The organism is Micromonospora chalcea (genome assembly GCF_002926165.1).
Lineage (GTDB): Bacteria > Actinomycetota > Actinomycetes > Mycobacteriales > Micromonosporaceae > Micromonospora > Micromonospora chalcea.
Genome location: NZ_MAGP01000121.1, coordinates 1 through 113,687 on the forward strand (window position 1 = coordinate 1; position 113,687 = coordinate 113,687).

The 113,687-nt window shown below is 73.5% G+C and carries 102 protein-coding genes, 5 tRNA genes and 1 pseudogene (1 of these 108 running past the window's edge); 47 read left to right on the plus strand and 61 right to left on the minus strand.

Annotated features, from left to right (window positions below; all coding sequences use genetic code 11):
- Positions 1-337 precede the first annotated feature (337 nt).
- Positions 338-913: a hypothetical protein gene (locus BAW75_RS18350; RefSeq protein ID WP_104114354.1), complete on the plus strand. Its 576-nt coding sequence runs from the start codon at positions 338-340 to the stop codon at positions 911-913.
- A gap of 64 nt (positions 914-977) precedes the next feature.
- Here BAW75_RS18350 and BAW75_RS18355 read toward each other — a convergent pair whose 3' ends face one another.
- From BAW75_RS18355 to BAW75_RS18365, 3 genes are all read right to left on the minus strand, one after another.
- Positions 978-2,627: a PKD domain-containing protein gene (locus BAW75_RS18355; protein ID WP_104114355.1), complete on the minus strand. Its 1,650-nt coding sequence runs from the start codon at positions 2,625-2,627 to the stop codon at positions 978-980.
- 153 nt (positions 2,628-2,780) lie between these two features.
- Positions 2,781-2,852, minus strand: a tRNA-Val gene (locus tag BAW75_RS18360).
- An 11-nt stretch (positions 2,853-2,863) separates the two neighbouring features.
- Positions 2,864-2,936 (minus strand) — tRNA-Gly (locus BAW75_RS18365).
- Positions 2,937-3,095: 159 nt separating this feature from the next.
- Between BAW75_RS18365 and BAW75_RS18370 the strand changes: the two genes are divergently transcribed.
- The gene (locus BAW75_RS18370; RefSeq protein WP_104114356.1) at positions 3,096-3,341 is read left to right on the plus strand and encodes a DUF6458 family protein; all 246 of its coding nucleotides are present in this window, start codon (positions 3,096-3,098) and stop codon (positions 3,339-3,341) included.
- A gap of 76 nt (positions 3,342-3,417) precedes the next feature.
- Here the strand turns inward: BAW75_RS18370 and BAW75_RS18375 are convergent, their stop codons facing one another.
- From BAW75_RS18375 to BAW75_RS18405, 6 genes are all read right to left on the minus strand, one after another.
- Positions 3,418-4,101 carry a hypothetical protein gene (locus BAW75_RS18375; protein WP_069089414.1) on the minus strand — a complete coding sequence of 228 codons (684 nt, stop codon included), beginning with the start codon at positions 4,099-4,101 and terminating at the stop codon, positions 3,418-3,420.
- A 96-nt stretch (positions 4,102-4,197) separates the two neighbouring features.
- A complete protein-coding gene (locus BAW75_RS32620) occupies positions 4,198-5,583 on the minus strand; it encodes a response regulator transcription factor (RefSeq protein ID WP_208635269.1) in 1,386 nt (461 codons plus the stop codon).
- A 109-nt stretch (positions 5,584-5,692) separates the two neighbouring features.
- The gene (locus tag BAW75_RS18390) at positions 5,693-6,511 is read right to left on the minus strand and encodes an isocitrate lyase/PEP mutase family protein (protein ID WP_104114357.1); all 819 of its coding nucleotides are present in this window, start codon (positions 6,509-6,511) and stop codon (positions 5,693-5,695) included.
- A gap of 111 nt (positions 6,512-6,622) precedes the next feature.
- Positions 6,623-6,697: transfer RNA gene (locus tag BAW75_RS18395), tRNA-Val, on the minus strand.
- 12 nt (positions 6,698-6,709) lie between these two features.
- Positions 6,710-6,780: transfer RNA gene (locus tag BAW75_RS18400), tRNA-Cys, on the minus strand.
- 34 nt (positions 6,781-6,814) lie between these two features.
- Positions 6,815-6,887 (minus strand) — tRNA-Gly (locus BAW75_RS18405).
- 275 nt (positions 6,888-7,162) lie between these two features.
- Between BAW75_RS18405 and BAW75_RS18410 the strand changes: the two genes are divergently transcribed.
- Complete coding sequence (locus BAW75_RS18410) at positions 7,163-7,765, plus strand: TetR/AcrR family transcriptional regulator (protein WP_043330511.1); 603 nt, start codon at positions 7,163-7,165, stop codon at positions 7,763-7,765.
- Positions 7,766-7,804: 39 nt separating this feature from the next.
- On the opposite strand, the gene BAW75_RS18415 is transcribed toward BAW75_RS18410, so the two are convergent.
- Complete coding sequence (locus tag BAW75_RS18415) at positions 7,805-8,632, minus strand: hypothetical protein (protein ID WP_064447271.1); 828 nt, start codon at positions 8,630-8,632, stop codon at positions 7,805-7,807.
- A gap of 189 nt (positions 8,633-8,821) precedes the next feature.
- On the opposite strand from BAW75_RS18415, the gene BAW75_RS18420 reads away from it, so the two are divergent.
- Both BAW75_RS18420 and BAW75_RS18425 read left to right on the plus strand, forming a co-directional pair.
- A complete protein-coding gene (locus tag BAW75_RS18420; protein WP_104114358.1) occupies positions 8,822-9,490 on the plus strand; it encodes a class I SAM-dependent methyltransferase in 669 nt (222 codons plus the stop codon).
- Positions 9,491-9,499: 9 nt separating this feature from the next.
- On the plus strand, positions 9,500-10,663 hold the full coding sequence (locus tag BAW75_RS18425) for a cytochrome P450 (RefSeq protein WP_104114359.1): 1,164 nt from the start codon (positions 9,500-9,502) through the stop codon (positions 10,661-10,663).
- A 61-nt stretch (positions 10,664-10,724) separates the two neighbouring features.
- On the opposite strand, the gene bioD is transcribed toward BAW75_RS18425, so the two are convergent.
- A complete protein-coding gene (gene bioD, locus BAW75_RS18430; protein WP_069089410.1) occupies positions 10,725-11,453 on the minus strand; it encodes a dethiobiotin synthase in 729 nt (242 codons plus the stop codon).
- Positions 11,450-12,586 carry an 8-amino-7-oxononanoate synthase gene (locus BAW75_RS18435; RefSeq protein WP_104114360.1) on the minus strand — a complete coding sequence of 379 codons (1,137 nt, stop codon included), beginning with the start codon at positions 12,584-12,586 and terminating at the stop codon, positions 11,450-11,452. The genes bioD and BAW75_RS18435 overlap by 4 nt, the downstream gene beginning before the upstream one ends.
- 156 nt (positions 12,587-12,742) lie before the next feature.
- Here BAW75_RS18435 and bioB point away from each other — a divergent pair, with 156 nt between their 5' ends.
- Genes bioB through BAW75_RS18450 form a run of 3 tightly spaced genes read left to right on the plus strand, consistent with a single transcriptional unit; the run spans position 12,743 to position 14,471 of the window.
- Positions 12,743-13,738, plus strand: coding sequence for a biotin synthase BioB (gene bioB / locus BAW75_RS18440; protein WP_064447187.1), 996 nt, complete (start codon positions 12,743-12,745; stop codon positions 13,736-13,738).
- A gap of 7 nt (positions 13,739-13,745) precedes the next feature.
- Positions 13,746-13,961: a biotin synthase auxiliary protein BsaP gene (bsaP, locus tag BAW75_RS18445; protein ID WP_069089407.1), complete on the plus strand. Its 216-nt coding sequence runs from the start codon at positions 13,746-13,748 to the stop codon at positions 13,959-13,961.
- Positions 13,962-13,964: 3 nt separating this feature from the next.
- Positions 13,965-14,471 carry a GNAT family N-acetyltransferase gene (locus BAW75_RS18450; RefSeq protein ID WP_043325589.1) on the plus strand — a complete coding sequence of 169 codons (507 nt, stop codon included), beginning with the start codon at positions 13,965-13,967 and terminating at the stop codon, positions 14,469-14,471.
- A 69-nt stretch (positions 14,472-14,540) separates the two neighbouring features.
- On the opposite strand, the gene BAW75_RS18455 is transcribed toward BAW75_RS18450, so the two are convergent.
- A complete protein-coding gene (locus BAW75_RS18455; RefSeq protein ID WP_104114361.1) occupies positions 14,541-16,994 on the minus strand; it encodes a non-reducing end alpha-L-arabinofuranosidase family hydrolase in 2,454 nt (817 codons plus the stop codon).
- 209 nt (positions 16,995-17,203) lie between these two features.
- Complete coding sequence (locus BAW75_RS18460; protein ID WP_104114362.1) at positions 17,204-20,083, minus strand: glycoside hydrolase family 9 protein; 2,880 nt, start codon at positions 20,081-20,083, stop codon at positions 17,204-17,206.
- Positions 20,084-20,511: 428 nt separating this feature from the next.
- Between BAW75_RS18460 and BAW75_RS18465 the strand changes: the two genes are divergently transcribed.
- Positions 20,512-22,077 carry an aldehyde dehydrogenase family protein gene (locus BAW75_RS18465; protein ID WP_043325594.1) on the plus strand — a complete coding sequence of 522 codons (1,566 nt, stop codon included), beginning with the start codon at positions 20,512-20,514 and terminating at the stop codon, positions 22,075-22,077.
- A gap of 177 nt (positions 22,078-22,254) precedes the next feature.
- On the opposite strand, the gene BAW75_RS18470 is transcribed toward BAW75_RS18465, so the two are convergent.
- Together BAW75_RS18470 and BAW75_RS18475 are read right to left on the minus strand one after the other, a co-directional pair.
- A complete protein-coding gene (locus BAW75_RS18470) occupies positions 22,255-23,394 on the minus strand; it encodes a GNAT family N-acetyltransferase (protein ID WP_244206169.1) in 1,140 nt (379 codons plus the stop codon).
- Positions 23,395-23,474: 80 nt separating this feature from the next.
- The gene (locus tag BAW75_RS18475) at positions 23,475-24,179 is read right to left on the minus strand and encodes an ACT domain-containing protein (protein WP_043325595.1); all 705 of its coding nucleotides are present in this window, start codon (positions 24,177-24,179) and stop codon (positions 23,475-23,477) included.
- 152 nt (positions 24,180-24,331) lie between these two features.
- Between BAW75_RS18475 and BAW75_RS18480 the strand changes: the two genes are divergently transcribed.
- Both BAW75_RS18480 and BAW75_RS18485 read left to right on the plus strand, forming a co-directional pair.
- Positions 24,332-25,402 carry a phosphotransferase family protein gene (locus BAW75_RS18480; RefSeq protein WP_104114363.1) on the plus strand — a complete coding sequence of 357 codons (1,071 nt, stop codon included), beginning with the start codon at positions 24,332-24,334 and terminating at the stop codon, positions 25,400-25,402.
- Positions 25,403-26,614, plus strand: coding sequence for an acyl-CoA dehydrogenase family protein (locus BAW75_RS18485; RefSeq protein WP_104114364.1), 1,212 nt, complete (start codon positions 25,403-25,405; stop codon positions 26,612-26,614).
- A gap of 20 nt (positions 26,615-26,634) precedes the next feature.
- On the opposite strand, the gene BAW75_RS18490 is transcribed toward BAW75_RS18485, so the two are convergent.
- The 6 genes from BAW75_RS18490 to BAW75_RS18515 form a co-directional block, all read right to left on the minus strand.
- On the minus strand, positions 26,635-27,681 hold the full coding sequence (locus tag BAW75_RS18490; protein ID WP_043325601.1) for a LacI family DNA-binding transcriptional regulator: 1,047 nt from the start codon (positions 27,679-27,681) through the stop codon (positions 26,635-26,637).
- A gap of 84 nt (positions 27,682-27,765) precedes the next feature.
- Complete coding sequence (locus BAW75_RS18495; RefSeq protein WP_043325603.1) at positions 27,766-29,199, minus strand: GH1 family beta-glucosidase; 1,434 nt, start codon at positions 29,197-29,199, stop codon at positions 27,766-27,768.
- On the minus strand, positions 29,196-29,996 hold the full coding sequence (locus BAW75_RS18500; protein ID WP_197494916.1) for a carbohydrate ABC transporter permease: 801 nt from the start codon (positions 29,994-29,996) through the stop codon (positions 29,196-29,198). Before BAW75_RS18500 ends, BAW75_RS18495 begins: the two co-directional genes overlap by 4 nt.
- A gap of 105 nt (positions 29,997-30,101) precedes the next feature.
- Positions 30,102-31,082, minus strand: a complete 981-nt coding sequence (locus BAW75_RS18505; RefSeq protein ID WP_043325606.1) for a carbohydrate ABC transporter permease — start codon at positions 31,080-31,082, stop codon at positions 30,102-30,104.
- 119 nt (positions 31,083-31,201) lie between these two features.
- Entirely contained in the window at positions 31,202-32,521 is a 1,320-nt protein-coding gene (locus BAW75_RS18510) for an ABC transporter substrate-binding protein (protein ID WP_104114365.1), read from the minus strand.
- 233 nt (positions 32,522-32,754) lie between these two features.
- Positions 32,755-33,300 carry a plasmid pRiA4b ORF-3 family protein gene (locus BAW75_RS18515; protein ID WP_167435585.1) on the minus strand — a complete coding sequence of 182 codons (546 nt, stop codon included), beginning with the start codon at positions 33,298-33,300 and terminating at the stop codon, positions 32,755-32,757.
- A gap of 150 nt (positions 33,301-33,450) precedes the next feature.
- Between BAW75_RS18515 and BAW75_RS18520 the strand changes: the two genes are divergently transcribed.
- The 10 genes from BAW75_RS18520 to BAW75_RS18565 all read left to right on the plus strand — a co-directional run bounded on the left by BAW75_RS18520 (position 33,451) and on the right by BAW75_RS18565 (position 45,415).
- On the plus strand, positions 33,451-34,236 hold the full coding sequence (locus tag BAW75_RS18520; protein ID WP_104114367.1) for a pyrimidine reductase family protein: 786 nt from the start codon (positions 33,451-33,453) through the stop codon (positions 34,234-34,236).
- A 484-nt stretch (positions 34,237-34,720) separates the two neighbouring features.
- A complete protein-coding gene (locus BAW75_RS18525; protein ID WP_104114368.1) occupies positions 34,721-36,469 on the plus strand; it encodes an ATP-binding protein in 1,749 nt (582 codons plus the stop codon).
- An 11-nt stretch (positions 36,470-36,480) separates the two neighbouring features.
- Positions 36,481-37,629: an exonuclease SbcCD subunit D gene (locus BAW75_RS18530; protein WP_104114369.1), complete on the plus strand. Its 1,149-nt coding sequence runs from the start codon at positions 36,481-36,483 to the stop codon at positions 37,627-37,629.
- Entirely contained in the window at positions 37,629-40,103 is a 2,475-nt protein-coding gene (locus tag BAW75_RS18535; protein WP_104114370.1) for an AAA family ATPase, read from the plus strand. Before BAW75_RS18530 ends, BAW75_RS18535 begins: the two co-directional genes overlap by 1 nt.
- A complete protein-coding gene (locus BAW75_RS18540; protein ID WP_064447178.1) occupies positions 40,100-41,071 on the plus strand; it encodes a hypothetical protein in 972 nt (323 codons plus the stop codon). The genes BAW75_RS18535 and BAW75_RS18540 overlap by 4 nt, the downstream gene beginning before the upstream one ends.
- The gene (locus tag BAW75_RS18545; protein WP_104114371.1) at positions 41,071-41,928 is read left to right on the plus strand and encodes a spermidine synthase; all 858 of its coding nucleotides are present in this window, start codon (positions 41,071-41,073) and stop codon (positions 41,926-41,928) included. Before BAW75_RS18540 ends, BAW75_RS18545 begins: the two co-directional genes overlap by 1 nt.
- Before the next feature lie 82 nt (positions 41,929-42,010).
- Positions 42,011-42,709, plus strand: coding sequence for a sigma-70 family RNA polymerase sigma factor (locus BAW75_RS18550; RefSeq protein WP_030503038.1), 699 nt, complete (start codon positions 42,011-42,013; stop codon positions 42,707-42,709).
- A complete protein-coding gene (locus tag BAW75_RS18555; protein WP_104114372.1) occupies positions 42,706-43,488 on the plus strand; it encodes an anti-sigma factor family protein in 783 nt (260 codons plus the stop codon). The genes BAW75_RS18550 and BAW75_RS18555 overlap by 4 nt, the downstream gene beginning before the upstream one ends.
- A 205-nt stretch (positions 43,489-43,693) precedes the next feature.
- Positions 43,694-44,353 carry a COG4315 family predicted lipoprotein gene (locus BAW75_RS18560; RefSeq protein WP_104114373.1) on the plus strand — a complete coding sequence of 220 codons (660 nt, stop codon included), beginning with the start codon at positions 43,694-43,696 and terminating at the stop codon, positions 44,351-44,353.
- Positions 44,354-44,500: 147 nt separating this feature from the next.
- Positions 44,501-45,415, plus strand: coding sequence for a DNA-3-methyladenine glycosylase family protein (locus BAW75_RS18565; protein WP_104114374.1), 915 nt, complete (start codon positions 44,501-44,503; stop codon positions 45,413-45,415).
- Between the two features lie 4 nt (positions 45,416-45,419).
- Here the strand turns inward: BAW75_RS18565 and BAW75_RS18570 are convergent, their stop codons facing one another.
- The gene (locus BAW75_RS18570) at positions 45,420-45,941 is read right to left on the minus strand and encodes a DUF1990 family protein (protein ID WP_064447269.1); all 522 of its coding nucleotides are present in this window, start codon (positions 45,939-45,941) and stop codon (positions 45,420-45,422) included.
- 55 nt (positions 45,942-45,996) lie between these two features.
- On the opposite strand from BAW75_RS18570, the gene BAW75_RS18575 reads away from it, so the two are divergent.
- Positions 45,997-46,485, plus strand: coding sequence for a GNAT family N-acetyltransferase (locus BAW75_RS18575; RefSeq protein WP_104114375.1), 489 nt, complete (start codon positions 45,997-45,999; stop codon positions 46,483-46,485).
- On the opposite strand, the gene BAW75_RS18580 is transcribed toward BAW75_RS18575, so the two are convergent.
- Together BAW75_RS18580 and BAW75_RS18585 are read right to left on the minus strand one after the other, a co-directional pair.
- Complete coding sequence (locus BAW75_RS18580) at positions 46,460-46,882, minus strand: SRPBCC family protein (protein ID WP_104114376.1); 423 nt, start codon at positions 46,880-46,882, stop codon at positions 46,460-46,462. The genes BAW75_RS18575 and BAW75_RS18580 overlap by 26 nt on opposite strands.
- 209 nt (positions 46,883-47,091) lie before the next feature.
- Positions 47,092-47,304 carry a hypothetical protein gene (locus BAW75_RS18585; protein ID WP_069089394.1) on the minus strand — a complete coding sequence of 71 codons (213 nt, stop codon included), beginning with the start codon at positions 47,302-47,304 and terminating at the stop codon, positions 47,092-47,094.
- Positions 47,305-47,440: 136 nt separating this feature from the next.
- Here BAW75_RS18585 and BAW75_RS18590 point away from each other — a divergent pair, with 136 nt between their 5' ends.
- Both BAW75_RS18590 and BAW75_RS18595 read left to right on the plus strand, forming a co-directional pair.
- Positions 47,441-48,553, plus strand: coding sequence for an ATP-dependent DNA ligase (locus BAW75_RS18590; RefSeq protein ID WP_064447172.1), 1,113 nt, complete (start codon positions 47,441-47,443; stop codon positions 48,551-48,553).
- A gap of 19 nt (positions 48,554-48,572) precedes the next feature.
- The gene (locus tag BAW75_RS18595) at positions 48,573-50,177 is read left to right on the plus strand and encodes an alpha/beta hydrolase (protein WP_167435586.1); all 1,605 of its coding nucleotides are present in this window, start codon (positions 48,573-48,575) and stop codon (positions 50,175-50,177) included.
- Between the two features lie 51 nt (positions 50,178-50,228).
- On the opposite strand, the gene BAW75_RS18600 is transcribed toward BAW75_RS18595, so the two are convergent.
- Complete coding sequence (locus BAW75_RS18600) at positions 50,229-51,503, minus strand: YncE family protein (protein WP_104114377.1); 1,275 nt, start codon at positions 51,501-51,503, stop codon at positions 50,229-50,231.
- A gap of 163 nt (positions 51,504-51,666) precedes the next feature.
- On the opposite strand from BAW75_RS18600, the gene BAW75_RS18605 reads away from it, so the two are divergent.
- Positions 51,667-52,815 (plus strand): RsbRD N-terminal domain-containing protein, encoded by a 1,149-nt coding sequence (locus BAW75_RS18605; RefSeq protein ID WP_104114378.1) that lies wholly within the window; start codon positions 51,667-51,669, stop codon positions 52,813-52,815.
- A 67-nt stretch (positions 52,816-52,882) separates the two neighbouring features.
- On the plus strand, positions 52,883-53,335 hold the full coding sequence (locus BAW75_RS18610; protein ID WP_030503026.1) for a GNAT family N-acetyltransferase: 453 nt from the start codon (positions 52,883-52,885) through the stop codon (positions 53,333-53,335).
- 58 nt (positions 53,336-53,393) lie between these two features.
- Here the strand turns inward: BAW75_RS18610 and BAW75_RS18615 are convergent, their stop codons facing one another.
- The 7 genes from BAW75_RS18615 to BAW75_RS18645 all read right to left on the minus strand — a co-directional run bounded on the left by BAW75_RS18615 (position 53,394) and on the right by BAW75_RS18645 (position 63,228).
- Positions 53,394-54,119, minus strand: a complete 726-nt coding sequence (locus BAW75_RS18615) for an ABC transporter ATP-binding protein (protein WP_030503025.1) — start codon at positions 54,117-54,119, stop codon at positions 53,394-53,396.
- Positions 54,119-55,108: an ABC transporter ATP-binding protein gene (locus tag BAW75_RS18620; protein ID WP_064447169.1), complete on the minus strand. Its 990-nt coding sequence runs from the start codon at positions 55,106-55,108 to the stop codon at positions 54,119-54,121. Before BAW75_RS18620 ends, BAW75_RS18615 begins: the two co-directional genes overlap by 1 nt.
- Position 55,109: 1 nt before the next feature.
- The gene (locus BAW75_RS18625) at positions 55,110-57,839 is read right to left on the minus strand and encodes an FtsX-like permease family protein (protein WP_104114379.1); all 2,730 of its coding nucleotides are present in this window, start codon (positions 57,837-57,839) and stop codon (positions 55,110-55,112) included.
- Positions 57,836-61,021 carry an FtsX-like permease family protein gene (locus BAW75_RS18630; protein ID WP_104114380.1) on the minus strand — a complete coding sequence of 1,062 codons (3,186 nt, stop codon included), beginning with the start codon at positions 61,019-61,021 and terminating at the stop codon, positions 57,836-57,838. Before BAW75_RS18630 ends, BAW75_RS18625 begins: the two co-directional genes overlap by 4 nt.
- Before the next feature lie 291 nt (positions 61,022-61,312).
- Positions 61,313-62,014: a hypothetical protein gene (locus BAW75_RS18635; protein ID WP_146074854.1), complete on the minus strand. Its 702-nt coding sequence runs from the start codon at positions 62,012-62,014 to the stop codon at positions 61,313-61,315.
- Between the two features lie 145 nt (positions 62,015-62,159).
- Positions 62,160-62,342, minus strand: coding sequence for a DUF397 domain-containing protein (locus BAW75_RS18640; protein ID WP_104114382.1), 183 nt, complete (start codon positions 62,340-62,342; stop codon positions 62,160-62,162).
- Between the two features lie 4 nt (positions 62,343-62,346).
- Positions 62,347-63,228 (minus strand): helix-turn-helix domain-containing protein, encoded by an 882-nt coding sequence (locus BAW75_RS18645; protein ID WP_104114383.1) that lies wholly within the window; start codon positions 63,226-63,228, stop codon positions 62,347-62,349.
- Between the two features lie 202 nt (positions 63,229-63,430).
- Here BAW75_RS18645 and BAW75_RS18650 point away from each other — a divergent pair, with 202 nt between their 5' ends.
- From BAW75_RS18650 to BAW75_RS18660, 3 genes are read left to right on the plus strand one after another with little or no spacing between them, the layout of a single operon-like run.
- Positions 63,431-63,685: a hypothetical protein gene (locus BAW75_RS18650; RefSeq protein ID WP_104114384.1), complete on the plus strand. Its 255-nt coding sequence runs from the start codon at positions 63,431-63,433 to the stop codon at positions 63,683-63,685.
- Entirely contained in the window at positions 63,682-63,945 is a 264-nt protein-coding gene (locus BAW75_RS18655) for a DivIVA domain-containing protein (protein WP_104114385.1), read from the plus strand. The genes BAW75_RS18650 and BAW75_RS18655 overlap by 4 nt, the downstream gene beginning before the upstream one ends.
- Entirely contained in the window at positions 63,933-64,184 is a 252-nt protein-coding gene (locus BAW75_RS18660) for a hypothetical protein (RefSeq protein WP_104114386.1), read from the plus strand. The genes BAW75_RS18655 and BAW75_RS18660 overlap by 13 nt, the downstream gene beginning before the upstream one ends.
- A 12-nt stretch (positions 64,185-64,196) precedes the next feature.
- Here the strand turns inward: BAW75_RS18660 and ligD are convergent, their stop codons facing one another.
- Positions 64,197-65,222, minus strand: a complete 1,026-nt coding sequence (gene ligD / locus BAW75_RS18665) for a non-homologous end-joining DNA ligase (protein WP_104114387.1) — start codon at positions 65,220-65,222, stop codon at positions 64,197-64,199.
- A 47-nt stretch (positions 65,223-65,269) separates the two neighbouring features.
- Here ligD and msrB point away from each other — a divergent pair, with 47 nt between their 5' ends.
- Positions 65,270-65,680 carry a peptide-methionine (R)-S-oxide reductase MsrB gene (msrB, locus tag BAW75_RS18670; RefSeq protein WP_030503019.1) on the plus strand — a complete coding sequence of 137 codons (411 nt, stop codon included), beginning with the start codon at positions 65,270-65,272 and terminating at the stop codon, positions 65,678-65,680.
- Positions 65,681-65,688: 8 nt separating this feature from the next.
- Here the strand turns inward: msrB and BAW75_RS18675 are convergent, their stop codons facing one another.
- Complete coding sequence (locus BAW75_RS18675; protein WP_043325634.1) at positions 65,689-65,964, minus strand: isoamylase early set domain-containing protein; 276 nt, start codon at positions 65,962-65,964, stop codon at positions 65,689-65,691.
- 155 nt (positions 65,965-66,119) lie between these two features.
- Between BAW75_RS18675 and BAW75_RS18680 the strand changes: the two genes are divergently transcribed.
- The 3 genes from BAW75_RS18680 to BAW75_RS18690 all read left to right on the plus strand — a co-directional run bounded on the left by BAW75_RS18680 (position 66,120) and on the right by BAW75_RS18690 (position 68,111).
- On the plus strand, positions 66,120-66,380 hold the full coding sequence (locus tag BAW75_RS18680; protein WP_030503017.1) for a hypothetical protein: 261 nt from the start codon (positions 66,120-66,122) through the stop codon (positions 66,378-66,380).
- A 65-nt stretch (positions 66,381-66,445) separates the two neighbouring features.
- Entirely contained in the window at positions 66,446-66,889 is a 444-nt protein-coding gene (locus tag BAW75_RS18685; protein ID WP_064447164.1) for a GNAT family N-acetyltransferase, read from the plus strand.
- A 106-nt stretch (positions 66,890-66,995) separates the two neighbouring features.
- Positions 66,996-68,111: a lytic polysaccharide monooxygenase auxiliary activity family 9 protein gene (locus BAW75_RS18690; protein ID WP_104114388.1), complete on the plus strand. Its 1,116-nt coding sequence runs from the start codon at positions 66,996-66,998 to the stop codon at positions 68,109-68,111.
- A 96-nt stretch (positions 68,112-68,207) separates the two neighbouring features.
- Here the strand turns inward: BAW75_RS18690 and hemQ are convergent, their stop codons facing one another.
- The 3 genes from hemQ to hemE are packed head-to-tail and all read right to left on the minus strand — an operon-like array spanning position 68,208 to position 71,416.
- Positions 68,208-68,909: a hydrogen peroxide-dependent heme synthase gene (gene hemQ / locus BAW75_RS18695; RefSeq protein ID WP_043325639.1), complete on the minus strand. Its 702-nt coding sequence runs from the start codon at positions 68,907-68,909 to the stop codon at positions 68,208-68,210.
- Entirely contained in the window at positions 68,906-70,315 is a 1,410-nt protein-coding gene (gene hemG, locus BAW75_RS18700; RefSeq protein ID WP_104114389.1) for a protoporphyrinogen oxidase, read from the minus strand. The genes hemQ and hemG overlap by 4 nt, the downstream gene beginning before the upstream one ends.
- Positions 70,316-70,324: 9 nt before the next feature.
- A complete protein-coding gene (hemE, locus tag BAW75_RS18705) occupies positions 70,325-71,416 on the minus strand; it encodes a uroporphyrinogen decarboxylase (protein WP_208635270.1) in 1,092 nt (363 codons plus the stop codon).
- Between the two features lie 172 nt (positions 71,417-71,588).
- Here hemE and BAW75_RS18710 point away from each other — a divergent pair.
- A pseudogene (locus BAW75_RS18710) lies at positions 71,589-72,158 on the plus strand (DUF3000 domain-containing protein).
- Positions 72,159-72,222: 64 nt separating this feature from the next.
- Here BAW75_RS18710 and BAW75_RS18715 read toward each other — a convergent pair.
- Positions 72,223-73,026 (minus strand): hypothetical protein, encoded by an 804-nt coding sequence (locus tag BAW75_RS18715; protein ID WP_104114391.1) that lies wholly within the window; start codon positions 73,024-73,026, stop codon positions 72,223-72,225.
- 93 nt (positions 73,027-73,119) lie between these two features.
- Positions 73,120-74,751, minus strand: coding sequence for a S1C family serine protease (locus tag BAW75_RS18720; protein WP_104114392.1), 1,632 nt, complete (start codon positions 74,749-74,751; stop codon positions 73,120-73,122).
- A gap of 234 nt (positions 74,752-74,985) precedes the next feature.
- On the opposite strand from BAW75_RS18720, the gene BAW75_RS18725 reads away from it, so the two are divergent.
- The 4 genes from BAW75_RS18725 to BAW75_RS18740 all read left to right on the plus strand — a co-directional run bounded on the left by BAW75_RS18725 (position 74,986) and on the right by BAW75_RS18740 (position 80,632).
- Complete coding sequence (locus BAW75_RS18725) at positions 74,986-76,308, plus strand: ribonuclease D (RefSeq protein WP_104114393.1); 1,323 nt, start codon at positions 74,986-74,988, stop codon at positions 76,306-76,308.
- A gap of 101 nt (positions 76,309-76,409) precedes the next feature.
- Positions 76,410-77,606, plus strand: coding sequence for a thiolase family protein (locus BAW75_RS18730; RefSeq protein WP_104114394.1), 1,197 nt, complete (start codon positions 76,410-76,412; stop codon positions 77,604-77,606).
- On the plus strand, positions 77,603-79,666 hold the full coding sequence (locus tag BAW75_RS18735; protein ID WP_104114395.1) for a 3-hydroxyacyl-CoA dehydrogenase NAD-binding domain-containing protein: 2,064 nt from the start codon (positions 77,603-77,605) through the stop codon (positions 79,664-79,666). Before BAW75_RS18730 ends, BAW75_RS18735 begins: the two co-directional genes overlap by 4 nt.
- Positions 79,667-79,849: 183 nt before the next feature.
- Positions 79,850-80,632, plus strand: a complete 783-nt coding sequence (locus tag BAW75_RS18740) for a hypothetical protein (protein WP_064447155.1) — start codon at positions 79,850-79,852, stop codon at positions 80,630-80,632.
- A gap of 56 nt (positions 80,633-80,688) precedes the next feature.
- Here the strand turns inward: BAW75_RS18740 and BAW75_RS18745 are convergent, their stop codons facing one another.
- The 5 genes from BAW75_RS18745 to BAW75_RS18765 all read right to left on the minus strand — a co-directional run bounded on the left by BAW75_RS18745 (position 80,689) and on the right by BAW75_RS18765 (position 87,163).
- Complete coding sequence (locus BAW75_RS18745; RefSeq protein WP_043325653.1) at positions 80,689-81,075, minus strand: VOC family protein; 387 nt, start codon at positions 81,073-81,075, stop codon at positions 80,689-80,691.
- A 248-nt stretch (positions 81,076-81,323) separates the two neighbouring features.
- Positions 81,324-83,870, minus strand: coding sequence for a malectin domain-containing carbohydrate-binding protein (locus BAW75_RS18750; protein ID WP_104114396.1), 2,547 nt, complete (start codon positions 83,868-83,870; stop codon positions 81,324-81,326).
- Positions 83,871-84,075: 205 nt separating this feature from the next.
- Positions 84,076-85,233, minus strand: a complete 1,158-nt coding sequence (locus BAW75_RS18755) for a sensor histidine kinase (protein WP_176722869.1) — start codon at positions 85,231-85,233, stop codon at positions 84,076-84,078.
- Positions 85,234-85,235: 2 nt separating this feature from the next.
- Entirely contained in the window at positions 85,236-85,901 is a 666-nt protein-coding gene (locus tag BAW75_RS18760) for a response regulator transcription factor (RefSeq protein WP_043325656.1), read from the minus strand.
- Positions 85,902-86,509: 608 nt separating this feature from the next.
- Positions 86,510-87,163 (minus strand): hypothetical protein, encoded by a 654-nt coding sequence (locus BAW75_RS18765; protein ID WP_146074855.1) that lies wholly within the window; start codon positions 87,161-87,163, stop codon positions 86,510-86,512.
- Positions 87,164-87,326: 163 nt separating this feature from the next.
- Here BAW75_RS18765 and BAW75_RS18770 point away from each other — a divergent pair, with 163 nt between their 5' ends.
- A complete protein-coding gene (locus tag BAW75_RS18770; RefSeq protein ID WP_244206170.1) occupies positions 87,327-88,517 on the plus strand; it encodes a peptidase C39 family protein in 1,191 nt (396 codons plus the stop codon).
- On the opposite strand, the gene BAW75_RS18775 is transcribed toward BAW75_RS18770, so the two are convergent.
- Complete coding sequence (locus tag BAW75_RS18775; RefSeq protein ID WP_104114398.1) at positions 88,518-89,810, minus strand: outer membrane protein assembly factor BamB family protein; 1,293 nt, start codon at positions 89,808-89,810, stop codon at positions 88,518-88,520.
- Positions 89,807-91,045: an outer membrane protein assembly factor BamB family protein gene (locus tag BAW75_RS18780; protein WP_104114434.1), complete on the minus strand. Its 1,239-nt coding sequence runs from the start codon at positions 91,043-91,045 to the stop codon at positions 89,807-89,809. Before BAW75_RS18780 ends, BAW75_RS18775 begins: the two co-directional genes overlap by 4 nt.
- 93 nt (positions 91,046-91,138) lie before the next feature.
- Between BAW75_RS18780 and BAW75_RS18785 the strand changes: the two genes are divergently transcribed.
- The gene (locus BAW75_RS18785) at positions 91,139-93,007 is read left to right on the plus strand and encodes a DUF6311 domain-containing protein (protein WP_208635273.1); all 1,869 of its coding nucleotides are present in this window, start codon (positions 91,139-91,141) and stop codon (positions 93,005-93,007) included.
- 13 nt (positions 93,008-93,020) lie between these two features.
- On the opposite strand, the gene BAW75_RS32080 is transcribed toward BAW75_RS18785, so the two are convergent.
- Together BAW75_RS32080 and BAW75_RS18790 are read right to left on the minus strand one after the other, a co-directional pair.
- Positions 93,021-93,239 carry a hypothetical protein gene (locus BAW75_RS32080; protein WP_146074856.1) on the minus strand — a complete coding sequence of 73 codons (219 nt, stop codon included), beginning with the start codon at positions 93,237-93,239 and terminating at the stop codon, positions 93,021-93,023.
- Positions 93,203-95,134 (minus strand): DUF6311 domain-containing protein, encoded by a 1,932-nt coding sequence (locus BAW75_RS18790; protein ID WP_420915032.1) that lies wholly within the window; start codon positions 95,132-95,134, stop codon positions 93,203-93,205. Before BAW75_RS18790 ends, BAW75_RS32080 begins: the two co-directional genes overlap by 37 nt.
- A gap of 153 nt (positions 95,135-95,287) precedes the next feature.
- Between BAW75_RS18790 and BAW75_RS18795 the strand changes: the two genes are divergently transcribed.
- Positions 95,288-96,478, plus strand: coding sequence for a hypothetical protein (locus tag BAW75_RS18795; RefSeq protein ID WP_043330528.1), 1,191 nt, complete (start codon positions 95,288-95,290; stop codon positions 96,476-96,478).
- Between the two features lie 199 nt (positions 96,479-96,677).
- On the opposite strand, the gene dxs is transcribed toward BAW75_RS18795, so the two are convergent.
- The 4 genes from dxs to BAW75_RS18815 are packed head-to-tail and all read right to left on the minus strand — an operon-like array spanning position 96,678 to position 103,241.
- On the minus strand, positions 96,678-98,621 hold the full coding sequence (gene dxs / locus BAW75_RS18800) for a 1-deoxy-D-xylulose-5-phosphate synthase (RefSeq protein WP_104114401.1): 1,944 nt from the start codon (positions 98,619-98,621) through the stop codon (positions 96,678-96,680).
- Positions 98,622-98,679: 58 nt separating this feature from the next.
- Positions 98,680-99,873 carry an anhydro-N-acetylmuramic acid kinase gene (locus tag BAW75_RS18805; RefSeq protein WP_338109318.1) on the minus strand — a complete coding sequence of 398 codons (1,194 nt, stop codon included), beginning with the start codon at positions 99,871-99,873 and terminating at the stop codon, positions 98,680-98,682.
- A 12-nt stretch (positions 99,874-99,885) separates the two neighbouring features.
- Complete coding sequence (locus BAW75_RS18810; protein ID WP_208635271.1) at positions 99,886-101,166, minus strand: class I SAM-dependent RNA methyltransferase; 1,281 nt, start codon at positions 101,164-101,166, stop codon at positions 99,886-99,888.
- The gene (locus tag BAW75_RS18815) at positions 101,163-103,241 is read right to left on the minus strand and encodes an APC family permease (RefSeq protein ID WP_104114403.1); all 2,079 of its coding nucleotides are present in this window, start codon (positions 103,239-103,241) and stop codon (positions 101,163-101,165) included. Before BAW75_RS18815 ends, BAW75_RS18810 begins: the two co-directional genes overlap by 4 nt.
- Before the next feature lie 158 nt (positions 103,242-103,399).
- On the opposite strand from BAW75_RS18815, the gene BAW75_RS18820 reads away from it, so the two are divergent.
- Together BAW75_RS18820 and BAW75_RS18825 are read left to right on the plus strand one after the other, a co-directional pair.
- The gene (locus tag BAW75_RS18820; RefSeq protein WP_043325668.1) at positions 103,400-104,065 is read left to right on the plus strand and encodes a potassium channel family protein; all 666 of its coding nucleotides are present in this window, start codon (positions 103,400-103,402) and stop codon (positions 104,063-104,065) included.
- Positions 104,066-104,068: 3 nt separating this feature from the next.
- Entirely contained in the window at positions 104,069-104,752 is a 684-nt protein-coding gene (locus BAW75_RS18825; RefSeq protein WP_043325670.1) for a potassium channel family protein, read from the plus strand.
- A 7-nt stretch (positions 104,753-104,759) separates the two neighbouring features.
- On the opposite strand, the gene BAW75_RS18830 is transcribed toward BAW75_RS18825, so the two are convergent.
- From BAW75_RS18830 to dut, 4 genes are all read right to left on the minus strand, one after another.
- Positions 104,760-105,440 carry a DUF3159 domain-containing protein gene (locus BAW75_RS18830; protein WP_069089369.1) on the minus strand — a complete coding sequence of 227 codons (681 nt, stop codon included), beginning with the start codon at positions 105,438-105,440 and terminating at the stop codon, positions 104,760-104,762.
- On the minus strand, positions 105,437-105,817 hold the full coding sequence (locus tag BAW75_RS18835; protein ID WP_043325675.1) for an OB-fold nucleic acid binding domain-containing protein: 381 nt from the start codon (positions 105,815-105,817) through the stop codon (positions 105,437-105,439). The genes BAW75_RS18830 and BAW75_RS18835 overlap by 4 nt, the downstream gene beginning before the upstream one ends.
- Before the next feature lie 172 nt (positions 105,818-105,989).
- The gene (locus BAW75_RS18840; RefSeq protein ID WP_043325677.1) at positions 105,990-106,613 is read right to left on the minus strand and encodes a DUF3710 domain-containing protein; all 624 of its coding nucleotides are present in this window, start codon (positions 106,611-106,613) and stop codon (positions 105,990-105,992) included.
- A 25-nt stretch (positions 106,614-106,638) separates the two neighbouring features.
- Positions 106,639-107,136 (minus strand): dUTP diphosphatase, encoded by a 498-nt coding sequence (gene dut / locus BAW75_RS18845; RefSeq protein WP_208635274.1) that lies wholly within the window; start codon positions 107,134-107,136, stop codon positions 106,639-106,641.
- A gap of 85 nt (positions 107,137-107,221) precedes the next feature.
- Between dut and BAW75_RS18850 the strand changes: the two genes are divergently transcribed.
- Entirely contained in the window at positions 107,222-107,713 is a 492-nt protein-coding gene (locus tag BAW75_RS18850; protein WP_064447141.1) for a DUF3093 domain-containing protein, read from the plus strand.
- Positions 107,714-107,775: 62 nt separating this feature from the next.
- On the opposite strand, the gene BAW75_RS18855 is transcribed toward BAW75_RS18850, so the two are convergent.
- The gene (locus tag BAW75_RS18855) at positions 107,776-108,717 is read right to left on the minus strand and encodes a hypothetical protein (RefSeq protein WP_374111472.1); all 942 of its coding nucleotides are present in this window, start codon (positions 108,715-108,717) and stop codon (positions 107,776-107,778) included.
- A 137-nt stretch (positions 108,718-108,854) separates the two neighbouring features.
- A complete protein-coding gene (locus BAW75_RS18860; RefSeq protein ID WP_013284790.1) occupies positions 108,855-109,151 on the minus strand; it encodes a DUF4193 domain-containing protein in 297 nt (98 codons plus the stop codon).
- A gap of 439 nt (positions 109,152-109,590) precedes the next feature.
- Here BAW75_RS18860 and BAW75_RS18865 point away from each other — a divergent pair, with 439 nt between their 5' ends.
- Positions 109,591-110,106 carry a LytR C-terminal domain-containing protein gene (locus BAW75_RS18865; protein ID WP_181373764.1) on the plus strand — a complete coding sequence of 172 codons (516 nt, stop codon included), beginning with the start codon at positions 109,591-109,593 and terminating at the stop codon, positions 110,104-110,106.
- A 71-nt stretch (positions 110,107-110,177) separates the two neighbouring features.
- On the opposite strand, the gene BAW75_RS18870 is transcribed toward BAW75_RS18865, so the two are convergent.
- Positions 110,178-110,999 (minus strand): inositol monophosphatase family protein, encoded by an 822-nt coding sequence (locus BAW75_RS18870; protein WP_104114405.1) that lies wholly within the window; start codon positions 110,997-110,999, stop codon positions 110,178-110,180.
- Between the two features lie 287 nt (positions 111,000-111,286).
- On the opposite strand from BAW75_RS18870, the gene BAW75_RS18875 reads away from it, so the two are divergent.
- Positions 111,287-112,891 carry an RNA polymerase sigma factor gene (locus BAW75_RS18875; RefSeq protein WP_043325685.1) on the plus strand — a complete coding sequence of 535 codons (1,605 nt, stop codon included), beginning with the start codon at positions 111,287-111,289 and terminating at the stop codon, positions 112,889-112,891.
- Positions 112,892-113,135: 244 nt separating this feature from the next.
- Positions 113,136-113,369 carry a DUF7455 domain-containing protein gene (locus BAW75_RS18880; protein ID WP_013284786.1) on the plus strand — a complete coding sequence of 78 codons (234 nt, stop codon included), beginning with the start codon at positions 113,136-113,138 and terminating at the stop codon, positions 113,367-113,369.
- Between the two features lie 151 nt (positions 113,370-113,520).
- On the opposite strand, the gene BAW75_RS18885 is transcribed toward BAW75_RS18880, so the two are convergent.
- Positions 113,521-113,687, minus strand: partial view of a DEAD/DEAH box helicase gene (locus BAW75_RS18885; protein ID WP_043325686.1) — the 3' end only. 1,555 nt of this gene lie beyond the right edge of the window; 167 of the gene's 1,722 nt are visible here — the last part of the coding sequence; the start codon falls outside the window, past its right edge; it ends in the stop codon at positions 113,521-113,523.

Consider the following 113,687-nt stretch of genomic DNA (forward strand, 5'->3'; position numbering starts at 1 on the left):
GTGGTGGGCGGCACTCTGGTGGCGGAATCGTTGGCGGGTGCGGGGCGTTGTAACCGGGTGAACGACCGAGCAGGACCGCCCCCGAGCGGTCGGCTGAGGGAACACGGCCTGCGGGTCGTTGAGCCTGGTTCCGACGACGTGAACCCGCGCCCGGGTGGTGTGAGGTGCCCGGGAATGATGCCGGGTCGCAGGTCGTTGGACATCCTTCCGGCGCCGCGTGAAGGCCCCCCGCCCTCCGCGAGCAGCCCGAGACCCCTGAGACTTGTGAGCGCCTGACGGTGCCCACGCACCCCCGGTCCCCCCGGGGGGTGTGTCGACCCCGAATGGAGCCCCCATCATGAACACGATTCTGCGTAAGAGCGTTCTGGGTATTGCTGGTCTGGCTTTCACCGGTGGCGTGTTCGCCGGCCCGGTCGCCGCCCACGCGGCCGACACCACTCACGCGGTCAAGCCGGTCACGGCCACGGTGCAGTCCGACAAGCTGATCCCGCACGGCGTGCAGGGCGCCCAGTCCCGCATCGACCTCAATGACGAGCAGACCAAGAACGTGAAGGCGATCATCGCGGCGACGAAGAAGGCCGGCATGGACGAGCGTGCCGCGGTCGTGTCGATCGCGACGGCGTTGCAGGAGTCGAAGCTGGAGAACCTCGGCCACCTCGGTGACCGTAACGACCACGACTCGCAGGGCCTGTTCCAGCAGCGCCCCTCCAGCGGCTGGGGCACGGTCGAGCAGATCACCGACCCCGAATACTCCACGACCGCGTTCCTGAAGGGCCTCAAGCAGGTCGACGGCTGGCAGGACATGCCCCTGACCAAGGCCGCCCAGACCGTCCAGGTCTCCGCCTACCCCGACCACTACGCCCAGTGGGAACAGCAGGCCGCCGACCTGGTCGCCGAGCACTGGAACAAGTAAGACAAAACGTGAAGGCCGGCACCCCGAACCAACGGGGTGCCGGCCTTTTCGCGTACCCGATGGGTCAGGCCGGGGGCAGGACGAACGTCCACGTGGTGGTGGTCGTGCTGGCCGCGGCGCCGGTGGCGGTGAGCCCGCCGTAGCTGCCGGTCGGCACGCTGCTCGCCGAGTCGGCGAGCAGGCCGGCCACCCGGCCGCCGCCGGTCTGCGAGGTGTTGCTGCGCACCGCCACGCCGGCCGGCGGGGTGAGCGCGGTGGAGGTGCTGTCGCCGTGCAGCCAGTACGACACGGCCCAGCTCTGCGCGGTGGTCACCGGCGCGTACGGGGTGATGCGGGTGGCGGTGCTCGCCGGGTCGGTGGCCCGGGTGAAGACCGGCGCCCCGGGCGCGACACCCCGGTACGCGGCCAGCACCAGGTTGCCCTTCGCCTGACTGTCCAGCGTCACCCGGACAGCAGTGCCCGCGTCACCGGCGCTCGCGGTCTTCCACCAGGCGGTGGTGGTGGCGAAGCCGCCGTCGAGGCGGTCGAGCCTGCTCCAGCCGGTCACGCCGGCCGGCTCGCCGGTGCCGGTGTGCGTGTTCTGGCTGAGCAGGAGCAGCAGCATGTCACCGGCCTGCACGCCCGCCGGGACGGTCACGGTGTGGCTGGTCCAGTTGGCGTTCGCGGTGGCCTGGCCGACGTACGAGATCCGCTCCGGTACGGGCGCGACAGCAACCTCGACGGTCGCGGTGCCGGTGGCGCCCCGGTCGTCGGTGACGGTGAGCGTGACCGGGTAGGTGCCGGCCGCCGCGTACGTGTGGGACGTGGTCGGTACGGAGGCGGTGCCGGTGGTGTCGCCGTCGCCGAAGTTCCAGCTGTGGTCCTGGATCGCGCCGTCGGCGTCGGTGGAACCCGCGCCGGTGAACGTGCACACCAGCCCGGAGCAGGTGGGCGTCAACGCGGCCACCGGCGGCTGGTTCGCGGGGCCGCCCGATCCCTTCAGGATCTTCACGTAGTCGATGTCGCCGGCGAAGTAGTCGCAGGTGACCTTCGTACCGTCGCACTGGCTCTTGCCGCCGACGGACAGCGGCCAGGTGTTCGCGATGGTGCCGGTCGGCCCGTTGAGGCGGCTGGTCCGCACGCCGTCGACGTACATCTCCACGTACGCGGAGGTGCGGTTGCAGGTGATCGTGTGCCACTGGCCGTCGGAGATCGGCACGTCGGTGTAGCCGGTACGGGAGGCGCCGTCCGCGCCCCGGAACAGGCACTTCGGCTTGCCGTTCGGGGCCTCGAACTTCCAGTAGCCGCCGACCGTGTTGCCCTGTCCCTTCTGGAGGATGTTGCCGAAGGAGTACGTGGTCCGGTAACGGATGGTCACCGAGAAGTCCCCGGCGTCCGGGTTGAAGTCGGTGGTGTGCGGCACCAGGTCGACGTGGCCCGGGACGTACTCCTTGTCGGTGGGCAGGTGCGTGGCGAAGCGGTGGCCGGTCGCCCCGGCGTAGAGCGCGCCGGTGACCACCTCACCGCCGATCGTGCCGTGGCGGCCGTTGCCGCTGTAGTCGGTCAGCACCGTCGACGACGACGCCGGCTCGTCCATGCTGTAGAACGCCACCGTCCGCGTCGCGGTGGCCTGCGCGGGCGCGGCCGATACCGTCACCCCGGCCGCCGCGACGACAGTCGCCACCCCTAATCGTGCGGCCGTCCGCCGCCACCGTCCCCGCTCGATCGTTGCCATGTGACCGCCTCCCTGCGCATCGGGCCTCACAGTGACACGCGCGATGGCAGCGGCAGAATAATCCGCACGGTGGACCCGGGAGACCGATGTAGCCGGTGCCGGCTGTCCGGTGGGAGACGACCGCCTGTCGACCGGCGGCGTGGTGACTCTCGGTGGGCGATACTGGGTTTGAACCAGTGACCTCTTCCGTGTCAAGGAAGCGCGCTCCCACTGCGCCAATCGCCCGGGCAATCGCGAGCGGACGACGGGATTCGAACCCGCGACCCTCACCTTGGCAAGGTGATGCGCTACCAGCTGCGCTACGTCCGCGTGCCGCCGGTTCGCGCCGGCGACGGGGTGAACTCTACCCGATGCCAAGATCGCCGTGCGGCAGACCCCCGCCGTGCCAGGTGGCCGTGTGGTTGCGCCGCTCACCGCCGGGGTACTGAGGCCGGTGACAGCACAACCATCCCCCCGAAGGAGGCTGTCGTGGGTATCGGTACGAGCATTTTCCTGATCGCGGTCGGCGCGATCCTCACGTTCGCGCTCAACGCCAGCGTCGGCGGGGTCGACCTCGACGTCGTCGGCTGGATCCTCATGGCGGCCGGCGTCCTCGGCCTGATCATGACCACGCTGGTCTGGGGCCGGCGCCGTCAGGTGGTCGCCACGACCACCGAGGAGCCGGTGGAGTACCGCCGGGTCGAGGAGCGCCGGGACGTCGCACCGCCCATGTGATCGTGAGCGGGGCCGACGGAGCTGATCGGTCCCGGGACCGGACCGGCCGGATCGAACATCCGGCCGGTCCGGTCTGCTATGCCCGCTCGCCGTCGGTAGCGGCACCATCGGTGGCGGCGCGCAGCCCGTACCAGCCGATCGCAGCCACCAGCGCCACCTGCGCCAGGTAGCTCGCGACGACCACCGCGCGAGCGGCGTCCTGCGGCACCAGCACGAACGCCACCACGTAGACGAGCGCGGCGACGACCAGCGGACGCGGCATGGTCCGGCCGATCAGGATCCCGACGAGCGCCAGGACCATGCCGAGGACGATCGCCACCTGGCTGCCGAGGACGGCCGGGAGCAGCCCGTCCAGTTGGTCGTTGAACACGTCGAACAGCGCCCGTCCCTGCGCCTCCGGCACGACCGCCGGATCGGCGGCGTAGGCGAACGGCAGCACCTCCGCGGTGATCGCCAGCGCGAACACCACGCCGCCGAGGCCGGCCAGGAAGGCACCCACCAGGTTCAGCACGCCCGCGCGGCCCCGGGCCAGCCCGACGATGAACACCGCCGCGGCGATCCAGGACACCGCGTACGCGGGCCCGCCCAGGTAGAGGTTCATCGGCCAGTACGCGGACCCCAGCTCACGTACGTCGTCGTAGTGGATCGCGCCGTCGAACGGCGGCTCCCACAACATGAACACGGTCCGTCCGGCCAGGGACGCCAGGAGCAGGACGAAAAGGGCGACGAGCGCGGCACGGCGCAACTTCGGTACGGGCACGGTGAGAGCCTCCGTCGATTCAGGTGTCGCCCCACCGTGCCGAGGTACCGCCCGCGCGGGCATCGGCCTCAGCACCTATCTTCGGAAAATCCCTGCTCAACGCGACTGTCGGGCGTGCTCCAGCCAGATCCGCGCGGCCCGCACCCGACGGTTCGTGGCGCCGCCGGGCGTCAGGTCGAGCTTGACGAAGATCGCGCGCAGATGGGCGTCGACGGTCCGCTCGGAGACCACCAGCTGCGCGGCGATCCCCGCGTTGCTGGCGCCGTCGGCGAGCGCGGCGAGCACCTCGCGTTCACGCGCCGTCAGCCCGCCGACCGACACCGGGCCCGCGGCATCCACAACCGCCGTGGCCGGGGCCGCCGGCTCGATGACGTTCGTCGTCTCCGCCGCACCGCCTCCCGTCGTACCCTCTGCGCCGCCTCGCGGCGTCACCGGCGCTGTCGGCGCGGCGGTGAGCAGCGCCGCCAGCCGGCCGGTGCCGGCCCACGCCCCGCCGACGACGGCGACGGTCAGCGCCGACACGACCAGGGCGACCGAGGTCGGGCCGAGGGACGTCCCGGGAGCGGCCACGAGCGTGCCGACGCCGACCACCAGCAGGGCCGCGGCGGCCAGGCCCGCGCCGCGCACCACGGCGCCGACCCGGCGCGGCTCGGTGGCGCCGCGGGCGGCGGTGACCGCGCACGCGGCGGCGAACACGGCGGCCCCGGCCAGTGCCACCAGGAAGGCGACCGAGCCCAGCGACGGTTCGACGTCGCCGGGCGTGCGGGCGACGGCGAGCAGCAGGCAGAAGACGACTGTCAGCGGCGCGGCGGTGGTGGCCGCCGCGGCCACGCCGAGTCGCGCCCGGACGGCGTGGTGCGATCCGAGAGCGGCCCGCCAGAGCGTCACCGGGAGCAGGAACAGCGCCACCGCTGCCAGCAGGGTGACGGCGGGGACGGCCGGCGCGAGCGCGGTACGCCAGGACTCCGCGGCGATCGTCGGAACCCCCGCGAACGGCTGGGTCGCCGTGGTCAGCAGCGCGTTGACGAGCGTGGCCACGCCCAGGGTGAGGCCCACGAGCCGGTGCGTCCACGGGACGGCGTCGCCGGTGCGGACGGCGGCCGAGGCGGTCAGCTGAAGGAGTGCCAGCGGCGGGATCCACGCCGAGTTCCACGCCGCGACGGCCGGCGCGGCCCACGGATGCCCGGCCGCGACGGCGGCCACCGCGACGACGGCGAGCGCCAGATACGCCAGCAGCGACGCGGCGAGCCCCGCCGCCAGCCGGCCGGCGGCCCGGTGACCCGACCGGCTGAGCCGGAGCGCGGCGAGCGCGGTGACCACGGCTGCCGTCGCGAGGGCCACGGCGCCGACCGGGTCGCTCGCGAAACCGCCGTGCCCGGCCGCGCCCAGGACGGCGAGCGCCGCGACGCCGAGGGTCGCCGTGGCGGCGGTGAGGACGGGCAGGCTCCGCAGCGCGGGCACCGGGCGGACGACCGCCGTCATCCGTGGTGATCCCGTCGACAGCCGGTCGCCGTCCGCCGGCTCGGACGCGGGACAACGGCCACCAGCACATTCAACCCGGTCCCCCGCCCGAGGTCGATCCCGTGGCCGGTCAGTCGCGCATCAGCTCGTTCAGCTCGCCGAAGTCGAGCCCGCCGGCGAGCGCCTCGTACGTCCCGGCGCCGAACACCTCCGCCGCCGCGCTCCGGACCACCGCATACGCCGTCTCGGCCAGCGCCGGGCCGAGGCTCACCCGGGCCACCCCGAGCCGCGCCAGCTCGGCCACCGGCGGCGCGCCCGGCCCGGCCAGCACGTTCAGCGGGGCCGGGATCGCCGCCGTCAGCGCGGCCACCGTCTCCGGCTCCACGGTTCCGGGTACGAAGATCCCGTCCGCGCCGGCGGCCAGGTACGCCTCGGCGCGCTCGACCGTCTCCGGTACGCCCCCGGCGCCCCGCAGGTACGTGTCGACGCGGGCGTTGACGTACAGCGGGATGCCGGCGCGGTCGGCGGCGGCCCGGACCGCGGCGAGCCGGGCGACCTGCTCGTGGATCGGGCGCAGCGGACCGCCGCCGTCGTGCCGGGCGTCCTCGACGTTGACGCCGACGGCTCCGGCGGCGAGCACGGCGGCGACGGTCTCGGCGACCTGGTCGGGGTTGTCGCCGTACCCGGATTCGATGTCGGCGGTGACTGGAAGGCGGACCGCGTCGGCGACGCGGCGGATGACGTCGACGGCGGTGTCGCGGGCCCGCAGGTCGCCGTCGGGGGCGCCGCGACTCCAGGCGACGCCGGCGCTGGTGGTCGCGATCGCGTGGGCGCCGGCCGCGGCGACGAGCCGGGCGCTGACCGCGTCCCAGGCGTTGGCCAGGATCAGTGGGTCACCGGGCCGGTGCAGGGCGCGGAACCGCTGGGCTCGGGTCTGTTGATCGTCCACCGGGCCAGTCTGGGTGGGGCACGCGGGTGCGGCAATGGCCAGCGGCGCGGCACTGGACTGATCGATAGCGACGAGAAAGGCCGTGTCGAATGATCGACACGGCCTTTCCGCTGGTGGGCGATACTGGGTTTGAACCAGTGACCTCTTCCGTGTCAAGGAAGCGCGCTCCCACTGCGCCAATCGCCCTCGTCTACTGCGAGGTGGAGACGGGATTTGAACCCGTGTACACGGCTTTGCAGGCCGTTGCCTCGCCTCTCGGCCACTCCACCGAGGTTGCCCCCGAACTGCGTGGCGGCATCTCCGAGCGGACGACGGGATTCGAACCCGCGACCCTCACCTTGGCAAGGTGATGCGCTACCAGCTGCGCTACGTCCGCACGCCCCCGGTGTTATCCGGTGACGGATGAGAACTTTAGCCGAGCCCGGGAACGGTTGCCAAATCGGGTTCCGTTTCCGGCGCGTCCGGTGGTGGCGGACGCCGCTCCCCCTCGGCTTCCTAGGAGCCTGGGTGGCTTCCGTCCGAGAGCACCGGCGAGCGCTCCCACCTGCGGAAGCAGACCGGCGCGTCGAGTGTCCGGCATCCGACTGCCCGCCCGCCGACCAGCCGCTTCGGTAACTCCCCGTGGTCATTCGGATGGGTTACCGTAACGCCGTGACGAGACGAGCCGCCGAGATCCGCCTGGACGCGCTGCTGCGTACGGCCTGTGAGGTGATCGCGGAACGAGGGCTCGCCAACACCCGCACCGCCGACGTGGCGGAGGCCGCCGGGGTGAGCCAGGCCCTCGTGTTCTACCACTTCGCCACCAAGGACCGACTGCTCGCGCAGGCGTTCGCGTACGCCGTCGAGCAGGACCTGGCCAAGCTCGACGCGGTGCTCCGCTCCTCCGCGCCGCCGCTGGCGAAGCTGCGCCGCATGCTGCGCCTGTACGCGCCGGCCGGCCGGGCCACCTCCTGGTCGATGCGCATCGACGGCTGGGCGGAGTCGCTGCGTACCCCGGAACTGGAGAAGCTCTCCCGGCGGCTGGACCTGCGGTGGCGGCAGGACCTGGCCGCGCTGATCACGGACGGGGTCGCCGAGGGCACGTTCGACTGCCCCGACCCGGCCGGCGCGGCCTGGCGGATCAGCGCGGTGATGGACGGCCTCGCGGTCCAGCTCGCGGTGCACGAGCGGGTGATCACGCGCCGCCAGATCGCCGAGTGGATCCGCCTCGTCGCCGCCCGCGAACTGGGCCTCGAACCCAGTCAGCTCGACTGACCGGGCCCCGCCCCCGGCCCGCGCGGGCGGGTCCGCCGGTCAGGGCCAGGTCGGGCGGGGGCGCTCGAAGGGCGGTGGCAGGGTTTCCGGTTCGGTGACGGCGGCCGGGCGCAGCAGGCGGCGCATCCGCAGCAGCAACCCGGCGCCGAGGAACAGCAGCAGCCCGCCGAGCAGGAAAGCGGCCTGCACGAGGCCGAAGCCGCCGCTGTCCGCGACCGGGCGTCCGGCCACACCACCGGGCGGCGGCGGCTCCACCACTGCCGCGTCGGTCGGCTCGTCGGTCACCGGGTCGTCGGTGGGTGGCTCCTCGCTCGGCGTCTCCGAGGGCTCCGCGCTGGTGGGCGCCGGCGTCGGCGAAGCCTCCTCTCCCACCACCTCACGCGAGGCGGTCCGCCGGGCCAGCAGCCGCAACTGCGGGTCGTACGCCTCGGCGGCGAAACTCACCCGGCCGCGCGCGACGTCCTCGGCGAACGCCACCCGGTAGCGGGCGGTCACGGTCCGGCCCGGGCAGAGCACACCCGGATCGAGTTGCCGGTCGGTGAGCCGGGCGGTGTCTCCCTCGGTGCGGATCTCCAGCGGGAACGACCCGCTGTCCTCCACCCGGTCCACCTTGAGCTGGTCCAGCCGCAGGCCCTGCACCCGCACCAACATCGACCAGCGCACCTTGACACAGCCGCCCCCGTCGGAGCGGGACACCACGGCGGACAGCGTCTCCACCCGGTTCCCGGCGGTGAACTCGTCCGGCAGACCGCTCAACTCGGTGGAGAAGGCCGCCGCCGCCCGCGCGGGCAGGGCTCCCCCGTACCCGGTCCCGGCCACGAAGGTCAGCACCAGTCCGATCCGTAGCGCGTGCCGCCACCCGCTCACCACGCCTCCTCACCCTCGGTCGTGTCCACAGGCAACGCTAGGAGCGCGCCGGGCACGCCGGTAGACGGGCGTGTTCGCATCCAACGCCACAACACGGGGGCCATTTCACCGAACGTGGTGAACCGGTCACGGCCCCGCCGCGACACGCCCGGGATCGGGCCCGGCCGGCGGGTGGGACACAATTCTCCGGTGTCCGAGCTGTCCGCCGCGTTCGTCCGGCTGCACGCCCGCCTCGCCCCCGTGGCGTTCGTACCCGAGGTGCGCCTGCACCAGGCCGACGAGCCGATCGGCCTGTGGGAGCTGACCGAGGGCGAGTTCCGCAGCGCCCAGCCGCCGCCGTTCTGGGCGTTCGCCTGGGCCGGCGGGCAGGGCCTGGCCCGCTACGTCACCGACCACCCCGAGGTGGTCGCCGGCCGCCGGGTGCTCGACCTGGCCTCCGGCTCCGGCCTGGTCGCCATCGCCGCCGCCCGCGCCGGCGCGGCCGCCGTCCGGGCGGTCGAGGTGGACGAGCGGGCCGTCGCGGCCGTCGCGCTCAATGCCGAGGCCAACGGGGTACGCGTCGACGCCGAACTCGGCGACATCCTCGACGCCGACGCGGGCGACGCCGAGGTGGTGCTGGCCGGGGACGTCTTCTACAGCGAGGCGATGGCCCGCCGGATGCTGCGCTTCCTGCTCCGGGCCGCCCGCGCCGGCGCCCGGGTGCTGGTGGGCGACCCGGGCCGGGCGTTCCTGCCCCGCGAGCGTTTCCACGAGCTGGCCGCGTACGACGTGCCGGTGTCCGAGGCGCTGGAGAGCGTACGGGTGAAGCACACCACCGTGTGGGAGCTGGACCCGAACCCGCCGGGCGCCCGCCGCTAGCGTTACCGCGTGCTGTTCCGGGGCTGGGGGGAGGCCGTCGACGGGCAGTGGCCGGACACGGCCACCGTTGTCGACCACGTCGGCGTGCCACACCTGGTGGTGACCCGGCACGCGCTCGTCCGCCAGGTGCTCACCGACCCGGTGACGTTCCGGCCGGACAACGCGCTCGACGCGGTCACGCCGATCCCGGTGGCCGCGCTGCGGGTGCTCGCCGGGCACCGGTTCCGGCTGCCACCGACGCTGGCGAACAACGGCGGCGCCAGCCATCCGGAGATCCGCGGCATCGTCGCCGACGCGCTGCACCCGCACCGGGTGGCCGCCCAGCGCCGGTGGCTGACCGGGCTGGTCCGGGAGCGGGTGGCCGGGCTGGCAGCGACGCTGGACGAGGGCCGCCCGGTCGACCTGTACGCGGGCCTCGCCGCCGACCTGCCGCTGCTGGTGCTGGCCCGGCTGGTCGAGCTGCCGGACGCGCCGGTCGGCGTGGTGAAGGACTTCGCCCGGGCGGCGCTGGAGCTGTTCTGGGCGCCGCTGGACTCCGCCCGGCAGCTCGCGCTGGCCGCCGAGGTGGGCCGGTTCCACACCGTGCTGCGCGAGTTCGCCGCGACCGGGGGCGGGCTCGCCGCGCGGCTGCGCGACGCCGGGCACTCCCCCGACGTGGTCGTCGGCGCGTTGTTCTTCCTGCTGGTCGCCGGCCAGGAGACCACCTCGCAGTTCCTGACCCTGCTGCTGCACCGGCTGTCCGGCGAACCGGCGGTACGGGCCGGGCTGCGCGCGGGCACGGTCGCCGTGGACGACGTGGTCGAGGAGGGGCTGCGGCTGGAGCCACCGATCGTCACGTGGCGGCGGGTGGCGGCGGTCGACACCACGCTCGGCGAGCTGCCGGTGGCGGCGGGCACCAGCGTGGTGGCCTGGCTGGCCCGTGCCGGCCGCGACCCGTCGGTGGTCGGCGCGCCGGGTGAGTTCCGCCCGGGGCAGCCCGGCTCGCGGCGGCACCTGGCCTTCGGCGCCGGGCCGCACCGCTGCGTCGGCGCGCAGCTGGCCCGGATGGAGGCGACGGTGGTGGTCGCCGAGGCCACCGCGCTGCTGGACGACGTGACTGTGGTCCGTCCACCCTGGTGCCCGGACAACCTCACCTTCCGGATGCCGGACGCGTTCGTGGTCCGCCGTGCCTGAATCCTGCGGGTGTTAACAGGGGGCCCTTCCTCTACCGGAGGCGTTAAGAAGGGGCCCTTCCTTACTCCTCGGCCCAGGCGCGCCAGTCGTCGAGCACGCCGTACAGGGCGGGGGTGAGCCAGCCCGGCGCGGACCGGCGGAACACACCGGGGTCCATCCCGCCCGCGCCGGCCGGTACCGCGCCGAGCAGGTTCGGCACCAGCTCGGACAGGTTGAGCCAGTGCACCAGCTCCGGTTCGGCCGGCCAGGCGCCGATCACCACGCCGGCCGGTACGGCCCGCCGCTCCAGCGCCTCCAGCGTCAGCGCGGTGTGGTTGAGCGTGCCGAGCCCGGCCCGCGCCACCACCACCGCGGGCGCGCCGAGCGACACCGCGAGGTCGGCCACCGTCCACGGCTCGCCGGACGGGCGCAACCCCATCGGTACGAGCAGCCCACCGGCGCCCTCGATCAGCACCAGGTCGTGCTTGTCCGCCTCCTCGCGGATCGCGTCGACGGCGTTGTACAGCTCCAGCGGCGGCAGGTCGGCGACCCGGGCCGCGGCCAGCGGCGCGAGCGGATCGGGATAGCTGGCGAGCGTCCGGCCGGTGAGCGGGGCGGCCAGCCGGGTCACCGAGTCGACGTCGCCGGGCTCGCCGGTGGCCGTACCGGTCTGGCCGGGCTTGACCACCGCTACCCGCAGCCCGGCGGCCTGCGCGGCGGCGGCGACGGCGGCGGTCACCACCGTCTTGCCGATCTCGGTGTCGGTGCCGGTCACCAGCACCGGCCCGGTCCAGGCGTCGCCGAGGCTCATGGCGCACACTCCACGATCACGTCCAGGGCCCGGTCGAAGTCGGCCCGGTCCACCCCGGCGCTGACCGTGAGCCGCAGCCGGGAGCGGCTGTCCGGTGTGGACGGCGGACGGAAGCAGCCGACCGCCACACCGCGCTCCCGGCAGGCGGCGGCCCAGGCGGTCGCCGCCTCCGGGCCGGGCGCGGTCACCGAGATCACGGCGCCGTCGGGGGCGGACACGGACAGCCCGGCCGCGCCGAGCCGGCGCACCGCCGTCGCGGCCCGGTCGGCCAGCTCGGCGCGCAGCGCGTCGCCGTCGCGGGCCAGGCGCACCGCGGCGCGTACCCCGGCCACCACGGCGGGCGGCGGCGCGGTGTCGAAGATGAACGTGCGGCCGGTCTCCACCAGGTGGCGGACGAACTCGGCCGGCCCGGCGACCACGCCGCCGGCCCCGCCGAGCGCCTTGGACAGCGTCGCGGTGACCACCACGTCGGGCGCGCCGGCCAGCCCGGCGGCGGCCACCCCGCCGGCCCCGGCCGGGCCGGTGACGCCGAGCGCGTGCGCGTCGTCGACGAGCAGCAGCGCGCCGTGGCGGCGGGCCACCTCGTGCAGCTCCCCGAGCGGGGCCAGGTCGCCGTCGACGGAGAAGACCGACTCGGTCACCACCACGGCCGGGCGGCCCGGCGCGGCGGCCAGCGCCGCGGCCACCGCGGCGACGTCCGCGTGCGGCGTCACCAGCGTCTCGGCGCCGGAGATCCGGCAGCCGTCGATCAGCGAGGCGTGGTTGTGGGCGTCGGAGACGAGCAGCGTACGCGGCTGCGCCAGTCCCCGGACGGCGGCGAGGTTGGCCAGGTAGCCGGAGGAGAACACCAGCGCCCGGTCGACGCCGAGCCAGTCGGCCAGGTCGTCCTCGAGCGCGTGGTGGGCGTCGGTGGAGCCGCGCACCAGGCGTGACCCGGTGGCGCCCAGCCCGTACGCGGACAGGGCCTCCGCGGCGGCGGCGGTGACCTGCGGGTGGGTGGCCAGGCCGAGGTAGTCGTTGCCGGCCAGGTCGACCACCGCGTCGTCGGCGGCCCGGGGACGCAGCGTGCGGGTCAGTCCCGCCCGGGCCCGCAGCTCGGCGCGGCGGTCCAGGGCCGCCAGCCAGTCCGCCACCGTGCCGTCCCCTCCCGCCGACCACCGCCCCGCCGGGCGCTTCCGCGGGGCGAAGTTACCACCCGTCCCGAGGGCTCCGGCGTGGCGCGGTCCCGGCTCGCCGGGGCTGCTGGCGGCGGTTTCCCGGCCCCTCGGTGGCCTGTTAGGTTACGAGCCATGCCAGAGATCCTCGACCAGGCCCGGGAGCGGGTGCTGGGCAACGGTGTCGGCCTCGACGAGGCCGGTGTCCTCGCGGTGCTGAACCTTCCCGACGAACACCTGCCCGCCGCCCTCCAGCTCGCGCACGAGGTCCGGATGCGCTGGTGCGGTCCGGAGGTCGAGGTCGAGGGCATCGTCTCGCTGAAGACCGGCGGCTGCCCGGAGGACTGCCACTTCTGCTCGCAGTCCGGCCTGTTCACCTCGCCGGTCCGGTCGGTCTGGCTGGACATCCCGGCGCTGGTCGAGGCCGCGAAGCAGACCGCCGCGACCGGGGCGACCGAGTTCTGCATCGTGGCCGCCGTGCGCGGTCCGGACGCCCGGCTGATGAAGCAGATGCGTGAGGGCGTCGCGGCCATCCGCGCCGCTGTCGACATCCAGGTCGCCGCGTCGCTCGGCATGCTCACCCAGGAGCAGGTCGACGAGCTGGTCGAGATGGGCGTGCACCGCTACAACCACAACCTGGAGACCTGCCGCTCCTACTTCCCGAACGTGGTCACCACGCACTCGTGGGAGGAGCGCTGGGAGACGCTGCGGATGGTCCGCGAGTCGGGCATGGAGGTCTGCTGCGGCGGCATCCTCGGCCTCGGCGAGACGGTCGAGCAGCGGGCCGAGTTCGCCGCGCAGCTCGCCGAGCTGGACCCGCACGAGGTGCCGCTGAACTTCCTCAACCCGCGGCCGGGCACGCCGCTCGGTGACCGTCCGGTGGTGGAGGGCAAGGACGCGCTGCGCGCCATCGCCGCGTTCCGGCTGGCCATGCCGCGCACCATCCTGCGGTACGCGGGCGGCCGCGAGCTGACCCTCGGTGACCTGGGCACCCGCGACGGTCTGCTGGGCGGCATCAACGCGGTGATCGTCGGCAACTACCTGACCACGCTGGGTCGCCCGGCCAACGCCGACCTGAAGCTGCTGGAAGACCTGAAGATGCCGGTGAAGGCGCTCTCGGCGACCCTGTGAGGCAGCGGTGACCGATCTTTCCCCCGCCCCGGCCGCGCCCGCGGCGCTGTGGTGCGACAGGTGCGGCGAGTCGGTGGCGGCCGGGCCGCATCCGGCGTGCGAGGCGGCCCGGGCGTGGGAGCCGCCGCGCTGGTGCGCGTCCTGCCGGCGGCGGATGAAGGTGCAGGTCGTACCGGCCGGCTGGTCGGCGGTCTGCGTCGAGCACGGCGAGCGGCGGGGCTGAGGCGTGCTGCGGGGGCGGGCGGTGACGCTGCGGCCGGTGACCGACGCCGACGTGCCCGCGCTGGCCGCGATCCGGGCCACCCCTGAGGTGCGCCGCTGGTGGCGCGGCGGCGACGATCTGGCCGAGTCGGTCCGGGCCGACCTGGCCGACGACGCGGTGACGATCTACGCGGTCGAGCACGACGGCCGGCTGGTCGGGGCGATCCAGTGGTACGCCGAGACCGACCCGGACTACCGCCACGCCAGCCTGGATGTCTTCCTCGACCCGGCGGTACGCGGCTCCGGGCTGGGCGGCGACGCGATCCGCACGCTGGTCCGGCACCTGATCGACGAGTACGGCCACCACCGGTTCACGATCGACCCGGCGGCGGCGAACACGGCGGCGATCCGCGCGTACGCGAAGGTGGGGTTCCGTCCGGTGGGCATCATGCGCCGCTACGAGCGCGGGGCGGACGGGCGCTGGCACGACGCGCTGCTGATGGATCTGCTGGCCGAGGACCTGGCCGGCTGAGCTGACGGACGGGGCGTGCCCGGCACCACGCGGGTGCCGGGCACGCTCTCCGGTAACTGTGTGACGGTGTCAGCGCTGGAGGGTCAGCACACCCGGCCGCCACGGCAGCAGGTTGTAGTCGCCGCCCGCACTGGGGTTCTTGCCCTGGTACAGGAGCTGCAGGTTGCAGGGGTCGATGGTCTTGGTCTGGTCGGGGTTGGTGCGGACCAGGTCACCGTGGCTGATGTCGTTGGTCCAGGTCGCGCCGCTGTTGGCCTTGCCGGCGAACGGGTTGCTCTCGGTGGCGGCCTGCGGGGTCCACGAGCCGCTCAGGCTGTTGGACGTGAACGACCGGAAGTAGCGTCCCTGGCTTCCGATCGCCTCGACGATCATCAGGTACTGGTTCTGGCCCGCCACCTTGTAGACCTCGACGCCCTCGAACAGGTTGTTCGTCGAGTCCGACATGATCGTCGTGTAGCTCGAGCCGAAGCTGCCCGGGAAGTTCCCGAGCGGCATGCTCGACCGGTAGATCTTGCCGTTGTCCCCGGCGAAGAACAGGTACATGTTCTGGTCGTCACCGATCAGGGTCTGGTCGATGACGCCGTACGGGGCGTCCGGCAGGGTGGCGGTGGACAGCGTCTGCGCCGAGGACCAGCCGTTGGCGTTGGTCGGGTCGCTCGACGTCTTGTAGCTGAACGAGGTCGGTCCCCACTGGTACGCCAGCACCCAGATGTTCTTCGGGGCGAAGTACAGCAGCGTGGGCGCCACGGTGCCCTGGCTCATCCCGTTCTGGCCGGTCGACGCCATGTCGGACCAGTTGGTGAACGGGGTGAAGTTCATCGAGCTGTACTGGCCGCTGCTGTTGACGTACGACCCGTAGACCAGGTGCTTGCCGTTGTGGACGACGTTCGTGAAGTCCTTGAGCGAGACCCAGCCGTTCTGCGGGTTGGCCAGCGCGCCGGTCGACGACCACCGGTAGGTCGACGGGAGCGAGCAGCCGCCCGGCGGGGGCGTCGTGGTTGGCGGCGGCGTGGTCGGGGACGGCGAGGTGCCGCCACCGAAGTCGGTCCGCCACTGCTGGTTGGTCTGTCCGTGGCAGTCGTACAGCTGGATCTGCTGGCCGTTGCCGGTGCCCCAGACGTCCAGGCAGCGACCGGACTGCACGCCGCTGATGGTGCCGTTGGAGTTGATGTTCCACTGCTGGTTGGACTGGCCGTTGCAGTCCCAGATGATGATTCCGGTGCCGTTGGCGGTGGCCGCGCCGTTCGCGTCGAGGCACTTGGTGCCGTAGACCATCAGCTGCTTGCTGGAGGTGTACGTCCACTGCTGGTTCGACTGACCGTTGCAGTCGTAGAGCTGGACCCGGGTGCCGTTCGTCTGGGTGGCGTTCGGCACGTCGATGCACCGGCCCGACTGCACGCCGACGATCCGGCCGGCGCCGCCGCTCGGCGGCGGTGCCGTGGTCGGGGTCGTGGTCGGGGTCGTGGTCGGCCCGGAGGTCGGGGCGGCCGCGTTGAGCGCGTTGAGGACCGAGTTGTACGCGGCCTTCTTGTTGCCTCCGCCGTCGAACAGCAGCGGGCTCTCGTTGGAACGCCACGAGTCGCTGTCCCGCACGCCCCACACGGTGATGCCGATGCAGCGCGGCACGTTGATGCACGCCTGCGTCAGACCGGCGTACTGGCTGGTCGAGGAGTTGGTGACGTCGACCTCGGTCAGCGCCACGTCCACACCCAGCGCGGCGAAGTTCTGCAGCGTGGTCTGGAAGTTGCCGGGCAGCGAGCTGCCGCCGGTGAAGTGGGTCTGCAGGCCGACGCAGTCGATCGGGACACCACGGGACTTGAAGTCCCGGATCATGTTGTAGACGCCCTGCGTCTTGCCGTACGACCAGTTCTCGATGTTGTAGTCGTTGTAGCACAGCTTCGTCGACGGGTCGGCCGCGCGAGCGGTGCGGAACGCGACCTCGATCCAGTCGTTGCCGGTGCCCTGGAGGTTGGAGCTGCGGCGGCTGCCGTCCTCGTTGAACGCCTCGTTCACCACGTCCCACGCGGCCAGCTTGCCCTTGTAGTGGGCCATCACACCGTTGATGTGGTCGATCATCGCCTGACGCAGGTTGCTGCCGTTCAGGCTCTGCATCCAGCCCGGCTGCTGCGCGTGCCACGCGAGGGTGTGGCCCCGGACCTTCAGGCCCCGCTGGGTCGCCCAGTTGTAGATCTGGTCGCCCGAGTTGAAGTTGAACTGGCCGCGCTGGGGCTGCGTCGCGTCCGGCTTCATCTCGTTCTCGGCGGTGATCATGTTGAACTCACGCGCCGCGATCGTGCTGTACGTCGAGTCGCCGAGCCGGCCCGCCGCGATGGCGGTGCCGAAGTAGCGGCCCGACTGCGCGGCGGCCGCGCCCAGCGTGCTCGCGGCGGCGTTCGCCGCCGGCATCATCACCGCGCCGGCGGCCACCGTCACGGCGCTGACCGCGCCGGCGAGCAGCGCTCGGACGGCTGGTGATCGCCGTCGCCGACTCCCGCCGCGATGAGCGGATGGGCTCATTGCCATCTTGGCCTCCTTACTGGCCAACACCCAGGCCGTCGGGGCGGGACGACTGGACGTTTCGGTTGGGGTATCTAGCTTTGTCGATGCTTCCACCACGCATCGGTGGGGACAATGGTGTTTCGGAAAAGTTTCGGAACGTTTTTGGCCGCGCGGGGCCGGGTGCGGCGTGGCCGGTCACACGGGGTGCGGTACCGGCCACGCCACGTCGACGGTCAGGCGACCGTGCAGGCGGTCCCGTTGAGCGTGAAGGTCGCCGGCCTCGGGTTCGAGCCGGTGTGGGTGCCGTTGAAGCCGAAGCTCGTCGACGCCCCGGGTGCCAGCGTCCCGTTGTACGACAGGTTCGTCGCGGTCACCGCCGCGCCCGTCTGGGTCACGTTCGCCGACCAGGCCTGCCCGACCTTCTGCCCGGTGTTGCCGAACGTGAACGCCAGCGTCCAGCCGTTGATCGCCGTGGTGCCGGTGTTGGCGACGGTGATGTTCGCGGTGAACCCGGTGTCCCAGGAGTTCGCCGTCCAGGTCACCGCGCAGGTGCCGCCGGCCGGCGGCGCGGTGGTGGTCACCGTGACACCGGGCGAGGCGGGTGAGACGTTTCCGGCCGCGTCCACCGCCACCACCGTGAAGGTGTACGTGGTGGAGGCGGTCAGCCCGGTCACCGCCAGCGTGGTGCCGGTGGCGGTGCCGACCAGGACGTTCCCGCCCCGGTAGACGCGGTACCCGGTGACGCCCACCGCGTCGGTGGACGGACCCCAGGTCAGCGTCAGTCCGGTCGGGCCGATCGCGGAGGCGGTGGGAGTGCCCGGCGCGGTCGGCGGGGTGGTGTCGGGCGCCGGGCCGGCCGGCGTGGTGACGCTGACCGCAGCCGACGACGCGGATCGGTTGCCGGCGCCGTCGAGCGCCCGCACGGTGAACTGGTACGTCCGCTCGGGTGCCAACCCGGTCACGGTGAGGGTGGTGCCGGTCGAGGCGGTGACGACCGGGTCGGCGCCGGCCGAGGTACGGGTTACCTCGTACCCGGCCAGCCCGCTGCCACCGGTGTCGGTGGACGCGGCCCAGGTCAGCGTGAGCCCGCTCGACGTGACGGCGGACGCGACAGGGGTGCCGGGCACCGAGGGCGCGGTGGTGTCCGGGGTGACCGGGCCGGGCTCCTCGCCCCAGACCCGTACGCCGCCGGAGTAGAGCGGCACCTTGCGGTTGGGCCCGGCGGTGGCCTGGTACGACGGGTCGTTGGTCGGGTCCCAGGTGCCGCCCTCCGGCACGCCGATCTTGAACTGCACCTCCATCCGGTGCTGCGACTGCCCGGCGGGCGCGATGGTGTAGCCGGTGCAGTCGACTTCGACGTACCAGATGTCGCCGGAGAACTGCTTCGCCGTCGACGGCGACGGGCAGCCCTGCGTGTAGCCGGGGGTGACGGTGACCGGTCCGGTGCCGTCGGCCCGGAAGAAGTACCGGAACTTACCGGTGGTCAGCGCCCGGGCCGGGAACGCCGACTTGTTGTAGATGATCGCCTTCAGTCCGGTGGCGCGCGGCTCGGCCTGCATGACTGTGGTCTCCACGGTCATCTCGTCCATGTCGGGCGTCTCGGCGGACGGGAACCCGGCGCGCGGGCTGCCGCCGTACTCGTTGGCGAGCCGGGCCAGCGCGGAGGTGAAGCCGGCGTTGTAGTCGGTGGCCACCTCGTTCATCACGTAGTCCGACCGGCTGTCGGTGTACGCGTCGTTTGCCGATGACGGGCCGCCGACCAGCGCGCCGTAGAGCACGTGCCGGGTCTCGGTGGGCACGGTCTGGCTGTCCCACCAGGAGCCGTGCGCGGTGCGGTGGTGCGGGTTGCGCGGCGAGTTCGTGCCGAAGCCGATCTGGTAGCTGGAGTTGCGCGGGTTGTCGCCGAGCGCGTAGTTGATCTGCCGGACCGCGAAGTCGTGGTAGCGCGCCCTGCGCGTGGTGTCGGTGGTCTTGTCGCTGTAGACCAGCGCGGCGAACGCGGTGTTCGAGGCGTACCGCAGCGCGCCCCAGGAGTCGAGCACCGCCATCCCGCCGGGCGAATACGGCACCCGCTGCCCGTTGACGCCCACCGTCCAGTAGTCCAGCCACCGGTTGGCGTCGTCGGCGTACTTCTGCTTGCCGGTCAGGTTGGCCAGCAGCACGTACGCGCCGAACTGCTTGTTGTCCCAGGCGATGGTCCACTTGTAGGAGCGGGTGGTGGACTGCGGCTCGGTGCCGAGCTTGTCGTACTCGCTCTCCGCCTTGGCCAGGTAGGTGGCGTCGCCGGTGGCCCGGTACAGCCAGATCGCGCCCCAGACCAGCTCGTCCTGGTAACCGCTCCACGACTTGTAGAAGCTCGTCGCGTCGGTGATGCACTCGTGGTAGCTCTTCCGCACCGTGTCGGCGAACGTGTAGAGCTGCTTGGCGTGGCCGAGCAGCTTGTCCGCGTAGGTCGCGTCGGTGGGGCGGAACACCATGGACGAGGCGGCCATCGCGGCCGCCGTCTCCCCCGCCAGGTCCGCGCCGCCGCAGCTCGCGTCGATCTTGTACGCGGGCCGCGCCATCGGCATCACCTCGGCCGGGCCCCACCACTTGTGGTCGTCGTCGCCCTTGCCTACCTGTCCGTAGAGGACGTTCGGCGCGGGGTGCGCCTTGACGAAGTAGTCGTTGACGAAGCGCAGGTTGTTCAGCAGGTGGGTGAGCTGCCCGGAGGCGACGTAGCCGTCGCGGTACTCGACCGCGCCCCAGGCCAGCATGGTGGCGCTGAACGCCATCGGGAAGCCGAACTTCACGTGGTCACCGGCGTCGTACCAGCCGCCGGTGAGGTCGACGCCGACGTCGGCGCCGTCGGTGAGCGCCGAGTCGCCGCGCCAGGAGACGCGGTTCCACGAGGGCTTGGGGCCGGACTGCTGCGCCTCGTAGAAGAACAGCGACTTCTGCAACGCCTCGGCGTAGTTGAACGTGGCCGCGGCCTGCGCGGCGGGCACCTCGACGGCCGACGCGGGCGGCGCGGCGGCGACGGCCGTGGCCAGGCCGACGGCCTGCGCGGCGCCGGCGGCGAGCAACCGGCGCAGCCGCGACCGGCCTCCGGGCGGCGGTATCGGACGGGGCATGGCGAGCTCCTGTGGCTGGCGCCGCGCGGCAGCCGGAGCGGGGACGGCGCTCGGGGCTCCGGCTGCCGCGAGGCAGTGGTGGTGGGGTGACCGCAGGAGCCTCGGGAGCGCTCCCATGGATAAGCGACAATGTAATGCGCGGGCAACATGTTGGGAAGGCCGCCGTCGGCGGGGCCCGCTCGGCGTACCGACGGGTAACAAACGGGAGCTGGATCACACCATCGATACCGCTCGATATCGAGCCGACTCGTTCCCAGCTCAGCGGCATCGCGGTGGCGACGAACGCGCCGCGGACGACCCCGTCCGGGCCGCCGCCGTCCTGGCATACGAGCGTACGGTTGCCCGCCCGCTCGGCACCGCGCGACAGTACGCCTCACCTGCGGTGCCATCGACGCCGCCGCTCCCCGGACAACCCTGAGGAGATCGCGATGGCTCTACGACTCGCCGAGGGCACCTCCTGGTCCGACACGCTCGCCCGGGCGGTGGCCGCCACCCCCGAGGCCTTCGACACCACCTCCGACGGCGTGCCCACGCTCCACAATCTCGTCCAGGGGCAGTGGCGCGCGCTCGGCACACCGGCGCCGGTCCGTACCCCTGTCGACAACACCGTCCTCATCCACCTGGCCCGGCTCGACGCCGAGGCCGCGCGCGGCGCGGTCGCCCACGCCGCGGCGGCGCACCGCGAGTGGGCGCAGACCCCGCTGGCCGAGCGCGTCGCCCGCGTCACCGACGCGCTGGACGCGCTCACCGGGCACCGCGACCTGCTCGCCCTGCTGCTGGTCTGGGAGATCGGCAAGCCGTGGCGGCTGGCCTGCGCCGACGTGGACCGGGCGCTGGACGGCGTGCGCTGGTACGTGGACGAGATCGAGCGGATGCTCGCCGACGGCCGGGAGCCGCTGCCCGGCCCGGTCAGCAACATCGCCTCCTGGAACTACCCGATGAGCGTGCTGGTGCACGCCGAGCTGGTGCAGTTGCTGGCCGGCAACGCGGTGATCGCCAAGACGCCGTCCCAGGGCGGCGCGGTCTGCCTCACCGTCGCCCACGCGCTGATGCGCCGCGCCGGACTGCCCGCCACCCTGCTGTCCGGCAGCGGCGAGGAACTGTCCGAGGTGCTCGTCCGCGCGCCGGAGATCGGCGCGGTGGCGTTCGTCGGCGGGCGCTCCAACGGCGGCAAGGTCGCCGCCGCGCTGCTCGACTGCGACAAGCGGCACTTCATCGAGCAGGAGGGCCTCAACGCCTGGGGCATCTGGAACTTCTCCCAGTGGGACTCGCTCGCCGCGCACCTGCGCAAGGGCTTCGAGTACGGCAAGCAGCGCTGCACCGCGTACCCCCGGTTCGTGGTCCAGCGCGACCTCGTCGACGAGTTCCTCGACATGTACCTGCCCGTGGTCCGCTCGATCCGCTTCGGCCACCCGCTCGCGGTCGACGAGACGTGGCGGGCCGGCGACCCGCTGCCGGAGCTGGACTTCGGTCCGCTGATCAGCGCCGCCAAGGCCGAGGAGCTGCGCCGCAAGGTCGAGGAGGCGGTACGCGGCGGCGCCGTACCGCTGCACCGCGGCAAGCTCGACGGCGCACCGTTCCTCGACGGGCAGGACACGTCCGCGTACGTCGCGCCCGCCGTGCTGCTGGCCCCGCCCGGCCGGTCCCGGCTGATGCACGCCGAGCCGTTCGGCCCGGTGGACACCATCGTGGTGGTGGACACCACCGACGAGCTGCTGGCCGCGATGAACGCCTCCAACGGCGCGCTCGTGGCGTCGCTGGCCTGCGACGACGAGGAACTGGCCGGCAAGCTGGCGGTCGACCTGCAGGCGTTCAAGGTGGGCATCAACAAGCCCCGCTCCCGGGGCGACCGGGACGAGCCCTTCGGCGGCCGGGGCGCCTCCTGGAAGGGCGCGTTCGTCGGCGGCGACCTGCTGGTGCAGGCGGTGACGGTGGGCGGAGACGGCCGGCTCTACGGCAACTTCCCCGACTACAGCAGCTACCCCGCCACCTGATCCCCGCGAACACGGACGGGGCCCCCGCATCGGGGGCCCCGCCGTGTCACCGTCCCCCGCATCGGAGGTCGGTCCGGGTGGCGCGCGAACGCGCCGGTTGCGGCCCTCCGGCCGGACCCCTCGGGCGTGCCGCGCCGTTGCGGCTCACCTCCGTGGTCCGGCCGGACGGCCGTCAGCTCATCCCGGCCGCTGCGCCGGCACGACCGCGCCGGCACGCGCGCCGCTACCGGCCACCGCCGGTGCGCCGGTCACCGCGTCACCGCCGCACGCCGGCTCGCCCGTCGACGGCGCGGGAACCAGCGGAAGCGTCGCGGTCAGCACCGCGCCGTCGCGTTCCAACGCCACCGGCCGGTCCAGGCGGCGCAGCGTCCGCAGCATCGGGGTGTTCTCGGCCTGCACGTGCAGAACAACCGCGGCGTACCCGGCCCGGTCGGCGTGGCCGAGCAGGCGGCGCAGCAGCGCCGAGCCCAGGCCGCGGCGCTGCCAGTCGTCGCGCACCAGCAGCGCCGCCTCGGCCTCGTCGCCCTCACCGAGCAGGTTCGCCATCGCCACGACCGGCTCCGCCGCCCCGCCGGAGCCCGCCGTCGCGAGCAGGGTCACGCCCCGGACCGGCTCCAGCAGCCGGCGCAGCCGCGCCGGCGCCGGGTCGGCCGCCCCGCTCAGGTAACGCCGCTGCCGGCTGCGCGGCGAGCAGGCCGCGTGCAGCTCGCGTACGCCGGGCACGTCCTCGGTCGTCGCCGCGCGCACCGACACCTCCCCGCCGTCGGGCAGCACCAGCGTGACCCGTTCGGTGTCCCGGCGGGCCAGCATCGCCGCCAGCTCGACCACTGCCTGCGCCCGGGCGTACTCGGCCGGAGTGAAGCTCGGCTCCCGGCGGCACAGCTCGTACGCCCCGCCGGCCGGGTCCGCGAGCGCCATGGTCGTGCCGCCCACCCCGCCCGGCGCGGTGGCCGGCGTCGGACGCCAGGTCACGGTGTCGGCGCCGAGCAGCGTGCGCAGCGCCGCGCCGGTCGCCTCCGGGTCACGGGCCAGCCGTCCGGCGAGCCCGAGCACCCGGGTCGGCTCGTCGGCCAGCCCGCGCGCCTCGCTGCGCGCGACCCAGCAGTCCCGGCCCCGGCCGCGCTCCACGGCGGCCCGCAGCTCCGCCTCGGTGACCTGCTCGGGCGCGTCGACCAGGAAGTCGTCGACCGCGCCGGCCTCGGTGGTGTGCACCTGCACGCTGAGGATGTTGACCCCGCGCAACGCGAGGCTCGCCGTGAGCACCGACAGGTAACCCGGCCGGTCGTCCACGGTGGCTCGGATCCGCCACAGCGCCATGGTTGTCTCCCTTCCTCGGCACCGACCATGCCGTGCCCCTGTTGCGGGCCCGTTGCCCCGGGGTGACGCGGCCCGTCCGGTCAGGTGACGGTGATCACGGGTGGCGTGCCGACCAGGTCCAGCCGGTCGCCGAGGATCACCGCGCCGGCGCGGACGATCTGGGCGAGCCGGTCCACCTCGGTGGAGTGGAACCCGGCCGCGGCCAGTGGCTCGCTGTGGTCGCGGGCGACCACCAGCACCAGGCCGGCCCGGCCGAACGGCGCGACCGCGTAGTGGTGCCCCTCCGGGCTGGTCATGGCCCGCGCCCGCAGCGGGGTCACCTCCGGCAGCCGGGGCGGCGCCGGGGCCCGCCAGCTCGCGTGCCCGATCGCGGCGACGCCCGCCTCGCCGCTGCGCGAGGCCCAGTCCAGGGGTACGACGGCGGCCACCGCCCAGTCGGCGGCGAGCAGCCCGGGTGCCGCGTCGACGAGCGTGGCCACCCCGTCGGCCGGGTTGGCGGCCACCTGGGCGAGCAGTTCCGCGTCCTGCCCGGTGGTGGTGGGCGCGCCGATCGCCCGCCACACGCCGTCCACCCGCACGCCGGGGATCGCGGCCAGCCCGGCGAGCATCCGCTCCACCCGCGCCGCGCCCGGCCACACCACAGTGAAGTCGTCCACCGCCCGGCCGCCGAGCCGTTCCAGGACCACCACCTGCACGATGTCGGCGCCGGAGACGCCGAGTGTCCGGGCCACCTGGCCGAGCGTGCCCGGACGGTCCGGCAGGGTCACCCGAACTCTCAGCAGCATGTCTGATCCCCTCCGCTCGGCGGGCCGGCCGAGCGGCCGGCAGGCTGGGGCCCAGCCTGCCGGTTGACCATTTCGCCCCTGTTGCAGCGGCATGTCCCGCCGGGAAAACCCCCAACCTTGACAACAAAGCTGAGCTGCCATCAACTAATCGGATGACCGATCCGGCCGCCGCTGCCCGGCTCTCGGCCGGCTCGGCACCCCGCGGGCTCGACCTCGACCGGCTCGCCACCTACCTGGCCGCGCACCGGCCGGACCTGACCGGCCCCCTGTCGGCGCGGCTGATCGCCGGCGGCAAGTCCAACCTCACCTACCTGCTGCGCGCCGGTGACCGCGAGGTGGTGCTGCGCCGGCCACCGCTGGGGCACGTGCTGGCCACCGCGCACGACATGGCCCGGGAGCACCGGGTGATCTCGGCGCTCGCGCCGACCGGCGTACCGGTGCCGGAGGCGCTGGCGCTCTGCGCCGACGAGAGCGTCATCGGCGCGCCGTTCTACCTGATGGCGAAGGTCGACGGCGAGGTCTACCGGCGGCGCGAGCAGACCGACGCGCTGACGCCGGCGCAGCGGCGCGACCTCGCCATGGCGATGATGGACACGCTCGCCACGCTGCACCGGGTCGAGCCGGCCGAGGTCGGGCTGGCCGACTTCGGCCGTCCGGAGGGCTACCTGGCCCGGCAGGTACGCCGCTGGGCCGGCCAGCTCGACCGGTCCCGCAGCCGGCCGCTGCCCGGCATCGACGAGCTGCGCGACGCGCTGGCCGCCAGCGTGCCCGAGGGCGCGAACGCGGGCCGGATCGTGCACGGCGACTACCGGCTGGACAATCTGCTCGCCACCGACGACCTGGCGGCGGTGCGGGCGGTGCTCGACTGGGAGATGGCCACGCTCGGCGACCCGCTGGCCGACCTCGGGCTGCTGCTGACGTACTGGGACGTGCTCGGCGACAGCGACCACGGCGAGGGCAACCCGGTGGCCGACGGCATCGGGCCGCGCGCCGGGTTCCCCACCGGGGCCGAGCTGATCGAGCGGTACGCCGGGCGCAGCGACGTCGACGTCGGCCCGCTGCACTGGCACGTGGCGCTCGGCTGTTTCAAGCTCGCGGTGATCTGCGAGGGCATCCACTTCCGGCACACGCTCGGCCAGACCCTGGGCGAGGGCTTCGACCGGATCGGCGACATGGTGGCGCCGCTCGTGGCACACGGGCTGCACGCGGTGAGGGAGAGCTAGATGGAGTTCGCGTACGACGACCGGACGGTCGAGCTGCGGCAGCGGCTGGAGGCGTTCCTCACCGAGTGCGTGTACCCGGCCGAGCCGGTGCACCACGAGCAGGTGCTCGCGGCCGGCGACCCGTGGGCCCGCCCGCCGGTGATGGCGGAGCTGAAGGCGCAGGCGCGCGAGCGCGGGCTGTGGAACCTGTTCCTGCCCGACGCCCGCTACGGCGCCGGCCTGACCAACCTGCAGTACGCGCCGCTGGCCGAGCTGACCGGCCGCAGCCCGCACCTGGCCCCGGAGGCGCTCAACTGCGCCGCGCCGGACACCGGCAACATGGAGCTGCTCGCCGAGTTCGGCTCCGAGGAGCAGCGCAAGCAGTGGCTCATGCCGCTGCTCGCCGGGGAGATCCGGTCCGCGTTCTGCATGACCGAGCCGGAGGTGGCCTCCTCCGACGCGACGAACATCGGCACCCGGATCACCCGCGACGGCGACCACTACGTGATCAACGGCCGCAAGTGGTGGTCGTCCGGGGCGATGGACCCGCGCTGCGAGATCTTCATCGTGATGGGCAAGACCGACCCGGACGCCGACCGGCACCGCCAGCAGAGCATGATCCTGGTGCCCCGGGACACCCCCGGCGTGACGGTACGCCGCGGCATGCGCGTCTTCGGCTACAGCGACGCCCCGCACGGCGGGCACGCCGAGATCGACTTCTCCGACGTACGGGTGCCGGCCGAGAACCTGGTCGGCGAGGAGGGCACCGGGTTCGCCATCGCCCAGGCCCGGCTCGGCCCCGGCCGGATCCACCACTGCATGCGCCTGATCGGCATGGCCGAGCGGGCCCTGGAGCTGCTCTGCCGGCGCGTGCTCGACCGGGTCGCGTTCGGCCGCCCGCTCGCCGAACAGGGCGTGGTACGCGAGTGGATCGCCGAGTCGCGGGTCCGGATCGAGCAGGCCCGCCTGCTGGTGCTCAAGACCGCGTGGCTGATGGACACCGTCGGCAACAAGGGCGCGCACACCGAGATCCAGGCCATCAAGATCGCCACGCCGCTGATGGCCGAGTGGGTGATCGACAAGGCGATCCAGGCGCACGGCGGAGCCGGGGTCAGCCAGGACACCCCACTGGCCGAGCTGTGGGCGGCGGCCCGCACGCTGCGCCTGGCCGACGGCCCCGACGAGGTGCACCGCGCCTCGCTGGCCCGCCGGGAGCTGCGCCGCTATTCCTGACCGGCTCCCGCCGGGCGTGGTCAGGCGGAGGCGCGGTGGATCAGCTCGGTGTCCAGCAGCACGTGCGGCGAGGGAACCTCCTCGCCGCGGATGCGGGAGACCAGCAGCCGGGCCATCTGCCGGCCCATCTCCTCCACCGGCTGGAACACGGTGGTCAGCGGCGGCTCGGCCTGACGCGCGATCGGGGCGTCGTCGAAGCCGATCACCGCGACGTCCTCGGGCACCCGGCGGCCCGCCTCGCGCAGCGCGCGTAACGCGCCGAAGGCCATCAGGTCGGAGGCGACGAACACGGCGTCCAGTTCCGGGCAGACGTCCAGCAGCCGGCGCATCGCGGCGGTGCCGCTGCCCTCGCTGAAGTCCCCGTACGCGATCAGGCCCGGGTCGATCCGGCCGCCGGACGCCCGGACGGCCTCCTGGTAGCCGGAGAGCCGGGCCAGGCCGGCGCCCATGTCCTGCGGGCCGGCGATGGTGGCGACCCGCCGGCGGCCCTGGCGGAACAGGTGCTCCACCGCCTGCCGCGCGCCGCCGACGTTGTCCATGTCGACGAACCACGCCGGCTGGGCGTTCGGGTGCAGCATCCGCGCCGGGCGGCCGCCGAGCACAGTCGGCAGGCCGCGCTCCTCCAGCAGCGTGGGCAGCGGGTCGGCGTCGTGCAGCGAGAGCAGGAGCACGCCGTCGACGTGCTGGTTGGTCAGGTGGTGCTCGACCCGTTCCCGCTCGATCGGCGACTGCACCATGGCCAGCCAGAGCTGCATCGGCGTCTCGACCAGCCCGGAGCTGACGCCCCGCACGATGGCCGCGAAGAACGGCTCGGTGAAGACCCGCTCCCCCGACTCGGAGACGACCAGGGCCACCGAGTCGGTCCGCTGGGTGACCAGCGCACGGGCGGCGCGGTTCGGCACGTACCCCAGCTCGGCGATGGCCTGCTGGACGGCGGCCCGGGCCTCCGGGCTGACCTGCGGCGAGCCGTTGACCACGCGGGAGACAGTGCCGCGCCCGACGCCGGCGCGGGCCGCGACCGCGTCGAGGGTCGGACGCCCGAGCGAGCGGGTGCGCTGCGTTGTCATCGTCTGTTGCTCCTCCGACGGTCGGGCGGGCCCGGCACCGATTGAGGCGTCGGCGCCGGGCCGCCCGTTACTGGCTGGCCCAGCTTATTGTGCGGGCAGTCCGTTGCGTCGGATCACGTCGGCGTACCACCTGGCGCTGGACTTCGCGATCCGGGCCTGGCTGTCGTAGTCGACATAGACCATGCCGAACCGCTTCGTGTAGCCCCAGGCCCACTCGAAGTTGTCCATCAGCGACCAGGCGAAGTAGCCCTTGAGCGGCACGCCGGCCTCGATCGCGGCGTGCGCCGCCCGCAGGTGCGCGGCGAAGTAGGCCAGCCGGTCCGGGTCGTCCACCCGGCCGTCGACCAGCTCGTCGACGAACGCCGAGCCGTTCTCGGTGACGTAGAGCGGCAGGTCGGTGTACTCCCGGTGGACCCGCTCCAGCGTCTCCACCAGGCCCGGGGCGTCGATCTCCCAGTCCATGTCCGTCACCGGGACACCCCGGGTGACGAACCGGACGTCCTCGCTGCCCGGCCAGCAGGACGGCGCCCGCCAGTAGGGCTCCGGCTCCGCGCCCTCGACCGGCGCGGCGACCACGTGCCGGCTGTAGTAGTTGATCCCGACCATGTCCAGCGGCGTGGCGATGGTCGCCAGGTCACCGTCGCGCACGTGCCCCATGTCGGTGATCTGGCGCACGTCGGCGACCAGGTCCGCCGGGTACGCCCCGCGCAGCACCGGGTCGAGGAAGAACCGGTTCGCCAGCGCGTCGATCCGGCGGGCCGCGTCGGCGTCCGCCGCCGAGTCGGTCGCCGGGGTGACCGGGTACAGGTTGACGGTGATCCCGAGCTGCGCGTCCGGGCGGACCGCGCGGACCGCCTGCACGGCCAGGCCGTGACCGAGCATCAGGTGGTGCCCGGCCCGCAGCGCGTCCGCGCCGTCGCGGCGGCCCGGCGCGTGCACGCCGGAGCCGTAGCCGAGGAACGCCGAGCACCACGGCTCGTTCAGCGTGGTGAAGTACTTCACGCGGTCGCCGAGCGCGTCGGCGACCAGATGCGCGTACTCGGCGAACCGGCCGGCGGTGTCCCGGGCCGGCCAGCCGCCCGCGTCCTCCAGCGGCTGCGGCAGGTCCCAGTGGTAGAGCGTCAGCCAGGGCTCGATGCCGTGGCCGAGCAGCTCGTCGATCAGGCGGCGGTAGAAGTCCATGCCCTCCTGGTTGACGCCGCCCGTGCCGCCCGGCTGCACCCGCGGCCAGCTCACCGAGAAGCGGTACGACCGCAGCCCCAGGTCGGCCATCAACCGCACGTCGTCCGGCATCCGGTGGTAGTGGTCGCACGCCACGTCGCCGGTGTGCCCGGCCACCGTCCGCCCCTCGGTGTGGCTGAAGGTGTCCCAGATCGACGGCGCACGGCCACCCTCCGCCGCCGCGCCCTCGATCTGGTACGCGGCGGTGGCCGCGCCCCAGAGGAAGTCCGGCGGGAAGGTCAGGGCCGGACCGGCGTCGAGGAGACCGACGGCGGGCGGGCTTGCTGGATTGCTCACGACTTGACGGCGCCTTCCATGATGCCGCCGATGATCTGGCGGCCGAACAGAACGAACACGACGAACAGGGGCAGGGTCGCGATCAACGTACCGGCGAAGATCTGCGAGTTGTCGGCGAAGTAGGCGGTGTTGAGGCTGCGCAGCGAGATCTGGACGGTCGGGTTGGACGGGTCCGCCAGCACCACGAACGGCCAGAAGAACTGGTTCCACTGCTCCATGAAGGTCAGCAGACCCAGCACCGCGGCGGCCGGACGCAGCGCGGGCGCCACCACGTGCCAGTACACCCGCCAGGTGGAACAGCCGTCCACCCGGGCCGCCTCGATCAACTCGTTCGGTACCGCCTGCTCGGCGTACTGGCGCATCATGAAGATGCCGAAGCCGCCGATCAGGAACGGAACGGTCACCGACGGCATGGTGTTCAGCCAGTCGAGCTTGGCCATCAGGATGTACAGCGGCAGCACGCCGAGCTGGATCGGCACCATCATCGAGGTGAGGATGATCAGCAGCAGCGCGTTCTTGCCCCGGAAGCGCAGCTTGGCGAACGCGAAGCCGGCCAGCGAGCCGAAGAACACCGTCGCGACGGTGATCGTCCCGGCGACCAGGAACGAGTTCATCAGGCCCTTGAGGATGTTGGCGTCGCTGTTGGCGAGCACCCGCTCGATGTTCTCGCCGAGCTTGCCGCCGGGCAGGAACGGCGGCGGCCAGGAGTTGGCCGCGTCGTTCGTCCGGCTGGCGATCACGATCATCCAGTAGAACGGGAACAGGGAGAGCAGCACACCGAAGATCAGGCCGATCATGGTGAGCGGGCTGGCCTTCCAGAGCCGCTCGGCCCGGTGGGTGGTCTTCACCGGCGCGCTGTGCCGGGTGGGCGGGCGGACCGCGGTGGTCGTCATCTCGTCACCTCACTTGTCGGAGCTGATGCGGCGGGCGAGCAGGTAGTTGATCGCCGACATCAACGCGATGAGCACGAAGAGCACGAGCGCGACCGCTCCGGCGTACCCCCACCGGAAGCGCTGGTTCATCACGTCGAGCAGGTACATCGTGATGGTCTGGAACTGCCCCTCCGAACCACCGGAGAGACCGCCCGAGCCGCTGGTGAACAGCAGGGGCTCGGTGAACAGCTGAAGGCCGCCGATGGTGGAGATGATCAGCGTGAAGATGATCGTGGGGCGCAGCTGCGGGACCGTGATCGACCAGAACTGCCGCCGCCGGGAGGCGCCGTCCAGCGCCGCGGCCTCGTACATGTCCTTGCTGATCGACTGCATGGCGGCGAGGTAGATCAGCGCGTTGTAGCCGACCCACCGCCAGTCGACCATGGTGGAGATGGCGAACCATGAGGCGAAGCGGTTCGCCCGCCAGTCGATCGGGTCCAGGCCGATGCTGTCGAGCAGCCAGTTGACCAGGCCGAAGTCCTTGGCGTAGAGCATCGAGAAGATCAGCGCGACCACGGCGGTCGAGGTGATGATCGGCATCGCGATGGCCATCCGGAAGAACGTCTGCGCGCGCAGCTTCCGGTTCAGCGCGTTGGCGAGCATCAGCGCCAGCAGCAACTGGGGCACTGTGGAGAGCGCGAACATGCCGAACGTGTTGACCACCGCGTTCCAGAACTGCGGGTCCTCGGTGATCAGTTCGACGAAGTTGTCCATCCCGACGAAGGAGATCGTCGGGTTCAGCGGCGACCGGTCGGTCAGCGCGATCCAGACCGTGTACGCGATCGGGTACACGCCGAACACGGCGAAGATCACGAAGAACGGCAGGACGTACAGGTAGGGCGAGTACTTCAGGTCCAGCCGGGTCATCGAGGCGGCGCGGCGGCGTGTGTGACGTGCGGAGCGCGGCGCGCCGGGCTCGGGCGGCGCCGCGGCGTGCAGGTCGAGGCTCATGGGGAGTCCTTCTCCTCGGCCGGCGTCACCCGCCACACGGGCGACGCCGGACTCTGCGGGCACCGCGGGTGGCGCCGGCAGCATGGGCTGCCGACGCCACCCGCGGGCGGCTCAACCGGTCACTTACCGGCGGCCGCACCGTTCTTCAGGGCCGCCTGCCACTGCTCGCCGGCCGACTTGCCCTGCTCCACGGCGCGCAGCGTGTTCTCCACGGCGGTGCGGACCGCGTTGTTCTTCGGGCCGAGGTAGACCGGCTTCAGCTCGGTCGCGCCGGCGGCGAAGATCTTGCCGACCGGGGCCTTGCTGAAGTAGTCGTTGGTCGAGTCGGCGACGGCCGGGTCGGTGAGCGCCTGCGGGTTCGACGGCAGGTTGCCGACCGCCTTGTACGCGCCGATCTGACCCTTGGCGCTGGTCAGGAACTTGGCCAGCTCCGCGGCCTCCTTCTGGTGCTTGCTCGACTTCGGCACGCCCAGGAAGGAACCGCCCCAGTTGCCACCGGCGCCCGGCGCCTTGGCGATGTCCCACTTGCCGGCCGCCGCGTCACCGGCCTGGCCCTTGATGACACCGGTCATCCAGGCGGGGCAGGCGATGGTGGCGAAGGTGCCGTTCTTGAAGCCGGCGTTCCACTCGTTGGAGAACGACTGGAGGTTGTTGGACAGCCCGGCGGCGATCATCTTGGTGGTGAGGTCGTACGCCGTCTTCACGTCCGGGTTCTGGTCGATGACCATCTTGTTGCTCTTGTCGTAGTACGTGTAGCCGCTGCCCTGGCCCGCGACCTGCATCAGCACCACGTTGTAGAAGTTGGTCGCCGAGTCGACGAACTTGTGCTTCTTGTCGGCGGCGGCGAACTTCTGGCCGGTGGCGATGAACTCGTCCCAGGTCGGCCAGAGCGCGCCGACCTGCTCGCGGTCGGTGGGCAGCCCGGCGGCCTTGAACAGGTCGCTGCGGTAGCACAGCGCCATCGAGCCGACGTCGGTGCCGAGGCCCAGCACCTTGCCGTCGGGGGTGGTGCCCTGCTCCCACTTCCACGGCAGGAAGTTGCCCTTGAGGTCGTTCGCGCCGTGGTCGGCGAGGTTCACGAACTTGTCGGCCTGGGCGTAGAACTGGACGATGGTGCCCTCTTCCAGGGCCACCACGTCACCGGCGCCCGAGCCCGCGGTGATCTGCTGGGTCAGACGGGTGTTGTAGTCACCGAGGCCGAGACCCTTGCCCCGCTCCTGGATCTTGACGTTCGTGTGCTCCGCTTCGTACTGCTTGTACAGCTCTTCGTAGCCGAAGCCCTGGTCGCCGAAGACGTCGACGACCAGCGTGATCGGGCCGTCGCCGCTGCCGCTGTCGCCGCTGTCCGAGTCGTCGCCGCAGGCGGCGGCGGCGCCGAGCACGACGACGGACGCGAGCGCGATGGCCGCGAACCGCCGACGACGGATTGGGACGCTCATCCGAGACCCCTCTTTCGGTGGTGAGGCGATATCTGCTGTGTGGTGGGGGGTGCGTTTCGCGCGGGCCGGAGCGGGGCAGGAGGGAGATCCGCACCACTCTCGGGAGCGCTCCCATGAGGTTGCCGGGAGGTGACAGGGGTGTCAATAGACCGTTGGGAGCGTTCCCATTTCGTTACCGCGCCGCTGGCGACCCCTCCTCGGAGCCCGCTATCAGCGGCGCGCGGGCGGCGCGATCAGCAGCAGCGGCGCAGCAGGACGGTGGCGCGGCCGGCGTCGAACGCGGCCGGATCGAACGCCGGGCCGGCCCACTCGCGCATCGTCACGTGTTCCGGGTGCGCCGGGTCGGCGAGCGCCGCGAGCAGGACCGCATAGCCGGCCGGGCCGCCCACGTCCTCCGGCGGGCAGGCCCGCTCCCCGTCCAGGCAGACCGGGTAACGCTCGTCCGGGTCGGCGGCGCAGCAGTCCTCCACCACCAGGTCGTGCTCCCACCAGTCCCCGAAGTCGTAGGTGTAGCGGAACCGGTCGCCCTTGCCCACTACCGTGTCCAGCCGGACGTCCAGCTCGTCGCGCAGCGCCAGCTCGCCGTCCGGGTCGGGTTCGCCGTACTGCCGGCCGTCCACGTCGAACGAGTGCAGGTGGCAGTCGCGCCAGCCCATCGCGTGCTGGATCACCCGGTGCAGCCGGTCCAGCGTGTAGCCGCCGGGCACCAGCACCCGCCGCCACACCGGCGGCCGGACCCCGGCCAGCGACACCATGAGCTGGAAGATCTGACGCGGCACGACGTCCCATCCTTCCTCGGCATAGGCTGCCTGCATGATCTGCCGAGCCTGCCGGGAACGGCGGCACGACGACTGTCCTGGCCGGAAGTGGTGCGACTGCCAGCACCGTACCCCCGAACCCACCCCTCCGGTCACCGGTCCGGCCGGCGAATGAGCGTCGGAACCCCGATCGAACGGATCTGGCCCGCACCCGTCACCGGCGCGCTGACCGATCCGGAACTCACCGCGCTCTACGGCAGGTCGGCCCGTCCGCACCTGCGGGTCAACTTCGTCTCCAGCGCCGACGGGGCGGTCACTCTGGACGGCTACTCGGCCGGGCTCTCCGGCGAGCCGGACAAGCGGGTCTTCGGGCTGCTGCGGATGCTCTGCGACGCTCTCGTGGTGGCCGCCGGCACGCTGCGCCACGAGGGCTACCGGGCGGTCCGGCTGAGCCCGGAACGCCGGGCCTGGCGCCGCGAACGCGGGCTGGCCGAGTTCCCGACGCTCGTGGTCGTCTCCGGCTCACTCGACCTCGACCCGGCCCAGGCTGCGTTCGCCGACGCCCCGGTCCGGCCGATCGTGCTCACCCACGCCGACGCCGTACCGCCGCCCGGCCTCACCGACGTCGCCGACCTGGTCCGCTGCGGCCCCGGCCGGGTCGACCTCGCTGCCGGCCTGGCCGAGCTGCGCCGCCGCGGCCTGGACCAGGTGCTCTGCGAGGGCGGCCCGCACCTGTTCGGCGCGCTCAACGCCGCCGACCTGGTCGACGAGCTGTGCCTGACCGTGGCGCCCCTGCTCGCCGGCGCCGGCCCGGGCCGGATCACCGCCGGGGACGCCAGCCCTCCGCGTCACCTGCCGCTGCGCCACGTCCTGGCCGCCGCCTACGGAGTGCTCATGCTGCGGTACGCCCGCGGCCCCGCTGACCCCACACCCGCCGGATCCGCCCCCGCCGCCTGACCAGCTCCCGGCTCCCGGCTCCCGGCTCCCGGCTCCCGGCTCCCGGCTCCCGAGATCTTGGTACCAAACGGCCCCTATGAGGGCGCTCTCGTACCAAGATCTCCGAGCGTCCCGGAGAGCGGGACGTGGGTCTCGACATTGGGGGCGGCTCTCGCGCCGAGCGGCGATCTTTGGCGACTTGTCGCTCACACCTGACCGAAACTCGCCAAGCAACCCGGGGTGCGCGGGGCGAGTGGAACGTCATGGGTGTCAAAAGCGCGCGGAGACACCCATGGCGTTCCACCGAGCCGGCCGGGCCGGGGGCCGGAGACAGCGCCGGAGCGGGCAGAAACGTACGCACGGTGGCCGGGCGGATCCGGGCGGCTACCGTTCGGCGCACGCTCGGCGTGGCGTCCGCCGCGTCGCGTGGCAACCTGTCGCATCCCTCGGGCAGGATGCACGACGTGCACCGCCAACGGTACGACCAGCCGACCGGAGACCGCCGATGACCGACGACCAGCTCGACGGGCCCGGCGAGGGTGTCGGCCGGGTGCTCGGCACCGCCGACGCCACCCCGCTCACCTTCTGGACGGCGGTCGCGCCGGGCAGCTACCTGCAGCTGGACGACGTGGTGGTGACCCGCCGCGACCTGCCCGACCGGGAGCCGGTGACGATCGCCGGGGTGGTTACCCAGGTGCGTGCCCGGCACGAGGGGGCGCAGTTCGACTCCGACGTCTTCGCCATCGCCGACGGCACGCTGCCGGCGCAGGTGCAGGAGGCGGCCGAGGTGACGACCACGCGGGTCGACCCGGAGTTCTACGTGCCGCCGACGCCGGGCGCCGTGGTGCACCGGGCCGAGGGGGACGCGCGGGCGCTGGCCCTGCACTTCGACCGGATGGAGCGGCGGATCCCGATGGGGATGGGCCGCGACGGGGTGCCGGTCTACCTCAACGCCGACTTCCTCGACGGCACCCGGGGCGCGCACGTGTCGATCTCCGGCATCTCCGGCGTCGCGACCAAGACGAGTTTCGCCACGTTCCTGCTCTACTCGGTGTTCCGCTCCGGCGTGCTGGGCGGCGACGCGGTCAACGCGAAGGCGCTGATCTTCAACGTGAAGGGCGAGGACCTGCTCTTCCTCGACCACCCGAACAGCCGGCTCGACGATCCGACCCGGGCGGCGTACGCGAAGCTGGGCCTTGATGCCGGCGCGTTCCCGGACGTGCGGGTGTACGCCCCGCCGCGGGTCGGCGACTCCTCCGGCACGCCGGATGTGAGCAGCCGGCTCACCGGGGTGGACAGCTTCTACTGGACGCTGTCCGAGTTCTGCTCCGACCGGCTGCTGCCGTACGTGTTCGCCGACGCGGACGACGAGCGCCAGCAGTACACGATGGTGGTCCACTCGGTGGCCGCGCACCTGGCCCGTTACGCCCAGCCGGCCGACGGCGGGGTGAGCATCGACGGGGTGCGGCTCGGCTCGTACGCGGATCTGGTCGACCACGTGGTCGAGCAGCTCAACGACGACGAGACGCGCGGCGAGTGGGCGGGCAGCGCGGTCGGGCTGGGCACCGTGAACGCGTTCGCCCGGCGGCTGATCGGCAGCAAGAAGGACCTGGGCCGGTTGATCCGTGGTGACCTGGCGACCCGCCGCCCACACTCGATCAACACGGCGGAGAGCGCGCAGGTGACTGTGGTCGACCTGCACAACCTGCCCGACCGCGCGCAGCGGTTCGTGGTCGGTGTGACGCTCAAGAGCGAGTTCGAGCGCAAGGAGAAGGCGGGCACCGCCAAGCCGCTGCTGTTCGTCGTGCTGGACGAGCTGAACAAGTACGCGCCGCGGGAGGGCTCGTCGCCGATCAAGGAGGTGCTGCTCGACATCGCCGAGCGGGGCCGCTCGCTGGGCGTGATCCTGGTCGGCGCGCAGCAGACCGCCAGCGAGGTGGAACGGCGGATCGTCACCAACTCGGCGATCCGGGTGGTGGGCCGGCTCGACCCGGCCGAGGCGTCCCGCCCGGAGTACGGCTTCCTGCCGCCCGCCCAACGGCAGCGGGCGCTGCTGGCCAAGCCGGGCACGATGTTCGTCAACCAGCCGGACATCCCGGTGCCGCTCTGCCTGGAGTTCCCGTTCCCGGCGTGGGCCACCCGGGTCTCGGAGGCGGGCCGCGCGCCCTCGGAGACGCTACGGTCGATCACGCAGGCCGCCGATCCGTTCGCGGTGGTCGGCTCCGGCTCCTCCGACGACGACATCCCGTTCTAGGCGGCACCCAGATGAAGATCCTGCACACCTCCGACTGGCACGTCGGCAAGGTCCTCAAGGGGCAGTCCCGGGCCGAGGAGCACAAGCAGGTCCTCGCCCAGGTCATCGAGATCGCCCAGCGTGAGCGGCCCGACCTGGTCATCGCCGCCGGTGACCTGTACGACACCGCCGCGCCCACCCCGGAGGCGACGCGGCTGGTGACCCGGGCGCTCACCGCGTTGCGGCGAACCGGCGCGGACGTGGTGGCGATCGGCGGCAACCACGACAACGGCGCGGCGCTGGACGCGCTGCGCCCGTGGGCCGAGGCGGCCGGGATCACGCTGCGCGGCAGCGTCCGGGAGAACCCGGACGAGCACGTCGTCGACGGCGTCACCGCCGGCGGGGAACGCTGGGGCGTGGCCGCGCTGCCGTTCCTGTCCCAGCGGTACGCGGTGCGCGCGGTGGAGATGTACACGCTCACCCCGGCCGAGGCGAACCAGACGTACGCCGACCACCTGGGCCGGGTGCTGGACCGGCTCGCCGAGGGGTTCACCGAGCCGGACCGCGTGCACCTGGTGACCGCGCACCTGACAGTGGTCGGGGCGAGCACCGGCGGCGGCGAGCGGGACGCGCACACGGTGCTCGGATACGCGGTCCCGGCGACCGTCTTCCCCGGCAACGCGCACTACGTGGCGCTGGGTCACCTGCACCGCTCGCAGCGGGTCATCGGCCCGTGCCCGATCCGCTACAGCGGCAGCCCGCTCGCCGTCGACTTCGGCGAGCAGGAGAACGTCAGCTCGGTGACGATCGTGGAGGTCACCGCCACCACGGCCGCCCGCATCCGGGAGGTGCCGGTGCCGGGCGCGGTGCCGCTGCGCACGGTACGCGGCACGCTCGCGCAGCTCGCCGAGATCGAGGCGCCGGAGGGCTGGCTGCGCGTCTACGTCCGGGAGCAGCCCCGGGCCGGGCTGCGCGAGGAGGTGCAGGAGCTGCTGCCCCGGGCGCTGGAGATCCGGATCGACCCGGAGCTGGTGCCCGCGCCGGGCAGCGGGACCCGGACCGCCCAGCGGGCCGGGCGGTCGCCGGGCGAGTTGTTCGGCGACTACCTGGACAGCCGCGGGCACGCCGACGAGGGTGTCCGGGAACTCTTCGACGAGCTGCTCGAGGAGGTGGAGCACTGATGCGGCCGATGCGGCTGGACATGGCCGGGTTCACGGTGTTCCGCGACGAGACCACTGTCGACTTCACCGACGCGGACTTCTTCGCGCTGGTCGGACCGACCGGTTCGGGCAAGTCGACGGTGCTCGACGCGATCTGTTTCGCGCTCTACGGCACGGTGCCGCGCTGGGGCGGCGCCCGGGGGCTGGCGAACGCGCTGGCGCCGTCGGCGACCGAGGCGCGGGTCCGGCTGGTCTTCGAGTCCGCCGGGGACCGCTACGTCGCGACCCGGGTGGTGCGCCGGGACGGCCGGGGCACCGTGAAGACGGCCAACGCCGGGCTGCAGCTCATGCCGCCGGGCTTCGACGTCACCAAGCTCGACACCGGGCTCAGCCCGGAGGATCTGGGCGAGGTGGTGGCCGGCACCCCGGCCGAGATGGAACAGGCGGTGCTGGACGCGGTCGGGCTGCCGTACGAGCAGTTCACCTCCTGCGTGGTGCTGCCGCAGGGGCAGTTCGCCGACTTCCTGCACGCCAAGCCGGCCACCCGCCAGCAGATCCTGGTGAACCTGCTCGGGCTGGGCGTCTACGAGAACGTGCAGAAGAAGGCGGTCGAGCGGGCCGGGCAGGCCGAGGCGAAGCTGGAGACCGTCGACAAGCTGCTCGGCGGGCTCACCGACGTCGACGACGAGAGTCTGGCCGCCGCCCGGGAGCGGGTGGACGCGATGCGGGAGCTGGCCGCAGCGGTCGCTGCCGCCGTACCCGAATGGGAGCGGGCCCGGGCGACGGCGGGTGAGCGGGCCGCGGCGCTGGCCGCCCTCGACGCGGAGCTGGGTGTGCTGGCCGGGGTGCGGCCGCCGGACGGCACCGCCGAGCTGGCACGGGCGGTGGCGGCGGCCCGGGTGGCCGCCGACGAGGCGGCGGCCACGGTCGGGCTGGCCGAGGAGCGCGAGGAGAAGCTGCGCGGGGAGCTGACCGCCGCCGGTGACGAGAGCGCGTTGCGGTTGCACCTGAAGGCGTACGCGGACCGGGACCGGCTGACCGCGGAGGCGGCGACTGTGCGCGCGGCGGTGGACGCGGCGCGCGGCGAGCACGACGCGGCGGTGGCGGCGCTGGCGGCGGCGCGGGCGGACGCGCAGCGGGCCGAGACGGAGCTGGAGTCGGCGTTCCGCGCGCACGAGGACGCGAAGGCCGCCGACCAGGCGGCGGCGCTGCGGGCGCACCTGGTCGACGGCGCGCCCTGCCCGGTGTGCGAGCAGACGGTCACCACCGTGCCGGCGGTGCCGAAGGGTTCGGCGGTGAGCCGGGCGATCGAGGCGGGCAAGTCGGCGCGGGCGGCGAGCGAGGCGGCGAAGCGGGTGGTGCAGGAACGCGACGCCGCGGCCCGCGAGCTGGACCGGGTGCTGCTGCGCGCCCGGACCCAGCACGACCAGCTCGGCGCGCGCCTGGCCGAGCTGGACGAGCAGCTCACTGACGCGCCCGCGCCGGAACGGCTGCGGGAGTCGCTGGCCGAGCACGCGCGGCTGCGCGCCGCGCTGGAGGAGGCGGCGGGCGCGGTGCGGGCCGGGCGGGAGGCGGCCCGGCGGGCGCGGGGCGCGCTGGACGCCGCGCAGGAGCGGCTGCGCCGGGCCTGGCGTGACTTCGACGCGGTACGCGACGGGCTGGCCCGGTTCGGGCCGCCGGCCGCCGACCGGGACGACGTGGCGGCGGCGTGGACGGCGCTGGCCGACTGGGCGGGCGAGCAGGCGCGGGCGCGGCGCGCGGACCGCGACGGGATGGCCGAGTCGGTGGAGGCGGCGCAGCGGGCCGCGGCCGAGGTCGCCGACGGGATCGCCGCGTTGTTCACCGCGGCCGGGCTGGACGCCCCGCAGGACGCGCCGCGCGACGTGGCGGTGGCGGTGGAGCGGGCCGAGGCGGAGTTGCGCCGCCTGGACGAGCGCCGCGAGCAGGCCGCCGGGCTGCGGGAGCAGCGGGCCGGGCACGAGCACGAGGCGCGGGTGGCGCGGGCGCTCGCCTCGCACCTGCGGGCGAACAACTTCGAGCGCTGGCTGCTCACCGAGGCGCTGGACCTGCTGGTTGACGGCGCGTCGCGGATCCTGCGGGAGCTGTCCGGCGGGCAGTACGACCTGGTGCACGACAAGGGTGAGTTCTTCGTGGTCGACCACCACGACGCGGGGCTGCGGCGCGGGGTGCGCACGCTGTCCGGCGGGGAGACGTTCCAGGCGTCGCTGGCGCTGGCGTTGGCGCTGTCCGAGCAGCTCGCCGGCATGTCCACCACCGCGGCCAGCCTGGAGTCGATTGTCCTGGACGAGGGTTTCGGCACGCTCGACGCGGCGACGCTGGACACGGTCGCGGCGACGCTGGAGAACCTGGCCGCCCGGGGCGACCGGATGGTCGGCGTGGTCACCCACGTGCCGGCGCTGGCCGAGCGGATCCCGGTCCGGTTCGAGGTGCGCAAGGACGCGCGGACGGCCCGCGTGGAACGGACCGGCCTGTGACGTCACAGTCGCCGGCGTTCTTCGTCGACGCCTGGGATCCGGCGTACGGCGCGTCGTTCGAGGCTGCGGGCGGGTCCGGTCCGGCCGCGCCGAGCAGCGCCCAGGTGGACGCCGACGTCGAGCTGCCGGCCACCGACTGGCGGGCGATCGGCCCCCGCGCGGGCGTGCGGTCGCCGGACGTGGTGCTGCTCGTCGACGGGGTACGCCGGATCGACGCGAGCGTCTGGACGGCCGAGGAGGACGGCGGCTCGTTCCCCGGCATCGCCGCCTCGTACGCGGCCGGTGTGGTCCGCTGCGACCTGGACCGGGGCGCCGCCGAGATGGCCGGCGCCCGGGTGGGCCGGGGGTTGTTCACGGCGAGCCCGTCGGCGCAGGACGTGGTCGCCGGGACTGTGCGTTACCCGGTGCACCGGGTCAGCGGCACCGGTGAGCTGAGCAAGCTGCCCGCGGCGGTGCAGGCGCCGCTGACCGCGCTGGAGGTGGCCGTCTCCGACGCGGTACGCACCGACGGCGACCTGCTGGTGGTGGACGGCCCGCTGCGCAGCCGGCGGAACCTGCCGCGCACGCTCGGGTACATCAAGACGCAGCACAGCCAATACCTGGACGGGCGGCTGACCGCAGTGGTGACCGGGCTGGCGCCGGGTGAGCGGTGCCCGGTGTTCCGGCTGGGCACGGCGTGGGGCGGCTGGTCGTGGTATCTGCGCCTGCCGGTGCGCGCCGGGGCGCCGTGGGCCGGGATCGTGCGGGTGGAGTGCTCGGCCGACCTGACCGTGCCGGAGGCGATCGCGCTGGCCGACCTGTCGCTGGTGACGCTGCCCCGGTTCGCCTCCACCCCGTACAAGGATCCGCGTGCCCCGCAGAACCTGGTGCCGATCGCCGGGCTGGAACGCCGGTTGCGCGGGATGCTCGGCGACGCGCGGCTGCTGCACCGGGTGCTCACCGCGGCGGCGCGCGGAATGCGGCGCTGATGGGCCGGCGACGCGACGCCGACCGGGTGGTGGCCGACGTCGACACCGGGCGGGCCGAGCTGGTGCCGGACCGGGACCGTCCGGGCTCGTGGACGTTGCTGCTGGACGGCGCGCCGCAGTCGCATGTGGACCTGACCGATCCGGCTCACCTGGAGTTCGAGTACGTCCGGCGGCTGGCCGCCGCGCTGGACCTGGTGGCGCCGGCCGGGGCGCCGCTGCGGGTGCTGCACCTGGGCGGCGGCGCGCTCACCCTGCCCCGGTACGTGCAGGCCACCCGCCCGGGTTCGACGCAGCGGGTGTCCGAGGTGGACGGCGCGCTGGTGGAGCTGGTCCGCCGCGAGCTGCCGTGGCCTGCCGATCCGCGCCTGCGGGTACGGGTGGCCGACGCGCGGGCGACGCTGACGTCGAGCCGCGACGGCGCGTACGACGTGATCGTGGCTGACGTGTTCGCCGGAGCCCGTACCCCCGCGCACCTGACCTCGGTGGAGTACGCCGCCGAGGTGGCCCGGGTGCTGGCGCCCGGCGGCAGCTATCTGGCGAACGTGGCCGACGGCCCGCCGCTGCGGCACGCGAAGGCGCAGGTCGCCACAGTGCGTACCGTGCTGCCCCGGGCCTGCCTGGTCGGCGACGCGGCGGTGCTGCGCGGCCGCCGGTACGGCAACCTGGTGCTGGTGGCGTCCCGGGTGGAGCCGCCGGTGCCGGAGCTGGCCCGGCGGGCGGCCGGCGACTGGTTCCCCGGCCGGGTGCTGGCCGGCGCGGAGCTGGACCGCTTCACCGGCGGCGCGGCGGTGGTCCACGACGCGGACGCCGTCGACTCCACTCCCCCGCCGCCCGGAATTTTTTCCGTCAAACGTTGATCCGATCGGCTGGTGGCTGCGTATCACCGGGCGGCCATGCCCGTGGGGGGCCGGCTGATGTCATTGGACAGCGGAGGTCTGCATGCATGCGGTGGCGGCCGGCTGGCACGGCGAAGTGGCGCGGCCCGAGTGGATGTTCGCCCGGGCACAACCACATTCGCGCGCCTCGCGTTCCCGCCGGGGGGTCGACGCCCGGCCCGCCGATCGCCAGAATGACCCGGTGCCGCCGCGACCCGCTCCCGGACGCCACCAGGCGACCTCCGCCGAGGCCAGCCACTCCGACCAGCTGATCCGCCTGCTGTACGCGGAGCACGCCGGCCCGCTGCTGATGTTCGTGATGCGGCTGACCGGCGGGGACCGGCAGCGGGCCGAGGACATCGTGCAGGAGACGCTGCTGCGGGCCTGGCGCAACGCGCACCGGCTCGGCGTGCAGGGCCAGGGCTCGTTGCGTCCCTGGCTGGTCACGGTGGCCCGGCGGATCGCCATCGACGAGCACCGCAGCGAGCAGGCCCGCCCGCCGGAGACGTACGACCGGGATCTGACCGCGTTCGCCGAGGCGGACAGCACCGACCGGGTCCTGCGCACGATGACGGTGGCGGACGCGCTGCGTACGCTGAGCCAGTCGCACCGGGAGATCCTGGTGGCGACGTACTTCCGGGGGCGCACCGTGCCGGAGGCGGCCGAGGAGCTGGGGCTTCCGCTCGGCACCGCCAAGTCGCGGGTCTACTACGCGCTGCGCGCGCTGCGCACGGCTCTGCAGGAGAGGGGGGTGACCGAATGAGCCGGGCCGACCACATGGACGTCGCCGCGTACGCGCTCGGCGTGCTGGACGCGGAGGACGCGGAGCGGTTCGAGGAGCACCTGGCCACCTGCTGGGCCTGCGCGGCGGAACTGGAGACGATGGTCCCGGTGGTGGGGCTGCTCTCCGGCATCGACGGCGAGGCGATGGCCGCGCTGGAGCAGACGCACACCGATCCGGCGCTGCTGGACCGGACGCTGGTGGCGGTGCGGCGGGACCGCCGTCGTACCCGGGTGCGGCAGTTGCTGGCCACAGCGGCGGCAGTGGTGGTGTTCGGCGGCCTGAGCGGGGTCGCCGCCGGGATGCTCGGCGACGAGCCGGGGCCGACGCCGCAGGCCGGGCAGTCGCAGACCGCGCCGACCGCGGCGCCCAGCGGCGAGCCGGGCAACCCGAACGACCCGGGCGTCGGCGGGGAGAAGCCGATCGAGGGCGACCAGCACAACGCCACCGACGCGGGCACCGGCGTGCAGACCACGATGTGGCTGGCGCGCAAGGAGTACGGCACGCAGATCTCGGTGCAGCTGAGCCGCCTGCCCGGGCCGCGTGTCTGCCGGCTGGTGGTGGTGCGCAAGAACGCCACGAGCGAGGTCATCTCCACCTGGTCGGTGCCGGCCGGCGGGTACGGCACGAACCAGAACCAGCTTCCGCTGGAGCTGACCGCGTCCACCTCCGCCCCGGTGCGCGACATCGACAAGCTTCAGGTGCAGTCGGTGGACGCGAACGGGGTGGCGAGTCCGCTGGTGACGGTGGACGACATCTGATCCGGTACGACGACGGCGCCGGGCGGCTGGACCGCCCGGCGCCGTCGTGTCGTGTCCGGGCCGGCGGACCCCCTCGTGCTGACGCACGCGCCAGAACGGCTGTCGGTTCAATCAGTCCACTGTGAAATGTGCCACCGTTTCGACTTCAACCTTGACAGTGCCGCGCCCGTACTACTCGGCGAACTGCCAAGAACGAGGAGGGCACGTGGCACACCACAAGCGGACGACCGTCATCGTCGCGAGCGCGATGGTCGCACTTACGGCCTGCGCCCCCGCAGGCTACAACGGGGCGAACTCGAGCGCGGCCGAGCCGGTCGCCGTCGCCGCGGCCGAACCCACCGCGGCGGCCGAACCGGAGGCGTCGGCGGCTCCCGAGGAGGAGCCGGTAGCGGACAAGGCGCCCCCGGCCAACGTGAAGATCACCGACGAGCTGGTCGGCAAGAAGCTGCCCCGGATGGGCCGCGTCGTCACCGACCAGGACGGCTGGGTGCTGTACCGGTTCGACAAGGACTCCGACGACCCGCCGCAGTCCAACTGCGTGGACAAGTGCGCCGAGGTCTGGCCGCCGTCGCTCACCGACGGCAACCCGAAGCTGCGTGGCGTCTCCGACGACAACGTCGGCACCATCACCCGCCAGGACGGCACCCGGCAGCTCACCATCGGCGGCTGGCCCGTCTACCGCTACATCGGCGACAAGAAGCCGGGCCAGTGGAAGGGCCAGGGCGTCGGCGGCACCTGGTTCGTGGTCGACCCGAACGGCAAGAAGAACCTGACCTGCCTGCCGACCGGCACGCCCAAGGCGGTCGCGCCGCCCGCGGCGGGCAGCTCCAACAGCTCCGGCGGCGGGTCGGACTACTCGTACTGACGCACCAGGTCACGGTGACCGGTCGCCGCCGGGGAGGGCGCGGCCGGTCATCGTCGGGAACCCGGGAGGCGGGGCGCACCGGCATCGCCCCGCCTCCCGGCTCGGCGTGTCCGCCGTCACGGCCGGACCGCGTGGCAGAGTGGCCGGGTGACCTCGCCCGCCGCCCGCCGCACGCTGCGCCCCCCGGCCGGCTACCGGCTGGCCGCGTCGGTGCGGGCGCTCACGTTCAGCCCGTACGACCCGTGCGCGCGGATCGCCGCCGGCACGTTCTGGTGGGCCACCCGTACCCCGGACGGACCGGCCACGCTGGCGCTGCGCCCGGAGGCCGGCGAGCTGACCGCCGAGGGGTACGGCCCCGGCGCCGGCTGGGTCGTCGAGCGGGCCGACCGGATCGCCGGACTGTGCGACGACCTGACCGGGTTCGCCGCGCTCGCCGCCGCGCACCCGCTGGTGGCCCGCCTCGCGCACACGCACCACGGGCTGCGGATGCCCGCCACCGGCCAGATCTTCCCCCGGCTGCTGCGGGCCGTCTTCGAGCAGAAGGTCACCGGCAAGGAGGCGTACCGGGCGTACGCCGCCACCGTGCGGCACTTCCGCGAACCCGCCCCGGGTCCGCTGCAACCACTGCTGCTGCCGCCGGAGCCGGCCGCGGTGGCGGCCACGCCGTACTGGGTGTTCCACCCGTTCGGCGTGGAACAGCGACGCGCCGACACGCTGCGCCGCGCGGCGGCCGTCGCGGACCGGCTGGAACGCTGCGCCGACTCGGCCGAGGCCACCCGGCGGCTCACCGCGATCCCCGGCATCGGGCCGTGGACCGCCGCCGAGGTGGTGCGCATCGCGTACGGCGACCCGGACGCGGTCAGCGTCGGCGACTACCACGTGCCGAACACCGTGGCCTGGGCGCTGGCCGGTGAGCCGCGCGGCGACGACGCCCGGATGCTGGCGCTGCTGGCGCCGTTCCGGGGGCACCGGGGCCGGGTGTGCGTGCTGCTGGAGGCGGCCGGGATCCAGGCGCCGAAGTACGGCCCGCGCGCCCCGATCCGCTCGTTCGCCCGCTACTGACCGCTCAGCGCCGCCGGCACAGCCGCCGCAGCGTCCGGCCCAGCCACCAGGCGTACGCCCGCTGGAAGCCGAGCACGACCGGCCCGCCGGCCCGCACGTACCAGTGGGCGGGGCGACTGAACGCGGTCACCTCGAACCAGACGCCGTCGGCGCCCCGGGTGACCAGGAACGCCTCCTCACCGACCTCCGGGTGCCCGGGCAGGGTGCCGTAGCCGAACCCGGCCCGGTCCGGCTCGTCCACCACCCAGACCACCTCGGTCGGGCCCCACAGCCGCGCCGGGCCGACGCCCAGTCCCGGCGTGACACGTACCCCGGGTGCGGCGCGCGGCGCGTCCGCGCGCATCACCACGCCCGCGGCGCGGTGCAGCCGCCAGCCCAGCAGCGCGTCCGCCGCGACCGGGAAGCCGCCGTCCGGCAGCCGGACCCGGTGGCGCAGGTGGTGGTAGCCGGCCGGCAGGCCGCCGTCGCGGGTCGCGCCCACCTCCGGGTACGTCAGCTCGGGCACGCCGGTCACCTCCACGCTGATGGGAACACCCCCGCCAGCGTACGGCCGCTTCTGAGCGCTGTGGTGAGCTGAGCCGGTGACCGACGTGACCATCGCCCCCGCCGACGTCGCCGACGCCGGTGAGATCCTCACCGTGCAGCGCGCCGCGTACCTGGTGGAGGCGCAGCGCTACCGGGACGTGTTCCTGCCCCCGCTGACCGAGACGCTGGACGAGGTCCGGGCGGCGCTGGCCGGACCGGACGTGGTGCTCGCCGCGCGGCGCGGCCCCCGCCTGGTCGGCTCGGTACGCGCCCGCGTCGACGGCGACACCGCCCACGTGGGCCGCCTCTCGGTCGCGCCGGACCAGCAGGGCCGGGGCGTCGGCGGACGGCTGCTGGACGCCGTCGAGCACGCCTGCGCGGGCCGGGTGACCCGGTTCGCGCTGTTCACCGGCGCGGACAGCGCGGCGAACCTGGCCCTGTACGCGCGGCGCGGCTACCGGGTGGTGGCACACCGGCCGGACGAGAACGGCAACCGCCTCGCCGTGCTGGAGAAGACGGTCAGTCCCGCTCGCAGCGGCGCCTGAGCCCGTCCGCCTCCTGCCGCAGGTAGCGGCGCATCATCGACCCGGCGAGCAAGCCGAGCAGGCCGGCCAGCGGCCCGGTCTGCACCAGGGCGAGCTCGGCCCGGGTGCGCCCGTCGCCGAGCGCGACGAGACGGTGCTCACCCCGGCTGCGCACGCCGGCGCTCGTGGACTCCCAGACGAACGAGTACGGCGCCTCGATCTCGGTGACCCGCCACACCGCCGGGGGCAGGCGCGGCTGCTCCAGCCGGGCGGTCGAGCCGAGCGCCAGCGGACCGGGTTCCAGCCGGCGGGCGGCGGTGACCGAGGGCGTCCACTCCGGCCAGCGCTCGACGTCGCTCTGCACCGCCCACACCCGGTCGACGTCGGCGGCGATCTCGACGGACTCGACGAACCGCATCGGCGTTCCTCCCCCGTGGACGGTCCGCTCAGGCTACGCCCGCACTCCACCCGCCCGCCGTCCCGCGCGCGCCCCGCTCCGCTCCCCGCCTCCGCGCCCCGCCTCCGCCCCGCCTCGTCGATCTTGGACTTGTGGTGCCCAGGATGCCCGATTGACGAGCTTTATGGGGCGCCACAACTCCAAGATCGGAGCCTCGCCGGGGCGGCGGGTCAGGCGGCCTCGTGGAGGTCGGCCAGGGTGACCGGGGCGTACCGCTTCAGCAGGCGTTCCAGCTCGGTGATCGAGCCGACCTCGCCGAGGACGTTCGCGCCGCCGCCGTGCTCGGCCGGATAGCGGTGCGCCAGCCGGTAGCGGTAGCGGCCACGGATCAGCTCGACGCTGACCCGCCAGCGCCCGCAGCATCCGCAACTCCACTCCGGCACGCCGCGAAGGTAGCTCTGACCTGCGGTTTCACCATCCGGGCGGCGGTGACGAAGGCGACCGGTACGGGACACACCGCCCGGCCACCCCCGGTGATCTGCCTCACCACTGTCGGTGGGGTCTGGTTGACTGGTCGCCGTGGACCTGCCGATCAACCCTCCGGTCGAGCCGATGCTGGCCAAGAGCGTGTCCGAGCTGCCCACCGATCCCGGCCTGACCTACGAGCCGAAGTGGGACGGCTTCCGCTGCATCGTGTTCCGCGACGGTGACGAGGTCGAGCTGGCCAGCCGGGGCGGCAAGTCGATGACGCGCTACTTCCCGGAGGTGGTCGAGCAGGCGCGCCGGCAGCTCCCGCCCCGGTGCGCCGTCGACGGCGAGCTGATCGTGATCCGCCGGGACGGGCCGGGCGGGCACCCCCGGCTCGACTTCGAGCTGCTGGCCCAGCGGATCCATCCGGCCGCCTCCCGGGTGAAGCTGCTGGCCGAGACCACCCCGGCCGACTTCGTCGCGTTCGACCTGCTGGCCATCGACGACGAGCTGCTCACCGGGCAGCCCTATCCGCAGCGCCGCGAGCGGCTGGAGCAGGCGTTGTCCGGGGTGCGCCCGCCGGTGCACGTGACCCAGGTGACCACCGACCCGGAGACGGCCCGCCGCTGGTTCGAGGTGTTCGAGGGCGCCGGCCTGGACGGGCTGATCGTCAAGCCGGCCGACCTGCCGTACGAGCCGGGCAAGCGGCTCATGTTCAAGGTCAAGCACGCGCGCACCATGGACGCGGTGGTGGCGGGCTTCCGCTGGCACAAGTCCGGCCCGGTGGTGGGCTCGCTGCTGCTGGGGCTCTACGACGACCAGGGCGTGCTGCACCACATCGGCGTCAGCTCCTCGTTCACCATGGCCCGCCGCAAGGAGCTGCTGGACGAGCTGGAGCCCTACCGCGAGGTGGGCGGCGAGCACCCGTGGGTGCACGGCGACCACGAGCGGGGCCAGCGCATCCCGGGCGGGGTGAGCCGGTGGACCGGCGGCAAGAACCTGGAGTGGGAGCCGCTGCGTCCCGAGCTGGTGGTCGAGGTGGCGTACGACGCGATGGAGGGCGACCGGCTGCGCCACACCGCCCGGTTCGTGCGCTGGCGCCCCGACCGTGATCCGCGCTCCTGCGACTACGGCCAGCTCGACCGCCCGATCCGCTACGACGTCGACGAGGTGCTGCGCGGCGATCCGGCGGCGACGGTCGGTGACGCGGCCGGCCGGGCGTAGCCTGGCGGTCGACACGATCATGGAAGGCGCCCACGTGACAGGCTTCCCCGACCGGACCCGCCGGTTCCGGCCCGCCCTCGCCGCGTTCGTCGCGGCGGTGGTGCTCACCGCCGGCTGCACGCTGCCGGCGTTCGCGCCGCGCGCCGAGAGCGAGGGCGAGGCCGCCCCGCCGGGCACCGCCCCGGAGTGGCGGGCCTGCCCGGAGGTGCCGAACGAGCTGGTGGGCCGGGGTGCGGCGGACATGCGCTACGACTGCGCCCGCATCGCCGTGCCGCGTAACTGGGGCACCGGGGCGACCACCGGCGCGACCGCCGGGCCGGGCGCGGGCGAGACGTTCGCGATCGCGCTGATCCGGGCCCGTTCGACAAAGCAGCGCGACCGGATCGGGTCGCTGGTGGTCAACCCCGGCGGGCCGGGGGCCTCGGGCGTGGACACCGCCGTCTACCTGTCCTTCGGCCCGGCGTTCGGCGGGCTGCCGACGTCGGTCACCGACCGGTTCGACATCGTCGGCTTCGACCCGCGCGGGGTGGCCCGGTCCAGCCCGGTCAAGTGCATCTCCGACGCCGACCTGGACGCCAGCTTCGGCTACGACCCCGACCCGGAGAGCCAGTCGTCGTTCGACGGCTTCGTCGGCCTCAACCGGCGCATCGGCGAGCGGTGCGGCGCGAAGTACGGCGACCAGCTTCGGCTCTACGGCACCGAGCAGGCGGCCCGCGACATGGACGCGGTCCGGGCGGCGGTCGGCGACGACAAGCTGACGTACCTCGGCTACTCCTACGGCACGCTGCTCGGCGCCACCTACGCCCAGCTCTATCCGCAGCGTGTGCGCGCCCTGGTGCTCGACGGCGCGGTCGACCCGCAGCAGAAGCTGATCGCCGGGTCGGAGAGCCAGGCGAAGGGCTTCGAGCGGGCGTTCGACAACTTCTCCCGCTGGTGCGCGGCGAACGCCGGCCGCTGCCCGATCGCGCCGGACGCCCGCGGTGCGGTCACCGACGCGATCGCCAAGGCGAAGACCTCCCCGGTACGCGGGCAGGACGGCCGGGAGGCGACCTCCGGCTGGGTCTTCTACGCGGTGATCTCCTCGCTCTACACCGAGCAGGGCTGGCAGGAGCTGGCCCGGGCGATCGACGAGTTGCAGGGCGGCGACCCGGCCGGCGTGTTCAAGCTGGCCGACTCGTACGCGGGCCGGGAGCCGGACGGGCACTACTCCAACCTGTTCGACGCGAACCTGGCGGTCAACTGCGCGGACGAGACCGAGAAGCCGACCCGGGAGCAGGTCCGCTCGCTGCAGTCGCAGTGGCGGCAGAAGTACCCGCTGTTCGGTCCCGCCCTCGCGGTGGGGATGCTCGGCTGCGTGGAGTGGCCCGGCGAGCGGGACCCGTATCCGACCGGCCGGGCGAACGGCGCGCCGCCGATCCTGGTGGTCGGCACCACGGGTGACCCGGCCACGCCGTACGAGCAGACGCCCGCGCTGGCCGCGATGCTGGGCGTGGGTCGGGTGCTCACCTGGGAGGGCGAGGGACACACCGCGTACCCGCAGACGCCGTGCGTGACGTCGGCGGTCGACGCGTACCTGATCTCGCTCACCGTCCCCCGGGAGGGGCTGCGCTGCCCCGCCCGGTGACGGTCCGGCCGACGGCCGGGAGCCGGACGCCGGCCGGTCGAACGTCGGCGGTCAGCCGGCGGCCGGGGGCGTCCAGTCCTGCGGCACGTGCCCGATGCGGACGCGCTGGGGGTGGTCGCCGACCGGGACGCTCGCGACCTTCTGCCCGGTCGCGAAGTTGATCGCGGTGACCTGGTCCGCGCCGGATTCGGAGATCACGCAGTCCCGGCCGTCCCCGCTGACCGTGGCCCAGTACGGCTTGCTCGCGGGCACCAGCGGCCCCTCGTGCAGCGTGGCCCGGTCGAGCACCGTGGCGTAGTCGTCCATGGTCCCGGCGACGCAGATCCGGGCGCCGTCGGGGCTCATCGACAGGCCGTGGTGCCGGGAGTCGTTGACCCAGGTGGTGCGGTCCTCGCTGGTGGCCGGGTTCTTCGGCAGCGTGGCGACGCGGGTGATCCGGTCGGTTGCCACGTCGTACTCGACCACACCGTTGAAGAAGGACACCTGGAAGTAGAGCCGGCTGCCGTCGGGGGTGAACACGGCCGGGCGGACCGCGTCGGAGAGGCCGCGGCGGCCGGCGGCGTCGAGGCGGTCCCGCATGTCGATGACCTTGACCACCTGGTACGTGCTGGTGTCGGCGACGGTGATCCGGCGGTCGCCCTTGGTCCAGTCGAGCCAGGGCGCGTCCAGGTCGGTGTTGACCTCGCCGATGGACATGTTCCACAGCCGGGTGCCGCCGTCGGTGTAGATGTTCTCGTGCGGCTTGTCGCCGGCGCCGAACGAGCCGAGCTGCGTTCCGGTGCGGATGTCCAGCACGTGCACGGTGTTGGAGGTGGAGGCGGAGACCGCGACGCGCGTGCCGTCGGGTGACACGGCCATGTGGTCGGAGCGGTAGCCGGAGACCGGGAACCGCCAGCGCAGCGCGCCGGTGGCGAGGTCGATCGAGACGACGTCGGCGAAGCTGGGCCGGGACACCACCACCGCGCTGCCGTCGGGGGTGGTGTACATGTCGTCGACGAACTGGTCGTGGCCCTCCCCCGGGCCCTGCCGGATGCCGAGGAAGTACGCCAGTCTGATCGGGTTGAGGTAGATCTCGCGCAGCCGCGCGGCGCGGTCCGGGATCACGTTGATCCGGCCGAGCTTGGCGTAGTCACCACGGGCCCGGATGACGTCGGCGGTGCCGTCCCAGTTGTTGCCGACGAACATCACCTCCTGGAGCGGGACCGCGGCGGCGGCCGGCGCGGGCGCCGTCAGCAGCGGGGCCGGGGCGACGAGGGCGAGCGCGGCCAGCACGGCGAGGGCGGCGCGGCGGCGGGGTCGGGGCAGGCGGAGTGGCACGGGGGTCATGGACGCCTCCTGGCAGCCGGTACGACATCGACGTTTCTCAGTGGCGCGAACGGTGTTACCTTGCGGTAACAACCAGGAGAGCAACCGGCCGGCTGCCGGGGCTAGGGACCGGACGCCAACGCCCGCGCGACCTGGTTGTGCCGCGACGACAACGGGAGGCGGCGTGACCCGGACCGGGAACGTCCCCACGTTCGGCACGCTGCTGCGCGACCTGTCCGCCGACCCGGCCGCCGACGACGAGGTGGCGCGGGCGGCCCGCGTGAACTCCCCCGAGGTGGCCCGGCTGCCCGCCGACGAGGTACGCCGCCAGGTCGTCCTGCTGCTGACCAGCGGTCTCGGTGCGCTGGAACGCCACGAGGACCCGGCCGGACGGGACTTCGCCGAGGCCCGGCGGCTGGGCGCGGACCGGGCCGCGCAGGGCGTCACGGTGGCCGGGCTGCTGCGCGGGGTGCAGGCCGGACGGGACCGCGCGGTGGAACTCGTGGTGCGGCACGGCCGGGCCGCCGGCATCCCGGACGAGGTGCTGCTGGAGGGGCTGCTCACCATCGGCCGGTACGCCGCGGCGGTGGAGCGGGCCGTGGTCGACGGGCACCGGGCGGCCGAACGGGACCTGCTCCGCACCGGCGCCGCGGCCCGGGCGCACCTGCTGCGGCGGCTGCTGCGCGACGGACCCGCCGGTACGCTCCCGGCCGAGCTGACCCGGTTCGGGCTGCGGCCGGACGGGCGCTACCACTGCCTGGTCGCCGCGCCACCCGACCCGGTACGCGCGCACGCGCTGCAGCGGCAGCTCATCCGGCACGGCGGGCTGCTCGGCACCGTCGACGACCGGCTCGCCGGGCTGCTCCCGCGACCGCCCGACGCCGTACCGGCCGACCTGCTGACGCTGGTGACGCCCGCACAGCCGCTGGTGCGGGCACCGGCCATGTACGCGCTCTGCCTGGCGGCACTGGCCACGGCGGCGCACCGGCGGCTGCGCGGCCTGCGTCAGGTCACCGACCTGGCGGGGGAGACCGCGCTGGCCGCCCAGCCGGTCCTGGCCGAGTTGCTACGCGGCACGCTGCTCGGCGCGCTCGACCCGGCCGACGACTTCCACCGGGACCTCGCCGGCACCGCGCTCGCCTGGCTGCACCACGGTCAGCGGCTGGACCAGACGGCCGCCGAGCTGCACGTACACCCGAACACGGTGCGCTACCGGCTGCGGCGGCTGCGGGAGCTGACCGGCGGGCCGCCGGTCGAGGAGGGCGCGCGGTGCACGGTGCCGGAGACCGTGCACTGGTGGTGGGCGCTGCGCAGCTGGCTGGACGGCGGCTGAGGCCGCCGCACCTCCTCGACGCCAGACCGGGCGACACCGGCACGAGGCACTGTGCCAGGCTGGCCGGATGACCGAGGTGATCTTCCGGGAGGCGGTCCGCGCCGACCTGCCGGCCGTGCTCGCGCTGCTCGCCGACGACGTGCTGGGGCGTACCCGTGACCTGCCCGAGGTGGACGCGGCGTACGAGCGGGCCTTCGCCGACCTCGACGCCGATGCGCGCAACGAGCTGATCGTCGCCGACGACGGCGGGGAGCTGGTCGGCTGCTTCCAGCTCACGTACATCCCCGGGCTGGGCCGGCACGGCGCCGAGCGGTGCCTGATCGAGTCGGTGCGGGTCCGCTCCGACCGGCGCGGCCGTGGGCTGGGCGGGACGATGATGCGCTGGGCGATCGACCGGGCCCGGGAGCGCGGCTGCGCGCTGGTGCAGCTCACCACCGACAAGCAGCGCGCCGACGCGCACCGGTTCTACCGCGACCTGGGCTTCGTGGCCAGCCACGAGGGCATGAAGCTGGCGCTCTGACCGGGCCGCGATCGGGCGCCGGGCCGCCACCCGAAGGCGCGCGGCCCGGTCACCCCGGTCAGTCCTCCGGCGCCAGCCGGCCGTCGCGCAGCGTCAGCGTCCGGTCGGCCATCTCGATCAGCGCCGGATCGTGCGTGGCCACGAGCGCGGTCATCCCCCGCGCGTGCACCACCGCCCGGAGCAGGTCCATGATCGAGCGACCGGTCTCCGAGTCGAGCTGGCCGGTCGGCTCGTCGGCGATCAGCAGGTCCGGCTCGTTCGCCAGCGCCCGGGCCACCGCCACCCGCTGCTGCTGCCCGCCGGACAGCTCGTACGGGCGCTGCGCCGCGTGCCCGCCCAGCCCGACCAGTTCCAGCAGCACCGCCACCCGCTGTTCCCGCTCGGCCGCCGGCACCTTGGCCAGCCGCAGCGGCACCCCGACGTTCTCCGCCGCGGACAGGATCGGCACCAGGCCGAACGTCTGGAACACGAACCCGATCGTGCCCCGGCGCAACGCCAGCAGCTCCCGCTCGCCCGCGGCGGTGACCTCGTGCCCGGCCACCCGGATCAGGCCGGCGTCCGGGCGGTCCAGGCCGCCGACCAGGTTCAGCAGCGTGGTCTTGCCGGCGCCGGAGCGACCCCGGACCGCCACCAGCTCGCCGCGCCGCGCGGTGAACGAGACGTCCCGTACGGCGTGCACGGCGTGCTCCCCCTTGCCGAAGGTGCGGCTCACCCCCTCGACCCGGACCACGTCCTCGACTGCCGTCCCCGGCACCGCCGGCAGCACCACTGTCTGGTCGGTCATCACTCACTCTCCTCGGCGTGCGTCCGGTCGCCGGGGCGCACCTCGACGTGATCGGGTTCCAGATTGAGGCGGACCCGGTCACGCAGCGACAACGCCTCCACGAACTGCGCCGGCAGCTGCATCCGGCCGGTGCGGTCCAGCACCGCGTACTCCTCGCTGACCATCTCGGTGCCGCCGTCGGCGGTGACGCGCGCGGTCCGGCGTACCTCGGAGGCGGTCCGGCCGTCGCGGATCGCGACGGTACGGCGGACCTGGCCGGCCACGGCGTGGTCGTGGGTGACCACCACGATGGTGACGCCCAGCTCGGCGTTGATGGTGCGCAGCGCGGCGAACACCTCCGCGCCGGTGGCCTCGTCCAGCTCACCCGTGGGCTCGTCGGCGAAGAGGATCTCCGGGTCGTTGGCCACCGCCACGGCGACCGCGCAGCGCTGCTGCTCGCCGCCGCTCATCTGGCCCGGACGGCGGTCCGCGCAGTAGCCGACGCCGACCATGTCCAGCAGCTCGCGGGCCCGTTCCCGCCGCTTGCGCCGCCCGCCGGCCCGCCCGGCCAGCTTCATCGGCAGCTCCACGTTCTCCAGCGCGGTCAGGTACGGCAGCAGGTTGCGGCCGGTCTGCTGCCAGATGAAGCCGACCACCTCCCGCCGGTACGCCAGCCGCCGCTTGTTCGACAACGACAGCAGGTCGTAGTCGGCGACCCGGGCGATGCCGGCGGTCGGGGTGTCCAGGCCGGACAGGATGTTCAGCAGGGTCGACTTGCCGGAGCCGGAGGCCCCGACGATCGCGACCAGCTCACCCCGGTCGATGACCAGGTCGAGGCCCTGCAGGGCGACGACCTCGACGCCCTCGGTCTTGAAGATGCGTACCAGGCCGTCGCAGACGATGTGCCCGCGCAGCCGGTCCCGCCCTCCGGCCCGTTGCGCGGCCCGTTCGGCCGCGCGTTGCTGCAGGGACGCCAGGTCCGGTACGGACGTCTCGGCGGTCGCGGTCATCTCAGCTCTCCTCTCCGAGCCGCAGCACCTCGCCGAGGCGCATCCGGCGGTTGTTCACGGCCTCCACGGTGATCGCGAAGCCGAGGGCCAGCATGGCCAGGACCGACACCCCGGCGACCAGGCCGGGTTCGAACTGCGGGCGTACGTCCACGCCGCCGGTGAAGGCGGGCAGCTCGGGCACCGGCGTGAGCAGCAGCGGCAGCAACGCGCCGACCACCGCCCCGGTGAGCACCGACACCAGCACCAGCGGGGTCAGCTCGACCATCAGCATGCCGCGCCACTGCCGGCGGGACAGGCCCATGGTGCGCAGCCGGGACAGCACCTGCCCGCGCGAGCGGGCCCCGGCGAGCACCGCGAGCGCGAGCCCGAGCAGCCCCAGCACGGCGCCGCCCCCGGCACCGAGCGCGAAACCGAACACCAGCAGGCCGTTCACGCCGGTACCGCCCAGGTCGACGCGGACGGCCGAGCGGGTGGTGACCTCCGGCGCGCGGGCCTTGTCCCCGGTGCCGACCCCGCCGATGCGCAGGTAGCGGTTCTGCCCCTCACGCGCGACCCGGTCCACCTCGGCGGCGTCCACGCCCGCGCCGGCCAGCACGAACCCGGTGGGCGCGAGCTGGTGCGGCGCGTCCGCCGGCAACGCCGGCCACGGCAGCACCACGAACCGCGCCACGCCGTCGCCGACGAGCGCGAACTCGTCGACAGTGGCGGCGGTGCGCACCGGCAGCCGGTTGCCCTGCACGTCCAGCCAGGCGGGCCGGTCCCCCTGGGCGTCGGCGAGCCCGGCGTCGGCCAGCTCGTCGGCGACCGCCGGGGACACCAGCGCCGGCAGCGGCGTGCTCCCGTCGGCGCGGGCCCGCACCGGGTCGGGCACGCTCACCGGTACACCTGCCGCACTGGCCACCTCGGCGAACCGCTCGCCGTCCACGAGCACCACGCGCAGCTCGGTGACCGGGGCGGGGCGGCCGGCGCGGTCGGCGTACGGGCGCTCGGCCGGCACCGTGAGCAGCGGCGCGACAGCGCGTACCCCGGGCAGCTCGGCCAGTTTGCCGGCGGTGTCCGGCGCGAAGCGCTCCCCGCGTACCAGCAGGTCACCCGGCACGGCCTGGGCGGCGGCGGTGTCCCGGCCGGTCTCGATGCCGGTCGCCACCACGCCGCAGAACGCGGCGGTGGCGACGGCCAGCACCACCACGACCAGCGGCCCGGTGCTCGCGGCCCGGCCCGCGCGGGCGGCGCCGAGGAACGCGACGCTGCCGCGCGCCCGGGCCGCGACGCGGCTGAGCAGCCGCAAGGGCCAGGGGTACGCGCGCAGCGCCACCAGCGCCGCCGCGATCGCCAGCAGCACCGGCACGGACACCAGCAGCGGATCCACCGAACCGGCGGTGAGCCCGCGGCGGCGCAGCAGGAACGCGCCGAGCACGGCGAGCCCGAGCACCGCCACCTCGACGGTGAGCCGGACGGCGGGCGACCGGCCGCCGAGGTCGGAGCGGCCACCGGCGCGGCGGCCGACCGCGAGCGCGGCGAGTGGCGGCAGCAGCGTGGCCAGCAGCCCGGCGACCAGCACCCAGAGCCACGGCGACCCGGCGCCGGGCAGCAACCCGCCGAGCAGCCAGCCGATCCCGGCCGCAGCCGGCAGAACCAGCACCGACTCGGCCAGACCGCGACGCAGCACGTCACCGGTCGAGCCACCGCGGGCCCGGATCAGGTGGAACTCGGCGCGGCGTCGGTTCGCGGCCAGCCGGGCGGCCAGCAGCGTCAGCCCGGCCAGCGTGGCGAGCAGCCCGGCGGCGATGACCGCGAGCAGGGTACGCGCGGCGGCGAGCGAGTCGGCGAAGCGCCGCAGCGGGATGTCCACGCCCTGGCTGAGGGTCACCTTGACCTCGGTGGGCATCGCCCGGTCCAGCCCGTCGACGCCGGCGATCAGCGCGTCGAGGCGGCCCGGTTCGAGCCGGTCCGGTGCGATCCGGTACCGCCAGCCGAAGGCCACCGGCCATTCCCCGGCGGTGATCGAGTTCAGACCCGCGTCGGCGGTGTACGCGACGCCCACGAACGGTTGGCCGTCGCCTTCCGGCGGGCTGAGCTTCAGCATCGACGGCAGCGTGTCCCAGACACCGCCGGCCGGGTCGTTCGGCCGCCACACGCCGACCAGGTCGACCGGGCGGGAGTTGAGCACGTTGTTGTCGGCGTCCAGCAGCGAGAGACGGAACCGGTCGCCGGCCGCGATGCCCAGCGTGGTGGCGATCGTCTCGGCGAGCGTCACCTCGATCGCGCCGGCCGGGGTGACGCCGCGTTCCGGCCACCGCCCGTCGACCAGGGTGGCCGCCTCCCGGATGCCGGTGCCGGCGCGCAGGTGCAGGTCGATCAGCCCCTTGTCGTCGCTGAGCGTCGGACCGCGCAGTCGCCCCGGGACGGTCTGCGCCGCGAACCAGCGCTCGCCGATCGTGTCGCGCACCTCGGCGGGCATCTTCTCCTCGATCGCCGCGAGCAGGGTCCCCCGGCTGGCGGCGACGGGCTGCTCCGAGGCGGGCACGACGTCCGGCGCGGTGCTGTACGTGAGGTCCCGGCGAGCCACCGGCTGACCGGCCACGTACTCGGTGAGCCCCTGCCCGGTCAGCCGGTCGGCGACCCGGGGCACGCCCGTGATCAACAGCGCGGTCACCAGGGTCAGGACGGCGAGCAGCAGGAACTGCCCCCCGTATGCGCGGACCCGGCGCGCGGCACCAGGAAGGCTCATCGTTCTCCTCCGATCCGGAGCTGCGCGGCGGCGACCCGCTGGCGGATGCCGGTGGTGATGACGGCGGCGAAGGCGAGCGCGGCGAGCAGCAGCCCGGCGGCGGTCGCCCCGATCGGCACCCAGGGCACTGTGAAGACCGCCTCGGGCACCGGCCGGCCGGCGGCCGGGGTGAGGATCACCAGCGGCACCATGGTGGCCGCGACGAGGGCGCCGACCAGCAGCCCGACGCCGACTCCGATCGCGGCCAGGAAACCCTGCTCGGCGAGGTAGGCGCGGGCCAGCAGCCGGGTGTTCGCGCCGAGCGTGTTGAACACGGCCAGTTCGGTGAGCCGCCGCCGGGTGGTGGCCCACACGTCGACCGCCAGGCCGACCAGCGCCAGCAGCACCGACCCGAGCGCGGCGGCGAGCAGCCCGGTGCGGGCGCCCTGCCAGTACGGGTCCCCCGCGGCCTCCTCCGCCACGCGCTGCCGGTCCAGCAGCACCGTGCCGCCGACAGCGGCGAGGGCCTCGGTCGCGGCGGCGTGCCCACCCGGCGTGGTACGCAGCCACCACTCGGCCACCGGCCGTACGCCCCCGCTGCGCTCCAGCAACTGGGTGCCGGCGGTGGGCAGGTCCAGCAGCACGCCGTCGCCAGCGGTGCCGGGGATCGCGGCGACCTGGCCGACCACCGTGGCCTCGATCGTCACCTCGGAGACCGACAGCTTGACGGTGTCACCGGTCTGCACGCTCAGCGCGGCGGCGACCCCCGGTGTGATCAGCACCGGCACCGGCGGGTCCTCGGCCATGGGCACCACGGCGAACCGGGACGACGGCACCCGGGCAAACTGCAACAGCCCCGCGGGCACGTCGAAGCCCTGCGTCGCGTCCACCTCGGTGGGGGTGGCCCGGGCGTCCCGGCGTGGCCCGCTGCCCGGGTCGATCACCCGCCAGGCCCCCTCCACCGGCAACGGCAGCGCCGCGCCGCCGCCGTCGGTGAGCCGCATGTCGCTGAGCAGCAGCCGGTACGAGCTGCCGGTGGCGTCGCCGCCGTCGGCCTCGAAACCGGCCAGCCGCAGCGGGGCGCCGCCGGTGTCGGGCAGCGGCACGGAGAAGCGCACGGGCCGTCCATTGCCGTCGGCCTCGGCCAGCCGGACCCGCCACGTGGCCCCGGCGTCGGTGGCGAACAACGCGGTCACCGCCACCCGGGGCCGGTCGTACATGCTCTCCACCGGGGTGCGGACAATGCCGGAGAACGTCTTCGCCCCGGCCGGCAGGACACCGCCGGCCGGCGCGCCCCGGCCGCGCGCGAGCCGGTCCAGCAGGGCACCGGTGGACGCCCCGCCGTCGGCGTCGTCGAGCCGGATCATCCCCTTCGCGGCGGCGGCGTCCAGGGCCACCACCGTCGCCGGCCGGGCCTCGCGGCCCAGGCGCACGTCGTCACGCCAGGCGGGCAGCACCCGGTCGATCCCGGGCACCGCGGCCAGCTGGGCGGCCCGGTCGGCCGGGGCGGTGCCGTCCCGTTCGGTCAGCCGAAGGTCCGTGCCGACCGTGTGCTGCGACTGGTCGCGCTGCGAGCGTTCCCAGGAGGCGACGAGCGACCACGCGAGCGTGCTGCCGCCGACGGCGAGCGCGAGCAGCAGCACCGGTCCGGCGTGCGGGCGGCGACCCGCCTGCCACATGCCGAACATGGTGGCGTTCCACGGCCGGCGGTCGACGAAACGTTCCGCGAGCCGGGTGGTCGGCGGCAGCAGCCGCAGCGCGATCACCGCGCCGGCCAGCACGCCGATCGTGGGCGCGGCGGCCAGCAGCGGGTCGATGCCGAGGCTGCCGTTCGCGCCCGCGAGCGGCGAGGAGTACTGCCGCAGCTGGGTCCAGGCGAGCACGGCGAGCGCCACCAGCACCACGTCCACGCTGGCGCGCTGCACGGCCGCGCTGCGGGACGGGCGGGACCGGGCCGCCATGTCGGCGACGTAGGTGCCGGCCCGGCGCAACGCCGGCAGCACCATGGCGAGCAGGCAACCGACCGCCGCGCCCACCGCGACCACCCAGACCCGGGCCAGGTCGCCGTCGGCGAGCCGCAGGTCCGCGCCGAGATACCGGACCGCCTGCCCGGTCAGCGCCGGGGCCAGCAGCAGCGCCGGCGCCACCACGAGCGTGGCCTCGCGTACGGCGAATCCGGCGATCTGCCGACGCGCGGCGCCCCGGGCCCGCAGCAGCGCGGTCTGCGCCCGCCGGTCCTCGTTGAGCAGCGCGGCCACCAGCACCAGCGCGTACCCGCCGAGCACCACGATCAGCAGCAGCGGGGTGAGCAGCGCGGACCGGCCCACCAGGTCGGCCCGGCCGAGCCGGTCCACCAGCCGGTCCAGGTGGCTGACCTGCTGCGTCGAGGAGCCCAGGCCGGTGGCCTCGGGCAGCTTCTCGGTGATCTCGTTCAGCGCTGTGGTCACGGCCGGCAGCCGGGCCGGCTCGACGGCCACCAGGTCGGGGTCCACCAGCCAGGCCGCCGAGGTCGAGCCGGGGAAGGTACGGGCGAAGTCGGCCGGGTCGAGCGCGAACGGCCCGTACGAGGTGACCTCCGCGTCGCCCTGACTCTCCCCCACCCCCGGGGCGAGCCGCCAGTACGCCTCGGCCGCGTCCCGGGCCGCCCACGTGCCGGCCACCACCACCGTGCTGGCCCGCTCCGCGCCCCGGTCGTACAGCGGCACCCGCTCGCCGACCTCCAGGCCCAGTTGCGCGGCCACCGTCTCCGGCAGCGTCACCTGCAACGGGTTGCTGCCGGGCACCGGCCACGCCCCGGCGGCCAGCTCGGCGTGCGCGGGCAGGTCGTCAAGTGTGGCCAGGTTGGCGAACATCGGGTCGTCGTCGGTACGGGCGGCACCCACGTCACCGGTCAGCTCCCGCCCGGTGCCGGACCGGACCCCGGCCACCGTGACCGGCGCCCCGCCCAGCCCGTTCGCGAACTGTGCCCGTACCGCCCGGTCCCGCTCGGCGTACGCGGCGGCGTCGGCGCCACCGGAGCCGCTGATCAGCAGGCTGCGCTCCTCCGCCGGGGCGGCGTCGAGCACCGCCCGGGCGCCCGCGTCCACCGCCCGGCGGTTGTAGTCGGAGAGCCCGGTGACCAACGCGACCGCGACGAGTGCCGCGACAGCGGCGGCGAGCAGCAGCCCACGGGCCTCTACCGCCCGCCTCCACACCAGCTTCATCCGACGTCCTCTCCTGGCCCCGGCGGGCCGATGCCGAGAGAGAGCAGTGACACCCCGGAAAAGGTTCGCGCCCGTTACATGATCGTTATCGGCCTACCGCACAGCCGCTCCGAGACCCGGGGAGCACTCGTAGGGCCTGGCACGCCGTGACCGTTGGCGCTCGCCGAACAAGTGACCACGCCGAACGCGGATCCGACGACCCTGACTTGGATACGACGCATGGGACCGCCGCCCCGGAGCCTCGTCCAGCAGGCGTCGGGGCGGCGCTCCTCCTTCTCCGTCAGCCGGACGTCAGAACTGCCCCTTGTAGCGGAGCACGACGTCCCCTAAACGAGCATCGGGATCGCCGCTACAAGCGTAGGAGATGGCAGGTGGCGCCAGAGGACTGCCAGTTCTCACGCCGAGTTCGGTGCCCACTTTCCGCAGTCCACGCAGCGCCTCTTCCGAAGGCGCCTCTAGGAACTCCTGACAGGTGGAATCCTGGGTGATCTCGCTCCCTGGAGAAAGCTGCCCGACGATATAGAAGAAGGCAAGCGCAAGCAGGCCGACAAGAAGGATTCCACCGCCTATCTTGAAGGTATTCGACTTGCTTATATTGTCACCTATCTGGGCGTTGCCGTGAAACGTTCCGCTCATGACTCCAGATCCGCCGCTGGCCGTGACCACACTGCTCACCTGGTCACCCGCCGCAGAGTTCCCGTCATGCACGATCGAGAGCGCCCTGGCCTCTTCGATCAACTCCCGCAGCTTCTGCCCGAAATCGGGATAGTCCCGGGCCAGGATGCCGATTGCGGCAGCAAGGTCCCCCTGCCTGTCGACGTTCCTTGGGCTCCCTGCCCAGCGCTCAAATATCTCATCGCTGTCGACATCCAGGAACTGAGAGTGAATCCGCGAGTGCAGTTTCTTAGCCGCCGCTTGCAGACCGGCGCTCGCGGTGCCCCCCAGCGCAGCAACCAGGATACCGACGGCCGCCTTACCGAGTTCTTCATCCATGACACCCGAGTCTTGGGTAGGGATGATGAGAAACAAGCCAGCCGATTAGCCCTCGTTGATGTCAACAAACCGACAGGGCCGAGACAATAGGCCGCCTGCCGAACCGCGGGTGATGCCGGCACCTCGGCATCACCCGCGTCACGGCTCAGACCCGTTCGTTCAGCCGCCCCCCGCGAACCGCCCCGACGAATCGGGACCACGCCGCCGGGTCGAAGTTGAGCACCGGCCCCTTCCGATCCTTGGTGTCCCGCACACCGACCGCATCGGCGAAACCGGCCACCTCGACGCAATCGCCTTCACCGCCGGATCGGGACGACTTGCGCCACACTCCATCACGTCCCATCGGTCATCTCCTCAGCTATCGTCATCATCAGCTTGCGGGACTCATCAGCATCGAGCGCACGTTCACCGAGCGAACGCCAGCCGTCCTCGTAGGTCTGGATCTCGTGGACCTTGTCGAGGTATGCCGCGCCGCATGGACCGTCCATGTAGATGGTGGTCGGCTCCGGTTCCCGCACGTCGGTCGGGAAGTCGAGCATGGTGAACGTTCCAGCCGACGCCCAGCGGTAGAGGCCAGCGTTGAGTGGGAGCACCCGGATGCGGATGTTGTGCTGATGGCTCGCCACCACCAAGGCATCGACTTGCCTACCCATCGCAGACAGATCGCGCAGCGGTCGACGTAGCACCGCCTCATTCAGGATCACGTCCAGGTAGGGAGCCCGGGGCACTGCACGTGCCAGCAGCCGTTGCCGCCGCAGCCGCACGTCCACCTTCGCTTGCCGCTCGGCGTCACTCAACTGCGGGTTGTCAGTAGAGATCACCTCGGTCATGTACTCGACGGTCTGCAGTAAGCCCGGTACCAAATTTGCCTCGTACTTGCGAATCTTCGTCGCGGCGGCCTCCAGCCCGACGTAGAGCTTGAACCAGTCCTTGATCGCCTCCCCGTAGCTGTGCCACCAGCCGTGCGCCTTGGTTTCCCGGGCCAGAGAGCGCATGGTTTCGATGGTTTCTCGCGACGCGCCGTAAACGCGGCACATGGCTTCCACGTCGTTCGGATGCATCGGCACCTGGCCCGTTTCGTAACGCCAGATCCGGGGCGCCGACCATTCCAGCTCCTTGGCCGCCGCTGTCACCGTGACGTGCGCGCCTTCGCGAAGTTCTCTCAGATATCTGCCGAGCTGCCTACGCGGGACGGTGCTTCCCGAGTCGTCCACGTCATCTCCTTTGGTGTTGTCGCGTAAGGCACCTCATCCCTTGGTCTGCATTCTGCCGCGAAAGATTGTCCCGGGCCAGAGGTGAATTGACCATTGTGGTGCCCGCCGGGGACGCGGCGGGTTTCGCGGGGACGGATGCCTTTCCCCGAACCTCATCCCGGCATCCGTCCCCGCACCTGACGTCAATCCACAAGGGAGAGTCATGGACTCGATCGATCGTATCCTCGGCGACATTCCGCTTCCGCCCTACGTCACCGCCGAGGATGTCACCTTCGCGGTCCGGGCGATCACCGTGCACGCCCCCGAGCAGTGGCCCGAGGGACCGCGCTGTCGCAACGACCGGGCGCCGCACCCGTGCCGGTTGCACCGCTGGGGCCGACGGGTGCTCGACCAGCGCGGGCTCACCGACCGGCAGATCCACGCGCTCGTCGCCGAGCAGACGGCGCCCGTGCGGTGATCTACGTGACCGGGGAACGCCTGCTCCCGCACCACGTCCGGGCCGCCTACTTCGACCGGCGCTGGCGCGGCCTCGACCCGACCCAGGTGCGCGACCACCTCGACCGGGTGGCCGACGAACTCGAACGCCTGAGCCGTGAGCTGGTCACCACGCGAACCGAGGCCGAGCGCGTGCGCCAGGCGCTGCGGCAGTGGCAGTCCCAGCATCGCGCCTGCCGTCTCCGCGACCCGGACGCCCCGCCGGGCGGATGGCCCCGATGACGGCACAGCGCTGGATCATCCACCTGCCCACCACGCTGACCAGCGCCGACGAGGCGGCTGCCCTCGCGGTGACGCTGCGCGACTCGCTCGGCCACGTCACGGTCATCGACTTCGGCGAGACCACGCTGAGCGAGGAGGACAGCCAGTTCGTGCGTACCCGGGTCTGGTGCGACGCCCGGCTCGACGGCGCCGGCCGGTGCGGCCACCTCAACGACCATGACGGCCCGTGCGCGGCGTGAGCGCGGCGGGCGTCAGGAGCGGGGGCGGTCGCGGTCCTTGGACGGCTGGACCCGCTTCGGCTCGCCGGGCATCTTCGGGTATTCCGGCGGGTAGGGCATGTCGCCCAGCCCGTCGGCGGCGTCCCGCTCGGCCCACTCCAGCAGCGGCGTGATGTCCCACGGGGCGTCGTCGATGCCGGCGTGCGGGTCGCCGCGCTCGGCGAACCGGGCCGGCACCGTGCCCAAGTGGAAGTCGTCCGGGTCGACCTGGGGTAGTTCGTCCCAGTCGACCGGGGTGGAGACGGTGGCGCGCGCGTTGGCGCGCAGCGAGTACGCGCAGGCGATGGTGCGGTCCCGCGCCATCTGGTTGAAGTCGACGAAGACCCGTTCGCCCCGTTCCTCCTTCCACCAGGCGGTGGTGACCAGTTCGGGGCGGCGTCGTTCCAGCTCCCGGGCCAGCGCGATGGTGGCGCGGCGGACCTCCACGAACGTCCAGCGCGGCTGGATGCGCAGGTAGACGTGCACGCCCCGGCCGCCGGAGGTCTTCGGCCAGCCGGGCACGCCCAGCTCGTCCAGCAGGCCGCGCAGCTCACCGGCGGCGGTCACCGCGTCGGCGAAGTCGGTGCCGGGCTGCGGGTCGAGGTCGACGCGCAGCTCGTCGGGGCGGTCGGTGTCGGCGGCGCGCACCGGCCACGGGTGGAACACGACGGTGCCCATCTGCGCCGCCCAGGCCACGTGCGCCAGGTCGGCGGGGCACAGCTCGTCGGCCGGGCGGCCGCTGGGGAAGGCGATGCGCGCGGTGCGGACCCACGGGGGCACGCCCCGCTGCGGCACCCGCTTCTGGAAGAACATCTCCCCCTCGATGCCGTCGGGGAAGCGCTGGAGCGTGGTCGGCCGGTCGCGCAGGGCGCGCATGATCCCGTCGCCGACGGCCAGGTAGTAGCGGAAGACGTCGGCCTTGGTGAAGCCCCGCTGGGGGAAGATCACCCGGTCGGGGCTGCTCAGCCGCACCGTGTGCCCGGCTACCTCGATCTCTTCGACCGTGCCCTTGCCCGCCATCACGCGACCATATGCGATGCCACCGACAGCCGACGTACCGTGAAGGGGTGAGTCTCTCCGACAACGAACTGCCCCGTACCGAGGACGAATGGCGCGTGCGGCTGAGCCCCGAGGAGTTCCGGGTGCTCCGCGAGGCCGGCACCGAGGCGCCCTGGACCGGTGAGTACGTCGACACCAAGACCCCCGGCGTCTACCACTGCCGGGCCTGCGGGCTGGAACTGTTCCGCAGCGAGGACAAGTTCGACTCGCACTGCGGCTGGCCGAGCTTCGACGACGCCATCCCGGGTGCGGTGAAGGAGATCCCGGACAACACGCTCGGGATGCGCCGGATCGAGATCCGCTGCGCGCGCTGCGACAGCCACCTCGGGCACGTCTTCGAGGGTGAGGGCTTCACCCCGAAGGACACCCGGCACTGCGTCAACTCGATCTCGGTGCGGCTGGAGCCCAGCGCCGGCTGACGGCGGCGTCACAGCCGCAGCAGGCCGCCGGCCTCGTCCACCCGGTCGGCGGCCTCGTCGTCCAGCCACACGCCGCCGGTGGCCAGGTAACGGAAGCGGTACTCCCCCGGCTTCAACCGGACCGTCACGGTACGGGTGCCGTCGCGGCGCGGCACCAGCTCGTGCCGGCCGGGCTCCCAGCCGTTGAAGCAGCCGACCACGCTGACCGTGCCGGGCGGGGTGTCCCGGGGCAGCGAGAACGTCACCCGGGTCTGGTTGCCGAAGAGTTTGTTGCGCTTGATCACGGATCCTCCGGGGATTTTCGGCGGTCACCGGAGTCAACGCTCGACACGCCGGGAGCGACACGCCGTGGGGCCGGATCAGGTTCGCCGGTTCCGGTTGCTCGATGGTGTCGTCTGCGCGACTCTCGGATGACAGGTCCGTTTTCGGGGGGTTTCGCATGGCAACCTGCGAGGTTTGCGGTAACGACTACTGGATGGCGTTCGAGGTGCGCACCGTCGACGGGTCGCGGCACACGTTCGACTGCTTCGAGTGCGCGGTGCACAAGATGGCGCCGATCTGCGAGCACTGCCAGATCAAGATCGTCGGCCACGGCGTCGAGGTCTCCGGCCGCTTCTTCTGCTGCGCCCACTGCGCCCGCGCCGTCGAGGGCGAGCAGGGCGCCGAGGTACGCGACGCGGTCGGCGCCCGCCCCGCCTGACGCGCGCCCCGGCCGTCCCGGCACCCGGCCCTGACGGGCAGCGGCGCGCGGCCTAACCTGGGCCGATGCCCGTCGAGTCCCACCTGGCCGGTTTCGCCGACCTGGATGCCCGCACCTTCCACGACCTGCTCCGGTTGCGCATCGACGTGTTCGTGGTCGAGCAGTCCTGCCCGTACCCGGAACTGGACGGCCGGGACGTCGAACCCGGCACCCGCCACCTGTGGCTGACCAGCGACGGCGCCGTGGTCGCGTACCTGCGGATCCTGGCCGACCCGGGCGGCGTGGCGCGGATCGGGCGGGTGGTGGTGGCGTCGGCGGCCCGCGGCGCGGGCCTGGCCGGCGCGCTGATGGCCGAGGCCCTCGCGGTGGTGGGTGACCGGCCGTGCGTGCTCGACGCGCAGACGCACCTCGTGGGCTTCTACGCGGGATTCGGTTTCACGGTCAGCGGCCCCGGTTACGTCGAGGACGGCATTCCGCACACCCCGATGCGCCGCGACCCAACTCATTGACGTTTGTCACTTTTTGTGGCAACGTGCGGGCGGAGCCGCCACGCGGGAGAGGGCAACTCCCGACAGTCCGGGCGTCGTGCACCGACACCCATCCCGGAGGCTTTCCATGTCCACTCCGTACCGCCGCCCGTTACCGCTCGCGGCGGCGATCCTCGGCGTCTGCGCGGTCGTCGCGGCGCTGCTCACCACCGCGTTCTCCGGCCCGGCCTCGGCGCACGGGTCGGTGGTCGACCCGGCCTCGCGCGCCTACAGCTGCTGGCAGCGCTGGGGCGGTGACTTCCAGAACCCGGCCATGGCCACCCAGGACCCGATGTGCTGGCAGGCGTGGCAGGCCGACCCGAACGCCATGTGGAACTGGAACGGCCTGTTCCGCGAGGGCGTGGCCGGCAACCACCAGGGCGCCATCCCGGACGGTCAGCTGTGCAGCGGCGGCCGCACCCAGAGTGGCCGGTACAACGCGCTCGACACCGTCGGCGCGTGGAAGACCGTGCCGGTCACCAACAACTTCCGGGTCAAGTTCTTCGACCAGGCCAGCCACGGCGCCGACTACATCCGGGTGTACGTGACCAAGCAGGGTTTCAACGCGCTCACCTCGCCGCTGCGCTGGAGCGACCTGGAACTGGTCGGCCAGATCGGCAACACCCCGGCCAGCCAGTGGACGCGTGAGGTGGACGGCGTGTCCATCCAGATCCCGGCGAACGCGCCGGGCCGCACCGGCCGGCACATCGTCTACACCATCTGGCAGGCCAGCCACCTGGACCAGTCCTACTACCTGTGCAGCGATGTGGACTTCGGCGGGTCCGGCCCGACCACCCCGCCGACCAGCACCCCGCCGACGAGCACCCCGCCCACCAGCACGCCGCCGACGAGCACGCCGCCGACCAGCCCGCCGCCGACCACGCCGAACCCGGCCGGCGGCTGCACCGCGACGTACGCGATCACCGGTTCGTGGGGCGGCGGCTTCCAGGCCGACGTGAAGGTGACGAACAACAGCGGCTCGCCGATCCGCGGCTGGTCGGTGAGCTGGAACTACCAGAACGGCCAGCAGGTCAGCTCGGCGTGGAACGCCACTGTCACCACGAGCGGAACACTGGTGACGGCACGAAACGCCGCCTACAACGGCTCACTCGCGCCGGGTGCGAGCACCTCGTTCGGCTTCACCGGCTCGGCCGGTGCGACGAACCCGGTGCCCAGCATCGTGTCCTGTACGACGACCACCTGACGCCGGTCTTCCCGGTCGGGGCCCTGCTCGACACCCGCTGGGGTGTTAAGCGGGGCCCCTTCCTCTACCGCAGGCGTTAAGAAGGTGCCCTTCCTTTCACACCAGGCAGTTCACGATGTCGGCCACCGAGCGGCGGCGGCCGGTGTAGAACGGGATCTCCTCCCGCACGTGCCGCCGGGCGCCGGAGGCGCGCAGGTCACGCATCAGGTCCACGATCCGGTGCAGCTCGTCGGCCTCGAAGGCGAGCATCCACTCGTAGTCGCCGAGCGCGAACGACGCGACCGTGTTGGCCCGTACGTCCGGGTAGCCGCGGGCCATCTTGCCGTGCTCGGCCAGCAGCTCGCGCCGCTCCGCGTCGGGCAGCAGGTACCACTCGTACGAGCGCACGAACGGGTAGACGCACAGGTAGGGGCGCGGCTGCTCGTCGGCGAGGAACGCCGGGATGTGGCTCTTGTTGAACTCGGCCGGGCGGTGCAGCGCCATCTGCGACCAGACCGGGGTGAGCGCCCGGCCCAGCGTGGTGCGGCGGAACCGCAGGTACGCGTCCTGCAGCGCGTCGCTGGACGACGAGTGCCACCAGATCATCAGGTCGGCGTCGGCGCGCAGCCCGGCCACGTCGTACGTGCCCCGGACCGTGACGTCCTTGCCGGCCAGCTCGGTGAAGAGCGACTCGACCTCGTCGACGACGTTCTCCCGCAGCGACGGCAGCGGGCTGGTGGCCCGGTACACCGACCACATCGTGTAACGGATGGTCTCGTTGAGCTCCCGCAGCCGCGCCGCGTTGGTCTGCTCGGTCATGCTGCCGATCCTTCCAGTGCCGTGATGATCTCTTCGGCCGCCGTCTCGCCGGAGCGGACGCACACCGGGATGCCGACGCCGTCGTAGCCGGCCCCGGCCACCGCAAGCGTCGGGTACGCGGCGCGCAGCGCCGCCCGGACCGCCGTGACCCGGGCGGTGTGCCCGGGCGTGTACTGGGGCAGCGCGCCGCCCCACCGCTGCACGTGCCGGGCCACCGGCGTCGGCAGCGGCGCGCCGAGCACCGCCGACAGCTCCCGGTGCACCGCGTCGGCCAGGTCGTCGTCGGTGAGCTGCAGCGACGTCTCGTCGCCGTACCGGCCGACCGAGGCGCGCACCAGCGCCAGCCCGTCCGGCCGCCGCAGGTGCCCCCACTTGGTGGTGAAGAACGTGGACGCCTTGATCGTCAGCCCCTCACCGGCCGGCACCAGGAAGCCGGACAGCTCCGGCAGGGCCGGACCGGGCAGGGCCAGGGTGATCAGGGCGACGCTGGCGTAGTCGAGCGCACCGACAGTGTCGGCCGCCTCGGGCGCGGCGGCGGCGAGCAGCCGGGCGGCCGGGCGGGCCGGCACCGCGAGCAGCACCGCGTCGGCCTCGACGTGCTCGGCGTCGCGGGTCGGCCCGACGGTGAGCCGCCATCCGGCCGGGGTGCGGCGCAGCTCGCGTACCGCGGCGCCGCGCCGGATCGTCGCGCCGCTCGCCGTCGCCGCCGCCTCGACAAGCGTGCTCAGCCCACCGGCGAGGGTGCCGAAGACCGGGGCGCCGGGCGCGCGCGGCGCGGCGGCCTGCGCGGCGCGTACCGCACCGACGAGCGTGTGCTCGGCGCGTGCCGCGCGGGCCAGCGCCGGCATCGTGGTGACCAGCGACAGGTCGTCGGCCCGCCCCGCGTACACGCCGCCGAGCATCGGGTCCACGAGGCGGTCCACCACCGCGTCACCGAGACGCTTGCGGACCAGCTCGCCGACCGAGGTGTCCTCACCGTCGGCCAGCAACGGGTGGCCCGCGTCGCGGTCGGCGTCCGCGGCCGGCGGCGCGACCGCCGCCACCTTCTCCAGATCCCCGGGTACGCCGACGAGCGTCCCGCCCGGCACCGGGCGCAACGTGCCGTCGACGAGCAGGGCGGCCTGCCCGACGGTCGGGTGCACGATCGCCTCGGCCAGGCCGAGGCGCCGGGCCAGCGTCACCGCCGCCGACTCGCCACCGGCCGGGTCGCGCATCAGGAACGACTCCGCGCCGAACTCGACCGGCCCGCCTGCGAGCTCACCGGTGAACAGCTTGCCGCCGAGGCGGCCGGACTGCTCGTACACGGTGACCGCGGTGCCCTCGGGAGCGCTGTCGCGCAACCGGACGGCGGCGGCCAGCCCGGTGATCCCGCCACCGACGATCGCCACCCGCCACGGTCGCACCACTGTCGCCTCCTAGCGCTCCGGTCGCGCGGTCAGCTCGTGCACCAGCGCGACCACCCGGGTCAGCACCTCGGGGTCGGTCTCCGGCAGGACGCCGTGGCCGAGGTTGAACACGTGGCCGGGAGCGGCCCGGCCCTGCTCGACGATGCGCCGCACCTCGGTCTCCACCACCGGCCAGGGCGCGAGCAGCACGGTCGGGTCGAGGTTGCCCTGCACCGCCTTGTCCGGCCCGATCCGGCCGGTGGCGACGTCCAGCGGCGTACGCCAGTCCACGCCCACCACGTCGGCGCCGGCCTCGCCCATCGCGCCGAGCAGCTCGCCGGTGCCCACCCCGAAGTGGATCCGCGGCACGCCGGAGTCAGCGAGCCCGCCCAGCACGTACGTCGAGTGCGGCAGCACGAAGCGGCGGTAGTCGGCCTCGGAGAGCGCGCCGGCCCACGAGTCGAACAGCTGCACCGCGGAGACCCCGGCGTCGATCTGCACCTGGAGGAACGCCAGCGTCACCTCGGCCAGCCGGGCGCACAGCGCGTGCCACAGGTCCGGGTCGCCGTACATCAGCGCCTTGGTCTTGGCGTGGGTACGCGACGGCCCGCCCTCGACCAGGTAGCTGGCGAGCGTGAACGGGGCGCCGGCGAAGCCGATCAGCGGGGTGTCGGCCAGCTCGACGACGAGCTGGCGGACCGCCTCGTCCACGTACGACACCTCGTCGCGGCCGATCGGGGAGATCCGCTCGACGTCGGCGGCGGTACGGATCGGCTCGGCCACCACCGGGCCGGTGCCGGGCACGATGTCCAGGTCGATGCCGGCCGCGGCGACCGGCACCACGATGTCGCTGAACAGGATCGCCGCGTCCACGCCGTGCCGGCGCACCGGCTGGAGCGTGATCTCGGTGACCAGGTCCGGCCGGCGGCAGGACTCCAGCATCGGCACGTTCGCCCGGATCTCGCGGTACTCCGGCAGCGACCGGCCGGCCTGGCGCATGAACCAGACCGGCGTGTGCGGGCCCGGCTCGCGCCGGCAGGCGCGCACGAAGGGCGAGTCGGCCGGCCCGCCGCGGCGGGGTTCTCCGTCTCGGGCGGCAGTGCCCGTGGTGTCGGTGGTCATCGCGGCAATCGTGCCACGCCCCCGGCAGGCGCCCGCGCTCACCGTCCGCATTTGTGACGTAGAAGGAAGGGCCCCCGCTTAACGCCTCCGGTAGAGGAAGGGCCCCTTCTTAACCGTCGATCACCCGGCGCGCCGTCGCGCGCCGTACGGTGGGCGCGCATAGGCTGCCCGCATGGCCCCCCCGATCGCGCTCCCGGAAACGTTCGCTCGCGCGGTCGCGGGGCTGCGGTCGGCGACACCCCGCCCGGAGATCATCCTGGAGGAGGTCGGCGCGCCCCAGCGGCTGGCCCCGTTCGCGTTCGCGCTCTCCGCCGCCGTGATGCGCGACGACGACGAGGTGGCCACCGGCCGGCTGATCCTGCTGCACGACCCGGCCGGGCACGAGGCGTGGCAGGGCACGTTGCGGCTGGTCACGTACGTCACCGCCGAGCTTGAGGTCGACCTGGCCAGCGACCCGCTGCTGCCGGGCGTCGGCTGGACCTAGCTGACCGACGCGCTGGACGCGCAGGGCGCCGGGCACCGGGCGATCGGCGGCACCGTCACCCAGACGCTCTCCACCCGGTTCGGCGAGCTGGCCGGGCCGCCCGCCGCCGGTGACATCGAGATCCGCGCCTCCTGGACGCCGCTGCGCGCCGACCTGGGTCCGCACCTGCTCGGCTGGTGCACGCTGCTGGCCTCCACGGCCGGCCTGCCGCCGCCCGGCGTCACCGCGCTGCCCCGGCGTTCCGCCGGCGCCGCCTGACCGCACCCGGCCGGATACGCGAAGGCCGCCCCGGCGAACCGGGGCGGCCTCGGGCGAGCACAGGTCAGAGATAGTTCTCGGCCTCGTCGCAGACCTTGTCCAGACCCTTGTTCGCCGCCTCGAAGGCAGCCCGGTCGCCACGCGACGCGGCGGCGATGGCGGTGGTCAGCTTGTCCAGGCAGCTCGCGATGACCTTCTTCTGCCGGGCCTGCTCGTCCCGGTCGTTCTTGGTGCCGGTCAGGTCCTGCTGGGTGTCCGACAGCCGCTCCTGCACCGTCTTCAGCTCACCCTTGAGCTTCTCGATCTCCTGCTGGTTCGCCGAGATGGTGCCGTCGCGCTGGCTGACCAGCCGCTGGGACTTGTCCAGCTCGCCGTTCGTGGAGACGTACAGGAAGGTCATCACGCCGCCGAAGACGAACAGCAACGCGGCGACGAGGCCGAGGACCAGCGGGGCCCACTTCCGGCCGCCGCCGGCGGGCGCGCCGCCGGCCGGTCCGTAGGGGCCGGGCGGCCCGGACATCGGCGGCGGGCCGTAGCCGGGGCCGGACACCGGCGGGGCGGACAGCGGCGGGGCCGACAGCGGCTGCGGGTAGCCGGGGCCGGAGACCGGCGGTACGGAGACCGGCGGCGCCGACATCGGCGGGGGCACCGGAGCGGCGCCCGGCGCGTAGCCCGGCTGGCCGGGCGCGGCGGGCTGGTATCCGCCGTACCCGGGTGCGCCGTCGGGCGCGGTGGGCTGGTGCAGGGTCGGGGCGGGCTGGTTCGGGTCGTGCTGCTGGGGCGCGGGCCGGCTGCCGTACACGTTGCCGTAGACCGTGCCCCCCGGCGCCGGGGGCGGGTTGTCGCCCCCGGCCGGTGGGTAGGACATGTCGTTCCTCCAGATGAGCTGGTCCCCCGCGGGGTGGCCCGATGGGCCGGGGTCGATGCGCTGCGGTCGCCCCACACCGGCGTGGGCGACCGGTCAGCAGAGGCGGAACCGGTCGCAGGCGGTCTTGATCGGCACCGCCAACCCGATGCCCTCGGCGTTGCGGGCCTTGGCCGTGGCGATGCCGACGACCTCCTTGGCGCCGTTGATCACCGGGCCGCCGGAGTTACCGGGGTTGATCGGCGCGTCGAACTGGATCACCGGGCCGCCGCCGCGCTCGTCTTCGCGGAACGCGCTGACCACGCCCGTGGTGACGCTGTCCTGCAACCCGAGCGGCGCGCCGACCACGATGATCTGCTGGCCGGGCCGCACCGGATCACTGGCCGCGACCAGACCGGCGAACTTGGCGGTGGTGCGCAACTGCGCCAGGTCCTTGTCCTTGTCGGTGGCGATGATCGTCGCCTCGAACCGCTGGTCCTTGCGCTCCAGGAACACCTTGCGCTCACCGGCGGTGAAGACCGACTCGACCACGTGGAAGTTCGTCAGCAGCGTGGTGCCGCCGCCGGACGGGGCCTTGCCGACGGCGAACGCCGTACCGGTGAACTGCCCGGCCCGCACCCGGAACACGCTCGGCAGCACCGCGCTGGCCACCGCCTCCGGGTTGAAGGCGGCTCCGGCCTGCTTCTCCAGGCTGCCGGCGCGCTGCTCCAGGCCGTCGAGCCGGCTGGCGTCCGCGCCCTGCCCCTCGGCCATCCGCTTGTCGGCGGCGGCGAGCCGGTCGTCGAGCCGGTAGATCTGGTACGCCTGCACGCCGCTGACCACCGCCAGCACGGCGGCCAGGGCCAGCGCCACCACCGCGAGCCGGCTGCGCCGGGGGGCGCGCTCCGGCGGGCCGAGCGGCGCGCCGAAGCCGGAGACCTGCTGACCCGGGTACGCCGCCGGCTGGGCGGGGTAGGACGGCGCGGACACCGGCTGGCCCGGATAGGCGGGCGCGGAGACCGGCCGGCCCGGGTAGGACGAGCCGGAGCCGGACGGGGCGCCGGAGTGCCGGTCCGCGTACGGCGACGAGGCCTGGCCCGGGAACGACTGTGAACCGGCGGGCGCCTGGCCCGGGTAGGCCGGGGCGGACTGGGCCGGTGCCGAGCCGTAGGAGGACTGCCCCGGCTGGGCCGACGGCGTGCCGTAGGAGGACTGACCCGGCTGGGCCGGCGCGCCGCCGAACGACGACGGGCCCGGCTGGGACGGCGCGGCGCCGAACGACGGCTGGGACGGCGCGGGCGGGGTCGCGAGACCCGACGACGCTGAGTAGGCGGCCGACGGCGACGCCCCGGCCGCGTCGGCGCGGCCCGGGTAACCGGCGGACGGCGGCGCGGCGGCCCGCGCCGGATAGCCCGCGCCCGAAGACGGGGCGGGGTAGCTCGTGCCCGAGGACGCCGGGTAGCTCCCCCCGGACGATCCCGGGTAGCTCGCGCCCGGCGACGTGGTCGGGTAGCTCGCGCCCGGCGAGGGGGCCGGGTAGCCCGTGCCCGGCGCCGCGTGGCCTCCGGTGCCGGCGCCGCTCCACGACGCACCGCTACCGCCCGCTGCCGACCCGGGCACAGTCGGCCCGGACAGCGGAGCCGGACCGCCGGGCGGGTCGAAGCGTGGCGGCAGCGGGCCCGGCCGATCGGCCGTCGGGTCACCGCCCTGCCCCGGCACGCCGTCGCCGGTTCCGTACCCGCCTGTCATGCTCGACCGTCCTCCCCGTCGGCTTCGCCGACGCCCCCGACCGCTGTCGTCCGGCCCTGTGCGCCGCTCGCGGCTCGATGGACCGTACCGGCGGAAACGGGCTTTGTCTCCCCCGCTGTCCGACCCTCTCACGGCCCCGCAACCCGGTTCGTTCCGGACACCTGACGGACACCGCGCCGACACGCGCCGGACCGGCTGCGCACACCGGATCGTCCGGCCTACTAGGGTTGTCAGGTGACCGACGAACCACCCCTGCGCCGTCGGGCCGCCGAAAGCCGTACGGGAGAGGTCTCCGCCGATCCGACGTCGGCCCTGCCGGAGCCGGCGGACGCGGGGACCGAGACCGAGCCGGGCGCGGCCGTCCCCCTGACCGCGCCGCGCGACGGCACGCCCGCCCCGGTGGCCACACCGGCCGAGTTGAACGAGGTCGTGGCCCGTTTCGCGGGCGGCACCGGCCCGGTGGCCCTGGACGCCGAACGCGCCTCCGGCTACCGCTACAGCCAGCGCGCCTACCTGGTGCAGTTGCGCCGCGTCGGCGCCGGCACCGCGCTCATCGACCCGCTGCCGCTGCCCGACCTGTCCGCCCTCGACGAGGCGATCGCCGAGACCGAGTGGGTGCTGCACGCGGCCAGCCAGGACCTCGCCTGCCTGGCCGAGCTGGGTCTGCGCCCGCGCCGGCTGTTCGACACCGAACTGGCCGCCCGGCTGGCGGGATTCGAGCGGGTCGGCCTGGCCGCGCTGACCGAACAGCTGCTCGGGTTCAGCCTGGAGAAGCACCACTCCGCCGCGGACTGGTCCAGCCGGCCGCTGCCGGAGTCCTGGCTGACGTACGCGGCGCTGGACGTCGAGCTGCTGGTGGACCTGCGCGACGCGCTGGACGAGGAGCTGGGGCGGCAGGGCAAGTCCGGCTGGGCGGCGGAGGAGTTCGACGCGCTGGTGCGCAACGGCGCCCGTCCGCCGCGCGTGCGCGCCGAGCCGTGGCGGCGCACGTCCGGCATCCACCGGGTACGCGGCGCGCGCGCCCAGGCCCGGGTGCGGTCCCTCTGGTACGCGCGGGACCAGATCGCCGCCCGCCGGGATGCCGCGCCGGGCCGGGTGCTGCCCGACTCGGCCATCGTGGCCGCCGCCGAGCTGGACCCGAAGGACGAGAAGACGCTGCTCACGCTCCCCGGTTTCGGTGGGCGCTCGGTGCGCCGGCTGGCACGTACCTGGCTGGCGGCGCTCGACGACGCGCGTCAGTTGCCGGACGACGCGCTGCCGGTGAGCCCGACGGTGGAAGGGCCGCCTCCGCCGCACCGTTGGGCCGAGCGTGACCCGGTGGCGGCCGGGCGGCTGGCCCGGGCCCGGGAGGTGGTGGTCGGCACCGCCGCGGCGCACCGGCTGCCGGCGGAGAACCTGATCGCGCCGGACTCGATCCGCCGGCTGGCGTGGCAGCCGCCGGAGGAGATCACCGACGACACCGTCGCGGAGGCGCTGCGCGCCTTCGGCGCTCGGGAGTGGCAGATCGGGCTGCTGCTGCCCGCTCTTACCGAGGCGCTGCGCACCCCCCAGCAGTAACGTCGGTGGCAGGTGTGAGGTGGGCCACGCGGGGGGTGGTGCCGCGTTTGGTTACTGGCGAGTAGCATCCGGGGAAATGCCCGTGCCGAGGGAGGCTCCAAGTGCCCCGTGAAGTCCGGGATGTCGTCTTCGTCGACGGCGTCCGTACCCCGTTCGGCAAGGCGGGTGGGATGTACGCCAACACCCGCGCCGACGATCTGGTGATCCGCTGCATCCGCGAGCTGATGCGCCGCAACCCGCAACTGCCGCCGGAGAAGGTGGAGGAGGTGGCGATCGCCGCCACCACCCAGATCGGTGACCAGGGCCTGACCATCGGCCGTACCGCCGCCCTGCTGGCCGGCCTGCCCAAGACCGTGCCGGGCTTCGCCATCGACCGGATGTGCGCCGGCGCGATGACCGCCGTCACCACCGTGGCCAGCGGCATCGCCATGGGCGCGTACGACGTCGCGATCGCCGGCGGCGTCGAGCACATGGGCCGCCACCCGATGGGTGAGGGCGTCGACCCCAACCCGCGCATCGTCGCGGAGAAGCTCGTCGACCCGTCCGCCCTGGTGATGGGCTCCACCGCGGAGAACCTGCACGACCGGGTCCCGCACATCACCAAGGAGCGCACCGACGCGTTCGCGCTGGCGTCGCAGCAGAAGACCGCCAAGGCGTACGCCAACGGCAAGCTCCAGGGCGACCTGGTGCCGGTGGCGGTGCGCGACCCGGAGGCGGGCTGGGGCCTGGCCACAGTGGACGAGGCGCCCCGCGACACCTCGATGGAGAAGCTGGCCGGGCTGAAGACCCCGTTCCGGCCACACGGGAAGGTCACCGCGGGTAACGCGGCCGGCCTGAACGACGGCGCTACCGCCGCGCTGCTGGTGGCCGAGGAGACCGCTCGTGAGCTGGGCCTGCCGGTCGGCATGCGCCTGGTGTCGTTCGGCTTCGTCGGCGTCGAGCCCGAGGTGATGGGCGTCGGCCCGATCCCGTCGACCGAGAAGGCGCTGCGCATCGCCGGCCTCAGCATCGACGACATCGGCCTGTTCGAGCTGAACGAGGCGTTCGCGGTGCAGGTGCTCGCCTTCCTCGACCACTTCGGCATCGCCGACGACGACCCGCGGGTCAACCAGTGGGGCGGCGCGATCGCCATCGGTCACCCGCTCGCGTCCTCCGGCGTCCGGCTGATGACCCAGCTCGCCCGCCAGTTCGCCGAGCACCCCGAGGTCCGCTACGGCCTCACCGCCATGTGCATCGGCATCGGCATGGGCGGCACCGTGATCTGGGAGAACCCGCACTGGGAGGGTGGAGACAAGTGAGCCTCGCCGCACCGAACGAGGTCGTCACCAAGGCGCTGCTGCGCCAGGTGGCCGTACCCGGGCTGGACCGGCCCGCCGCCCTCATCACGCTGGACAACGGCTTCGACCACACCAAGCCGAACACCTTCGGCCCGGCCGGTCTGACCAGCCTGGACGAGGCGATCACCGCCGCGCTGGCGGCGGAGCCGGCGTTCATCGCGGTCACCGGCAAGCCGTACATCTTCTGCGTGGGCGCGGACATCACCAGCCTGCCCGCGCTGGAGAACCGCGAGCAGGCGCTGGAGATCGGCCGGCTCGGCCACCGCGTCTTCGCCCGGCTCAAGGACAGCGCCGTCCCCACCTTCGCGTTCGTCAACGGCGCGGCGATGGGCGGCGGCCTGGAGCTGGCGCTGCACTGCCACTACCGGACGCTGTCGGCGGGCGCGGCGGCGCTGGCGCTGCCCGAGGTCTCGCTCGGCCTGATCCCCGGCTGGGGCGGTACGCAGCTGCTGCCGAACCTGATCGGCATCCCGGCCGCCACCCAGGTGATCATTCAGAACCCGCTGATGCAGAACAAGATGCTCAAGCCGAAGCAGGCGGCCGAGATGGGCATCGCGGACGTGCTGCTGGAGCCGGCCGACTTCCTGGAGCGGTCGCTGGAGTGGGCCGCCGGCGTGGTCCGGGGCGAGGTCGCCGTGACCCGCCCCGAGGTCGACAAGGACATGTGGGCGGGCGTGCTCTACTTCGCCCGGCAGACCCTCGACCAGCGCCTGCACGGCGCGGTCCCGTCCGCGTACAAGGCGCTGGACCTGCTGGAGACGGCGAAGGACGCCGACTTCGCCACCGGCACCGCGGCGGAGGACGAGGCCCTCGCGGACCTGGTCTTCTCCGAGGAGCTGCGCAGCGGCCTGTACGCCTTCGACCTGGTGCAGCGGCGGGCCAAGCGCCCGGCCGGCGCGCCGGACAAGGGCCTGGCCCGCCCGGTCACCAAGGTCGGCATCGTCGGCGCCGGCCTGATGGCCAGCCAGCTCGCGCTGCTGTTCGCCCGGCGGCTGCAGGTGCCGGTCGTGATGACCGACCTGGACCAGTCGCGGGTGGACAAGGGTGTCGGCTATGTGCACACCCAGATCGAGAAGGCCGTCAGCAAGGGCCGGATGGACAAGGGCACCGCGGCCAAGCTGTACGGCCTGGTCAGCGGCTCGGTCGACAAGTCCGTCTTCGCCGACGCCGACTTCGTCATCGAAGCCGTGTTCGAGGACCTGGGCGTCAAGAAGCAGGTCTGGGCCGAGCTGGAGAAGATCGTCAAGCCGGAGGCGGTGCTCGCCACCAACACCAGCTCGCTGTCCATCACCGAGATGGCCGCCGACCTGGAGCACCCGGAGCGGGTGGTCGGCTTCCACTTCTTCAACCCGGTCGCGGTGCTGCCGCTGCTGGAGATCGTCCGCGGCGAGCGGACCGACGACGCCACGCTGGCCACCGCGTTCGCTGTCGGCAAGCAGCTCAAGAAGTCGTCGGTGCTGGTCAAGGACGCCCCGGCGTTCGTGGTGAACCGGCTGCTGACCCGCTTCCTCGGCACCGTGTTCGCGGCCGTCGACCAGGGCACCCCGCTGGACGTGGCGAACAGCGCGCTGGACCCGCTGGGCCTGCCGATGCGTCCGCTGGCGCTGCTGCAGCTCGTCGGGCCGGCCGTGGCGTACCACGTCGGCGGCACCCTGCACGAGGCGTTCCCGGACCGGTTCGGCGTCAGCGAGAACCTCAAGCGGATCGCCGACTCGGGCCAGCCGATCGTGGTCGACGACCAGATCAACGACGAGGTGGCGAAGCTGCTGGTGGTCGGCGACGAGCCGCTCACCGCCGAGCAGGTGCGGCAGAACGCGCTGGACGCGCTGGCGCAGGAGATCCGGCTCATGCTCGACGAGGGCGTCGTCGCCGAGGCGCAGGACATCGACCTGTGCATGATCCTCGGCGCCGGCTGGCCGTTCCACCTGGGCGGCGTGACGCCGTACCTGGACCGGACCGGCACCTCCGAGCGGGTGACCGGCAAGCGGTTCCTGCCGCGCGGCGTGGCCAGCCTGCGCTGACCGATACCGCATCGATCGCGGTGGTCGGGCTGTCCGAGACGGACGCCCGGCCACCGCGATCGGCGTTTCGCGGGCAGGTCACGGGTCGGATGCGGTTTCGTCCCACCGGCCTTCCACGGACAGCGGCATGTCGGTGCTCCTGGCTACGATCACGCCTTCAGTTTTCTCACAGGAGCTGCCTACATGTCCCAGCCGCCGTCCAATCCCTACCCCGGCCACTACCCGCCGCCCCAGCACCAGCCCGGCGGCTTCCAGCCGCCCCAGCAGCCGCAGTACGGCGGTGGCTACCCGCAGGCTCCGCAGCAGCCCCAGTACGGCGCTGACTACCCGCAGATCCCGCAGCAGCCCCAGTACGGCAACCAGTTCGGCGCGCCGGTCCCGCCGAAGAAGTCCGGCGTCGGCAAGATCCTGCTGATCGTCCTCGCGGTGGTCCTGGTGCTCTGCGTCGGTGGCGGCATCGTCACCTGGCTCGTCACCAAGGACACCGTCGGCGAGGTGGTCACCGCCACCAAGACCCGGGTGGTCGAGCCGCAGACGCTCGGCGGCCGGCCGAAGGTCACCGACCCGCAGCTGCAGAACGCCGCGACGCAGATGAAGGCCTCGCTCAGCAAGGACGTGCCGGACGCGACGAGCACGGCCGGCGCCTTCTACGGCAACCCGGAGAAGAAAGACCTGGTCATGATCGTCGCCGTGTCCGGCGTCATGGCCGACCCGAAGAAGGAACTGGACGACGCCGCCACGGCGGTCACGCCGGACCTGGCCACCAAGGACTTCAAGACGGTCGACCCGGGCCCGCTTGGCGGCGACGCCAAGTGCTCCGACGGCAAGGCCTCGGGTGAGCAGGTGGCCGTCTGCATCTGGGCCGACCGGGGCAGCCTCGGCATGGTGGTCGTCTACTTCAAGTCCGCGGCCGAGCTCCAGAAGGAGTTCGTCACGATGCGCGGCGAGATCGAGAAGCAGGGCTGACACCGCTACGCACCGGGCCCCCGCCGCGACGGCGGGGGCCCGGTGTCGTTTCCGGATCAGGCGGACTCGGCCCGTTCGGCAGGGCTCCGGCAGACGCAGAACTCGTTGCCCTCGGGGTCGGCAAGGACCACCCAGCCACTGCCGTCCGGCCGGCGCCGGTCGGCCACCAGCGTGGCGCCGAGGTCACGCAGCCGCGCCACCTCCTCGTCGCGGGTGCCCTCGGCCGCGTGCAGGTCGATGTGGAACGCGCCCTTGCCGTGCCGCTCGCCCACCCGGACGAACAACAGGTCGGGGCCGTCGCCGGCGGGCGCGGCGAGGACCGCCTCCGGGTCGTCCGGGTGGTCGTCGTCGGCGAGCCGGCGGTCGAGCACCCGGGCCCACCATCCGGCGAGGGTGTACGGGTCGTCGGATTCGACTGTCACGCAATGGAACTGTGCACTCATCGGTGCTTCCTCCTGTGGGGTACGCGCCCCGGCGGAGTGGGAACGTCAGCGGGGAACGCGGGGCGCGGGACGGTTCACGAAAGACATCGACCACACCCCCTTCCACCTCATCGGGCTGACCGGTTGATCATTCCACCGCCCTCCGGCGCCGGCAACCCCGCCCCGCCGCAAGGAAGGGCCCCTTGTTAACAGCTGCGTGTTAACAAGGGGCCCTTCCTCTACCGGAGGCGTTAAGAAGGTGCCCTTCCTTACGGGCCGACGAACACCGCCTTCGCGCGCCAGTCGACGCCGTCGACCGCCGGGCCGCTGCGCACGGTGAACGTCGCGGCCGGCACGCCGTTCACCCAGTCGGTGGCGGCCAGGTCACCGGTGTTGCGGTTGACCTTGTACAGCGTGCCGCCGGAGACGAAGACCGCGCCCGCGTCGGCGAACCCGCTCGCCCCGGACACCGTGAACCGGTCGGCGCCGACGACGCCGCTGTCCGGGGTGAACCAGCGCCAGAACAGTCCGTTCTGCCCGTTGAGCGTGTAGTAGAGCCGCCCGCCGGAGAAGAACATGCCGGTCACGTTCGGGATCTCGGCGTAGAAGCCGGTGGTCGCGCCGACGTACGTCTGCCCGGTCGGCCCGGAGTTGGTGATCACGTTGTCCCAGTACGGGTCGTGGTACGGGTCCACCAGTTCCGGCGTGCCGAACGTGGTGCCGTTGAACGTACGCCGCCACAGCGCGCCGTCGGCGCCGTAGAACACCGTCCCGCCGACCCAGAACGCGTTGCGCGCGCCCGCCCAGACGGTGCCGTCCGGGTCGGTCACCGGGTCCGGCGCGCCGACCGTGCTCTGCCCGTCGTACGAGCGCACCTGCACCGGCGAGCTGGCCGGGGCGGGCGGGGGCCCGGTCTTGACGATCTCGACGGCGTTCACCAGCGGGTTCTCCCGCACGTGGCGGAACTCCACGTCGATCGAGCCGTCGCTGACCACCGTGAACTCCCGCATGGTGCCCACGTTGTGCCCGGCGGTGGCGGACAGGTCGAGGTCGTCGAGGACGACAGCACCCTCCAGCGCCACGTCGAAGATCCGCGTGCCGGCGTTGGCGGTGCCCGCGTACCGGTTGGCCATGTAGAGCCGCACGTGCACCTCGGTGCCGTTGGGCACCGGGAACTGCCAGGTCATCTCCGCGCCGCCGGACGGGTCGTACCGCTCGTGGTTGTAGAGCTCGACCGGGGTGCCGGCCGGCACCGCCGAGTCCAGGCTCGCGGCGGTGGTGTAGCTGGAGACGCTGCTGCCGGTGTTGTGGTACGGGCTGGGGCTGGAGCTGGTGTCGGCCGCCCAGTCCGGCCCGCCGTCGGTGGCGGCGATCGACCAGCCGCCGGCGTTCACCCGGTACAGCACGTTCGTCGGCTGCGGCAGGCCCGCCTGGTAGACGTTGCCGGGCAGGGTGGCCGTGGTGGTGGGGTGCACCGCCGTCCCGCCGGCCAGCGGGAAGAACGCGATCCGCTCCCGGCGGTACTGGAAGTTGCCGATCCACAGCGTGTCGCCGCCGACCCAGAGCCCGGTCGGCGTGACGAGCATCTCGGAGGCGCCGATGCCGCGCGGGTGGCGGCCGGGGTTCCAGGACAGCGGCAGGCCGTTGGCCGGGTCGAGCGCGGCGATGCTGGCCCGGCCGACCGCGCCGGCCCGGGCGTTGTCGGTGCCGGTGGTGTTGTTGAGCCAGCGGAGGTGGCCGCCGACGTAGACCGCCTCTTCGCTGATGCCGACGGACAGGAACGTGTCGCCGCCGCTGTAGTCGACCCAGGTCGGCTGGAGAGCGGAGCCGGTCGCGCCGGCCTCCCAGCGGGCCGCGGTGTCGCAGAGCGTTCCGCTGTACGGCGCGCCGGTGGTGACCACCACGAAGTAGCTGTTGTCCGGGGAGAACGCGACGTCACGGACGTACGAGTCGAAGGACTGCCACTTGCAGCGCGGCGTGTAGCGGGCCGTGTTCCAGTCCGCGACGGTGGCGGCGGTGGCACCCAGGTCGATCTTGACGATCTGGTCGTGCAGCACCCCGTCGGCCTTCTTGAAGTTGCCGATGACGACGAGCTGCGTGCCGTCCGGGGAGACGGCGAGCTTCTCCGCGCCGACGCCGGCCTTGGCGCCGCTGACCCCGTCCCAGTTGTGGTTCTCGGTCAGCGTGGTGGTGAGGTAGCTGTCCACGGCGCCGGTGGTGGCGTTGAGCGACGCCAGTCCGCCGCGCGGGTTGGGGTTGCCGGCCGTGGTGAAGATGCCGCCGACCAGCAGCCGGTTGCCGACCAGCGCGATGTCCTTGATGAGCCCGTTGAACGCGGGCGGCGCGAAGCTGGTGACGACCGCCCCGGTGTTGACGTCTAGCAGGGCCACCTTGCGCCGGGTCACGCCGTTGACGGTGTTGAACTTGCCGGCGACGAAGACCGTGTTCGCCGTGGGCCCGCCCGTGACCGCTGTCACCTCGTTGTCGAGCGTGGGCGCGAACGCGGTGTCCACCGTGCCGGTGGCCTTGTCGAACGCGAGCAGGTAGTCGCGGGGGATGTCGACGTCGGAGTTGCGGTTCTGCACACGGGTGAAGGAGCCGCCCGCGATGATCTTCGTACCGGCGTCGTGGATCGCGTCGACCGAGCCGTCCTGGACGTCGGGCGAGGCCGTGGAGGGGACGGTGTGGACCACTTTGTCGTGGCCGGGCGCGGCGGCGGCCGCGGGCGTGGCCGGAGAGAGGCCGACGACGGTGAGGGCGCCGGCGGTGAGTACCGCGAGAAGACGGCGGCGGCGCGGGGCCGAGAGGTGGGTCACGGGCAGCTCCGGTGGGTGAGCAGGGTGAGGCGTCGCTGCGCTTACTCTCCGTTGATCACCGCTCCGCGTCCAGCGTGAGCCGAGCATTCTGCCCGACCACCGTGCCGCCGGGGGCCGACCACCGCCGGGTCCGGCCAGGACAGCCGAGGCTGTCCGCACGAAAAGGTGAGGCCGCCTCACCGGCCGGACGGGTCGGGATGGGCGGTCAGGTGGCCGCGGGCGGGTCGGCCGACGGAAGCGTGACGGTCACCTCCAGGCCGCCACCGGGCTGGGCGACCGCCTTCACCGTGCCGCCGTGCGCGTCGCAGACGGCCCGCACGATCGACAGGCCGAGCCCGGAGCCGCGAGCACCGGTGCGTTCCTGGCCGCCGCGCCGGAACGGCTCGAACAGCCCGGGTACGTCGGCGGGGGCGACCTCGAAGCCGGTGTTCCCCACCACCAGCCAGGACCGCTGCCCGTCGGTGCCGGTGCGCACCCAGATCCGCCCGTGCAGGTGGTTGTAGCGGACCGCGTTCTCCACCAGGTTGCCGGCCAGCCGGTCGAGCAGCCCCGGGTCACCGACCACCGGCGCCGGACGCAGCGACGTGTGCACCTTCAGGCCGATCCGCTCGACCTCCCGGGACACCGCGGACAGCGCGTTGGCGGTGCCGACGGCGAGGTCCGACTCCGCGCGCCGGGCCAGCCGCCGGCCGGTCTGGGCCTCGCTGCGGGCCAGCACCAGCAGCGCGTCGACCAGGCCGTTGGCCCGCTCCGAGGCGTCCCGCACCACCCCGGCCATGCGGCGGTACTCGGCGAGGTCGGCGTCGTCGTCGCTGAGCGTCACGTCGATTTCGGTACGCATCACCGCGAGCGGCGTCCGCAGCTCGTGCGAGGCGTTCGCGACGAACCGTTTCTGTGCCTCGAACGCACCGCTGATCCGGTCCAGCATCGCGTCGAACGTCTCCGCCAGCTCGGCCACCTCGTCGTCGGCGCCGGACCAGCCGATCCGCTCGTCGAGCGTGGCCTCGCCGAGCCGGCGCGCGGTGGCTGTCACCTGGTGCAGCGGGCGCAGCGCCCGGCCGGCCACCAGGTACGCCCCGGCCACCCCGACGACGCTGATCGCCACGAGCGCGAGCAGCCCCTTGACCAGCAGTTCCTGCGACGCCGCGTCGACCAGTTGCCGCTGCCACTGCCCGGCGTCGAGGGTGCGGCCGTCGGTGAGCACCACTGTGGTGCCGGGCAGCAGCTCGTCGGTGGGGCGCAGCGCGTCGCGGACCAGCAGCCAGGCCAGCAGCACCAGGATCGCCCCGGCGCCGACCAGCAGGACGCCGTTGAGCAGGGTCAGCCGCAGCCGCAGCGTCGGCCGCACCCGCCGGGTGCCCACGCTCACTGCGTGCGGCCGATCCGGTAGCCCGCCCCGACCACCGTGTCGATGAGCGGCGGGTCGCCCAGCTTCTTGCGCAGCGTCATCACGGTGACCCGGACGATCGTGGTGAACGGGTCGGTGTTGGCGTCCCAGACCCGTTCCAGCAGCTCTTCGCTGGACACCACCGCGCCGCGCGCCTTGAGCAGCTCGGCGAGCACGCCGAACTCCTTGTTGGTGAGGTCGAGCGGCACGCCACCACGGGTGACCACCCGCCGGGCCGGGTCCAGCACCAGGTCGGCCACCTCCAGCACCGGCGGCGCGGCCGGGGTGGCCCGGCGCCCGAGCGCCTGCACCCGCGCCACCAGCTCGTCGAACGCGAACGGCTTGGCCAGGTAGTCGTCGGCGCCGAGCTGCAGCCCCTCCACCCGGTCGGCGACGGTGCCGCTCGCGGTGAGCATCAGCACCCGGGTCAGCGCGCCGGAGGCGGCCAGATCGGCGCAGATCTGGTCGCCGTGCACACCCGGCAGGTCGCGGTCCAGGATCACCACGTCGTACCGGGTGACGAACGCCGCCTCGTGGCCGGCGTCGCCGTCGTACGCGACGTCCACCGCCATCCCGCGCTTGCGCAGCCCGCGCGCGATCGCGTCGGCGAGGTTGCGCTCGTCCTCGACCACCAGTACCCGCATCCCGGCCCTCCCGCCTCGTGACCTCTGACAACCTAGTGCCGCCGGCCAAGCGTGTCGCCGGAGGAGCCGCCCCAGCGGCGCAGTCCGGCTGATCCGCCCGCGCTGTCCACCGAGTCCTCCCCTCCCGTCGGCGAGCTTCGTTACGGTCCGTCAGGTCAGCACCGACATGACGCCGTGTCACGCACTGTTACTGGCGCTCGCCTCCACAACCGAGGCAGCTGCCGAGCTAAAACGCCCTGACCTTTGGAAACGCCGAATCGGCCATTGGGGCAGCCGAGACCCCTCCGCCGACTTTGCCCTGCAGCCAGATACGCATATGTTGCCCGCAGTCACGGATGCGTCGGTGGCTGCAGAGCAAAGTCGACGTAGGGTAGACCCGGCGAGCCCGCGTCACAGTCACCTTCGGTGACCGGAAACCCAAACCGATCAGGCGGGCCAGCGCAACGACGCGCTACGTGCGTCGCAGCGTCGGAGCACGAGTGCCGGCGGGCCGGCTGATAGGCGCAGGTCGGGGTATGGCTTGCCCGGGTCAGAGCGCGGTGACTACCGCGCTGATGGACACGAACGCCGGCAACGGGCTGTCCGCGCCCGACACTCAAGCGGTCCGACTACCCGCCCTCGCCACAGTCGCCCGCAGACTCCCGCGTGTCAGGCACCTCAGTAGCGGTACCTATGAATCGGACCCTGGGGAGACTGAGCTCACGGCTGCTGCGTTGCAGTCCGGTCGGCCACAGGAACCACGATCTCGTCGGGTCGGTGAAGTGCAGTCCGAAGCTTTTGTGAAGCCAGGGCCAGAACTCTTCGTCTCCGGGCAGGGTCGGCAGGCTGAGCGTGAGCACCACGCAAGGCGGTGCGTCCGTCGTGAGGAGATAGGCCTGCTGCGGTGGCGTCGACGGGCCGCCTGCCGGGACACCAACGAGGGTGATCCCGGAGATGGGGACAGGCGATCGGTTCTGAACCTTCAGCCGGCCCGATTGCCCGTCCCGGGGGTAGGTCAACCACCAGAAGGCGACCCGGGAGGCGTATCTCTTCTCGTACCGGTCGCGTTCCAGCTGCGCCATTTCCAGCTGCGTGCGGTTGATTTCCTGTTGGTCCCTGTAGGTGACACCAGCGACTATCAGCGCCGGGATCGCGACCGCGACCGCTAGCAGGCCGGACAGCGCCTGCACCCAGTCGGTGAGCTTTGCCCGCTCGCGCGGCTGACGCGATCCCCCGCGCCGTGGCGGCAGGACGCGACGCCGCGGGCGCTGCCGAACCACCATCTGCTCCCCCAATCTTCCGAGGTCGGTCTACATGGTGGGTCCTGGCGTACGTCCGCCGACACCCTCACCGCCGTTGCACAAAACCTTCGGGTACGCGATGCTCAGCGGCAATGATCGACAAGCACGCGGTCCAGGGGCCGGGCCCACGCCGGGCGGCCTCCCGATGACCGGCCGCGACATCGCGTACCGCCGGTTCCGTTTCCCGGCGGACCGGGACGTGGGCCTCGCCGACGGGCTCACCGCGGGGCAGGACGGGCTGGCGTTCGACGGGGCGCCCGGCCGCCTGACCCACACCGATCCGCACTCCGGGACCACCGCCGAGTACGCCGCCGGGAGCTGGACCTCCCCGGTGACGCCGCTCGGCTTCGCCGCCGTCGAGCTGGTGCCCTCCTGGACCGCGCACACGCCGGCCGGCTGCTGGCTGCGCGTGGAGCTGCGCGGCTGGGCCGGCGACGCGGCCTCCACCGGCTGGTACGAGCTGGGCAACTGGGCCGCCGACGACAGCACGGTGCACCGGGCGTCCGTACCCGGGCAGGCGGACGACCGGGCGCGGGTGGCCGCCGACACGCTGCGGGTGACCGGCGCGACGGTGACCGGCTGGCAGGTGCGGGTGACGCTGCTGCGCCGCCTCGACGCGGCGGACGGCCCGGCGCTGCGCACGATCGGCGTGGTCGCCTCCGCCGACCCGCCCGGCGTCGGACAACGAGCCGGCGCAAGAACCGATGCCGGCGCGGGCGGCGCGCGAGGGCGGGTGCTGGACGTGCCGCGCTACGCGCAGCGGCTGCACGCCACCGGGGAGACCCGCTGGGGCGGCGGTGGAGACTCCTGGTGCAGCCCCACCTGCGTGTCCATGGTGCTCGACTTCTGGGGCGCCGGCCCCACCCCGGACCGGTACGCCTGGGTGACGCCGCCCGGCCCCCGCCCGCGGGTCGTGCACGCCGCCCGGCACTGCTTCGACCACGCGTACGCCGGGGCGGGCAACTGGCCGTTCAACACCGCGTACGCGGCGACGCACGGCGTGGACGCGTTCGTCACCCGGCTGCGTTCGCTGGCCGAGGCGGAACTGTTCGTGGCCGCCGGCATCCCGCTGATCGTCTCGGCGGCGTTCACCGCCGCGCAGGTGCCGGGGCTGGACTACGACACCCGGGGGCACCTCATCGTACTGGCCGGCTTCACCGCCGACGGCGATCCGGTGCTGAACGACCCGTACGCGCCGGACGACGAGCGGGTCCGCCGCACCGTGCCGCGCGCGCCGTTCGAGCATGCCTGGCAGGTGGGCAGCGGCGGCATCGTGTACGTGCTGCGGCCCGAGTCGACGCCCCTGCCGCCGCCACCGGCGCAGGCCAACTGGTGATCAGCGTCCGGCCGGCCAGATCGCCATGCCGCCGGTCGGGCGCAGGCACACCAGCTGCGTACCCGTGTCCGCGCACTCGGACCAGGCGCCGGGCAGGATCCCCCGGATCCGCACCTGCCCGGCCGCCACGTCCAGCGCGCCGACGAGCGTCCGGTCCTCGGTGAGCGTGCGCAGCCCGAGCAGCGGCCCGGACGGGAGGTCGTTGCCGGAGACGCGCCAGCGGCCCAGCCGGGCCAGCACCCGGCCGGTCGGCGGGTCCAGCACCGACAGTTCCAGCTCCTCCCCGACCCCGCGCTCGGCGGCGATCAGCCGGTCGCCGACCGGGCCCATCCCGAGCCACCGCTCGTCGGTCCAGGCCGGGCGGCCGGTGGCCGGATCGAGGGCCTGCGCGCCGCCCACCTGGTTGCGCAGGCACACCATCCCGGCGCAGTCGGCGAACCAGAGTCCGGCGCGGGAGCCCACCGGCAGGCTCCACCGTTCCTCAAGCCGGTCCAACCCGTACCCGGTGACCGAGCCCCGGGCGTCCTCGACCAGCAGCAGATCGGCCACCACCTGGGCGTACCGGTAGGCGGCACGGCCGGCCGCGGGCGCCACCCGGCCGGTGTGCGCGACGGTGCCCGCGTCCGCGTCGTACACGGTCACCCGGCCCTGCGGGGTGACCAGGACGAGCTGTGTCACCCCGTGGTCGTCGCGGCGGTACCCCACCTCCTGGCCCGGTACGGGCAGCGTCCACCGCACCGCGCCGGAGGCCGGGTCCACGGCCCGTACGGTGCCCGCGCCGGGCGGGCGGGGGTTCTCCAGCAGCAGCCCGCCGGAGGCGGTCGGGACCGGGTATCCGGGATGCCGCCAGCGCAGCGTGCCGGTCGCCGGGTCGAGCATCGCCGACACCGAGTCACCGTCCCCGGCCGGACTGCTCGTCACCAGCAGTCCCCCGGCCACTGTGGTGAGGCCGAGCACGTGGTCGCCGTCGGTCAGCGCGAACCGCCACGCCGGTTCCCCGCCGGGCAGCCGGTACGCGGCGACCACCCGCCCGCCCCGGCCGGTCGCGCCGGGGCCGTCGGCCACCACCACCCGGTCCGGCCGGACCACGAACGCCGCGCCCTGCGGGGCGGGAATCCGGATCGGCACGGGCCGGCGCGGCGGCCCGGCGGCAGCGTGCACGACGAGCAGCACCAGTACGCCGAGCAGCGCCACCCGGACCGCCGGGCCGGGCGGCCGGCGGGGCGGCGCGGGTTCCGGCTCGTCGGCGGACTCGCCGTGCCGCATCTCGCCCAGTTCGATCACCGGGCTCACGGCAGCCGCCGCACCACGTAGTCACCTGCGGGCCTGCGGCAGACCAGCAGCGTCACGCCGGTCGTGCAGTCGGTTCCGGTGATCACTCCCCTGATCGGGGGCGGACCGCCGGACAGGTCCATCTCGGCCAGGAGCTGCCGGCCGCCGCCCAGCAGCCGGGTGGCCAGCAGCGGGCCGCCGGACCCGTGCTGCGGGGCCAGGGTCCAGCCGCCCAGCTCGGCGATCAGACGCCCGTCGGCCTGGCCGAGCACCGCCAGGCCGCCGGCGCCGATCGCGGTGTCGCCGACGAGCAGCCGGTCGTCGCGCGCCGCCACGACGCGCGCCCACCGGTCCACGCTCCAGCGGACGTGGCCGGTCGCCGGGTCGAGCGCTGTCATCCCGGCGCCCGGCCGGACGGCGCAGAGCAGGGCACCGCACCTGTCGACGTAGTCGACGAGCTTCTGTTCGACGGTCCAGCGCGGTCGCAGCGTGTCCAGGTCGTACGCCTCGATGAGCCCGCCGCCGATCTCCAGCAGCAGCCCGGCCACGGTCATCACGTGGCGCGGGCCGGGCGGTCGAACCGGGTGCAGGTCCCGGGCCGCGACCCGCGCGCCGGTGCGCGCGTCCACGACCACCACCTGCCCGGTGGCCGGCCACAACAGCATGCGTTCCGCCCCGGAGCCGTAATCGAACCCCAGCATGCCCGTCGAGGGCAGCGTCCACATCGTCCTTCCGTCGGCCGGGTCGACCCGGGTGATCGACGGGCGGGGGTCGGACGCGGCGGACTGCGACAGCAGCACCCGGCCGACCGCGAACGCGACGCCGCGCCGGCGCCAGACGTCCGCGCCGGTGGCCGCGTCGTACGTCACCGTCTCCCAGTCCTCGTCGTTGCCGGCCGGGCCGGCCACCATCACCCGGCCGTCCTGCTCCCACACCGACACGGCGGTGCCGATGCCGGGCAGCGGACTGCGCCACAGTTCCCGCCCTTCGCGGTAGGCGACGAGTTCCCGCCCGTCACCGCGGTTCGGCCGCACCACGTACACCACGTCGCCGGAGACGAACACGGCCGAGCCCAGGCCGCCGGGCAGCGTCCACTCCGCCGGTCCTCGCGGCGGCTGGGCGGCGGCGGTGAGCGTGAGCAGCGCCAGCAGCAGGAGCGCCAGGGTGCCGGCCGGCCGGCCGACGCTGCGCGGCGGGCGGGGGGCCGCCGGGGGCGGAGCGTCGTGACGCAACTCCCCCAGATCGATGACGGTCACGACCATCCTCTCCCGCGCGCCCGGCCGCCGTCCGGCCGTGACCGGCATTGCCACAATTCGCCTGTACGATGGCGCGTCGTGGCCGTGCCCGTGGTGGACCCCTCGTTGAACCCCTCGTCCGTCGAGACGGACGCCGTCGTGGCCGATCCGCCACGCCGTGCCCGTCGCCGGCCGGCCCGCGCCGATCTGCTGGCCATCGGAGCCTATGTGCTGCTCGGTGTTCTCGTCTGCCTCAACTACTGGGGCGACGTGGAGCACCGGGTCTCCTCGCACCTGCCGACCGACCACAGCTGGTTCGAGTGGCTGTTCGCGCACGGCGCGTACTCGGTGCAGCACCTGGAGAACCCGCTGTTCACCACCCGGCAGAACGCGCCGGACGGGGTGAACATGATGGCGAACACCTCGCTGCTCGGGGTGACGCTGCCGCTTGCGCCACTGACCCTGCTGCTCGGCCCGCAGGTGATGTACGCGCTCTACCTGGGCGCGGCGCTGTCGGCGACCGCCGCCACGTCGTACTGGGTGCTGTCGCGGCACCTGGTCCGGTCCCGGGCCGCCGCGTTCGCCGGTGGCGCGTTCCTCGGCTTCGCGCCGGGCATCGTCCACCACGCGAACGGCCAGCCCAACTTCGTGTCGAACTTCCTGCTGCCGCTGATCGTGGCGCGGGTGCTGCGGCTGGGCGAGCCGGGGCGGTGGCGGCGCAACGGGCTGGCGCTCGGGCTGCTGGTGGCGTACCAGGTCTTCATCAACGAGGAGATGCTGCTGCTCACCGCGCTGGCCTGCCTGGTCGTCGTGGTGGCGTACGCGGTGCAGCGGCCCCGGGCGGCCCGCGAGCGGGCCGGGTCGTTCCTGGCCGCGCTCGGGCTCGGCGGCGGGCTGGCGCTGCTGCTGACCGCGTACCCGATCTGGTTCCAGTTCAACGGGCCGCAGTCCTACCGCGGATTGCAGGGCGGCGTCTTCCACAACTGGGGCGAGGACCTGGTGGCCTTCGTCACGTTCGCCCGGGACACGATCGCCGGTGACGAGGCGGTGGAGAAGACCATCGGGCTGACCGAGCAGAACACCTGGTTCGGCTGGCCGCTGGTGCTGGTGGCGCTGGGCGCGCTGGTGCTGCTGGTCCGCCGGTCGGTGCCGGCCCGGATCCTGGCCGTGCTGGTGGTCGTCTTCACTGTCGCCTCGATCGGCCCGGTGGTGCGGTTCAACGGTGTGGAGACCGACGTCGACGGGCCGTGGGCGTACATTCCGGACGACCTGCCGCTGGTCGAGATGATGATGCCGACCCGGTTGAGCCTGGTCGTGGTGGCCGCCGTGGGTGTGCTGCTCGCCCTGGCGTGGGACGCGCTGGCCGGTGCCGGCCGTCCGCCGGTGCCCGCCCCCCGCGCCGCCGCCGACGACAGCACGGACGGCGACGGTGACGGGACGGCCGCGCGTGACACGCGCCGCCGGGTGCTGCGGCTGGCCGGGTACGCCGCGATCGTGGCCGCCCTGGTGCCGCTGATCCCGCGTCCGCTGCCGGCGGAGCACATCGACCCGCCGCCGCGCTTCATCACCGCCGGTGGCTGGCGGCCGTACGTGCCGGAGGGCCTGACGCTGGTGCCGGTGCCGATCCCGAGCAACGTGCACGGGCTGCACACGCTGCGCTGGAGCGCGCTGACCGGGCACGAGTTCCCGATCCCGGGCGGCTACTTCATCGGCCCCAACGAGCGCGGTGAGGGTGTCTTCGGCGCCCCGAACCGCCCCACCAGCACGCTCATCTACTCCACGATGGACGCCAACGCGGTGCCGGAGATCACCGAGGAGAACCGCCGCCAGGCCGTGGACGACCTGCGCTTCTGGCGGGCATCGGTGGTGGTGCTCGGGTCCGGTCCGCGCGAGGCGGTGCTGCGCGACCTGATGGCCGAGCTGCTCGGCCCGCCGCAGCGGGTGGACGACGTGTGGCTCTGGGACGTGCGCGACCGGGTCTGAGCCGGCGTCCCGCTCAGCCGACGAGCCCGCGGACGTCCCACAGGTGCCCGCCGGGCACGTCCCGGCCGGGGCCGAGCAGGGCGTCCACCGTGGCGCGTACCGGCGAGCGCGGGCCGATGAAGTAGCCGGCCACCACCAGCGCGTCGACCGGGCGGGGCCGACGGCGGGGCGCGGGAGCGGGCCGCTCCGGGAGGGTCAGGCGGGCCGGCTGGTCAGTTTCCGCACGTCCCACAGCCACACGTCCAGCTCCTGCCGTCCGGGCCCGACCAGTTGCTCCACCGTGCGGCGCAGCGGCTCGGCGTTCTGCTCGGCCAGCGGTAGCACCACCACCGCCGCGTTCCAGTGCCGCAGCTCGTCCAGGTAGCGGCGGCGCTGCCGGTCGTCGAGCTTCGGCGTCCGGCCGGTGGACGACACCTCCCGCAGCATCTCGCCGATGCCGCTGGGCCGCCCGCCGAAGCGTCCCGGGTCTCCGGTGACGCCGTTGCGCGGGGCGAGGAAGTAGCCGCCGGGAATCTTGAAGTCGAGGTTGGTGCTGGCCGCCCAGCGCATCGGGTCGGTGTTGCCCATCGCCGGCACCGGCACGGACACGAGCGTCTGGTCCGGGCCGACGTACTGCCGCCACCGGTCGGCGGTGATGAACTTCGGCACCGGCTCCCGGGTGGTGACCCGCAACGGCATCGGCGCGATCGGCAGCAGCGCGAGGATAAGGCCGGCGGCGGTGAGCTTGCGGGCCGTCCGCCGGTCCACGCCCCGCAGCGCCCAGGCGCGGCGCACCGCGTACGCGAGCAGGATCGCCACCGTCACGCTCGTGATCAGGCCGAAGCGGGTGGGCACCACGGCGTCCAGCAGCGGCAGCCGCACCAGGAACTCCCACGGCCCGGTGACGAGTTCCCGGTCCCACCAGGAGATCCGCTCGCCGAGGGAGAGCACGGCGAAGAACAGCCCGGTCGCGGCCAGCGCCCGGACGATCACGTCGCGCCGCAGCCAGATCACGATGCCCACGGCAATCAGCGACAGGCTCCAGCCGAAGAACGCGTTCTCTTCCGAGTAGTTCGGGGCGAGGTTGACGTTGGCGCGCTCGTTGCCGCCGAACGTGGGCGAGCCGGGGGCGAAGTACGCGGCGATGTCGTTGCCGTAGTCGCGTACCGCGTCGCTGAGCCCGTGGTACGCCATCGGGCCGGCGAACTGCACATACAGCGGGTACGCCAGCAGCGCGCCGGCCAGCGCCGCGCAGACCGCCAGCCCGGCGCCGAGCGGACGCCACGCGGTCGTCCACCGTTCGCGCTGCTGCACCACCACGGCGATCAGGAACACGCCCAGCGCGAGCGCGGTGAAGAGCAGGATCTCCTCGTTGATGAACGCCTGCGCGGTGACCAGCAGCGCCAGCAGCACGCCGTCGCGCACCGGCCGGGTCGAGCGGGTCAGCACCAGCACCCGCCACACGATGAACGGCAGCAGGAACTGGCTGATGATGTTCGGATGCCAGTTGGCGTGCGACAGCATGGCCGGCGAGAACCCGCAGAACCAGGCCGCCACGGCGGCGGCCGGGCGGTGCCGGATCACGTGCCGGGACAGCACCCGGTACCAGGCGGCGGCGGTGCCGGCCAGGCCGAGCGTGACCAGCGTGACGAAGGAGACCGCCGGTCCGAACAGGAGGGTCACCGGCACCATCGGGATGCCGAGCGCCAGGATGGCGGTGTTCGCCATCAGGTTGACGCCGTCGGGGTAGTTGAACTGCTCGGTGAAGAACGGGAACTCGCCGTGCAGCACCACCCGTACCGAGTGGGCCAGGAAGAACTGCACCTGCGCCGGGTCGCTGCTGTAGAGCGCGGCCACCCGCCCGGCCGGGTCGGCCCAGATGCCGCTGGTCACCCAGATCGCGGCGAGCAGGAATCCGCCGTACACGGTGAGGTCGATCCGGCGGCGGGTCCACCGCCACCGGCGCACGCGCCGCGCGCCCGGCGTGGCCGGCGCCTCGGGCTCGGCCGGCGGTTGCGGAGGTGTCGTGGTCGCCGGCTCCGGCTCGGCGACGGTGACCGGTGGTGGATCAAGGGTGACGGAGCGGTGGCCCGTCGGGGCGGCGGCGTCCGGCGTCGAGGCGCCGCGGGTCTCGGCAGGCGTCACAATCGGCGGAGTCTACCGGAGCCGGATATTGATACCCGAATCGCCCGTCACGTTCCGCAGTGGTCACTCGACCGAAAGGGTGAGCCGGGCGCGGCCGGGTGGCGGGCCGTCTCGTACCATGTGGGCTTCCGACCGACGACCGGCGAGGGGATCAGGGTGCTTTCAGCCCGCCGAAGCGCTACGACGGGCACCGCGCTGGCAGCTCTGCTGCTGGTCACCGCGGGTTGCGGACCGATCGCGGACCGGAAGCCGGCGGATCTGCGGGTCGGCTACGACAGCCTGGACGGCAACCTCGCGGTGTGGCCGCCGCGCGGCAGCCTGGCCGGCGACGCGGCGGCGACCGCCGCGATCACCACAGCGGTACGCGAGTGGCGCTCCCCGGTGGACGACCGGGTACACGTGCCCACCTCCGGCATCCTCTTCTCCGGTCAGGTGGCCGGCTCCGCGCTGGCGCTGGTCGCCGCCGATGTCCCCGGTGACGCCGCCTCCTGGCTGCTGCAACTCGACCGGGACGGGCAGCGCTGGCGGGTGGCACACGCCACCGAGTACACCGATCCCGGCTACCTGGTCTACTCCGACGTGCTGCCGGTGCGCGACCCGGACGGCCGCCGCTACCTCACCTCGGCCCGCGTCGCACGCCTGCTCGGCCCCGACGGCAAGGCCGTCGCCAGCACCGACGGCGTCACCGAGCCGGTCGCCGTGCCGGACTGCCGGGCCGTCGAGCTGACCGCGGCGCTGCGGCCCACGACGTCACTGCCGCGCGGCAAGGCCGCGGACCGCGTCCTCGACCTGGGTACGGCCACCGAAGCGCCCCGCTACCCCCTGGTACGCGACGACACGGGCGCCGGGAAGCGCGCGCTGACCGGGCTGGACACCTGCGTGCTGGCCGGTGAGCGGGGCCCGTTCGGCAGTGTGCCGCGCCGCATCGGCGACCGGGACGCGCCCCGTTCCGCGCCGGAGTCCTGGCCGATGGCGAAGATCGCCACCCGTTCGCTCGGTTCGGTGGCGCTCGGCGACGGGGAGCCGGGCGAGTTGGAACAGTTGAGCTGGGACAGTCCCAGCGGGACGATGACCGCGGTGGTCTACCGGCCCGCGGACGGCGGCACGCCGGTGGTCTCCCCCGCCGACCGGTCCACCACGCTCCAGGCGTACCACCTGCCGATGCCCGGCCGGCCGCTGGCGGTGCTGAGCTGGCGTACGGGCGAGGTGTCGTTCTCCGCCCCGCCCGGCACCACCCGCCTGGTGGACCGTCCCGGCCTGGTGGTCGTCGAGCACACCGACCAGCGGCAGACGTTCAGCCTGGCCGGCACCGAGAAGACCTGGTACCGATCCCTCCCCACCCCGTAACCCGCCGTTGTCCCCGTCGATCATGAACTTGACGGCAACAAACCGGACACAATCCACGGCCAACCTCATGATCACCCCGGGCGCCCCCGCCCGGCGATCTTGCGGTTGCGGCCCTCCCTTATCGGGCTAAGCCGACATCAGGAGGGCCGCAAGTGCAAGATCGACGCGCAGACCGGGCGCGGCGCGCAGGAGAGCGGGGTCAGCTCTGGGCTCGGGCTCCGTTCGCGGCCGGGTCGACCGGGGTGGCGTCGAGGCTGGAGATCCAGCCGGTGACGTCGCGTGCCACGTCCTGCGCGGTCAGCCGCAGGTCGGCCAGGATCTGCGCGCGGCTGCCGTGCGGGTGCCAGTCGGCCGGCACGCCCATGTCCTTCACCGGTACGCGGACGTCCGCGTCGCGCATCGCCTGCGCCAGCGCGGAGCCGACGCCGCCGATGCGCACGCCGTCCTCCACGGTGACCACGAGCCGGTGCCCGGCGGCCAGCTCGACCAGTTCGGCCGGCACCGGGCGGACCCAGCGCGGGTCGACCACAGTCACGCCGTACCCCTGCTCGGCGACCCGGGCGGCGACCTCGACGCCGAGGCCGGCGAACGAGCCGACCGCCACCAGCAGCACGTCGGTACGCGCCGACTCGGCCAGCACGTCGACCGGGCCGACCCGGCGTACGGCCGGCAGGTCGGCGGCGACGGTGCCGGTCGGGAAGCGCAGGATGGTCGGGCCGTCGTCCACGGCGATCGCCTCGCGCAGCTCCTCGCGCAGCGTGGCCGAGTCGCGGGGCGCGGCGATCCGCAGGCCGGGCACCACGCCGAAGACGGACATGTCCCAGATGCCGTAGTGGCTGGGCCCGTCGGGGCCGGTGATGCCGGCGCGGTCCAGCACGAACGTGACGGGCAGCTTGTGCATCGCCACGTCCAGCAGGACCTGGTCGAACGCGCGGTTGAGGAACGTGGCGTAGACCGCCACCACCGGGTGCAGCCCGCCCATGGCCAGACCGGCGGCCGAGGTGGCCGCGTGCTGCTCGGCGATGCCCACGTCGTACACCCGCTCCGGGTACTTGCGGGCGAGCGTGGCGATGCCGGTGGGCTCGGCCATGGCGGCGGTGATGCCGACCACGTCGGGACGCTCGTCGGCGATCGCGACCAGCTCGTCGGCGAAGACGTTGGTCCACTTCACCGACGGCACGGCGAGCAGCTTGCCGGTCTCGGCGTCGAACGCGCCGGGGCCGTGCAGGCAGTCGGCCTCGTCGTCCTCGGCGGGACGGTAGCCGTAGCCCTTGCGGGTGACCGCGTGCACGATGACCGGGCCGCCGAAGTTCTTGGCCGCCCGCAGCGCCGCCTCGACCGCCGGCACGTCGTGGCCGTCGACCGGGCCGACGTACTTGATGCCGAGGTCCTCGAACATGGCCTGCGGGGCGACCGCGTCCTTGATGCCCTTCTTGACCGCGTGCAGCACCTCGTACATCGGCTTGCCGACGAACGGGGTGTTGCCCAGCGCGTCCTTGACCGTGTCGAGCACCTTCTCGTAGCCGGGGTTGAGCCGCAGCGACGACAGGTGGTCGGCGAGGCCGCCGATGGTCGGCGAGTAGGACCGGCCGTTGTCGTTCACGACGATCACCAGCGGGTTGCCGGCGGTGGCGATGTTGTTCAGCGCCTCCCAGCACATGCCGCCGGTGAGCGCGCCGTCGCCGACCACGGCCACCACTGAGCGCTTCTCGCCGCGCAGCGCGTACGCCTTGGCGAGGCCGTCGGCGTACGACAGGGCGGTGGAGGCGTGCGAGTTCTCGATCAGGTCGTGCTCGCTCTCCGCCTGGCTGGGGTAGCCGGAGAGGCCACCGCGCTGGCGGAGCTTGTCGAAGCCCTCCTGCCGGCCGGTGAGGATCTTGTGTACGTACGCCTGGTGGCCGGTGTCGAAGAGGAGCCGGTCGCGGGGGGAGTCGAAGACCCGGTGCATCGCCAGGGTCAGCTCGACCACACCCAGGTTGGGGCCGACGTGGCCGCCGGTGCGGGAGACCTTGGCGATCAGGAAGTCACGGATCTCGGCGGCGAGGATGTCCAGCTGCTCGGCGGTCATCCGCTTCACGTCCTGCGGGCCGCGGACGGTGCCCAGCAGCCGACCGTGGTTGGCCGTGCCCTCTTCAACACTCATGACCGGAGAGTCTATCGGCCGCGCGACAGTCCGCAGCCCGGCCGTGCATCGACCCAGGTCAGGCGTCGACCACCAGCCGCCGGGGCGCGGGTGGGCGCGGCGCGGCGGCGGACGGGCCGGCCGGCGTCCAGGAGCCGAGCACGGCGGCCCGGGACGCGCCGGTCACCGACGGCACCGCGCCCGGCAAGCCGTGCCAGGACAGCCAGCCGAGCAGCGCGAACGCGTACGCCTCCTTGGCCTGGGCGGGTACGCCCAGCTCGTCGGTGGTGCGCAGCCGCCAGCGTCCCACGCCCAGCGCGGCCAGCCGCGCCCGGAGTGTGGGATTGCGCACTCCCCCGCCGGCGGCCACCACCTCGGTGACCCGGTGCCGGTCGCAGGCGTCGGCCACCGTGCGGGCGGTCAGCTCGGTGAGCGTGGCCAGCACGTCGTCGGCGGCCACCGGCTCGCCGAGCGCGGCCAGCGCCGCGTCCAGGTAGCCGCCGTGGAACAGCTCCTTGCCTGTCGACTTGGGCGGCGGCGCGGCGTAGTACGGCTCGGCGAGCAGCCGGGCCAGCAGCGCCGCGTGCACCCGCCCGGCCGCGGCCCGCGCTCCGTCGATGTCGCAGGGCCGGTCCAGGAAGCGCCGGGCGGCGGCGTCCAGCAGCGCGTTGGCCGGGCCCACGTCGTACCCGAGGACGGGCGCGCCGGGCGCGACCACCGTGAGGTTCGCGATCCCGCCGAGATTCAACGCCGCACGTGGGCCGGCAGCCGGGTCGAGCAGCAGCGCGTCGAACGCCGGGACCAGCGGCGCGCCCTGGCCGCCGGCCGCCACGTCCGCCGAGCGCAGGTCGTGCAGCACCGGTACGCCCACCCGGGCGGCCACCCGGGCCGGCGCGCCGAGCTGGAGCGTGCCGCGCACCCGGCCCGCCTCGACCCAGTGGAAGACCGTCTGCCCGGGCGACACGACCGCGTCGGCAGCGCCCCCGGCCAGCTCGACGCCGGCCGCCGCCGCCTCGGCGAACACCTCGCCGAGCCGGTTGTCCAGCCGGCAGACCGCCTCGATGGTGGTGGCCGCCGGGGGCAGCAGCGCGCTGATCTCGGCCCGCAGGTCGTCCGGGTACGCCAGTTCGCGGTGCCCGAGCGGCCGCAGCCGCAGCGTGTCGCCGGCGGCGGTGAACTCGGCGGCCACCACGTCCACGCCGTCGTAGGACGTGCCCGACATCAGGCCGACGATGCGCAAGGAAGGGCCCCTTCTTAACGGATCCGGTAGCAAAAGGGCCCCTTCTTAACGCGCGGGGCCGGGGCCGTGCGCGGGCAGGAACAGGCCGACCAGCTCCACGTGCTGGGTCATCGGGAACAGGTCGTACCCGCGCAACTCGGCCAGCCGCCACCCCGCCTCGCGGAACGTGCGGACGTCCCGGGCGAAGGCGGCCGGGTCGCACGCCACGTACGCGACCGCGCGCGGCCCGGCGGCCACCACGTCGCGGACCACCGGCGCGCCCGCGCCGGAGCGCGGCGGGTCGAGCACCACCAGGTCGACCGGGCCGGTGATCCGGCGCCGGGCCAGCGCGGTCTCCACCCGCGCCGCGACCACCTCGACGCCGCGCAGGTCGGCGAGGTTCTCCCGGGCCGCGGCCACGCCGTCCGGCGCGGACTCGACGAGCGTCACCCGGGCCCCGTCGACCCGTTCGGCGAGCGCGGCGGCGAACAGCCCGGCGCCGCCGTACAGGTCCCAGGCCGTCTCGCCCGGTTGCGGGTCGAGCAGGTCGAGCACCGCGCCGGTCAGCGCGTCCGCCGCCGCCGGGTGCACCTGCCAGAACCCGGAGGCGGGCAGCGTGAAGGACCGCCCGGCCGCCGTCTCCCGGACCCGCTCCGGCCCGCTCACCGCCGTCGGAACCCCCTCGGCGTACGCGACCACGGCGACGTCCCCGCCGGTGCTGGCGACGGTCTCCACCGCGTCGGCGTCGGGCCAGCGGGCGCCGGTCGGCGGGAGCACCGGCAGTTCCTGGATCGCCGGGTGCGCGATCAGGCACCGCTCGATCGGCACCACCTCGTGCGAGCGGTGCTTGAGCAGCCCGGCCCGCCCGGCCGCGTCGACCGCGTACCGGACCCGGGAACGCCAGCCCAGCGGCCCGCCGGGCAGCGCCTCGACGCGTACGCCGAGCGCGTCGATCTGCGCGGTGGTGAGGCCGCCCAGCCGGGTGAGCTGCTCGCGCACCACGGCGAGCTTCCAGTCGAGCTGGGCGGCCGGGGCGACGTGCTGGAGGTCGCAACCGCCGCACCCGCCCGGCCGGGCGTACGGGCACGGCGGGGTGACCCGGTCCGGTGCGGCGTCCAGGATCTCCACCGCGTCGGCGCGGGCGAAGCCCCGGTGCAGCTCGGTCACCTCGGCGATCACCCGCTCGCCGGGCAGCGCGTGCCGGACGAAGACCACCTGCCCGCCGACGCGGGCCACGCAGTGCCCGCCCGGCGCGACCGCGTCGACTGTCAGCTCGACCCGCTCGGCCTCCTCCAGCCCGGGGCGTTCCGCCGTCGGCACCGGACCGGGACGCTCGTCGGCGCTCACGGCCGCTCCTCCCGCTCGGCGGAGGGCGCGGACGGGGTGGACGGGGTGGACGGGGTGGACGCCACCGGCGGCGGCAGCGTGCTCTGCGGCGCCACCCGGGGGCCGCGCGCCGGACCCCGGCTGAGCGTGGCGTCCAGCCGGTCCAGGTTCTTGCTGGCGGTGGAGGCGAGCTGCCACGGCACGCTCGTCACCATCACGCCCGGCTCGAACAGCAGCCGCCCCTTGAGCCGCAGCGCGCTCTGGTTGTGCAACAGGTTCTCCCACCAGCGCCCCACCACGTACTCGGGAATGAAGACGGTGACCACGTCGCGCGGCGACTCCCGGCGCACCGACGCGACGAAGTTGAGGATCGGCCGGGTGATCTCCCGGTACGGGGAGTCGATCACGGTGAGCGGCACCGGCAGCTCGCGGCGCTCCCAGTCGGCCTGCAGTTCCCGGGTGTCCTGCTCGTCCACGTTCACGGTGACCGCGGTGAGCGTGTCCGGCCGGGTCGCCCGGGCGTAGGCGACCGCCCGCAGCGTCGGCTTGTGCAGCTTGCTGACCAGCACGATGGCGTGGTTGCGGGCGGGCAGCACGCCCCGCTGCTCGGTCGGCTCCAGCTCCTCGGCGATCCGGTCGTAGTGGCGGCGGATGCCGAGCATCACCACGTACATCACCGCCATCGCGACGATCGCGATCCACGCCCCGAGCAGAAACTTCGTGGCCAGCACGATGACCAGCACCACGCCGGTCATCACCATGCCGAACGTGTTGATCGCCCGTGAGCGCAGCATCCGGCGGCGCGCCTCCGGGTCCCGCTCGTTGCGAAGGTGCCGGTTCCAGTGCCGGATCATGCCGGCCTGGGAGAGCGTGAACGAGACGAACACCCCGACGATGTAGAGCTGGATGAGCTTGGTCACCTCGGCCTGGAAGCCGATGATCAGCACCACCGCGAAGACGGCCAGGAAGAGGATGCCGTTGGAGAACGCCAGCCGGTCGCCTCGGGTGTGCAGCTGGCGCGGCAGGTAGCGGTCCTGCGCGAGGATCGAGCCGAGCACCGGGAAGCCGTTGAAGGCGGTGTTGGCGGCCAGGAACAGGATCAGCGCGGTCATCCCGGCGACCACGTAGAGCAGCACCGAGCCGCCGCCGAACACGGTCTCCCCGAGCTGCACGGTCACCGTCTTCTGCACGTAGTCGACCGGGCCGGAGACGATCTGCGTCCTCGGGTCCTCGACGAACTGCAGGCCGGTGAGCCGGGACAGCCAGATGATGCCGACCAGCATGGTGACCGCGATGCCGCCGAGCAGCAGCAGCGTGGTCGCCGCGTTCTTCGACTTCGGGGCCTTGAAGGCGGGTACGCCGTTGGAGATCGCCTCCACGCCGGTGAGCGCCGCGCAGCCCGACGAGAACGTGCGCAGCAGCAGGAACACCAGCGCGAACCCGGTGACGCTGTGCTCGGCCTGGATCTCCAGGCCGGCGCTCGGCGCGCGCAGGTCGTCGCCGAGCACGAAGACGCGGACCAGCCCGGTCAGCAGCATGCCGCCGATGACGATCACGAAGCCGTACGTGGGGATGGCGAAGGCGGTGCCGGACTCGCGCAGGCCGCGCAGGTTGATCGCGGTGAGCAGCACCACCGCGCTGACCGCGATGAGCACCTTGTGGGTGGCCACGAACGGCACCACCGAGCCGAGGTTCGCCACGCCGGAGGAGACCGAGACGGCGACGGTGAGCACGTAGTCGACGAGCAGCGCGCTCGCCACCGCGAGACCGGCGCGGGGGCCCAGGTTGACGGTGGCCACCTCGTAGTCGCCGCCGCCGGAGGGGTAGGCGTGCACGTTCTGCCGGTAGCTCGCCACCACGGTGAGCATGACGACGACCACCGCGAGCGCGACCCACGGCGAGAAGAAGAACGCCGAGGCGCCGGCGATGGACAGCGTCAGGAGGATCTCGTCCGGCGCGTACGCCACGCTGGAGAGCGCATCGGAGGCGAAGACCGGCAACGCGATGCGCTTCGGCAGCAGCGTGTGCTGCAGGCGGTCGGACCGGAACGGTCGACCGAGGAGGAGTCGCTTCAGCAGCGAGGTGGGTCGGGCCACAACCGCCAAGCGTACGACCACCTGGTGCCGGGCGCGGGGGTGGTCGATCTCCGGCCTGCGCGCCCGCGCGGTACGGTTCGGTCCCCCGTCCGGCAGGGGGACGTGGCAGGCTCGCAGGCGACGGGTCGGCGGGCGGCGCCGTGGGAGGAGCGGACACCGTGCATGTGGTGATCATGGGCTGCGGCCGGGTCGGGTCGACCCTGGCCCACAGCCTGGAGTCGCGCGGCCACTCGGTGGCGGTGATCGACCAGGACGCGGACGCGTTCCGCCGTCTCGGGCCGGACTTCGCCGGCATCACGGTGACCGGCGCGGGCTTCGACGGTGAGGTGCTGCGCCAGGCCGGCATCGAGCGGGCCGACGCGTTCGCGGCGGTCTCCAGCGGTGACAACTCCAACATCATCTCGGCCCGGCTGGCGCGGGAGACGTTCGGCGTGTCCCGGGTCGCGGCCCGCATCTACGACCAGCGCCGGGCGCAGGTCTACGAGCGGCTGGGCATCCCCACCGTGGCGACCGTCCGGTGGACGGCCGACCGGATGCTGCGCCACCTGGTCCCCGAGGGCAACGTGGAGATCTTCCGCGACCCGACCAGCACCGTGTCGATCATGGAGGTACCGGTGCACAAGGACTGGATCGGCCGGCCGCTGCGGCAGCTGGAGCAGGCCGCCGGCGCCCGGGTGGCCTACCTGAACCGGTTCGGCATCGGCACCCTGCCCACCGCCTCCACCGTGGTGCAGGAGGGCGACCAGGTCTTCATGCTGGTGACCGACGACATCAACGGCCCGGTCACGTCGGTGGCGGCGGCGCCGCCGGAAGGGGGGCACTGAGCCATGCGGATCGCCATCGCCGGCGCCGGCAACGTCGGCCGCTCGATCGCCCAGGAGCTGATCGACAACGGCCACCAGGTGATGCTGATCGAGCGGCAGCCGAAGATGCTGCGGCCCGACCGGGTGCCCGCCGCCGACTGGGTGCTCGCCGACGCGTGCGAGCTGGCCAGCCTGGAGGAGGCCGACGTGGCCGGGTGCGACGTGGTGGTCGCGGCCACCGGCGACGACAAGGTCAACCTCGTGGTGTCGCTGCTGGCCAAGACCGAGTTCGCGGTGCCCCGCGTGGTGGCCCGGGTCAACCGGGCGGAGAACGAGTGGCTGTTCACCGAGCAGTGGGGCGTCGACGTCGCGGTCAGCAAGCCGCGCGTGATGGCGGCGCTGGTCGAGGAGGCGGTCACCGTCGGCGACCTGGTCCGGCTGATGACGTTCCGGCAGGGCGAGGCGAACCTGGTCGAGATCACCCTGCCGCCGACCGCGCCCTACGTGGGGCAGGCGATCCACGCGGTGCCGATCCCCCGGGACGCGGCGCTGGTGGCGATCGTGCGCGGCAAGCGGGTGCTGGTGCCCACCCCGGACGACCCGATCGAGGCCGGCGACGAGCTGGTGTTCGTCTGCACCGCCGCGGTGGAGGACGACGTGCGCGCGGTGATCCTCGGCCCGGCCAGCGCGGACCGCCACCGTTCCTGAAGCGGCCTCAGGCGCCCGGGAGCGGGGTGGGTGCGCCCTCCCGGGTCACCCGGCGCACCACCCAGACGGTGATCAGCAGCAGCAGCGCGTACGGCGGGTAGCCCAGCGCGAGCCGGGCCACGCCCAGCGCGGTGTCCTGGTGGGCCAGGTAGAGCCCGGCCTGTACGCCGACCTTGGCCAGCCACACCACGCCCCACAGCACGGTGAGCTGGGTGAAGGTGCGGACCAGCTTGGGGTCGTCACGCCACTCGGAGCGGCCCTTGGCGACCAGCACCGACCAGATCCAGCCGACCAGCGGCTGCCGGATCGCGGCCGAGAGCAGCAGCGCCAGGCCGTAGCCGATGCCGTAGAGGATGCCGGGCAGGTAGAAGTCGCGCTCGTCGCCGGTACGCAGGGCCAGCAGCGCGCCGATGCCGACGCCGAACAGGCCGTTCACCGCGTGCCGCACCGGCTTGCGCTGGGCCAGCCGCAGGCCGGCGATCAGCAGCGCCACCGCCACCGAGGCGTACACGGCGGGGCGCAGCTCGCCGATCACGTTGGCGACCACGAAGACCACCACCGGGATGCTCGACTCGACCAGCCCGCGCCATCCGCCGAGCTGGTCGGCCATCTGCTCGGCGAGGCTGGGCAGCCGCTCCTCGTCCTGCGGGCCGAGACCCGACGGGGTGTGCTGCTGTCCGGTCGTCACTTCGGCGACTCCAGCTCGTAGTACGGGTTGTAGATCACCTTGCGGTCGTCACGCACCGCCACCCGGCCGCGCGCGGTCAGGTGCCGGCCCGGCTCGATACCGGCGATGTGCCGACGGCCCAGCCAGACCAGCGTGACGACGTCGGTGCCGTCGTAGAGGTCCGCCTCCAGCGTGGGCAGGTTCGTGCGCGGCGTGTAGACGACGGTGCGCAGCCGCCCGGCCACCGACACCACCTGGCCCCTGTTGCACTGGCGGGCCGGCGTGCCGCCGGACTCGGCGCTCTCCCGGCGCAGCTCCTGCGCCTCGATCTCGGCCTCGCTGGCGGTGAGCCGGTGCAGGAGCCGCCGCAGCGACCCCCGGCTCTCGTCGGTCGTCATGACCTCCGCGTCACCCTCTCCACAGCGGGGCCCCGCTGGTGGCGGAACCGTCCCGCCAGAGTACGCCGACACGGCCCGCCGGCGGGAGCGCCGTGGTACGCGTACCGCCGCCCGGGACGCCGGCACGCCGCGGGCCCGGCGCCGTTCGACGCCGGGCCCGGGCACGTGTGGATCAGACCTCCTGCTGCTCGGCGGCGGCCTGCTGCTCGGCGACCTCGCGGGGCAGCCGCAGCGGCAGCGGCTCGCGCACCGGCTTGGCCTCCTGACCGCGGTCGACCACCAGGCCGTCCAGGCAGGCCGTCAGCGGCCCGGCGGTGGCCGCCTCGGTGGCCGCGAGGCCCTGGAAGACGCCGCGCACCATCCAGCGCGGGCCGTCGATGCCGACGAAGCGCAGGTCGGTCGGGCCGTCCGGGGTACGCACCCGGGCGCGCAGCTCGGGACCGCGCTCCCCGTCGACCTCCTGGACGGTGGCGCCGTCGGCGACGAGCGACTGGCGGATCTCCTCGCGCACCTCGTCCCAGATGCCCTCGGAGCGGGGCGCGGCGAAGACGCCGAGCTGCAGCGCGCTCTGCCCGTGCACCAGCACCACCTGCTGGATCACGCCCTGCGGGTCGGCCTGGACGCGCACCTCCACGTCCGGCACCGCCGGGATCTGGAGGCTGCCCAGGTCGAGCCGGGGCGCGTCGGGGGCCTCGCTGACGTCGTACGGCCCGCGGTCCGGCGCCGACGGGGTCTCCTCGGCGTCGAGGACCCCATTGTCACGCGCCTCGTCGGCCCGCTTCCGGGAGAAGATCACTGCGCCCACCCTCCGCTGTTCGCACTCACCCTGCCACCTCTTCGCTCTGCCCGCCGGACGGCGCCGGGACCAGGCCGGCGTGCCCACCGGTGGACCCGTGCCCGCCCGTGCCACGCCGGGACGCGGGCAGCTCGGCCACCGGCCGGAACTCGGCCCGGGCGACCCGCTGGACCACCAGTTGCGCGATGCGGTCGCCCCGGCTGATCTTGGCTGGCGTGTCCCGATCGTGGTTGATCAGGTTGACCAGGATCTCACCCCGGTAGCCGGCGTCGACCGTACCGGGCGCGTTGAGCACCGTCACGCCGAGCCTCGCCGCCAGACCGGATCGGGGGTGGACCAGCCCGACGTACCCGTCGGGCAGCGCCACCGCCACGCCGGTGGGCACCAGGGCCCGGCCGCCGGGAGGCAGCTCGACGTCCGCGGCGGCCACCAGGTCCGCGCCGGCGTCACCGGGATGGGCGTACGCCGGCAGCGGCAGCTCCGGGTCGAGCAGTCGCACGGGCACGGGTACGACGTCTGTCACGGTCATCCTCTTCCGTCCGGTCCTGCGGGGGTGCCCTGTCATCCTGCCGGTTGCCGGGCCCGCGACGCGCCGTACCCTCGTCAGTGTGCGTCAGTCGTCATCTCCGGCCGCGCCGCCGGCCACCGCCGCGCCGTACGCGGAGCGCCTCGGTCTGCCCTGGTGGGCCTGGCCGCTCGGGCTGGCCGCGGCCGCGCTGCTCGCGGTCGAACTGTGGATGGGCGCGACCGGCGTCCGCGCCTGGCTGCCGTTCGTGCTGCTGATCCCCGCCGCGGTGGCCGCCCTGTGGTGGCTGGGCCGGATCCGGGTCGAGGTGCGCGACGGCGAGCTGCGGGTGGACGACGCCCACCTCCCGGTGCGGTACGTCGCGGACGTGGTGCCGCTGGACGCGGCCGGCCGGCGCGAGGTGCTCGGCGTCGGCTCCGACCCGCTGGCCTTCGTGGTGCAGCGTCCGTGGATCGACGGCGCCGTGCAGGTGGTGCTGGACGACCCGGAGGACCCGACCCCGTTCTGGGTGGTCAGCACCCGGCACCCGGTCCAGCTGGCGGCCGCCGTCCTGGCCGCCCGCGACGCGGCCTGATCCGACGCCGCCCCGAGGCGGCCTGACCCGGCGCCGCCCACGAACGGCCGGTCCGCCGCCGGTCAGGACGGCTTGTCCGGCAGTGCCCGGGCGGTCCGCCGCAGGTCCTTGCGCAGTTGCTCGCCGAGCGCGCGGGTGGCCCGGCGGTTGAGGTAGCCGGCCACGGCGGCGCCGGTCAGGAACGGCCCGAGCGTGGTGAGGTTGCGCCCGAATCGGCGCATCAGACTGTCCCGCAGCTCGCGGCGGGCGGCGGTGCCGAGCACCGCGCTCACTCCGACGCCCGGCATCATCGGGTTGACCCCGCGCTGGGTGGCCCAGGACTGCACCAGCGACACCGCGCGGCCCGTGCCGCCGGCCGGCAGCGGCACCCGGTGGACCTCGTGCAGCTCGCCGATGAGTTTCAGCTCGATCGCCACCACCGCGACCGTCTCGGCGGCCAGCAGGACGGGGGCGGAGAGCAGCGTGGGCGTCACCGCCCACTCGACGGCTGCCACTCCGCCGCCGGCCGCGCCGACCCCGGCGGTGGCCCGGGACGCGTTGCGGACCAGCCGGTCGGCGAGCGCGTCGTCGTCCAGGCCGGGGAAGTGCCGCCGCAGCGTGGCGAGGTCGCGGATCGGCACGTGCGGGGCGATCTCGGCGACCGTGTCGGTCATCCAGCGCACCGCCGCCCTCGGCTTGAACAGGTCGGTGATCCCCCGGGCGCGGGCCTGCCCGACCAGCCGGGTCAGCAGTTGCCGCCGGCGGGCCGGGGCGATGTCGTCGGCGGTCAGGGCGGCGACCGTCGCGCCGAGTTCCCCGGCGTCCGCGCCCGGCTCACCGGACGTCGAACCGGAGCCGGTAGTGGCCGCCGTCGCGGCGAGTTCGGTGGAGGCCGGCGGCACGGTGGAGCCGCCAGGTGCGGGCACGGCGGAGCCGGTCGGTGTCGCATCCGGCCCGGTCGGTGCCGGTCTCGCCGCTGGAGCCGGGGTCCGGTCGGCGCCGGTCCCCTCGCTGCGCTCGCTCACCCGTCCGCCCTCCTTGCTCCGCGCGGCGTGGCAGCCGCCCGTAACGAGTCAAGCAGCAACCGGCCACCGGCGCACGGCGGCGGCTCGAACAGCGGCGGCCCCGTCGAGGAGGCCGCCGCCGGTGTCCCCGGTCGGGATCAGACGCACTCGCGGCAGATCAGGTCGCCGTTGCGCTCGACCGCCAGCTGGCTGCGGTGGTGGACCAGGAAGCAGCGGGCGCACCGGAACTCGTCCTGCTGCATCGGAAGGACCTTGACCGTGAGCTCCTCGTCGGCCAGGTCGGCGCCGGGCAGCTCGAAGCTCTCGGCCACCTCGGCCTCGTCGACGTCCACGGCGCCCGACTGTGAGTCGACCCGCCGGGCCTTGAGCTCTTCGAGGCTGTCCTCGCCGAGGTCGACCTCGTCGCGACGCGGGGCGTCGTAGTCGGTGGCCATCGGTTTCACTCTCCAATATCGATATTGTCGCTGCCGGTTGTAACGCCGGACGACGCCGTTTCGGTTCCCCTGACCGGCCACCATCTCTGTCGGGCACCCGACCCGACGAGCGGTGGGCCGGGCTCGCCGGTGCGAAATGCCCCCGGTGAGCGCGGAACCTTACCCCCCCTGTGGGCGAGGCATGTATACCGCCCTCGCGGGGGAGATGTACGCCTCGGCGCCCGAAGTTGTTCCCAATGTGACTCAGGCGACACGAAGATAGGGGTAGTCCTACCGGTTCACCGCGTGGCGCGCCGGTATGTCGGACTGTTTCCACGCCTGAGCCGGACAACGGTTAACCTCAGCGGCGTACTGGACGGCCGACCGGTCGCGGCCCGACCGCGTCGCCCGCCACCACCCAATCACTGTCCGGGGAGCGCCCAGGATGAGTTTTGCGCGAGTGCGGGCACTCGTTGTCGTCGGACTGCTGGCGGTCGTCGCCCTGGTCGTCGTGGTCGTCGCCGTGTTGAAGGACAGTCAGGGCACAGCCGGTACGGCGGCCGCCTGCCCGGACGGCTGGCCGCTGGTCGACCTGCGGCTGCGGGAGCAGAAGGACGTCAAGATCAACGTCTACAACGCCACCGACGAGGCCGGCCGGGCCGGCAGCGTCGCGGACGACTTCCGCAACCGCAAGTTCCAGGTCAAGAAGGTCGGCAACGAGAAGAAGGCGTTCGACGGCGTGGCCGAGTTGCGGTTCGGTCCCAACGCCGTGGGGTCGGCGCACCTGCTGCGCGCGTACTTCCTGAACGAGGCGAGCCAGAAGTTCGACGCGAACCGCAAGGACGACGTGGTCGACGTGGTCCTGGGCAACCAGTTCCAGCAGCTCGCCACCACCACCGAGGTCAACCAGTCGCTCGGCGACCTGGGCGCCCCGCAGGCGCCGCCGGAGACCTGCCCGAAGCCGGTCGAGAAGTAGGCGGCCGGCGGCCCGACGACGCAGGGCGGTCCTCCTCCGGGAGGGCCGCCCTGTCGCGTGTGCGGGTCAGGTCACCGCCCGCCGGAGGCGTCCAGGTCGACCAGCCGGGCGTGCAGCGGCCCGTGCAGCGCCGGCGGCGCGGCGAGCACCAGGTCCGGTCCGGCCGGGCGGCCGGACAGGCCGGTCACCAGCAGCCCGGCCTCCCGGGCGACCAGCCCGCCGGCGGCCAGGTCCCAGTCGGCCAGGCCCTTCTCGTAGTACGCATCCACCCGCCCCTCGGCGGCCAGGCAGAGGTCGAGCGCGGCGGCGCCCATCCGGCGGATGTCCCGGATGTGCGGGATCAGCTCCGTCACCACCCGCGCCTGGTGGGCCCGGCGGCCGGCGTCGTAGCCGAAGCCGGTGGCCACGAGCGCCTGGCCGAGATCGGTCGCGGTCGAGCCGCTCAGCCGCTGCCCGTCGCGCCAGGCGCCGCCGCCGAGCGTCGCGGTCCACTCCTCGCCGGTGACGACGTTGCGGACCACCCCGGCGACCACCTCGCCGGCCACCTCAGCGGCCAGCGAGACCGCGCAGTAGGGCAGCCCGTACAGGTAGTTGACGGTGCCGTCGATCGGGTCGAGGATCCAGCGCACCCCGTCGGCGCCGGCGGGGCCGGTCTCCCCCGCGCCGTACTCCTCGCCCAGCACCGCGTCGCCCGGCCGCCGCTGCCGCAGCGCGGCCAGCACCTGCCGCTCCACCGCCCGGTCGGCGGCGGTGACCACGTCGGTCACCGTGCTCTTCGTCGCGGCCACCGAGACACCCTCGACCCGCATCCGGTACGCGGTGGCGGCGGCCTCCCGGGCCACCTCGACCGCGATCGTGAGCAACTCCCGCGCCGTAGGCGTCGCGGTGATCATGTTTGTCCCCTTCCCGCACGATCGGGACCGGCCCACCCGTGCGCGGGTATCATCCTTACAAAGTCCACATCTGCGCCGATTCGGCGGTCCCGGACCGCCGGTCCGCCGTGCGGCGCGGGATGATCGCGGCAGACGGCGTTACAATTCACCCTGCCCACGCGCCACGGACCGCCAGCGACCGGACGGCCCGGGACACGGGGGTCCTCAACGACTCGCCCGGCACGGCCGTCCCATGCTGCGCCGGACGACCCGGCCGTGCTCGCTCTTTTCGCCTCCGGAAGGTCTTCGTGACAGATCCCCGCCAGACCGGCGCCGACGTTCGCTCGCTCACCGACACCCTGATCGCCCACGCGCAGAGCGCCGGCGGTCAGCTCACGTCGGCCCAGCTCGCGCGCACCGTCGAGTCCGCTGAGGTGACCCCGGCCCAGGCCAAGAAGATCCTCCGCGCGCTCTCCGAGGCGGGCGTGACGGTGGTGGTGGACGGCTCGGCGAGCACCCGCCGCCGCGTCGCCGCCGCCCGGTCCGCCACCCCGGCCTCCCGCGCGACCACCGCCAAGACCACGAAGAAGGCCGCCGCGCCCGCCCCGAAGCAGGCGCCGGCCGCCGAGGAGGCGCCCGCCGCCCCGGCCCCCCGGAAGGCGACCGCGCGCAAGGCCACCACGGCCGACGTCGCCAAGGCCGCCGCCCCGGCGAAGGCCACCAAGGCGACCCGCGCCACCAAGGCCACGGTGGCCGCCAAGACCGCCGCGGCGAAGCCGGGGAAGGCCGGCGGCAAGGCGGAGGGCCCCGAGGGCGAGATCGACCCGGAGGAGCTGGCCGCCGAGATCGAGGACGTGGTGGTCGAGGAGCCGGCCGAGCTGACCCAGGCCGCCGAGGCCGACGCGGCCAGCTCCGCCACCGACAACGACTTCGAGTGGGACGACGAGGAGTCCGAGGCGCTCAAGCAGGCGCGCCGGGACGCCGAGCTGACCGCCTCCGCCGACTCCGTGCGGGCGTACCTCAAGCAGATCGGCAAGGTTCCGCTGCTCAACGCCGAGCAGGAGGTCGAGCTGGCCAAGCGGATCGAGGCCGGCCTCTACGCCGCCGAGCGGCTGCGCGCCGCCGACGAGGGCGAGGAGAAGCTGGTCCGCGACCTGCAGCGCGACCTGATGTGGATCTCCCGGGACGGCGAGCGCGCCAAGAACCACCTGCTGGAGGCCAACCTCCGCCTGGTGGTCTCGCTGGCCAAGCGCTACACCGGGCGCGGCATGGCCTTCCTCGACCTCATCCAGGAAGGCAACCTCGGCCTCATCCGCGCCGTCGAGAAGTTCGACTACACCAAGGGCTACAAGTTCTCCACCTACGCCACCTGGTGGATCCGCCAGGCCATCACCCGCGCCATGGCCGACCAGGCCCGCACCATCCGCATCCCGGTGCACATGGTCGAGGTGATCAACAAGCTCGGCCGGATCCAGCGCGAGCTGCTCCAGGACCTGGGCCGCGAGCCCACCCCGGAGGAGCTGGCCAAGGAGATGGACATCACACCGGAGAAGGTGCTGGAGATCCAGCAGTACGCCCGGGAGCCCATCTCGCTCGACCAGACCATCGGTGACGAGGGTGACAGCCAGCTCGGCGACTTCATCGAGGACTCCGAGGCGGTCGTCGCCGTCGACGCGGTGTCGTTCTCGCTGCTGCAGGACCAGCTCCAGCAGGTCCTCCAGACGCTGTCCGAGCGTGAGGCGGGCGTGGTGCGCCTGCGCTTCGGCCTCACCGACGGTCAGCCGCGCACCCTGGACGAGATCGGCCAGGTGTACGGCGTGACCCGGGAACGCATCCGGCAGATCGAATCGAAGACCATGTCCAAGTTGCGGCACCCCTCGCGTTCCCAGGTGCTCCGCGACTACCTGGACTGACCGCGTACGTCAACAATTCGTGCCGGTTTGATCACCAGCCGTAGAACACTCATCAGTGATCGATCGGTTGCCTGTTTGTGATCGTTGACGTGGCACCCTTGGTGCACGGCACACTGTCCCCCACGCCATGTGTGACCTCGGTCCCCCGCGGGCACACAGGGAAGGCAGGGCCCGAGATGGGTGTTGCACGATAGGTGAGCAACCGAAGAGAGTGTTCATCGGTGACGACCAGAGGAGGAAGGCGATGACCCCGACCCTCACGCCGCCGCCCGAGACGGTGAGCCCCCCGGCCGCCGATGAACGGTGCGACCGCTGCAATGCTGCCGGCAAGCTCCGGATCACTCTGGCGGGTGGGAGTGAGCTGGTGTTCTGTGGGCACCACGCGAACAAGTACGCGGAGGATCTCGTGAAGATCACCGTGCGCTACGCGTCGGACCCGGAGTTCAGCTGGCGTGGCGCCGATCTCATGGCGAACTGAGGTCCGACAGGAAATCCACATCACGACATAACCGGCCGGAGGCACCCACACGGGTCGCCTCCGGCCGGTTTTTCGTGCCGGTGCCGCCTGCGCCGCCCGGTGTTAAGAAGGGGCCCCTGCTCTACCGGAGGCGTTAAAAGGGGGCCCTTCCTTACAGGGTCTGCACGGTGGCGATGCGCTCTTCGAGCTGCTCGATCGTCGCCTGCGCGCTGGGTGGGCCGCCGCAGATCCGGCGCAGCTCGGCGTGGATCTTGCCGTGCGGCTGGCCGGTGTGGTGGTGCCGGGCGGCCACCAGAGCGTTCAGCTGCCGCCGTAGCG

Bases quoted from the DNA above. Each gene is read 5' to 3' on its own strand.
- hemQ (WP_043325639.1), bottom strand. From the start codon at position 68,909: ATGACCGAGCAGACCAACGCGGCGCGGCTGCGGGAGCTCAACGAGACC.
- BAW75_RS18595 (WP_167435586.1), top strand. From the start codon at position 48,573: ATGGAAGGCGCCCACGTGACAGGCTTCCCCGACCGGACCCGCCGGTTC.
- BAW75_RS18620 (WP_064447169.1), bottom strand. From the start codon at position 55,108: ATGACCGCGACCGCCGAGACGTCCGTACCGGACCTGGCGTCCCTGCAG.
- BAW75_RS18475 (WP_043325595.1), bottom strand. From the start codon at position 24,179: ATGCTGCTGAGAGTTCGGGTGACCCTGCCGGACCGTCCGGGCACGCTC.
- BAW75_RS18520 (WP_104114367.1), top strand. From the start codon at position 33,451: ATGAGCGTCGGAACCCCGATCGAACGGATCTGGCCCGCACCCGTCACC.
- BAW75_RS18485 (WP_104114364.1), top strand. From the start codon at position 25,403: ATGGAGTTCGCGTACGACGACCGGACGGTCGAGCTGCGGCAGCGGCTG.
- BAW75_RS18490 (WP_043325601.1), bottom strand. From the start codon at position 27,681: ATGACAACGCAGCGCACCCGCTCGCTCGGGCGTCCGACCCTCGACGCG.
- BAW75_RS18550 (WP_030503038.1), top strand. From the start codon at position 42,011: ATGCATGCGGTGGCGGCCGGCTGGCACGGCGAAGTGGCGCGGCCCGAG.
- BAW75_RS18635 (WP_146074854.1), bottom strand. From the start codon at position 62,014: ATGGATGAAGAACTCGGTAAGGCGGCCGTCGGTATCCTGGTTGCTGCG.
- hemE (WP_208635270.1), bottom strand. From the start codon at position 71,416: ATGACCACCGACACCACGGGCACTGCCGCCCGAGACGGAGAACCCCGC.
- BAW75_RS18825 (WP_043325670.1), top strand. From the start codon at position 104,069: ATGCGGATCGCCATCGCCGGCGCCGGCAACGTCGGCCGCTCGATCGCC.
- BAW75_RS18715 (WP_104114391.1), bottom strand. From the start codon at position 73,026: ATGTCCTACCCACCGGCCGGGGGCGACAACCCGCCCCCGGCGCCGGGG.
- BAW75_RS18455 (WP_104114361.1), bottom strand. From the start codon at position 16,994: ATGGCAATGAGCCCATCCGCTCATCGCGGCGGGAGTCGGCGACGGCGA.
- BAW75_RS32620 (WP_208635269.1), bottom strand. From the start codon at position 5,583: ATGACGGCGGTCGTCCGCCCGGTGCCCGCGCTGCGGAGCCTGCCCGTC.
- BAW75_RS18690 (WP_104114388.1), top strand. From the start codon at position 66,996: ATGTCCACTCCGTACCGCCGCCCGTTACCGCTCGCGGCGGCGATCCTC.
- BAW75_RS18610 (WP_030503026.1), top strand. From the start codon at position 52,883: ATGACCGAGGTGATCTTCCGGGAGGCGGTCCGCGCCGACCTGCCGGCC.
- BAW75_RS18685 (WP_064447164.1), top strand. From the start codon at position 66,446: ATGCCCGTCGAGTCCCACCTGGCCGGTTTCGCCGACCTGGATGCCCGC.
- BAW75_RS18470 (WP_244206169.1), bottom strand. From the start codon at position 23,394: ATGGCGCTGTGGCGGATCCGAGCCACCGTGGACGACCGGCCGGGTTAC.
- BAW75_RS18680 (WP_030503017.1), top strand. From the start codon at position 66,120: ATGGCAACCTGCGAGGTTTGCGGTAACGACTACTGGATGGCGTTCGAG.
- BAW75_RS18660 (WP_104114386.1), top strand. From the start codon at position 63,933: ATGGCCCCGATGACGGCACAGCGCTGGATCATCCACCTGCCCACCACG.
- BAW75_RS18740 (WP_064447155.1), top strand. From the start codon at position 79,850: ATGTCCCAGCCGCCGTCCAATCCCTACCCCGGCCACTACCCGCCGCCC.
- BAW75_RS18650 (WP_104114384.1), top strand. From the start codon at position 63,431: ATGGACTCGATCGATCGTATCCTCGGCGACATTCCGCTTCCGCCCTAC.
- bioB (WP_064447187.1), top strand. From the start codon at position 12,743: ATGCCAGAGATCCTCGACCAGGCCCGGGAGCGGGTGCTGGGCAACGGT.
- BAW75_RS18770 (WP_244206170.1), top strand. From the start codon at position 87,327: ATGACCGGCCGCGACATCGCGTACCGCCGGTTCCGTTTCCCGGCGGAC.
- BAW75_RS18745 (WP_043325653.1), bottom strand. From the start codon at position 81,075: ATGAGTGCACAGTTCCATTGCGTGACAGTCGAATCCGACGACCCGTAC.
- BAW75_RS18870 (WP_104114405.1), bottom strand. From the start codon at position 110,999: ATGATCACCGCGACGCCTACGGCGCGGGAGTTGCTCACGATCGCGGTC.
- BAW75_RS18835 (WP_043325675.1), bottom strand. From the start codon at position 105,817: ATGACGACCGACGAGAGCCGGGGGTCGCTGCGGCGGCTCCTGCACCGG.
- BAW75_RS18765 (WP_146074855.1), bottom strand. From the start codon at position 87,163: ATGGTGGTTCGGCAGCGCCCGCGGCGTCGCGTCCTGCCGCCACGGCGC.
- BAW75_RS18580 (WP_104114376.1), bottom strand. From the start codon at position 46,882: ATGCGGTTCGTCGAGTCCGTCGAGATCGCCGCCGACGTCGACCGGGTG.
- BAW75_RS18600 (WP_104114377.1), bottom strand. From the start codon at position 51,503: ATGACCCCCGTGCCACTCCGCCTGCCCCGACCCCGCCGCCGCGCCGCC.
- ligD (WP_104114387.1), bottom strand. From the start codon at position 65,222: ATGGCGGGCAAGGGCACGGTCGAAGAGATCGAGGTAGCCGGGCACACG.
- BAW75_RS18355 (WP_104114355.1), bottom strand. From the start codon at position 2,627: ATGGCAACGATCGAGCGGGGACGGTGGCGGCGGACGGCCGCACGATTA.
- BAW75_RS18880 (WP_013284786.1), top strand. From the start codon at position 113,136: ATGACCCCGACCCTCACGCCGCCGCCCGAGACGGTGAGCCCCCCGGCC.
- BAW75_RS18630 (WP_104114380.1), bottom strand. From the start codon at position 61,021: ATGAAGCTGGTGTGGAGGCGGGCGGTAGAGGCCCGTGGGCTGCTGCTC.
- BAW75_RS18720 (WP_104114392.1), bottom strand. From the start codon at position 74,751: ATGACAGGCGGGTACGGAACCGGCGACGGCGTGCCGGGGCAGGGCGGT.
- BAW75_RS18760 (WP_043325656.1), bottom strand. From the start codon at position 85,901: ATGCGGGTACTGGTGGTCGAGGACGAGCGCAACCTCGCCGACGCGATC.
- BAW75_RS18525 (WP_104114368.1), top strand. From the start codon at position 34,721: ATGACCGACGACCAGCTCGACGGGCCCGGCGAGGGTGTCGGCCGGGTG.
- bioD (WP_069089410.1), bottom strand. From the start codon at position 11,453: ATGAGCCTCGGCGACGCCTGGACCGGGCCGGTGCTGGTGACCGGCACC.
- BAW75_RS18555 (WP_104114372.1), top strand. From the start codon at position 42,706: ATGAGCCGGGCCGACCACATGGACGTCGCCGCGTACGCGCTCGGCGTG.
- BAW75_RS18500 (WP_197494916.1), bottom strand. From the start codon at position 29,996: ATGATCGGCCTGATCTTCGGTGTGCTGCTCTCCCTGTTCCCGTTCTAC.
- dxs (WP_104114401.1), bottom strand. From the start codon at position 98,621: ATGAGTGTTGAAGAGGGCACGGCCAACCACGGTCGGCTGCTGGGCACC.
- BAW75_RS18505 (WP_043325606.1), bottom strand. From the start codon at position 31,082: ATGAGCCTCGACCTGCACGCCGCGGCGCCGCCCGAGCCCGGCGCGCCG.
- BAW75_RS18615 (WP_030503025.1), bottom strand. From the start codon at position 54,119: ATGACCGACCAGACAGTGGTGCTGCCGGCGGTGCCGGGGACGGCAGTC.
- BAW75_RS18545 (WP_104114371.1), top strand. From the start codon at position 41,071: ATGGGCCGGCGACGCGACGCCGACCGGGTGGTGGCCGACGTCGACACC.
- BAW75_RS18625 (WP_104114379.1), bottom strand. From the start codon at position 57,839: ATGAGCCTTCCTGGTGCCGCGCGCCGGGTCCGCGCATACGGGGGGCAG.
- BAW75_RS18465 (WP_043325594.1), top strand. From the start codon at position 20,512: ATGGCTCTACGACTCGCCGAGGGCACCTCCTGGTCCGACACGCTCGCC.
- BAW75_RS18535 (WP_104114370.1), top strand. From the start codon at position 37,629: ATGCGGCCGATGCGGCTGGACATGGCCGGGTTCACGGTGTTCCGCGAC.
- BAW75_RS18480 (WP_104114363.1), top strand. From the start codon at position 24,332: ATGACCGATCCGGCCGCCGCTGCCCGGCTCTCGGCCGGCTCGGCACCC.
- BAW75_RS18530 (WP_104114369.1), top strand. From the start codon at position 36,481: ATGAAGATCCTGCACACCTCCGACTGGCACGTCGGCAAGGTCCTCAAG.
- BAW75_RS18510 (WP_104114365.1), bottom strand. From the start codon at position 32,521: ATGAGCGTCCCAATCCGTCGTCGGCGGTTCGCGGCCATCGCGCTCGCG.
- BAW75_RS18350 (WP_104114354.1), top strand. From the start codon at position 338: ATGAACACGATTCTGCGTAAGAGCGTTCTGGGTATTGCTGGTCTGGCT.
- BAW75_RS18860 (WP_013284790.1), bottom strand. From the start codon at position 109,151: ATGGCCACCGACTACGACGCCCCGCGTCGCGACGAGGTCGACCTCGGC.
- BAW75_RS18460 (WP_104114362.1), bottom strand. From the start codon at position 20,083: ATGCCCCGTCCGATACCGCCGCCCGGAGGCCGGTCGCGGCTGCGCCGG.